This window comes from Inediibacterium massiliense (assembly GCF_001282725.1).
Classification (GTDB): Bacteria; Bacillota; Clostridia; order Peptostreptococcales; family Thermotaleaceae; genus Anaerophilus; species Anaerophilus massiliensis.
In genome coordinates this window covers 1,499,460-1,614,802 of sequence record NZ_LN876587.1, presented here as the reverse complement: position 1 = coordinate 1,614,802, position 115,343 = coordinate 1,499,460, and the positions used below count along the sequence as shown (strand labels likewise).

Genomic DNA, 115,343 nt, shown 5'->3' with positions numbered 1-115,343 from the left:
CATGTGAATTTTTTAATCAGATCATAAATAAAGTGGATGCTTTTGTTATGTCCTATATAAAAATAAATGATTAAATACATAAAAAATATACATATTAAAGGTTCTGCTAGTTTGGCAGAGGATATAGTTAATATAAATTTATATTTTTTATTGCTAAAAGGATAAAATAGTTCAATACCCCCAATAGTAATAAAGTCTCCAACCAGGTGGGAAGCCATCCCCAATAGAAAAGAAAGAAGAAGAGTATAAGGAAGCATATCTTTTAGTATAAAAAATACTATAAAAAAAATAATACCTGTCCCTAGAATACTATGAGTAAAGCTTCTATGTTGGGATAGACCAATAACCATAAGTAAAATAGCTACTGTAAAAATCAATTGATGAGCCCATCCATATCTATAAATTAAGAAACTTCCTATACCACAATAAAATAATACTTTTCCAAATCTATTTTTGATAGGAAGGATTTTTTGATTGAGTTTTGCTTTTGGATGATCTAAATCAGGAATTAAAGATCCTAAAGCAGCAGCAGCAGTTGTAGCAATGCTAGGGTCATATCCTAATTTTGGAAGTATATATAAGCTGGTTACATAACCAAATAACATATGGGTTTTACCAGTCATTTAGAAATCTCCTTATTTTCAAATTTAAAACATATGTTCTGTTTTATTATAGCATATTTAGAGACTATTGGAAGTAAATAAATGTCGATATTTGTTTAAAATGATTAATATCTAGTATTTTTAATTTTTTCTTCTAATACTAGAACTTGATTACAAGTTTCTTGTTTTAAATTTGAAAATATTTCTTTTCTAAATTTGTTGCTTAAAGTAATCTTATCTTTTATATTTTTCTCTCTTACATCACTCCAGTGAATTTTTTTCCTCTTATGATAAAGGTCTAAGTCTACAATTCGTGTACCATCTTCTAAATATTCTAATCCTAATAAAATTTTTTTAATTACTTTGGGTTCGTAAAATGTAAAAAATCGAATACGATAAATTCCTACGCTGTAAAAAATAGTGGCCGCATCAGTGCCCCAGGATTCTCCTAGAATTAGACCTAATTCCAAATCTTCCATCACTTTAAAAAGTCTTTCATAGTGAAGAAGATATTCTCCATAACTATCATAAATTTTTATATGAAGCTCATACCAATCCTTGTTATCCAGTCCTATATTTAAGTATTTTAAACTGTGTATTCTTAAATCTTGAATAAGGGAAGGATAGTTTTGTTGAATAAATAAGGATTTGTCATATAAATCACAAAGGCCAATAGGTTTGTGAAGAGGTTTGGTTGTAAAAACTATGACTACTCCATGATTATGTTCTTCAAGCATTTTATGAAAAGTACCTATACTACCATAGTGGTCTTCTTTGATTTGATCTAATATCTTTTGAGTATTTCCAAAACAGCGCATGACAATGATTCTTGGAGCAATTCTAGAGTAAGAAATTTTATCATACATTTTATCATTGAGCATCTTATTTAAAATGTTTTCTATGTTTTCTTTGAGAACTAAAATATTTTCTATGTCTGTAAGATGAAGGATTTGTTTTGATTTTTCAGTAAGAAGAACAATTGTAAATTGATCATTAGATTTTTCAAAAGCTGTGTCTATATCACATACATATCCTTCAAACATTTTTTTACAATAACTTATGATTTCATGAACATGATTACTTCCCAAAACCAATATTTTAGGGCCACTTCTTACTAAAGATAACATGATAATCCTCCTTTAAAATCCTATTTTTGATTTACACATACGACTATCATTTGTACCATAAGGATAGGGTAAAGTAAATATTTTTCCACTATTTAAAAAAATAATATTAATGGTAGAGAGACCATTTAAATAAATTTTTTTATCATTTATTTGAGTATGAAGTGTAAGGTCATGACCAAATAGATGATATTTTATAGAAGATGGTGATGTTTTATTAGGAAAATGACCAATATCCATGGAATGATCTTGAATGGTAATGGTTTGTCTTTTTTCTATGATAAAAGATTTTTTGATGAATTGTTGGACTGTTTCTTTATGGTCATGATTTCCAATTGTTAAATAAATTTCTTTTGCAGAAGATGATTCTACGATTTGAATTAAAGACTTAACATTTTTTTTGTATTCCTCTAGTCGATAAGGATAAATCTCTAATTTAATATTGTCCACTAAATCACCAGTATGAACAATATAATCTGGTTTTAATTGATGAAGGATTCTTTTTAACGGAGAAAAAAAGTTTACAGGTGTATCAGAAATATGAAGAAGAATTTCTTCATGAGTATGAAGGATTTCTGGAGGGATATACACATTACCTGTAATAGAATAAAAAAGTTTTTTAAAGTTAATCATCTAGACCATTCCTTAGTTTATAAAGTTTATATTTTTAAAATATATTATCATGAATTGAAAAAAGCCACAAATAGAGTATTTTCTATTTGTGGCGTATTATTCTTATTCAACAATAATTTTTTGAGAACTTTCCCAAAGTCCATGAAGATTACAATAACTTAGGGCATATAGATTTCCTGAAGTTTTTAATTTCACACAGGTATGAACACACGGTTCGGTGAATGATTCTCCTTCTCCATGGGCTCTAAATTCAAATGTACCTAACTCAATAGGGAATTTTCCTCCCTCAGGAAGATAAAATAATTTAAACCAAGAAATATGATGTTCTAAAGTATTAGGGTGTTTAATTGCATCTCCTATAGAAACTTTGATTTCTACTAATTCGTCAGCTTTTATTTTTTCAGGGGCATGAATAATAGGTACATGTTTTTCCCCTTTCCAATCTCCACTTTGTATCATTTGTTTGAATTCGCTCATTGAAAACTCTCCTTTATCTTTTTTTTAATAATCTTACTTAATTTATATATACCCAAATTTTAAAAAAGAAACATTTTTTTTAAATGAAGAGAAAATTATATATTTTGGTGTTAGTATATAAAAGTGGATACGAAAAGTTTAATACGATAAAATATTTTCAATATGAAAGGTGAATGTTAGACAAATGGGAAAAATTAATATATACATACAAGATAAGATTCACGGGCTTACATTTTTAATGTATGAATTTTTAAGAGGAAAAAAGCTATCTACAAAAGAGATGGGAGAATATATAGGAAAATCTCAAAGAACATGCCAAAGATATATAGAAATTTTAAGAGATTGTGATGTACCTATAAAGAGTGAAAAAAATAAGTATTATTTAGACGTTGAAAAGGAATTTATTCCTATTTATTTAACTAAGGCAAAAGTAAATATGTTGTATATTTCTTTGATGAGTTTTCATGCATTTGGAAAGGAAATAGAAATAGTACAAGCTTTATTAAAGGAGATACAATCTTTTATATCTCCCAAAGACGAATATATATTGGAAAATATTAAAAATAATTTAATTGTTAAAAGAAGATATGATGTTATTACCAAAGGTGACAATGCAAATTATTATGTTTTTATGCTGTTAGTAGAAGCTTTTAGTGAAAAAAGAACAGTACTTATAAAATACAAAGGTAAACAAGAAGAAAATTATAGACGAATAGATGTTTACGGGTTTTGTTTAGCAAAAGAAACTTATTATGTTATAGCATATTGCCACTTAAGAAATAGTATAAGACAATTTAGAGTAGATCGAATTATTGAATGTAGTATAGAAGACAGTATATATACAATCCCTAAACAATTTGACTTGAAAGGGTATTATGAATACGCATGGGAAGTTGAAAACAGCTGCGAACCCTATGAAGTGCAAATTTTGTTTTCGAAAAAAGTGAAAGAAAAGATACAAGAAAAAATATGGCATAAAACGCAGCAGGTAGAAATGACGAATGATAATAAAATTCTTTTTAGAGCAACTATATCATCTAAAGAAGAAATAAAGCAATGGATTTTAAGTTTTGGATGTGAAGCTAAGGTTATAAAACCCAAATGGTTAAGAAATGAAATTATAAGTCAATTAGAAAAATCTATAAAAGAATATAAAAACAAATAAAAATACGACAACTGTATGTCGTATTTTTTGTTAAACGTATTTTGTATTGAAATATTTAGATAATAGGAGTAGCATGAATATAAAAGGAAATATATTACAATAGATAGGAAAAGGGGTGATATTATCAAAGGTGAAACAATGAAAGAATTTTTAAAGTTCACATTAGAAAACTTAAACGAAGTAAGTGTTACTGCACAATACTATGAAATGATAGCTAGTAAAAACTTAATGCAATATAAGGAGATTGTACATTATGGAAGTTTAAAAGAGGGACAGACCTTGTATACTCACGTTATGGATATGATTGGTGTAACAGATTCATTACAAAAAATATTTAATTTAAACGAAATAGAGCTCAAAGTATTAATGACTGCTATAACGATACATGACATTAATAAGTTAGAAGAACATGAAGGAAAATCTTATCTAAGTATTATTTCACAGAAAGATAAAGACAAACAATACAAAAACATAATTAATGAATGTGAAAAAATGAATATATCAGTATTTTTCAATGAGTATAAAAATTACATACCAGAAATTCGAGCAATTATAGGACATCATTCAGAAAAAATGCATGCGTTTTCAGAAGGGTTGATTTGTAATGTAAATCCTTTTACGTTAGATGAGAATCGTGTACAAATGCTTATATATTGGATACAGGCTGTAGATAAAATTGATCTATCTAAAACACTAGATGAAGTAGAGAAGAAAAGACAGTTTTTGAGTTGTATTAATGCAGCTGCACAATATATTGGTAAGCAATATGTTTTAGAATATCATAGGATTAGTGAAGATAGAGGAATTTTAACGAATATTTGCCATAATACGATTGTGCAATACTTTATAGAATTAAGATATATTCCTATCATATGGTATAAAGAAGGGGTGGTATATTTACGAGAAGACATAGATGAAAAAAATAAGATAGTAAACAGAAATGAGATAGCATCAAGATGTGTAGAATCAGTTAAAAGTAAAATTTATAAGGACTATAAAGATTATATAAAAAATGTGCAATCAGGAATAAAAGTAGATGAGAAATGCTTAGAAATGACTAGCATAGAAGATATAATATATGAAATTAGAAATAGAAGTTTAAAAGGAAAGTTAACAGAGGTAAACAAAAGGAATGCTAAAATTATCCCTATAGTAGAAAAACAAAAGCAAAAACATGACAGAGATAAACTAGAACAAGCAAAAAAAGAAATAAAGAGTTTAACTCAAAAGTTAGGACAAGAAACAGATAGTAAATCTGAAAGAGCACTAAAAAAAGAATTAAAGTCTAATGTAAGTATTTTACAAGAACAGATTTCGGCAAAGGAAGCATTAGAAAGATATGAAAAGGGAACATATCTTATTGAGCCTAATGAAGATATGTTAAGATTTTCGGAATTTTTAAGAGGATTTTATACATTTATTAAAATGCATATATGGGGAAACAATGCTAATAAAGCATGGGATGAAATGTATACTTTTTTGAAGATAAATGAAGGCTTGAAGGCATATTTAGATTTATTTGATAAAGTATATGAAAGACCTTATATTTTAGGTCAGTTATTATACAAAGAGTATGGCGATCAACAAGAAGTATTGATTAGGCAGATGATTGAGTATTCAGAAAAAAAATATACTGAACAACAAAATAATAAAGATATCAAACAAAAAAATATGTGGGATTATTTAAAGGAATATATAGATGATCAATTATTGTTATCCAATGAAAGAAAACAAACCTATAATAAATGTGAAATATTAGATCAATATTCTAATAAAAATAGGAAGCTATGTTGTTTATGTAGTAGTAGTTATCCAACAGAGAAATGGATGGCAGTAGATATTCCATACAAATTAAAGATTCAAAACTTTTCGAACAAGATTTACGCTGGGGAAAGAGAACCTAAAAGAAATATATGCCCTATATGTAAGGTAGAGTATTTATTGCATAAGGTAACCTATATATCTAATGTAGAAGTAAGTAGGAAATATATAAGTATACTTCCTAAAAGCTTTCATACAAAATCTTATATACAAGCATTTAGAACGAAACTTAGAGAATTTAGGCAAAAAGATATTAAGTCACTATACTTTAATGAATACAAAACATTTGTTTCATGTGCTAATAAAAATATAAAATTTATTAAACCATTATTTACAAAAGCTAAAGTAAATGGTGTAGCTATACCTGACTATGATGAAGTCATAGCAAACTATTTTATTTTTCCTGTCCATTTTCTTAAAGATCAAAATAATATGGAAAATTGGATAGTATCATTACTATATGCACTTGTTATGAGTATTTATTTTGATTCTAAGATTATATTGACAGAATTTCCTATTGCAATTCTAAATAAAAATGAAATGCAAGAAATTTATTTAGAGGATGTTCCTGTTATATTCAAAAATTTGTTTGAAAAGGAATGGACAAAAGAAGAATGTTTTGAAACAGCAGAGTTATTTACCAATTTATTTGGTATTACAAAAGAAGTAGTAAAAACAGGTAAACAAGGACAAATATTAGAATTTATTTGTAAAAGTTTAATAGCTTTAAATAATAGCAAATTAAGTTTCATATATTGTGTTTACAAGAAGTTAAAAAGTGATGATAAAAAGCTAATAAGTAAAATCATAGAGATTAATGATTTTATGGATAAGATTATGAATTATGTAAAGGAGGATGAAAATCTAGTGTCGGATATAAAAGAGTTAGCAAAGTTTGCTCAAAAGTATTACATAAGAGGTGGGATAAACGGAGGAAATTTAAAAGATAATGCTATCAATAAGCCACTAAATATTATCATAGACAGTATCTGTAGATGGAATAAAGATATATATACAGAAGATGATATAAGGGCTATAGGGAAAAGAGAAATTCAAAAATATTTCGAAAGAACAAATGATAAATATTATGGAAAAACAAAAATTGCATCAATAGAAACTTTTGTAGATATGTTTATAGATGAAATATTTAAGAAAGGGTTAAAGGGTAAAGTATTTCATTTAGAAGATGAAAAGAAAAATATTTTATCAGCATATAGCTATTACTTTAGAGTAGAAATGAAAAAAGAAAATTAGGGAGGAATAAAAAATGAGTAAAAACATTATAGAAGAATTAAAAGATAAGTTTCAAGAAAAATATTCAAATTTTCCAGAAGGAAAGTATATAACTGTAGGAGTACTAAGAGAAATTCAATCAGAAACTATATTTAGAACAGAAGGATCTGGAGAAGGGTTAAATAAAGAGCGAACAAGAGCAGGAATTGAGAATAGTGAGGTTGTATCTAGGGTTGTGATTAGTAAAAGAAAGCAAATTGCTGTAGAAAGAAGAATAGGAAGAGAGTATTTAAGAGCCAATGATTTATTGTTTACTACAAGTAAAAAAGAAATTTGTGCATTAAATAAAAATACTCCGTGTGGAAAATGTTTAGATTGTATGCTTTATGGATATGCAGTAGGTGATGGAGGAGCACAAAAGGCAAGGGTTATTTCTGACAATAGTTTTTCTATATTGCCATTTAATGATGTAGTGGGTGTAAAAACATTTAATGCATTATTTGATAATGGAACTATGCGAGATGAAAATGGTAAAGCATCCTCTTCTATTAATGAGGATGAATATATAAAACCAGGAACACTTTTTTTAGATATGGTTACATTTAAAGATGTAACTGTTATAGAATTTATATATGGGATAGCGAACATTTTAAGAAGCAAAAGATACGGTGCTATATCAAGTAGGATGGGGAAAGTAAAAAATCATATACTTAAAATTGCTTTTTCTGATTGCGAGATGTTTTCTAACTTAGAGTTAGTTCAAAGTGTATATGATCAATTTAAAAAAGCTGAATTAGTAGAACATCCTCTTGATTTTAAAAAATGTATAGATTATACAAAAGATTCTTTTGATAGTTTAAAAAATGAAGTATGTGGAGAAATTTCAGAGCTTAGTAATGAGCAATTAGATGGACTTATAAATTATGTGAAAAAATTATTTGCTAATGAAAAAGAAAACGAAAAAGCGGCAGAATTATTTAAAGAACAATCTAGTCAGTATGGAGTATAGAAAATGAAGGTATACAAGTATACATTAGAATTCATGGAAGAAGTATTTTTTTCAAGCCAAGAAATAGATACTTTATTTATGACAAAGCCGCTTATAGGGAATTATGCACTTATTTATGCCATGGGATGGTGCAATGCAAGGTATAATCAAACAAAAGTAAGCTATCAAGAAGATTTTAAAAAACTTAATAATGAGGGAATATATATCACACCAGCCATTATTAATGATCCTAAGTACATTATATTTACATTCAATGGGTTGAGCGATACATACTATCACAAAATGGAAAGAGCATTACAAAATTATCCTCAGATGGGGAGAATAAAAGCTCTGTCTAGTGGAAATAAAGCTGAGGGACTAATCTTTTGCAAAAATGATATAAAAAAGATTTCATATATACGTCTAGGAAAGTTCATGGGGAAGGTAAAGGTAACCTATGAAGAATGCTCATATAAAGTTATAGAAGATCAAAAAGAATGTTATGGATTAGTAAATTCAGTTGATTTACAAGAAGATTTTGAGCTTATAAGTTTTAGAATGATAAATGTTCATCCAGTGCCATTATTTAAAAAATTGCATGGAAAAGGAAAAATGTATCAAATAAGTACAAGTGAAGGGGTTATTTATTATCCATGCAGTGTTGTGTTAGGAGGGATTGTATGAAGTGCTTTAAAGTAGAGGGAGAGTTTTTAAAAAAAGCTCCCTCTAGTCCTTATCTTTATCATCAAAAAAGAACATTAGATGAATTAAAGCAACATTCGGTTGTATTTAATACATATCCTACAGGTGCAGGAAAAACTAGAGCTTCTTTATTATATCTAAAAGAAAATCCTAATAATAACGTATTGTTTATAGCACCTACCAATGAATTATTAAAACAACATGCAGAGGATATAAAGGAGTTTGTAGAAAAAAATGATTTAAAGCATATAGTCATAAAAATTGATGCCACAGTTATTGAAAAAATAAGAAATAATCATAGAAAAGGTACAACTTTATATGAGTTATTAAGAAATCCTTTAGAATTTAGAAAAGAATTAGGAATACAAATGATAGATTATGCAGGCAAAAGACCTTCTGTAGTAGTGGTGAATCCAGATATATTTTATTATTGTTTTTATTCATTGTATGGATTTTTAGATAAAACAAATTTATTAGAAATAATTATTAAAAATTACAATTATATAATTGTGGATGAATTTCATTATTATGATGCGAAGCAATTAGCAAATTTTTTATTTTTTATAATACTCTCTAAGGAATTTAATTACTTTGAAAATGGAAGAAAAATATGCATTTTAACAGCAACTCCAGATGATTTAATAGAAGAATATTTGAAAAGAGGAGGTATAGACTATATAATTGTATCCCCAGAAAATGAAGACAAAGAAAGTGAAAAATATGATAAGATTAAAACTCTTTCTTCTATGAAATTACTTATTACAAATAGAGAATTAGAGGATGTAGTAGTAGAAAACTATTCAAATTCAAATTTTGAGAGAGATAGTGTAGTAATTAGTCAATCTATATATAAAATAAACAAATTAAAACAAGAGTTATTGAATATAAAAATATCAAAAGAAAAAATAGGAGTTATAACAGGGGCAATAAATTCAGAAGAAAGAAAACAAGCTGTAAATTGTTCGTTGATCTTAGCAACGCCAACAGTAGATATAGGATACAATTTTAAAAAGGAAGGTAAGAAGAAACAAAACATAGATGATGTAATAACAGAAGCTATTACTAGTGATCAAGCATTACAAAGAATAGGTAGAGCAGGACGGGTATTAGGTAAAAGTATACAGGATGAAGAAAGTACGGTTATATTATGTGTTAATGATAGGTGTTATGAGAAGTTAAAGGAGTATCCAGAAGAAATTAATAGAGAACGGTTAAAAGATATAATAAGTGAAATTATGCCACAAAGAAATATTATGAAAAACTATATAGAGAGTTGTAGTATTGTAGAACTTTGCTTTCCTATGAGCGATATATATAGTAAAATGCCTTATGATTTGAGAAATATTGTGGAAGAATTATTTGATAAAGCTGTTAAAGTATTTGCACCTAAAAGTAATTATAGCTTTAAGTATTTTAGAAATAAAATTAGAAATTATAAAAAGCAATGTAAATTTATAAGAGATTACAATCAAAGTTCAGATAAAAAAGAATATATTCAATATACCGATGATTATTTGTTTGTACAGTTTTTAAAAAGTTATAGAAAGGAACAAGGTAGAGAAGAGGTTATAGAACAAGACATACTTCAAGATTTTTCAGAAGATGAAATCAAACAGTTAAAGCAATATTATGAAGAGGAAATTATTCGTTACATTAAAGGAGAAATATGCAAAATCAGTGCGCTTATAAATTTTAGAGGAACAGATATTAGTAAGCCTGCTCTTGTATTTGATAAGTATTATAAGTTTGGACAGCAAAATCAAATATTTATATATGATATTTTTCATTTAATGAGGTATTATGAAATCTATTGGTGTGATAGTAAACGGGAATGGGAGAATTTGTCCAATGTTAAAATAAGTGAAGAACGAATTAATATCAATAGATTAGATCAAATAGATACCTTTATCATAATCAATAAAATAAGAGAAAAGCCTATTGAAATCAGTTGGGAATTTAATTTTAAAGGTAATCATACTCAATTTGAAAACAAGTATGCAAATACTGTAGAGGCAGTAACTAATCTATATTTAGTAGGTTATGAGTATACAAAAATAGGGAAAGAAAGAGTTTATTTTCCAGAAAAAATAGCTAAGGCATTTCAAGAACAATATATACCTGTATTTACAATGCCTAAAGCATCAAAAGAAGAATATAGAATAAAATCAATGCTTAAAAATCAACCTATTTATTTTCAAAAACTAAATATACAGTTTGAAGAAAATGAGAGAGAATATTTGATCATTACAGGTACGAATAGCTTAATTATAGATTCAGCGGTAAAAAAAATGAAAGATAATCCAGATGTAGAGGAAATTTTTATATTTTAAGATTAAACAGGGAGGAAGAAATGTTAACATATTGGACGATTTATTTTAGAAATACTGAAAAAATTATAAACACTATAGATAATGCAAGAATATGGCATGGTATTTTTTTTGATATTTTAAAGCAATATGATAAAGAAATAGCTGATAAGTATCATGATCAAGGCAAAAAGCAGTCTTTTTCTATATCACCTATATTGTGTGATACCCAAAGTCATGTAAAGTATTTTGAAAAAAATACTTTGTTAAAAGTAAATATATCACTTTTGACAAATGAGATATACTCAGGATTATTTGAATTTATCAAAAAAAATAATAAAATTCCTTTTGCAAAAGGATATTTGATGATTGAAGAAGTAAATTGTAAGACTATATCAGAAGACATGCTACAACAGGAAAAAATAACAAGAGGGGTTTTAAAATTTATAACACCTACTACATTTAGAGTAAATCCTATCCAATACCCATTACCAGATCCTAAAAAAATTTTTAGCAATTTAAATAAAAGTTATTGTGATGCCTATAAAACAGAAATAAAAGATATACAAGTATTTGATGAATTAGAAAAATATATAATTATTGAAGGTTTTAATATAAAAACTGAAATAGCGAAGTATAGAAAATTTACAATAACAGGGTTTTGTGGGAATGTAAATATAAGAATTAAGCATCCAAATAAAAAAATTCAAGATCATCTTGAAAAGCTATTTGCAGTAGCATCTTATGTAGGTATAGGATACAAAACAGGAATGGGGATGGGGCAATGTATAGCGTTGAAGAAGTAGATAAGGATTCTTTTAATATTGAAGCAAGTGCGGTGAATACTTATCTATACTGTCCAAGACGGTGCTATTATGAATATGTTCAACAAGAATTTGAAAGTAATGTACATACCATATTAGGAGATCAAGTACATGAAAATGTAGATGAATTTGGGGAGGAGGAAAGAAGAGGAAAAACAATATATAAAAGTGTTAAGATCATATCAGAAAATTTAGGAGTTGTAGTAAAAGTAGATACTGTGGAGCAATATGAGGATGAAATATATCCAGTAGAATACAAAAAAGGGAAAAAGGGTATATGGAAAAATGATAAATATCAACTAGCACTTCAAGCCATGGTATTAGAGGAAAAGTTAAAAAAACCTATACACAAAGGATATATATATTATGTAGGATCAAAAGAAAGAGTAGAAGTTAGAATAAGTAATCAGATAAAACAGCACATTATTAAAACGATCAATGATATAAAAGAGTTGTATATAAGTATGTATATACCAGAAGGAGTTAACGATAATAGATGCAAATATTGTAGTATAAACAAAATTTGTTTACCGATGGAAGTAGAACTACTAAAGAAGAAGAGGTGATAGAAATGAGCACGCTTTATGTAACTGAGCAATATACTACCTTGAGAAAAGAGGATGAACAAATAAAATTATATAAAGGTAAAGAAAAGTTAATTCAAATACCTATATTTAAAATAAAGCAAATTGTATTGTTTGGAGAAGTGACAGTAACAGCATCCACAATAAACATGCTAGCAAAAAATAAAATAACCTTATGTTATTTAACTTCTAGAGGTAAGTTTATATCTCGAATAGATCCAGAAGCTTCAAAGAATGTAATAGTAAGATTAAAGCAATATGAAACACATAATGATAAAAATGAAAAGTCATTGCAACTTGCTAAACAATTTATTATAGGAAAAATAAAAAATAGTAGAACTGTGTTAATGAAAGCTAATAGAGGAAATAATAAAAGCAAAAGATTAGATGATGCTATAGAAGAGCTAAAAAGATTAGAAAATCAATCAGAAAAACAAACAAATATAGATTCCTTAAGAGGAATAGAAGGAAGAGCTGCAAGTGTTTATTTTTCAGTTTTTTCTGAGATGATAAAAGCAGACTTTAGTTTTGATAAACGTACTAAAAGACCACCTAAAGATCCTGTAAATGCAATGTTAAGTTTTGGATATGTATTATTGGCGAATGAAATGTCATCGGCAGTTTCAACTATAGGACTTGATCCGTACATAGGTTTTTTACATAGATTGAGATATGGAAGAGCATCATTAGCATTAGACTTGATGGAAGAATTTAGAGCATTATTTGTGGATAGATTGGTTCTAAGCATTATAAATAATAAAATAATTAAGAAAGATGATTTTGAAGAAGTATTGGGGCAAGTAAAAATGACTAAAAAAGCAATAAAAAAATACTTAGAAGCATATGAAAGAAAAAAATATGATCAAATATATCACCCAATTTTTAAATATAAAACAAATTATCAGGAATGTTTTCATTTACAAGCTAGATTACTAAGTAAAGCTTTGATGGGAGAAATACAATATGAACCATTTTTAATTAGATAAGAAAAAGGAAGTGTGATATGATATATTTAGTAAGTTATGATATAGTAAATGACAAAAAAAGGAATAAATTACATAAACTTCTTAAAAACTATGGTCAGCGTAATCAATATAGTGTATTTGAATGTGATTTAGATGATAAGAAATATGTTGAAATGCTGTATAGGATTAATAAAATTAAAGTAGAAATAGGTGATAGTATTATGATATATCCTATATGTGCTACATGTGAAATGAAAATAATACGAAAAGGGAGCTTTGTTCCTATTGATGTAAGAAATATGATATTCTAGATGCGCAAGCTTATGTGTTTTGTAAAATACGGATATTATGCGATAAGCTAAAATACACGATATAGAGACTTTTTGGTCAATATATGAGTAGCAATATGATAATTTGAAAACATCTTTGCGATTAATAGACAACAAAGACAGTATTTATGCAGGTTAAAACCGCAAGCGGTATTAGAAGAATAAAAGCTCCTTAGGAGATTGAAACCCAAGGGAAGTCTTATCATTTGGGTTATTTTACAGGTATTAGAAGAATAAAAGCTCCTTAGGAGATTGAAACTGGATAAATCTATAGTAATTGCATTAACTTTTTTAGGTATTAGAAGAATAAAAGCTCCTTAGGAGATTGAAACACCTCATGATCCAATCCATGAATAACTTGTCCATCGTATTAGAAGAATAAAAGCTCCTTAGGAGATTGAAACAGAGATAGATATAGATATAGAGAAAGAGATAGATAGTATTAGAAGAATAAAAGCTCCTTAGGAGATTGAAACAGCACAAAATGTTAATTCGCATACAAATCATATAAAGTATTAGAAGAATAAAAGCTCCTTAGGAGATTGAAACTTAGATGCTTATACTAAGCGTGAAGCATACAATCGTGTATTAGAAGAATAAAAGCTCCTTAGGAGATTGAAACCTACTTTTTTTACTTGCTTATGACATTCTATTTCTTGTATTAGAAGAATAAAAGCTCCTTAGGAGATTGAAACAAATAATAATATTCTACTTCAAATGTTTTAGGTGGTAAGTATTAGAAGAATAAAAGCTCCTTAGGAGATTGAAACGCTATCTTCTTTTAATTCAAGGAAAGTAAGCTTTAAAGTATTAGAAGAATAAAAGCTCCTTAGGAGATTGAAACTTGCCTGTACCCATTTCCATGTAGAGAGCTCCAACGTATTAGAAGAATAAAAGCTCCTTAGGAGATTGAAACTTTAGAATTGCACTTGTAGAAAATGAATTTACACCTGTATTAGAAGAATAAAAGCTCCTTAGGAGATTGAAACTTAGTTCTTACAAAAGAGATAGACAATCCAGAATCTCGTATTAGAAGAATAAAAGCTCCTTAGGAGATTGAAACAGTTGTTCAAGCAGAGAAGAGCTTAGGAAGCAGCACCGGGTATTAGAAGAATAAAAGCTCCTTAGGAGATTGAAACGGAGCAGGGGTTCCACAGCACATACATTACTCGTCAGTATTAGAAGAATAAAAGCTCCTTAGGAGATTGAAACATGTTTATAAATTTATGTAGATACCAAAAGCTAAGTATTAGAAGAATAAAAGCTCCTTAGGAGATTGAAACAGGAGATAAAGATATAGATACATTAACAAAGAGTATAGTATTAGAAGAATAAAAGCTCCTTAGGAGATTGAAACTAATTATTAGTACAACAATTCCTATACTGTGTGGGTGTATTAGAAGAATAAAAGCTCCTTAGGAGATTGAAACAGATATTAAGTATTTTCCAAAACTCACACAAATTGGTATTAGAAGAATAAAAGCTCCTTAGGAGATTGAAACTCTAATAGGATTTTCTCTGCCCTCTCTTCTCCTATACGTATTAGAAGAATAAAAGCTCCTTAGGAGATTGAAACATCAAGTGAATTATGAAGATGGAACTTGCAATTGGTATTAGAAGAATAAAAGCTCCTTAGGAGATTGAAACGCTATTTCATTCTCAAATCTTCGTTCTAGCATTCTTAAGTATTAGAAGAATAAAAGCTCCTTAGGAGATTGAAACGCAAGAAAAGCTAATACTATAAAGAATGTCATCCATGGTATTAGAAGAATAAAAGCTCCTTAGGAGATTGAAACAACTCGCATTATGTACTTGATCTGCTTTCTGAAACTGGTATTAGAAGAATAAAAGCTCCTTAGGAGATTGAAACGTTTATGGAGCTATAGACTTTGCAAATGAACTTATATGTATTAGAAGAATAAAAGCTCCTTAGGAGATTGAAACACATTCAGATTTTGTTTATTTTTCATTCCTTGAATGTATTAGAAGAATAAAAGCTCCTTAGGAGATTGAAACTTTCATTACTACCCATCCACACCTCACTCCTTTAGGTATTAGAAGAATAAAAGCTCCTTAGGAGATTGAAACCCAGGTACGGCTTCTATTCCTTCTTCATACATATGTATTAGAAGAATAAAAGCTCCTTAGGAGATTGAAACTCTTCTGTAGTATCTTGACTTGTAAATTTTCCATTTGTATTAGAAGAATAAAAGCTCCTTAGGAGATTGAAACTTATGATGATGCTAACTGTGATGGAAATTGCTTACTGTATTAGAAGAATAAAAGCTCCTTAGGAGATTGAAACGAAAATACTAATGAACAACCGACACCCCAAAAAGAGGGTATTAGAAGAATAAAAGCTCCTTAGGAGATTGAAACTTTCTCTGACATATTCGATCAATTCTATATAATCTGTATTAGAAGAATAAAAGCTCCTTAGGAGATTGAAACCAATTCTTTCTGTCCACTTACAAAGTCCTTGTTTGGTATTAGAAGAATAAAAGCTCCTTAGGAGATTGAAACTCTGTAATAAATCTCTACACGCTTTTAGTAATACGACGGTATTAGAAGAATAAAAGCTCCTTAGGAGATTGAAACTTAAAATGAAATTGAAGGAGCTGCTAAATGATGAAAGGTATTAGAAGAATAAAAGCTCCTTAGGAGATTGAAACCTTTTAAGGCATTGTAAATACCAGCACCTGCAAAGAGTATTAGAAGAATAAAAGCTCCTTAGGAGATTGAAACGAAAATACTAATGAACAACCGACACCCCAAAAAGAGGGTATTAGAAGAATAAAAGCTCCTTAGGAGATTGAAACTCATGTAGCTTAGGGAAAGACAGTACAGCAATGCTTGTGTATTAGAAGAATAAAAGCTCCTTAGGAGATTGAAACTTTACATGGCAATTCCATTTCTCTTTTAGTATCTTGGTATTAGAAGAATAAAAGCTCCTTAGGAGATTGAAACCTTTATCAAAATTCACTTCTTCTTCTGTTTTATTTTGTATTAGAAGAATAAAAGCTCCTTAGGAGATTGAAACTGATTTTACCCTGTAATTTTTGCCAATTTGTAATCTGTATTAGAAGAATAAAAGCTCCTTAGGAGATTGAAACTTGATTCTCTATCTCTCATTCGCTGAAAACTGCTCATGTATTAGAAGAATAAAAGCTCCTTAGGAGATTGAAACTTGCACTTGCTTAATTGCTTTTAAATATATAAGAAAGTATTAGAAGAATAAAAGCTCCTTAGGAGATTGAAACTAGTGTCCTCTTCTTATCCATATTATACCATCCCCCAGTATTAGAAGAATAAAAGCTCCTTAGGAGATTGAAACTACTCCTAAAATAAGTGATGATGGATTAAGTGCTACGTATTAGAAGAATAAAAGCTCCTTAGGAGATTGAAACTGGTTTCATACATTCCTCCTATATTCGTAAATTGATTGTATTAGAAGAATAAAAGCTCCTTAGGAGATTGAAACTAATTTGTTTTAACCTGATAACTTCATCAAGCTCCAGTATTAGAAGAATAAAAGCTCCTTAGGAGATTGAAACTGGAACATACCAGTCTGGAATTTTTCTGTTCCAATCGTATTAGAAGAATAAAAGCTCCTTAGGAGATTGAAACTTTATAGTATCTTTATCAGCATCTAGTTTATCATAAGTATTAGAAGAATAAAAGCTCCTTAGGAGATTGAAACTAATTTAAAAATCCTATCTATTTATTTTCTGATTGGTATTAGAAGAATAAAAGCTCCTTAGGAGATTGAAACTGAATTGTGGAAAGGTATTAAACAAGCATTTAGTCGTATTAGAAGAATAAAAGCTCCTTAGGAGATTGAAACTTATTGTCTGCATATGGTTCGTATTCTGTAGCTTTGTATTAGAAGAATAAAAGCTCCTTAGGAGATTGAAACACCACCCCTATATAATAATAAAAATAAGGAATAGCTCGTATTAGAAGAATAAAAGCTCCTTAGGAGATTGAAACTTAGGAGTGAGGGTACCAGATCAGGTATATGACTTTTGTATTAGAAGAATAAAAGCTCCTTAGGAGATTGAAACTCCTACGGCTATGCCTACGGATCGGGCTATCTGTTAGTATTAGAAGAATAAAAGCTCCTTAGGAGATTGAAACGTAATATGAAAATTGTTGAAGGGAAAAACGGAAAATCATGTATTAGAAGAATAAAAGCTCCTTAGGAGATTGAAACATTCTAAATTCTTTTCGATAGAATCATCTTTTAAGTATTAGAAGAATAAAAGCTCCTTAGGAGATTGAAACTTAAGATGTTTTCTATACGAAATGATAGAACGAATCGGTATTAGAAGAATAAAAGCTCCTTAGGAGATTGAAACCGATTAAGATTGCAGGCATTTTTGTATGTCTTAAAAGTATTAGAAGAATAAAAGCTCCTTAGGAGATTGAAACTTTAGAGTTCCTGTGACAATCTCATCTGCATTAATTGTATTAGAAGAATAAAAGCTCCTTAGGAGATTGAAACATAAATAATAAAGTGTAGATAGGGCAGTTATAAAACGTATTAGAAGAATAAAAGCTCCTTAGGAGATTGAAACTTGCCTTTAAACTATTTCGAATTATATGTTCATATGGTATTAGAAGAATAAAAGCTCCTTAGGAGATTGAAACCTGATAAACATTTTGAGGGATTTCATTTGTTCCCCGTATTAGAAGAATAAAAGCTCCTTAGGAGATTGAAACGCAAAGGTCAGCTTAGATGAATACAGCAAAGGTCAGTATTAGAAGAATAAAAGCTCCTTAGGAGATTGAAACTAATATTTTAGATTTCTTTGATGCACAGGAACTTAGTATTAGAAGAATAAAAGCTCCTTAGGAGATTGAAACATACATAGCATTCCTTGAGCTGTGTTAATACCAAGCTTGTATTAGAAGAATAAAAGCTCCTTAGGAGATTGAAACGATTTTGATGCTATTAAACGGTATCACATACAACACGTATTAGAAGAATAAAAGCTCCTTAGGAGATTGAAACATTGTAAAAAAAATTTCTGGAACATTGATAGTACTAGTATTAGAAGAATAAAAGCTCCTTAGGAGATTGAAACCCAATATTAATTGTATATCTGCAAATTCTTCTTCCATGTATTAGAAGAATAAAAGCTCCTTAGGAGATTGAAACAACCATATGTACATGGGGCTTATTCTAAAATGTTTGTATTAGAAGAATAAAAGCTCCTTAGGAGATTGAAACTTATATTATGATTTAGATAAAGACCGATATCATCCGGTATTAGAAGAATAAAAGCTCCTTAGGAGATTGAAACTTTATTATAAGCTGTATACTCCTAATCTTTACTCCGTATTAGAAGAATAAAAGCTCCTTAGGAGATTGAAACTAAATTGACTCCATTTCAATCAACAATTGGAGGAGTGTATTAGAAGAATAAAAGCTCCTTAGGAGATTGAAACACATTCATATCTTCTTTTATTGCATTTATTATTAAGTATTAGAAGAATAAAAGCTCCTTAGGAGATTGAAACTATATCTATTATACTAGGAAAACAACCAAAATCATCGTATTAGAAGAATAAAAGCTCCTTAGGAGATTGAAACAGATTTATTAATTATGAATATGGAGGGGTAAAAAGTATTAGAAGAATAAAAGCTCCTTAGGAGATTGAAACTTGATACTTTCCTATAAGTAAGAACACACAAGCATTTGTATTAGAAGAATAAAAGCTCCTTAGGAGATTGAAACGGAATTGTTTCTATATCAATGATTTTTATTTTTTCGTATTAGAAGAATAAAAGCTCCTTAGGAGATTGAAACTTATACATTATCTCTCGTGTAGACATTTCTATTGATGTATTAGAAGAATAAAAGCTCCTTAGGAGATTGAAACTGGTAAGTTTACTACATAATCATATAATTTCTTAGCGTATTAGAAGAATAAAAGCTCCTTAGGAGATTGAAACTTGATGTTGTCTAATATATGATTCCTCATGCTGATTGTATTAGAAGAATAAAAGCTCCTTAGGAGATTGAAACTTGTATTTATGACCACCTCCCGAAAAACCAGCTCTAGTATTAGAAGAATAAAAGCTCCTTAGGAGATTGAAACTTGTGATAACTATTATGACTACTGGAGGGACTAATGTATTAGAAGAATAAAAGCTCCTTAGGAGATTGAAACACATTTTATTGACATATCTCAATTACTTCTATTATTTCGTATTAGAAGAATAAAAGCTCCTTAGGAGATTGAAACTTTATATCATTATATCTACCATCATAATTCATTTTAGTATTAGAAGAATAAAAGCTCCTTAGGAGATTGAAACTTTATATCATTATATCTACCATCATAATTCATTTTAGTATTAGAAGAATAAAAGCTCCTTAGGAGATTGAAACTGATGAAAAGTTGGACAAGTAGAAAAAAGACCTTCTGTATTAGAAGAATAAAAGCTCCTTAGGAGATTGAAACAGTGCATAAGCACTTCTTCCGTGCCACTCTGATCTTTGTATTAGAAGAATAAAAGCTCCTTAGGAGATTGAAACTTATTGTAAATACAGCTTTTAATAAGGGTATAAGTATATAAAAAAGTAAAAAAGGAGATATATATGAAATATTTATCGATTCAAGAAGCTATTTTTTTAAAAAGACCCAATCGCTTTATTGCTCATGTACTTTTAAATGGAAGAGAAGAGATTGTCCATGTAAAAAATACAGGAAGATGCAAGGAAATATTGAAAAAAGGAGTAAAAGTAATTTTAGAAGAAGCTTCTAATCCTAATAGAAAAACAAAATATTCTTTAGTGGCAGCCTACAAAGATGATCATACGCTGATTAATATAGATTCGCAAATTACAAATTATGTGGTTTATGATGCATTGATTCATAGTGAAGTAGGAGAATTAAAAGATTTTATAAAGCTTAAAAAAGAAGTAAAATATAAAAATTCAAGGTTTGACTTTTATTATGAGAAAGATCATGAGAAAGGATTTATTGAAGTAAAAAGTGTGACATTGGAAGAAAATGGAAACTGCATGTTTCCTGATGCTCCTACGGAAAGAGGAAGAAAGCATATAGAAGAATTAATTCATTTGCAAAAAGAAGGGTATAAAAACTATATCTTTTTTTTAATACAAATAGAGAATATGAAAATATTTAGACCCAATAAAGTTACAGATCCTCATTTTGAAGAAGCATTACAAAGAGCAAAAGAAAAGGGTATTTGTATTTTAGCATATGATAGTATAGTGAAAGAAGATGAAATAAAAATTAATAAAAAAGTACATACTTCTTTATAAAGTATATTGTAGCAAAGTCATAAAATTCGGAACAATTATTGAGAATTTGCGAAAATATAGAATAAGTGAGAAAATGTTTAGCATTACACTGTTTGAGCAAAGCGAGTTTGTAATGCTATTTTCGATCGTTTCTATATATTTTCCAAATTTGAAAATCAGTGAAGAATTTTATGACTTTGTCTATAAGTCCAGTCCCCTATTAAAACAAGGGCTTATGATCATATTTACAATACTTTGCTAAGGCGTTTGCAGCACATGCACCACTATGTAGAGCTCCTTGCATCCAGCCATGACTGGAAGATGTGTGTTCTCCTGCAAAAAATATTTTATTGTTATATTCTGGTGTAGTCATAGAATAAGAAAAGATTCTTTTTTGTTCAGGCATAAAATAACAAAAAGCTCCGTAAAAGTACGGGACATGATTCCAATTAATCATTTTATAATCTATTACTATTTTATCCATATATCCCATTGGAAGTCCATGTACTTTTTCGATTTGTCTTTTGGCAAGCTCTACTCTTTTATGTTCTTCCATATTTCCTAGCCGAACAGCACTTTGGCGATAGTTATAAGATGCTAATAAAACACCAGGGTCATCTGGTGAACAATAATTTGTGAAAGAACAATCTCTGTGATCAGATGGATAGTATATAGATGAAATTAAAAGGTCTGTAAAAGATCCTCCTCCTATAATCCTTTCATTAGGGCCTCCCTTTTCCCAAAATCTATTTTTACATAAAAAAAGAATTTTTTGTGCATTGGAATAATCTACTTCTCTTATAGCTTGCATTTTTCTTGAGGTGAAGGATGGATTTATTTCTATATTACGAAGACTAGAAAAGGGAATGGCACAAATGATATAGTCAAAAGTTTCTTCGTTCATTTTGTTAGTACAGGTATTTTGATATTTTAAAGTTACATGATTATTAGAAGATAAATACATTCCCCTAATCCAATGGCCAGCTTTAAAAGTAATTTTTCCTAATAAATGAGGAGAAATAGTAGGGTATTCAGACGGATTTATGCAAATTAAAGAACGATAGAAGGCAGAAGATAAATTAGAAGATCCTCCAATGATTTCATACAAAAAAGAAAAGTTTACTGGATAAATTTCTTGTAGGGTTTCTATATAACTATTGTAATAAAAATCACCATCAAGGGGAGATAAGCTTCCAATTAAATCAATTGCCCCTTCGCTAAGTCCCATTTTTTCTAATACTTGTCGAATATTTAAACAACCCCAATAATTGATGAGTGAATCATAAATAGGTTTAATTTGCAGAATTTCTCTTCGTATAGCAGGAGAAATAGATAAAAGTGGTGTTTCTAGACCATATTCTATTAGCTTTTGCCAAGGGATGTTTCTCTCCCATGGATAGAGAGGAAACTTTGGATAGATTTTTTCCATTACATTTTTTCCATCAGGATCATTACGTACTCTTGTATTTCTTACATATAAGAAAGTATTTTTATTGTTTTGAATAAAGGGTCGTGTGTTTAGATGAAAAAGGTTAATATAATGCCAAGTTGTTTCATGACTTACTGGAATGCGCATAGGGCCTAGTTCTCCATAAAGATTTTTATTTTTATCAAAATAATAAGTATAAATTCTTCCTCCAATTCTTTCTTTTGAGGCTTCAAATATAGTTATATCGAAGCCTAATTTTCTCAATTCAAAAGCTGATGCTAGTCCTGCAGCACCAGAGCCGATGATTGCAATTTTTATATTTTTAAAAGATCCAGCAGGGGAGATTGTTGTAATATCAGGAGGAGGACTTAAGTTTTTTATAATATGATGAAAATCTTCAGATCGTTGTTCTTTCTGTAATGAATACAAAACAAGTTGATGACGGTCACAAGAAGATGGATTATTAGGTTGTACAATAGGATAATTAACCATAATATAAGACTCCTTTCTAACTGTAGGAATACATTGAATTTATGGAAACTGCGTTTTAATGTATGTATATTATAAAAAAAGATAAAAAATGAGTAAAAAAGTGATTTGGAAAAATTTTCAACAGCTTTAAATAATAATTTTTAGAATGGTTAAGATAAGTATACAGGTAGTATAAATAGCAAAATTTATATATTGACATTATGCGTATACAGTATATAATTTTTATGTAAATTCATTAGAAATGGGGAATGATATTGGCTAAAATTACTAATAATAAATTGAAGTTGTATGGATTTAATAATTTAACAAAAGCGCTTAGTTTCAATATTTATGACATCTGTTATACAAAAACAGAACAAGATCGAAAAAAATATATTGAGTATATTGATGAACAATATAATTCAGAACGATTGACAAAGATTCTTACAGATGTAACAAATATTATTGGTGCGAGTGTGTTAAATGTTGCCAAACAAGATTATGATCCACAAGGAGCAAGTGTGACTCTTTTAATTTCAGAAGAAGAAGTTCCTTTATATGTTTTGGATCCATCTTGTAATAGAGGAGTTTTAACACCTACTCGTGAAAATATTGTAGGCCATTTAGATAAAAGCCATGTAACAGTCCATACGTACCCAGAAAGTCATCCTCAAAATGACATTAGTACTTTTAGAGTAGATATTGATGTAGCTACTTGTGGGACAATCTCTCCAGTAAAAGCATTAAATTATTTAATAGGAAGTTTTGATTCAGATATTATTACTATTGACTATAGAGTGAGAGGATTTACAAGAGATATAGATGGAGAAAAGCATTTTATAGATCATCCAATCAATTCTATACAAAATTTCATTGAAAAAGAAACGATAAACAGATATGATTTGATTGATATGAATATCTATCAATCCAATATATTTCATACAAAGATGAAAATAAAAGATTTAAACTTAGATAATTATTTATTTGAAATTAATGAAGAAAACTTAAATGAGGAAGAAAGAGATGAAATTATAGAAAAATTAAATAAAGAAATGACAGAGATTTTTTATGGAATCAATGTATCAGATGTATAGAAAGATCACCCAAGTAGAGGGTGATCTTTTATCTTTTTAAAGTAACCATTCTTTTTCTATATACTCCCCATAAACTAGCCAATATGGCTCCGAATATATCAAATATTAGATCTAAATTTGTATCTATTAATCCATTTTGATTTTTTGAATCAAAAATTAAATCTAATATAAATTCTCCAATTTCATATAATACTCCTATGGTTATACCTAAGGAAGCTATAAATATAAAAGTAAGCATATGAGAGGAAGAAAAATCTTTCCAAAATATTTGGATCAAGGCATAAGAAAAAAGAGTAATAGAAAAAGAGCCAAACATATGCAATGCTTTATCAAACCAATACACTGTATCGTAAAAATGAAGAGAAAATCCAAGTAGATCTATAATAATAGTGAATAGGATTAGTATTTTTATATAGGATTTTACTGTATATTTTTTCTGTGATTCCCAGTGTAAATAAAAAAGATAAATAAAATAAAGGGTAGCAGTATAGAATAAAAAGTGATATTGTGTTTTTAAAAAAAATATAATCATAAAAGAAAGCATAATGATAGTAAAAATAAGGTTTAAGGATCGAAATAATTTTTTCATAAAATACTCCTCCATTAGTATTTGAACAAATTTAGTATTTGTATTAGAATAAATCTATATACCCTAAAAAGGATGTACATGAATGAGGTTACTTATAGATTTTAAGTCTTAAGTTATAGGAATGAAAATAAATGAAGATAATAAATAAAGTTAGGGGTATGTTATATTTAAGTTACAATTATTTCATTTTAAGGTTTGGAGTGGATAAACATGAAATTGTGCTCAGTTTGCAAAAAAAATATTGCAATTGTATTTACATCACAAATAGAGAATGGAAAGACAGAAATAAAAGGATTGTGTATGGAATGTGCTAAAAAGATGGGGATTCCTGTAATAGATCAATTGATGAAACAAGCAGGAATGAACAAAGAGGATATAAAAAATTTGACAGAAGAAATGAATTATATGTTTGAAGATATGGATATGGAAAATATGGATGAAGAAAATTTATCAGATCTGTTAGGTGGGGCTTTTCCTTTTATGAAGGATTCTGATGAAGATGAGAAAGAAACTACAATCCATATAGATGAAGAGTCTAAAGAAAAGAAAAAAGGGAAAAAAACTAAGGGTAAGAAAAAATATTTAGAAATGTATGGAACCAATTTAACAGAAAAAGCAAAAAATAAAGAAGTAGATAAAGTCATTGGAAGAGATAAAGAAATTAGTAGAGTGGTACAAATTTTGAATAGAAGAAATAAAAACAATCCTATTTTAATAGGAGAACCAGGAGTTGGAAAGACTGCTATAGCAGAAGGTTTGGCTCTTCGTATTGTAGAGCGAGAAGTTCCTCAAAAGCTTTTTCATGCAGAAATTTATTTATTAGATCTTACAGCAGTAGTAGCAGGAACTCAGTTTAGAGGACAATTTGAAGGTAGGATGAAATCTATCATTAAAGAGGCTAAAGAGTGCGGAAATATTATATTAGTCATTGATGAAGTACATAATATTATGGGAGCAGGAGAAGTTCATGGTGGAGTAATGAATGCTGCTAATATTTTAAAACCTGCTTTAGCAAAAGGAGAAATTCAAGTAATAGGAGCTACTACCTTAGATGAGTACAGAAAACATATTGAAAAGGATGCAGCTTTAGAAAGAAGATTTCAACCTGTATTAGTAGAAGAACCAAGTATAGAAGATACGATTGAAATCTTAAAGGGAATTAAAAATTATTATGAAGATTATCATCAAGTAAAAATTTCCGAAGAAGTAATCAAAGCTGCTGTACATTTATCAGAAAGATATATTACAGATCGTTTTCTTCCAGATAAAGCCATAGATGTGATTGATGAGGCAGGTTCAAGAGCTAATTTAAACAACACAGGTCTTTTAGAAATAGAAAGCATAGAGGAATCATTAAAAAAAATTCAACAAGAAAAAGAAAATGCTGCAGTCAATAATGATTATGAAAAAGCTGCAAGGTATAAAATGGAAGAATTTCAATTAGAACAACAGCTTTATGAATTAGAGAAAGAATATCATCAAGTAGAAATAAAAGTAGAAGATATTGCTTATGTAGTTGAGGCTTGGACCAATATTCCTGTTCAAAAGATTACAGAAGAAGAGGCACAAAAATTGATTCACCTTGAAGAGAGAATTCATAAAAGAGTCATTGGTCAAGATAAAGCTATTGTAAGTCTGTCAAGAACCATAAGAAGAAATAGATCAGGTTTTAAGAAAAGGAAAAAACCTGCTTCCTTTATTTTTGTAGGACCTACAGGGGTAGGAAAAACTGAATTGGTGAAAACATTAGCCTATGAACTCTTTGGAGATGAAGACAGCATGATTCGTGTGGATATGTCTGAGTATATGGAAAAACACACAGTTTCTAAATTAATTGGAGCACCTCCAGGATATGTAGGATATGATCAAGGAGGACAACTTACAGAAAAAGTAAGAAGAAAGCCTTATTCTGTTATTTTATTAGATGAGATTGAAAAAGCGCACCCAGATGTCTTTCACATGCTTTTACAAATCCTTGAAGATGGAAGACTGACAGATAGTCAAGGAAGAACAGTGTTTTTTGAAAATACAGTAATTATTATGACTTCCAATGCAGGAACCAACTTTAAAGCCAATTCTATAGGGTTTGCTAATAATAATGAACAAGCATTAGAAGATCATGTAAAGGATGCTTTAAAAGAAACTTTTAAACCTGAATTTTTAAATAGAATTGATGAAATTATTATATTTAAATCTCTGCAAAAAGAAGAATTAATCAAAATAGTAGATATTATGTTAAAAGAAGTAATAGAAGAAGCAAGAGAGAAAAATATAGGAGTAGTTGTTTCACAAGAAGTAAAAGATTTTATATTAAAAAAAGGCTATGATGAAAAATATGGAGCAAGACCTTTAAGAAGAACCATTCAAAGATATATTGAGGACGAGATTGCAGAACAATATCTAGAGAGGAAGTTTGAAGAAGGAGATTGTATTGAGATTTTATTAAAAGAAGGAAAAATTATTCTACAAAAAATAGCTTGATTTAAAAAGGATCTAGGATTTATTTACTAGATCCGAGTTTGTAGACAGCGTGCCCAGCGAAGCTGTAATTTACTTGCTGATGAAAGTTCAGTCTAGGTAATTGCCAAGAAGCCTAGTAGCTATAAGACCAGTGCTATCAGAGATGGTAATACTGAAGCGTCTTGAAAATGTGCTCTAGTAGTGCTAGCAAAGATGCAGACCGTAACATAAAGTGAATCCTGCAGCACTGTTATCTCAACCCGTTAGGGAGAAAAGAGGAAGACGAGTCTCTTGTCTTAAGATGAAGTCCATGGAATGTGTGAAGAACTTGGATTACAGCACAGAAGAATCCTCTGGTGTATGGGGAGCGGTATGTATCGAAAGTAAATTATGGAACTGGGGAGACCCTACTTTACACAGCGATAGCTGTAAAGCAGATGCATATAAGCCGATAGGTGAAATTACATTCTAGTAGGGAGGGAGTCGGAGGGGAACATAGTACCAAATATGGAATGGACAACAAAACCATTCTTAGGAAAGGTTCCCTACTTTGTTCACGTTTTCTGAGGAGGTAAGAGTGAGTGAATGTCCAAAAGACTAACGACACCATAGATAAAGTTCGACAACTTCAAAGGAAACTATACCAATCAGCCAAGAGTAATAAAAGCAGAAGGTTTCATGCTTTATACGATAAGATATATAGAAAAGATGTACTTGAGAAGGCATGGAAACAAGTCAAAACTAATAAAGGAAGTGCAGGAGTAGATGAACAAACTATAGCAGACATTGAAGATATTGGGGTAGAAAAGATATTAGAGGAAATACAAATTCAAATATCAAAAGGAACATATAATCCACCACCAGTATTAAGAAAAGAAATTCCGAAGGATAATGGAAAGGTAAGACCTCTAGGAATTCCCACAGTAAAAGATAGAATAATACAAACAGCAACAAAGATAGTGATAGAACCTGTTTTTGAAGCTAATTTCAAGGAATGTTCTTATGGATTTAGACCTAAGAAAAATCAGCATCAAGCACTTGATAAAATAAGGCGAGCTTGTAATAACAAAGGAATGTGGGTGTTAGATGCAGATATATCAGGATACTTTGATAATATAAATCATATGAAATTATTACTGCTAGTTGAAAGACGAATAAGTGATAGGAGAGTAATTAAGCTTATACGAAAATGGCTAGAAGCAGGAGTAATGAAGGATGGGATAGTTGTTCAAAGTGAACTGGGAAGTCCTCAAGGAGGTGTGATATCTCCATTACTAGCAAATATTTACTTAGATTACCTAGATACGGTATGGGAGAAACATTACAAGCATTTAGGTAAACTAATTAGATTTTGTGATGACTTTGTAGTTGTTTGCAAGAACTATAAAGATGTAAAACATACACATAAAGCTATAAGCCTTATAATGCAAAGATTAGAATTGAATCTAAATAAAAGCAAGACGAAAATTATATCTTTATGGGAAGGAAAAGAAGGTTTTGATTTTCTAGGGTTTCATAATCGTAAGGTTAAGACAAAGACTATAGATGGTAGAATCTACTATACACTTATCCAGTGGATTAGTAATCAATCAATAAAGAAAATATATGACAAAGTTAAGAAGACTCTAGATAGGAAAACCCTATATGTCTCTAGTAAAGAAATGGTTAAGACATTAAATCGAAAGATTATAGGATGGCGAAACTATTATGGATTGTCACCATTCAATAAACTGGTGAAGATTGATAAATATATAAGAAAGCGGCTAGTCATTTGGTTTAACAACAAAAGACAGGCACGAAAGAGAAAAGAATTTTATGAAATAGTAAGTCGATTTAATGATATTGGCCTAAAATATGTTGCTTAAAAACTCGTAATGCAGATGGAAGAAGAACATCGGAAAGCCGTATGAGGGAAAACCTCACGTACGGTTTGATGAGGAGATGGTGGAAGAGATTAAATCAAATCCACCATTTTACTCTACAAGTCATAAAAAACGTCACTAAATTTTCAAATTTGGAAAATATATAGAAACGATCGAAAATAGCATTACAAACTCGCTGTGCTCAAACAGTGTAATGCTAATCATTTTCTCACTTTTTCTATATTTTCACAAATTCTCAATAAATGTTCCTTATTTTTATGGCTTTGCTAAAATAGAGTGTGTTTTCAGTCTAGGATCTAGGATTTATTTACTAGATCCTTTTTTAGTAAAATTATAAAGATTAGGTATGAATAATAAAGGAAAGCCGCATTTTTTGTAGAAGATTATAATAATATAAGGGCAAGATCATTTTTGTCACCTTCATGTAACAATTTATATGAAAGAAAAATGTATAATATATATAATAAGACAAAATACATTAAAAAGCAGGTGAAAACATGACGAAAAATGTAAAAATAGGAATGCTTTTATTGGCAATTGTAGTATTGGGAGTATGTGCGAAAAAAGAAATTATAGAATATGTTTTTGCTGCAAATAAAAATCCTACTAGAGTTGAAGAAACTCAAGCTATAGAACAAACCAATTCTAAAGGAGAAACTGAGGGTAGAATAGAGCAGCAAGAAGTTGTAAATCCAATCTATATAGTTCAAAATAAAATATTTCATAATGGAAATAAAGAAAAAAAGCAAATTGCTTTGACTTTTGATGATGGACCAAGTAAATATTATACGGAGAAGGTATTAGATATTTTAAAGCAATATGAAGTAAAAGCTACTTTTTTTGTCATTGGAAGACATATAGAAAGATATCCACAAGAACTTGTTCTTATGTCTCAACAAGGACATGAAATTGCAAATCATAGTTTTAATCATAAGAATTTTAATAAACTCACAAAAGCTGAGATAGAAGAAGAGTTAATACAAACACAAAAAATATTAGATGATACAATAGGAAATCATACAAATATTTTTAGACCTCCTTATGGAGCAATGGGAAAAAATTCTTTAGAAGCTGTAAATGCATTAGGATATAATGTAGTAAATTGGTCTGTTGACACCAGAGACTGGTCTGGAATTCCTGTAGAAAATATCATGGAAAAGGTAAAACAGCAATTACATTCAGGGGGAATTATATTAATGCATTCGAGTGGAAAGAAAAAAGCAATGGAGAATATGCTTATAGCACTTCCACAAATTATTGAGTGGGCTAAGATGCAGGGGTATGAGTTTACTACAGTTTCTCAATTACTTGAATTCCAAGGAATTTAAACATAAACTCAGATATAAATCATTAGAAAAGAGATTAGGATTGTAAATGTATCTGCCATGAAGTAAAAATAAAAACTCCTTACTGTCAAGAATATATCTTAAAATTCAAGTCAGTAAGGAGCTTTATTATTCATTTATAAAATTTAATTTTCTAATGATTTTTCCAATTTCTTCTCCATCCTTGGCACTAACTTCAAATACTTCTAAAATAACAGGTCCTGATGAAATAGAAAGAGGGATATCTTTTGCAAAGATTCCAATGTCAGGAGCTCCTGAAGTGGACAGGATAAATCCTTCTGTGAGGACTTCTCCATTTTCTTTTGTGATTCTATAATTGATATTACCTTCAAAGACAGATGAATATCCAAATACTCTTATAAAATTTTTTTGATCTATTTCATTAGCAGGATATAGGATTTGAATGCTTTTTCCTTCTTCTAAAAGTTCGTCAAAAATAATAGGAACCTCAACATAATTTTTTTCTGAAGAATAAATTTTTATTTTTCCAGTCTTTGAAGTAGGTGAGTCAAAGAAATATATCTGTTTATGAAAAGAATTCCAGTTATTTTCATTTTTCATTACTTCTACAATTTGATCCTCTTGATTGAGAATTTTTTTATTTTCATCTAAAATATGAATCTGTAAATTTTTAAGAGCTGTAAGACCAGATACTTCAATAGATCGATTTACATGTATGGCTTCTTTCGGTATTTCTAAAAAAATATCTTTATGAGTAGATACAATAGTAGATGGAGGAATGATTTCTTTTGTTTGAGAAGGTGTGGCGGAACTATTTTGTTTTTGACTATAACCACATGAGCTTAATCCTATAATCAATACACATGACAATAAAATAGCTATTTTTTTTCTCATAACTTTTCATCCTTTCATCATTTTTATTCAATAAATTTAATGATCATTTTTTATCTTTTCTGCTAGATCGTTTAAATATTCTTGTCTTTCCATTTTAAGGAGAAGTTCTTCTTCTATATAATCTTTTTCATTCATAAGTTCTTGAAGCTTTGTAAAATCTGTAGAATATTTTTTCATTTCTTCTTCTAATGTAGATAGTTTGTTTTCTAGATTTTCTATTTCTTGGTCTATAGTTTCATATTCCCTTTGTTCATTATAAGTAAATTTTAACTTTTTTTCCTTTGGCTTTTGAGGAGCACTTTTTTTTGTATTTTTTTCTTCTTTGATTTCTTCATGAATCCATCGACCACTTTTATAAAAATCAGAATAATTTCCTGTATGCTCTATGATTTTTCCGTCTCCAGCAAAGAAGAATATTTTATTGCAAATTCGATCTAAAAAGTATCGGTCATGAGATACACATATGACAATGCCATTAAAATCATCTATATAGTTTTCTAAAACCTTTAGGGTGTCAATATCTAAATCATTTGTAGGCTCATCTAAAATGAGTACATTGGGAGCATCCATTAAAATTCTTAATAAATAGAGTCTTCTTCTTTCACCGCCGGACAGTTTTGAAATATAAGTCCACTGCAAATCTTTAGAAAACAAGAAGTTTTCCATCATTTGAGAAGCGCTTATTTTTATACCATCCTCTGTAGTAATATATTCTGCTTTTTCTTTGATATATTCAATAGCACGTAAATTGATATCCATATCTTCTGATTCTTGAGAAAAATATCCAATTTTTACAGTAGGACCAATATCAATACTCCCTAGATCAGGTGTAAGTTTTCCTGTAATTAAGTTTAGAAGAGTGGATTTACCTGTTCCATTTTTTCCTATAATACCAATGCGGTCATCCTTTAAAGCAATATAGCTAAAATCTTCTATGACTTTATTTTGTTCAAAGCTTTTAGATATATGATTGATTTCAATAATCTTTTGACCTAATCGAGAGTGAGCTACACATATATCTATGTTTGAATCATGTATAGGGCTAGAAGTATTTTTTAGTTCTTCAAATCTTTGAATTCTTGCTTTTTGTTTTGTACTTCTGGCTTGTGCACCAGCTCTAATCCATTCTAATTCTTTTTTGTATAAACGTTCTCTTTTTCTTTCAATGGAAGATTCAAGGGTTTTTCTTTCAAGTTTTTTCTCAATAAATTGAGAATAGTTTCCTATATAACTATAGATTTTTCCATCATCTAACTCTAAGGTTTTATTCACAACTCTGTCTAAAAAATATCGATCATGGGTAATCATAAGTAAGGACCCTGTTCTATTAGTTAGATATTTTTCTAACCAATCAATAGTGTCATGATCCATGTGATTGGTAGGCTCATCCAAAATCAATAAATCACAAGGAGAAATCAAAGCACTAGCTAGAGCTACTCTTTTCTTTTGTCCTCCAGATAGAGTTTCTATTTTTTGATGAAAATTATGAATTCCAAGCTTTGTCAGAATGGTTTTTACTTGGTTTTCTATTTCCCATGCATCTTGGGCATTCATATTGTCCGTTAGATAAAGTAATTTTTTTTGTAGAGTAGAATCATCTGGATTTTGAGAAATTTCTTCTAGAATATTTTCATAGTCTCTTATGACATTCATAATTTGAGAATCACTTTTAAATACTTGTTCTAAAATAGTGGCATTAGGATCAAACTCTGGATTTTGTGAAAGATATTCAATTGCCATTTTACTTGGCATATGAACTTTTCCAGTATCGGCTACATCATATCCAGCAATAATTTTTAAAAGAGAGGATTTACCTGTCCCATTGACACCAATCAAACCAATTTTATCAGTATCTCCAATAGAAAAAGATATATTTTCAAAGAGTATTTTTTCTCCATAAGATTTAGATATGTTTTCTACAGATAAGATATTCATTATCATCATCCTTTATTTTATTTTTATCTATTTATTTTATCATAAATGCTGAAACGAACAACTATTCTTTATAGATGAAGAAGGAGAACGGAAAATTTTAGAGAAATTTATCATAAAAACGAAAAGGGGAGATAGATAATGAATACAAAGGTAGTAGTTACTATTGCTGCAAATATTGAGTGGGAGACAGTATGTGATATTTTTAAAGGTGTAACGCTTAATGATTCTCCATACGGACAATGGTTTGTAACAGATATAAAGGTGAAGGAAAAAATAGAACCTATCATATTTTTTAGGGGAGGATGGGGAAAAGTAAGTGCTGCGGGTTCCACTCAATATATTATTGATCATTTTAATCCTTGTTTACTTATAAATTTGGGAACTTGTGGAGGATTTAGAGGGCATATAGAAAGAGAAGAGATTATTTTAGTAAATCGAGCAATTGTTTATGATATTTTAGAAGAAATGGGAGATCCTTCTGAAGAAATTGAATATTTTACTACAGATATAGATCTATCTTTTTTGAAGGGAGAATATCCTCATCCTGTTAAAAAAACATTGATGCTCACGGGAGATCGAGATCTTCAGCCTAAAGAGGTGGAATATTTACATGAAACATTTGGTGGTGTTGCAGGAGATTGGGAATCTGGAGCTATTGCTTGGATTGCAAAAAGAAATGAGAAAAAACTTCTTATTCTAAGAGGAGTATCTGACATAGTAGGTAAAGATGGAGGAGAAGCTTATGGACAAGTAAATATATTTAGAGAAAATGCTACTAAGATTATGAAAGAATTAATCAAGTATTTACCTAATTGGATTGAAATGGCAATATAATAGTAACTCTATTAGGACAAAGCGCATATGATAAATTAAGACGTTTAAAAGGGTGTGTTTATTTTATGATAGGAGGTTTAAAAAATGCCATGGCAAAGATATATTCCCAAAGGCCAGGATAAAGAGAAACCAAGGAGTCCATTTATAGATCATACTCCTAAAAATATAGCAGTAAAAGTTACAGGAGGAGCAAATGGAGAATGTAGCAACGTTCCAGTAAAAGTGATCGGATTAACAAAAGGTGCTATAGCAAAAATTCCTGTAATATTGGCACAATTAACACTACAGTTAAATATGAATGCCATGATTGAGCTACCTGAATCTGCTTTAGATATAAAAAGTGAGAAAAATACTATTGAGGTTAAGCAATGTGTACTTTTACAAGATACTCATATGCTTTTTATAAAAGGATATGTATGCAAGCAAATTAGCTATATAGCAGGAAGTTACTATAGTTATGGAGAGACTAGACATTGTACGGTTAAAATTCCTTTTGAGTGTAATACAGAAGTTATTTTTAATGGAATAGAACCAATTTATTTATTTTCTAATCAACTAGAAGCTTGTGGAAATGATAGATCTAAAGATATTTGCATTCCAAACTATATACAAAAAGATAATCCATTTAATGAAAAAGTAATACAAAAAAGTCAAAAAAGTATTGAATATTTTAATGAAATGCCCTATTGTGAGTTGGTAAGCAGTAATGTAATTGAGATAAATGAATATATGGATTTAAGTAGATTTCATTTATATAAAAAAGAAAAAACATTTAAAAGTATAGAAGAAAAGATGGTTGTATATCTTACTTTAAGGATTCTTCAAAATCGTCCAGTCAATATTCCATCTATGGATATTACAATTTCTAATGAAGATTTAAAAAATATTGATTAAAGCCACTTAAGTTTACTTAAGTGGCTTTATAAATGAAGAGGGTTTGACCATAAAGGTGATGCATCCGCCTATAATAGATAATATAGAGGAGATGATAAAAGTAGGTTTGAGTCCCCCGCTACTTTGTATAATAAAAGGTCCTGCTAGAGCAGCCAATCCATAGGCTTGATACATAATTCCATAGTTTGCTCCAAAATTTTTTATTCCGTAAAAATCACTGGTTATAGTTGGAAATACAGAAAGAAATCCACCAAAACAAAAGGCAATACCTGAAATGAAAATAAAAAATAATATAAAATTTAAAGGTATAAAACTCATCATAATCATGCAAACAGAAGTAATGATAAACATAATAAAAACTATTTTTATTCTACCTAGTTTATCAGATAAGCTACCCCATATTACTCTTCCTCCTGCGTTAAAAAGACCAATGAGAGCTACTGCATATGCAGCAACAGAGGAGGGAAGGTTAGCTAGTTGTATGCCTATATCCTTTGCAAGGCTGATGACTAAAAGACCGCTTACGCATGCAAAAAAGTACATGATCCAAAGAAGGTAAAAAGATTTTGTGTGAAGCATTTGTTGCACTGAAAAATTATTTATATCTATAGATTGTATAGTCTCAGAAATAGGAGCATGGTTCTTTGGTGGAAGAACTAAAAATTGAGCACCTATTAAAACTAAAGTAGTGTAGATGATGCCTAGATAAAGAAAAGTATTAGAAATCCCATATGAAAGAAGAAAAGATTCAATAATAGATTTAAAAAGTAAACTTCCCATACCAAAGGCACCTACTGTAATGCCCGTAATAAATCCTTTCTTGTGGGGAAACCATTTTACACATGTAGAAAGAGGACATACATAAGCAAATCCTACTCCAGCTCCAGCAATGATACCATAGTAAATATACAATTCTATAATTGTGGTAGAAAAAGAAGCAAGTGTGAGTCCTCCACCGTATAATAGTCCGCCAATGGTAGCAACAATTTTTGGACCCAACTTATCTTGTAGCTTACCTGAAAATATAGTGGAAAAAGCAAAAGTAAAAATAGCTATAGAAAAAGTAAGAATAACTTGATTTTTTGTCCAGTTAAATTGATCCATAAGAGGTTGATTAAATAGACTCCATGAATAGATGGCTCCTATAGAAATTTGTATGCAAATAGCACCTAGTACTACAAGCCACGGATGGATATATTTTTTTGTCATGAAAGTCCTCCTTGATGAGATTTTTAAAAAGTATAAGTTGACTTTTTTTGAAATATATAACGGAAATGATAAATAGATTCATAATGTTACTACCTATATAATTTCCAATATATTATAAAAAATAACCCATCATAGGGTTATTTTTATAGATACTAGTATCTTTGATCTCTTTGTTTCATATTTTTTAATTTTTCATCACTATCTTTTAGAAAGTCGGATAACATATTTTCAAAGGATTGAACTGGTCTTTTAGGAGCAGGTTTTGTATATTTTCTTTGCTTTGGAGTTTCAGTAGCCTGCTTAATAGATAATTCAATTTTACTATCATCTTTAATTTTAAGAATTTTAACTTTTACCTTTTGACCTTCTTTTAAGTACGTATTGATATCTTTTACGTAATCATTAGATACTTCTGAAATATGGCAAAGTCCTGTTTTATCATCAGAAAGCTTTATAAAAGCACCATATTTAGTAATTCCTGAAACAATTCCATCCATGATTTCTCCACTTTGTAATAGCATTAAATCAATCTTCCTCCTTATATTGTACATTTCCTATTATTATATGTTAGTTTCCTGAGAATGTAAACATAAATACGAATAATAAATTTAAATGAACTTTTTTCATATTACGATACTCTTATATAGGAAAGAGAGGTGAGAGCATGGATATACAAGATCTAGTTCAAAAATCAAAACAAGGAGATCAAGAAGCATTAGTCAAGCTGATTATGTCTAAAAAAGACGATTATTATAAATTAGCATATGTATATATGAAAAATAGTGAAGATGCAATGGATGCAATGGAAGATATGATTGTTATATTGTATGAAAATATATACCAGCTAAAAAAAGAAAATGCTTTTTTTAGCTGGAGCAAAACCATATTGGTGAATTGTTGTAAAAATATTTTAAGGCAGAACAAAAAAAGTATAGCATTAGATTTTGTTGAAGATAGATTTTATGAGAGTGGGTTTGAGGAAAAAGAAGATCAGATTATGATTGAAAAATATTTATCAAGATTAAATCATAAGCATCAAGAAATTATAAAACTTCGTTATTTTTTAGGTTTAGACTACGAAACTATTTCGAATATTCTTAAAATACCTTTAGGAACAGTAAAATCTCGTATTTCTATAGGAATAAAAAAATTAAGAAAAATGCTGGAGGTGAAAGAAGATGAATGAAATAGAAAAGATTTTAAAAGAAAGTAAATCCCAAATAGATACATTACAGGTACCAGATGAATTAGAAGATCGATTAAGAAGTGCACTTGAAAAATCATATCCACATAAACAAACCAAGAAAAAATGGAAAATGAAAGTGGCTGCATTATTAATTGCTTTCATATTAGGAGGATACCATATAGATACTTTAGCTTTTTATACAAAAAAATTAATCGGATATGATCAAGTGATGAATTCTAATTTAAAAGAGTTAAATCAATTGGGAAATGGTCAGGTTATAAAAAAAAGCTACACTTTTAAAAATGGAGTGACGGTTACTTTAGATGGGGTTATGCTAGACGATAATCAGCTTTTAATGTTTTATACAGTAAAAGATCCAGATAAAAGAGTAGATGAGATAGAGTTGGTTTCTCATAGCATAGAGGGATTATTAGAAGACTATAAAGCACAAGGGGGATATGGAAGTATAAATGATGAAAAAACAGAAATGAAGAGTATAAACACATTTGAATCTCCTTCTATTTTTGAAAAGAAATTAAAATGGACATTTACATTATTCATGAAAAAAGATATAGATCATCAAGAAGAAGGAGAAATTACTTTTACCCTAGACAAAGATAAAGCTATGGGTCATACTTTAAAAAAAGACATTTATAAAAAAGTGAAAATAGACAAAGGTCAAATAAGCATTGATTCTATTTTGGCTTCTAAAACTATGACACGTATTGAAGGAACTATTCAAAATCCAATAGAATTAGCTATCGATCATATGACTCAAAAAAGATTTAGACCCAGTCAAATAGAGTTAGAATTAATTGTAAATGACAAAAAAATTAGGGAGCAAAGTTCAGGAATCAGAACAGACAAAGATGGAATCAAATTTCATAAGGATTATGATCCTATTGTAGTAGATCTTAATAAAATTCAAATGAAATTTATAAGCTTAGAAGCAGATTACGATGTGAATGAAAAAATAAAGATTCAACAAAATAATAAAAACAAATCTTTTAAAGTATTGAATAAAGATATTATAATCAATGAAGTTTCTCAATCAGAAGAAAAGACTTTTGTAACCATTACTACAAGAGAAGATGTAATTTTATCAAAGGTAAAATTGATGATAGATGAGAAAAAAGTATCTCTTCAAAAGACTATTTCTGATGAATATAATAAAAACACACATAAAAGAACTCTTGTATTTGAAGGAATAGGACAAAATTTAGAATTAGATATTCAAAGGATGCAGTATAAAGAAATGTATAATCAAACAATAGATATTATGTATAATAATATTTGATTTTATAAACAAAATCATAAAAAACGTCACTGATTTTCAAATTTGGAAAATATGAAGAAACGATCGAAAATAGCATTACAAACTCGCTATGCTCAAACAGTGTAATGCAAACATTTTCTCACTTATTCTATATTTTCACAAATTCTTAATAATTGTTCCTAATTTTTATGACTTTGCTATAATATACTTTGTAAACAGTCTGAGATATTATGTATAATAATATTTGTACGATAAATAGAAAAAATAAAAATGAAAAAATAGATAGGATGAAAAAAATGAGACAAGAAGTATCTTTAAAGGTAAAATCAAAGTTTGTCAACAAATTTAAAAAGGGATATCCATTAATTTTTAAAGAAGCGATTATGAATATAGGAGATTTAAAAGAAGAAGGTGTATTGGTAAAGCTCATAGATGAAAAAAATAAATTTATTGCTAGAGGCTATTATGGAAAACAAAATAAAGGATATGGCTGGATTTTAACTTTAAAAGAAAATGAAAAAATTAATGAAAATTTTTTTGGAAATAAAATATCTAAAGCCCTAAATCAAAGAACAGGTCTTTATAATGATCCTCATACAAATGCTTTTAGAGTATTTAATGGAGAGGGAGATGGAATTGGAGGCTTTACTATTGATTATTATAATGAATATTATTTAATCAACTGGTATAGTAAAGGAATTTATCAGTTTCAAGAAGATGTAATACAGGCATTAAAAAAATTAGTCCCTTTTAAAGCAATTTATCAGAAAAAAAGATTTGCTGAGGATGGTAAATATATAGAAGAAGATGGGTTTGTCATAGGAGAAAGAGGAACATTTCCTATTATTGTAAAAGAAAATGGAGTGAATTTTGCCATATACTTAAATGAAGGAGCTATGGTAGGGGTATTCTTAGATCAAAGAAATGTTAGAAAAAGAATAAAAGATCAATATGCAAAAGGAAAAACAGTTTTAAATACTTTCTCTTATACAGGAGCCTTCTCTGTTTTTGCAGCTTTAGGAGGAGCAAAAAAGACTACGAGTGTAGATCTTGCAAATAGAAGCTTGAGTAAGACAATTGAACAATTTAGTATCAATGAAATAGACTATGAAGCTCATGATATTGTCGTAGAAGATGTATTTCACTATTTTAAATATGCAGTAAAAAAAGAATTGAAATTTGATATGGTGATTTTAGATCCTCCAAGCTTTGCCAAATCTAAAAATTTTAAATTTAGTGCAGGAAAGGATTATAAAGATCTTTTGAAAAATGCCATCGCAATTACAAAAGAGCAAGGAGTAATTGTAGCGTCTACTAATTGTGCGACTTTTGACATGAATAAATTTAAAGGATTTATTCATACTGCATTTGGAGAGATGAATGAAAAATACAAGATTTTAGAAGAGTATTCCCTTCCATTTGATTTTAAAACCATTAAAGAATTTGAGGAAGGAAATTATTTAAAAGTAGTATTTATACAAAAAATTTAGAAAAGCCTCTCTTATGAATTTCATAAGAGAGGCTTAAACTTATTTAAGTTCTCTTCCTGTTTCTTGTAAGTCTGAAATAGGGACTGTAATATTTTTATTATTTTCTAAAACTTTTACATCCATCATTTGATTACTATTCATATTTGTTAACCAAACAGAGTTTCCTTTATAAAGAACTTCAATATGATCATTTCCATTTAAAATTTCTTCTGCTCTTTTTTTAATCATTTAAATCCTCCTATAAATATATATTTGTTTTCTGTATTAGTATTTCCGAAGATATTTAAAATATAATCATAAAAAGTATTATGCAGTTTTTGATGAAAAAGGAAAAAGTATATATTATGGAAAAAAGCTACTTGAAGAATAAGAAATACCCATGTTTTTGATAAAACATGGGTATTTTTTATTCTTTAAGTAATTAGACACGCAACGATATTGATAATCATTATCAAAAATGTTATACTAAAATACGTAGACATATACCGCGGCAAATTTTAGATTATTTAGGAGGATGTTTAAAATGGCAAAAATAATGGGGCCTAGATTTAAATTAAGTAGAAGATTAGGAGTAAATATTTATGGCCATCCTAAAGCATTAAAAAGAGGAGTAGTAGCACATAAAAAATTATCAGAATATGGAGTACAATTAATTGAAAAGCAAAAAATCAAAGCATATTATGGAGTACTTGAAAGACAATTTAAAAGGTATGTACAAGAGGCAATGAAAAGTAAAGAAAATCCAGGGGTTGCATTGCTTAAAATATTAGAATGTAGATTAGATAATTTAGTATATAGAATAGGCTTTGCAAATTCTATACGTCAAGCAAGACAGATGGTGAACCATGGACATATTTTAGTAAATGGAAAAAAAGTAGATATTCCTTCTTATATCGTAAAGGTAGGGGAGGAAGTATCCTTAAGAGAAAAATATCAGAAAAATGAAATGTTTCAAAATAATTTTTTAGAGTTAAGAACTTTTGAACTTCCTTATATAGAAAAGAATTATGAAAATTTTAGTGGACAACTTGTAAATATTCCAAATAGAGAAGAAATTCCTATAGAAGTCAATGAAGTTGCAGTGATAGAGTTATTCTCTAAATAATCGAAATGAAGAATTCTTTATTTTTTCTAGGAATGAGGGTGAAAGATCATGTGTAAATACAATAGTCATTATTATTGGGAAAATATGCTAATTCACAAAAAAGATATATGGAATTCATATTTTATGAATGCTCATAAGAAGAAAAATTCTATATTTATTAATACAACAATTATTGATTATAAAAGAAATGTATTAGACAATAATTGGGCTTGTTATCCAGATATGAAGTCTATTTTAGGATTTTTGCAATATATTTATTTGCCAACAGCTTTTTACTATATATTAAATAAAGATTTAGAAAACATTATTACGCCCATATGTTCTAGTGAAGAATTAATTGGCTATATTCAAGAAAAAAACGTGAATACATATGATCTACAAATCATGGAGGAAATGATAAAAGAATTAAGATTATATTGGGATGTAGAGGAAGAGGCTTGCAAAAATAAAATTAAGAAATTTTGTAAAAAATTTAATTCTATATGGAATGATAAAGAAAATGTATTATATATGAATATTTTCTTTCAGCCTATAGAGATTCTAGATCATATCTTAAAAGATTGTGAGTTTATAGAAGTGATAGAAGAAGAAATAGAAATGTCTCAACAAGAGTTGTATCATATTTATGGAAATATGCATAATAGTATTTTCATGAAGAAAAATTTTATGAATTTTCTTCAAAATAAAATAGGGTGTATCGCTTAAAATCTCTTTGTATTTACAAAGAGATTTTTATTTTTAAAAAATATGATATAATAATGAAGTAAATTAAATAGGTAAGTCCATAAATCTACTATGAGGTAGGACTGGTTCGAGAACTCCCAGTATAAAAAACTAAGGATTTATATTTTACAGTATAGCTGTATCCTTAGGGACGGCTTTTTTTGTTGTTAAAAAGCCCTGTTCTCAAATATGAGAAAAGGAGAAGAAAAATAGGATGAAGAAAATAAAACCATTTCATGTAAGTGTTGTAGGATTAGGAGTAGCATTAAATATAATAGGTGCTTTTATAGCTTTAAATTTAAGACTTCCTATTTTGTTAGATTCTATAGGAACTATTATGGTCTCAGCTGTATTAGGACCATATTATGGAATATTGACAGGGGTATGTGGAAGTTTGGTAAGTGGCATAACTTTTGATATTTATTCTTTATATTTTTCACCTGTTCAAATTTTTGTAGGTTTGTTAAGTGGTATTTTATTTCAAAAGGGATGGATGAAAAAAATTAAGATGCCTATAGGGGTTTTAATAGTTTCTATTTTTTCATCTTTAGTAGGGGCCATCATTGCAGCTTTTGTATTTGATGGAGTGACTTCATCAGGATCTTCTTATATTGTAGCATTTTTATCCAATATAGGAATAAATAAAGTCATCAGTGTATTTGTTGTACAATTTTTAACAGATTATTTAGATAAGTTTATAGCAGTAGCTTTGGTACTTCCTATGACTATGGGAATTCCTCAAAATATAAAAGAAAAGATTATAAGGAGTTAAATATGGATCGATATAGTGTGATTGAGAATAAAAACAAAAGAGAGATTGTGCTTTTGAAAGGATTTCATTGTATATGGGGTAAATGTAGCTTTTGTGATTATATATTAGACAATTCAGAAGATGAAAAAGATATGAATAAACTTAATTTTGAAGTTTTAAAAAATGTTACAGGAAAATATAAAGTACTAGAAGTCATCAATTCAGGTAGTTGTTTTGAACTTCCAAAGGATACATTTAAAAAAATAAGAGAAGTCATTTATGAAAAGAAAATTGAAAAATTATTTTTAGAAAGTCATTGGTGTTATAAAAATAGATTAAATGAAATGAGAGATTTTTTTCAAATTCCTATTGTATTTAAAATAGGAATAGAAACCTTTGACGATGATTTTAGAAATAAAGTTTTAAATAAAAATGCACATTTTAAAAATCCAGAGGAAGTAAAAAAATATTTTGATTCACCTTGTTTGATGGTAGGAATCAAAGGACAAACAAAGGAAATGATCCACAAAGATATAGAGATTGCATTAAAATATTTTGATCATGCGACTATTAATGTATTTATTCCAAATACATGCAAACTTCAAAGAGATGAAGAATTAGTTCATTGGTTTATAGAAAATTATCAATTTTTAAATGAAAACCCCAATATAGAAGTTTTGTACCATAACACAGATTTTGGAGTAGGAAACTAAAAGAATCGCATGTTAAACTTTAACATGCGATTTTTGTTAGAATAAACGAGATCTTATTTTTTCTCTTATTTTTACTAATTCCTCAAAATTGTAGAAGAATAACATTTTCTTTTCAGCAATTGTATTTCCTTTAGGTTGGTCATTCATAACAAATTCCATAAAGCTATCTGCAATGTCTTCTTCTGGACTTGTAGTAGCATATTCTGAAACAAATTGGCTTTTGTATTTTTCATAAAAAGCTTCTAAAGCTTTATCTTGACCACGTTCATTTTCTTTTGGCTCATTTGCTATTTGCCATTCTTCATAAATATTTGTCCAAAATTCATTATAAAATTGATTTAAGTAAGAGTCTTTTGTAAGTATAATTTCATCTGTTGTGTAAGTAGGATCATCTTCATTAAATTCATCTGTTAATTGAGTATCATTTAAAGTAATAATGTGACACAATTCATGAACCAGTGTGTGATGAAGTCCTTCTTTGAAAGTTCCATTTTTATAGATAGAATCTTTTATATCTAAAGCAAGTCTCCATGTTTTACTTATATCATCTGCTTCAATAACATGAGCCAATATTCCATCTCTTCCATCTGTATTGATTTCAAAGTTTATAATTCGGTTTAAATATTCTGGAGGAAATATTTTTTTTGCCTCATTCCATAAGATTTTATGATTGCTTATATCTTCTGATGATAATTCATTTATTTTATGTTTATTAATAGGTTTATATTGAATTTGATTATGCTTGATATTATATAAGGCAATAAATATATTTTCATTATAGATATGATCCATGATTTCATCTAAATCATATCCCATAGGTGTTAGAATTTTTTCAATTTCATCCCAAATTTGATCTATTCTTTCTTCTGTCTTTTCTATTTCTTCTGTTTCTTCTTCAGATAACTGATCTAGATAGTCTTCATATTTTTCAGTTTTTTCATAAAGCTTATTTATATTTTCATAATCTTTTTGAGTAAATTCTCCTTTATGAGCTTCTATAAAATCTTTTAAATCTCTATCGATCACTGGAACCTTTGTTTTTCTCAATTCATTACAAAATTCATCCCAAAGCTTATTAGATTCATCGAAGTCTTCTTTTTTATCTTTTTCTATAACTTGATCATATAATGATTTTAATTGAATTTTTTCTTTTTCATTTAATAGATTGATATCTTCTTCCATATATTCCTCAAAGGTAAGTGGGTCATATTCTTCGGAGTTTTTTTGGGAATGAAGAGCTTGGTTAGATTGTATTTGTTTAGCGCTTGTCCATATACCAGTACAAAATACCATAAGTCCTACTAAGATAGACAAAAGCAGTAAATGTTTTTTATTTTTCATGATAGGTCCCCCTTAAAATATATTGAGATTTCATAGTTCAATTATATATACGAAAAATAAAGTAAAGCTTAAAGAAATCTTAAATAAAACTTAAAAATGTATATAGGGATTTGATTATTTTGTATTATAATAATGGTAAATAGAAAGGGGACTATAGATGAGTATTAATATTTTAGTAGTAGAAGATGAAGCAGATATCAATAATCTATTACAGCTACATTTATCAAAAGAGGGATACAATGTTTTTCAAGCATTCGATGGACTAGAAGGATTAAATATTTTTCAAAAAGAGAATATTCATCTATGTATTTTAGATGTGATGATGCCTAAAATAGATGGATTTCATTTATTGAGTGAAATTAGAAAAGATAGTGAGGTACCTATCATTTTTTTGACTGCTAGAAATGATGAGATGGATAAAGTATTAGGACTTAGACTAGGAGCAGATGATTATGTAGTCAAACCATTTAGTATTATGGAAATGATCTCAAGAGTAGAGGCGCAATTAAGAAGATATATGAAATATTCCAATAAAAAGGAAAACGATATTTTAAAAAATGGAGAAATTACACTAGATTTGCCACATTATATTGTGAAGAAAAGAGGAATACCTATTGTTTTAAATCCAAAGGAATTTAAAATATTATCTGTATTTATGAAGTATCCAGGAAATATTTATACAAAAGAACAGCTATATGAGATGGTTTGGGAAGATGTTTATTATGGAGATAACAATACCATTATGGTACATATTAGTCATTTAAGAGATAAAATTGAAGATAACCCTAAAAAACCAAAATATTTAAAAACTATCAAAGGAATAGGGTATAAGATGGAGAAAGTCTATGACGAATATAAAAAATAGATTTAAAATATTCAATGCAAATAGCATATCTAGACAATTTTTAATCAATTATATCTTTTTGTTTGGATTACTTCTTGTGATTATTGGGCTTACATTTATTGCAAATTATTTATATGTACATTCTATGTATGAAACATCACCTATTGATATGGAACGAATCTATAAAAATATGAATCAATATGGAATGCAAAAAGCATTTGAGTTAGAGGTATTGCCAGAAGGCAGCTATTTAGAATATATAGATAGTGATTTTACTATTGTCAAATCTTTTCATAGTCCACATAAGATAGGATATCAATATACAAAAAAGAAATTTAATCAAATGATTTTTAAAGATTATTATGGGTTTGATGTTTATTATCCTAAAGGAAAAGATGAATTTTTACTTATGTATCTTCCTCCACCTGAGAATTTTATAGATATATTTATTGTTACAGCTAGTTTTTTTATGATTAGTTTAATTGTAGCTATGGTACTTTATGCAAAGGTTACTTCTATTCAGCTTGTGCAACCTATTAATCATTTGTTAGAAGGGGTAGCCATTATTAGTAAGGGAGATTATTTTCATAAAATAGAGTTTGAAGAAAAAAATGAATTAGGATTATTAAAGAATGCAATCAATAAAATGACAGACAAAATTCATGAAGAAATGAGTTTAAGAGAAAAAGCTGAAGAAAATAGAAAAAGGTTGGTATTAGATATATCCCATGATCTAAAAACTCCTCTCACAAACATATTAGGATATGCTCAGACACTTTTAACTTGTGAAGATTTATCTTTTGATATGAAAAATTATATAGATATTATTGTAAATAATAGCAATCGTGCAAATAACTTGATCCAAGATTTGTTTGAATTGTCTCAAATGGAGATCGATCATGATTTTGTAATGGAACAAAAAGATTTATGTGAATTTATGAGAAGAATGCTAATTAGTTTTATTCAAGAGTTAGAAGATCATCATATGAAGTATTTATTTGAGATTCCTAATGAGCCAGTCTTTTGTAAAATCAATATTCAAAAGCTTGAAAGAGCCATCAGCAATGTAATTATCAATAGTATTCGTCATAGTGGAGAGAAAACAACCCTTAGTATAAAAATAAAAGAAGAAAAAGATCAAGCTATATTGATTATTCAAGATGATGGGGTAGGAATTCCTAATGAAATTTTACATACAGCATTTGAACCATTTGTAAAGGGAGATATATCAAGAAATACAAAATATGGAGGTACAGGATTAGGGCTTTCCATTACTAAAAAAATCATACAAAAACATGGAGGAGATATAAAAATAGATAAAAGTAATCAAAAGGGATGTAAATTTATTATTGGTATTCCTAAAGAAGGATTGTTGAAAAATAATGTAGAATCATAAAAAATAAGTAAAATTTTATAATGTATTATAAATATTGGTTACACAGGGGGAGAATATGAAAAATAAATTGAAAAAAGTTTTGTTATTTATTGTCTTAGTCACATTACAATTTGGAATACAGTATGGAACAGAAGAATATAAAGAGATGAATCGATATATTAAGAACAATTTATATGATGACTTTGAGGATTTTGAAAGAGGATTGAAAAATATGAATGATTCCATTGCAAAGATATTGATTTCTAATCCTAAAGAATATAAAAAAATAATAAATGATCCTATTATAAGTCAAAAAATTTTATGGGATTTTAGAATGTCTAATGAGTATGTTTTTGATAAAAAAGATATATCTACCCAAGATAGATATATAGATATATTATATAATGCAAATGATTATATACAATTTGCATTAAAAGATGATGATATAAATGAAGAAGAAAAAAAGTATTTGAATGCATTATTTTTATATAATAAAGAGTTACTTCGTTTATATAAAAATTCTAATGTAAATATTAATAATTATAGAAAAACAATAAAAAATGGTTATATTGATTTTTCAAAAAAGGCAGATGAAATATTAAAAAATGAAAAATATAGTATTTTGAAATCTTATGATCAAAGAGAACAAACGGAAAAAGTAGAAAATCCAATAGATTTAAAAACAGCTCAAAAAATTACCCAGGAAATTGTAGATAAAGGCCTTCCAGTAGATGTAGAATTATCCTTTGATGAAAAAAGTCAAGATGATCCTACAAAGTATATATTTAATCGTATCCGTCTAAGAGAGCATACCTATTATCATGTAGAATATGATAAGAAATACAATAGAGTATCTATTAATTTAGGAAGTTACTTAGAAGATAAAAGAGTTTTTTCAGAAGAAAAGTTAAATAAAATAGCAGATGAAATCATAAGCAAATTTTATGATGATACTTATGTAAAAACTACAAAAGATATAAATGAATTATATGAACCTAAAGACGTTGAAGAAAAGGAATATTACTATATAAAAAAGATAGGCAATATTTATGATGAAACAAGAAACTTTGCACTAAGACTTAGACAAAACGGAGATGTACATTCATTTTATATAGAGAATGTTTTAACTAATGAAAATATACCTACTCCTAAATATAATAAAGATGAAATACTCTCTAAAATAAATCAAAAAGATTTTATTAAAAAATGTATTTTGATTAGAAATACAGAAGGAAAGTTAGAATATGAAGTACAAATGGATATAAATGGAGTTTTGTATAGCAAGGTATTTGATGGAGATACAGGAGAAGAAAAATATTTTGGAAGAACTATAACATTATATCAAGACAAATGAGGGCAAGAGAGAAATGTCTTGTGAGTTTGTAGACAAAGTCATAAAAAACGTCACTAAATTCTCAATAAATGTTCCTTGTTTTTATGACTTTGCTAAAAGATAGTTTGTCAGCAGTCTGGCAAGAGAGAAATCTCTTGTTTTTTTTATGAAGAAAACAATTAAAATTTATACTGACTCTAGAAATAAAATGAAATGAATGAAAAAAATGAAATTAGGTCATTCATTCTATAAATTTGTAAAATTGATTTTAAATGGTTTTATATGATATAATAGCACCATATATTAGTACCAGATAATAAAACCAAGTAAAACCTAGGAGGCAGATCTATGAATATTCAAGATATAAAAGAATTATTATTGACTATAGACAAAACAAGTATTCAAAAGGTAGATATAGAACAAAAAGATATTAAAATTAGTATTTCAAAAGGTATAGATGTGGATTGTACTTATAAAACAAATGAAATGCAAGAAGTAAAAACTCAAATGAATCCATCTGTAGAAGAGGATGAAAAAATAGAAATCAATACAGATGATACATATATTGTAAAATCTCCTATTGTGGGAGTAGTTTATATGAGTCCAAGCCCAGATGCAGATCCATTTGTAAGTGTAGGAGATACTGTAACAAAAGGAGAGCCTCTTTGTATTATAGAAGCTATGAAGATTATGAATGAAATTCAGAGTGAAGAAGAGGGGCAAATAGTAGAAATATTAGTTAAAAATGAAGATCTTGTAGAATATGGACAACCTCTTATGAGGATTAGGAGGTAAAATTATGTTTCAAAAGATATTAATTGCCAATAGAGGAGAGATTGCTCTAAGAATTATTCGAGCATGTAAAGAATTAGGAATAAAAACAGTAGCAGTGCATTCACAAATTGATGAAGATTCCCTTCATGTACATATGGCAGATGAGGCTATATGTATAGGTCCTGCTATTTCTTCTAAAAGCTATTTAAATATAAAAAATATTATTAGTGCAGCAATCATTACAAAAGCAGAAGCTATTCATCCTGGATATGGATTTTTATCAGAAAGTATTCAACTTGCGAAAATGTGTAAGGAATATGGGATTAAGCTTATAGGACCTAGAGAAGAACATATAAAAAGAATGGGAGATAAAGCAGAAGCTAGAAAAACAATGATACAAGCAGGTGTACCTGTTGTTCCAGGATCAAAGGATGCTACAAATGATCCTTATAAAGCTTTAGAAGTAGCTAAAGAGATTGGATTTCCTGTGATGATTAAAGCTGTTAGTGGCGGTGGTGGAAGAGGAATGAGACTTGTTTATGATGAAAAAGATTTTATAAATTTTTTCAACATGGCAAAATCAGAATCCAAAGCTGCTTTTGATGATGATTCTATGTATATAGAAAAATATATTGAAGAGCCAAGACATATAGAGTTTCAAATTTTAGCAGATGAACATAAAAATGTGGTTCATTTAGGAGAAAGAGATTGTTCACTTCAAAGAAGAAATCAAAAGGTGTTAGAGGAAGCTCCTTGTAGTTTAATTGATGATTCACTTAGAAAAGAAATGGGAGATATGGCTATAAAAGCAGCTAAAGCTGTGGAGTATGTAAGTGCAGGAACTATTGAATTTTTGTTAGATAAGCATAAAAATTATTATTTTATAGAAATGAATACAAGAATTCAAGTAGAACACCCGATTACAGAATATATTACAGGAATAGATCTTATTAAAGAGCAAATCAAAATTGCTGATGGAGAAAAATTAACTTTTACCCAAGAAGACATCAAAATAAATGGTCATGCTATAGAATGTAGAATCAATGCAGAAGATACAAATAACAATTTTGCTCCTTCTCCTGGTGTGATTACAGATTATTTTATTCCAGGAGGAAATGGAATTCGTATGGATAGTCATATTTATAGTGGATACAAAATTCCATCTACTTATGATTCTATGATTGGAAAATTAATTGTTTGGGGAAAAGATAGACAAGAAGCTATTTGTAGAATGAAAAGAGCGCTAGATGAAACGGTTATTTTAGGAATTCATACAAATATAGATTTTCAAAGAAAAATTTTAAATCATGAGAAGTTCTTAAAAAATGAAATAGATACTTCTTTTATCGGAAAAGAAATGATGAAGTAGTATTGGTATAGGGGAGATTAGAATATGTTACAAGATTTATTTCGAAAAAAAAAGTATGCAACTGTTCATTTATATGAAAATGAAGAGGGAAAAAAGATAAGTATGCCTATAAAAAAGCCTGTTGAGAATATACAAGAAGAATTAGAAGATGAAGCTTTTATAAAGTGCAAGGGTTGCTTAAAAAAAATATCAAAAGAAGATATAAAAAATAATTTATATACTTGTCCTATTTGTGGAGAGCATTTTAGAATAGGCCCAAGAGAGAGAATCAAAGCTTTATTAGATGAAAATAGCTTTATAGAATATGACAAAGATATGATGAGCTTTGATCCACTAAAATTTGAAGGATATGAAGAAAAAGTTAAAAGTGCGAAGGAAAAAAGCAATGAATCAGAAGGTGTTATTACAGGAGAAGGAAAAATAAATGAATTATCTCTTATTATTTGTGCCATGAATTCAAATTTTATGATGGGAAGTATGGGATGTGTAGTAGGTGAAAAAATTACAAGAGCTATTGAAAAAGCTATAGCTCAAAGACTTCCTGTAGTCATATTTTGTGCATCAGGGGGTGCAAGAATGCAAGAAGGCATATTGTCTTTGATGCAGATGGCAAAGACTTCTGCTGCATTGGGAAGATTAGGAGAGGAAGGGTTATTGTATATACCTGTTTTAACAGACCCTACTACTGGAGGAGTAACAGCAAGCTTTGCTATGCTTGGAGATATTATATTAGCAGAACCTAAAGCGTTGGTAGGCTTTGCAGGACCAAGAGTTATTGAGCAAACCATAAGACAAAAGCTTCCAGATGGGTTTCAAAGATCTGAGTTTTTAAAGGAAAAGGGATTTGTGGATGAAATTGTTCATAGAAAAGATATGAAGAAAGTTTTGTATGACATATTATTCATTCATAAAGTAGGAGGTGAAGATCATGAATAGTATCCTAGACTTTGAAAAGCCTATTTTAGAACTAGAATCAAAAATTGTAGAGTTAGAAAATTTCTCAAAAGAAAATGAAATCAATCTTTCTAATGAAATAGATATTTTAAAAGATAAATTAATTCAAATGAAAAAAGATGCTTATTCTAATCTAAATCCTTGGCAGAGAGTAAAAATTGCAAGAATGCCTAAAAGACCTACTACTTTAGATTATATACAAAAAATTACATCATCCTTTATGGAACTTCATGGAGATCGATTTTATAAAGATGATTCTGCAATTATTGGTGGAATCGGAATGATTGATCACATACCCGTTACCATCATAGGTCATCAAAAAGGAAAAGATACAAATGAAAATATTCAAAGAAATTTTGGAATGGCTCATCCAGAAGGGTATAGAAAAGCTTTAAGACTTATGAAGCAAGCAGAAAAATTTAAAAGACCTATTATTACATTTATAGATACCCCAGGAGCTTATTGTGGAATAGAAGCAGAAGAAAGAGGGCAAGGAGAAGCAATAGCCATCAATATACTAAAAATGAGTCAATTAAAAACTCCTATCATTTGTATTGTTATAGGAGAAGGTGGAAGTGGAGGAGCATTGGCATTAGGGGTAGGAGATCGAGTATGTATGCTTGAGAATTCCATTTATTCTGTTATATCTCCAGAAGGACTTTCAAGTATTCTTTGGAAGGATTCATCACTAGCTGAAAAAGCAGCAGATATGATGAAGCTTACGGCAAAAGATCTATTAGATTTAAAAGTGATTGATCATGTAATTGAAGAACCTTTAGGAGGAGCTCATAAAGATATAGATTTTGTAGCGAATCAAATGAAAGAATACATTGTAAAAGAAATTGATGATTTATTTAAACTAGATCATACATTACTTTTAAATGAAAGATACGATAAATTTAGAAAAATAGGAAAAGAGTAGAATGACTACTTTTTTCCTATTTTTATTTCCTTTCCAACAGATAAAGGTTCAAATTTATCTCCAAAGGATTGAGATAAATTTGAAAGAGCATTAAATCCAGTACAATGACCTGCATAAAGACATTCAATATTTGTATTTGTCAGAGCATCTACTGTTTTTTCAAGGGTTTCCATATTAGATGAAGCAAGATGAAGACCTCCTATGATTCCATAAATATGAGAAATATTTGTAATGTTTATAGCATGATGAATAATATTTACAATTCCTGAATGACTACATCCAGAGATAATGACAAGGCCTTTATCTTTTATATTGATGATGAGAGATTGATCATCTAACATAATATCAGGAACAAGTTCACCATCATCAATTTTATACATATTTGGATAATTTTTTTCAAAATCTGTAGTTCTTGTTATTTCACCAGTAGATAGAACTCCTTCCATGAGTGAAAAAGGTTTGTTAACTAATACAAGTTTTCCTTTATATTTTACTATTTCTTCTTTTCTATTTTCATAAGATATACCTATACTATGAATAAAAGGTTTAGAAGAATAAGTATCTCTAAATAAAGAAGGATGAGCGATGATAGGAGTTTCCTTGTCCATTTCTTTTAAAATCCCTACAAGTCCTGTTGTATGATCATAATGACAATGAGACAAATAAATCATATCTATACTTTTAGGATCTATTTGAAGTAGTTTCATATTATAAAGCAGAGTTTGAGAGGATGGTCCTACATCAAATAAAATTCTTTTCTTTGTATCATTAGAAACAATATCTAATAAAAAAGAAAGGCCATGTTGAGCAAGCAATGGAGAAGAAAATGGTGCTTGATTTTCTACAAGAGTTGTAATTTTTAATTCATCTACTTCTTTGATAGAATACATTCAATCACCGTCCTTAATGGTTTATGAATAAGAATTCTATAAAATATGGAGAAATCCTTTATATTATGATTATAGGGTCTTTTAAAAATAAGATAGATGTGAAATAATGTAGATTAAATGTATTATGAAAAATATGGATGATAAATTTTATAATCATGGGCATTGGTATTCGTCAAAAAGAAAATGTTTAAGTATTGTATATATTTTATTTGAATACATCAATCAGCACAAAAAGAAGGTGGATAGATTTTGAAATATGAAAATATATTTTCAAAAGGAAAGATAGGGAATGTTTTTGTAAAAAATAGAGTAGTTATGTCTCCAATGAGTGTAGGATTAGGAGATAAAAATGGAAATCCAACTCATGAGACCATTGCTTACTATGAGGAAAGAGCAAAGGGTGGAGTAGGACTGATTATGTTAGGAGCATTAAAAATAAATGATGAGCATGGTACTATTGAAGCTAATCAATTATCTATAGCTCATGATGGAAATATGAAATATTTGAAAAAGCTAGTAGATAGAGTTCATAAATATGATACAAGGGTATTTGCTCAAATAGCCCATCCAGGGAGACAAACTTTTTCATCACTCAATGGAGGAAGGCAAGTAGTTGCTCCAAGTCCAATTGCTTGTATAGCTTGTAGAGAAGAACCAAGAGAACTCTCTATAGAAGAGATAAAAAATATAGTAAAGGATTTTGTAAAAGGAGCCGTAAGACTGAAAACTATTGGTATGGATGGAGTCGAATTACATGGTGCTCATGGTTATTTAATTAACCAATTTTTAAGTCCATATACAAATAAAAGAAAAGATGTATATGGAGGAAGTTTTGAAAATCGTATGAGGTTTATTACGGAGATCATAAAAGGAATTAAAGAAAATTGTGGAGTGGATTATCCAATGAGTGTGAGAATATCTGTAGATGAGTTTTTACACGAATTTGGAATATATGAAGAAGGTATTGATATAAAAGAAGGAGTAAAGATTTCTAAATATCTAGAGAGTTTAGGAATAGATGCTATCAATGTATCTTCTGGAGTTTATGCTACTACCAATACAATCATTGAACCTATTTCTTATCCCCAAGGATGGAGAAAGTCTTTGATCAAAGCAGTAAAAGAGCAAGTACATATTCCTGTAATTGGAGCTATGGTGATTAGAAAGCCATCCTTTGCAGAGAAAGTTTTAAAAGAAGGAGTCGTTGATTTTGTAGCTTTAGGAAGAGGGTTGATTGCAGATCCTTATTGGGTACATAAACTAAAATTTAATTCCAAAATTCCTATAAGACCTTGCATTTCTTGTCTTCATTGTATTGAATCTGTACTACATGGAAAAAGGATGGAGTGTGCAGTCAATCCTATGGCTGGAAAAGAAACAAAATACTTAAATATAAAAAAAGATGGACAAAAAAGAGTAGTAGCAGTTATAGGGGCAGGTCCATCTGGAATAGAAGCTGCTAAGGTTTTATCTTTAAGAGGATTTGAACTTGTATTATTTGAAATGAAAGACAAAATAGGAGGACAGCTTCAGTTGGCCAATAAACCTCCACATAAAGAAAAGATTACATGGCTTATAGATTATATGACAAATGAAATGAAAAGACTTCATATTCCAATAAAATTAAACACAAAAGCTACTTTGCAAAATATTAAAAAGTTAAATCTCTATGCAGTATGTATCGCTACAGGAGGAATGTCTCTAAAATATAATATAGAAGGAATAGACAAAGAAAATGTTTATACGATAGAAGAAATATTAAAAGAAGAAATAGAATTAAAAAATAAAAAAATTGCTATTATAGGTTCAGGAATGAGTGGACTTGAAGTAGGAGAATTTTTAGGGAAAAGAGGAAATCAAGTTTTTATTATTGAAATGCTTCATAAAATTGGACAAGGAATCTATACCCCCAATCGGTTAGATATGATTAAAAGATTAAAAAAATATAATGTAGAGATGATTCCAAATCATAAATTAGAAAAAATAATAGATGGAAAAATAATGATTAGAAATATCATTGAGGATAAAATCGTTCAAAAGGAGATAGATCATGTAGTTTTATCTATGGGAGTCAAGCCTAATGATACAATAGTAGAAGAGATCAAGAAAAATTTTAATCATGTAAAAGTTATAGGAGATGCAAATACAGTAGGAAGAATCTATCATGCAGTACATGAAGGATTTATGGCAGGGTATAATTTGTAAAATAAGCATATACAAAAACTTAAGGAGATGAAGGACATGTCATTGGAGAGTGTTAAAAAATTTTTTGAGGAAAAAAATTTAAAATTTAAAATATATGAGATGGATGAAAGTACTGCAACAGTAGAATTAGCAGCAAAGGCTCATGGAATAGAACCAGAGCTGATTGCCAAAACCATGGCTTTTAAATTAAAAGAGAGAAGCATTTTGATTGTTACAAAAGGAGATGCAAAGATTGACAATAGAAAATATAAGGATACTTTTAAAACAAAATGTTCTATGTTAAAAGCAGATGAAGTTTTCGAAATAACAGGGCATCCAGTGGGAGGAGTTTGTCCTTTTGGCTTGGCAAATCCTTTAGATATATATCTAGATTGTTCATTAAAAGCTTTTGAATATGTTTATCCAGCAGCAGGATCTATCAATTCTTCTATAAAAGTGACCCCAGAAGAATTAAAAGAAATCACAGATGCCCAGTGGGTAGATGTATGCAAATAGTCAAAGATTATGCTATGAAAAAGCTAAATAGGAAAGGGATGGTGTTTATAATGAAGAAAAATTTGATTACTATAATTATTTGTATGTTGATATTTAGTAGTTTTTCTTTTGCAGCATCAGAGAATCATGTGGATAGAATTCCACATGTAAAGGATGATTGGGAATTTAAAGACCGTTATGCACCGATATTAACTATTGAAGAAAAACACGAAAATGAATTTGGATCAGAAGATCAACGAATCGATCTTATATTAGAGAATGCAGAATGGTTTGAGAATGATGATCCTATTACGGTAAGAAATATGGTATATGATGGGTTACAAATGAGTACTCCTGGTGCAAAAATGAAAATAACAAGAAGGTCTTCTAAAAGATTAGAAGTGACCATCAATAGAGAAAGTGTATCCACTAATGAAAAAGCTAATTTTAAAATTCCTCTTTATTCCAAAGTTAAAAATGCAGGAGATATTATGGTTAAGATTGATTCAGATACTTTCATATCAAGTGGTACATATAAGTATGCATTAGCCATAGGAAAAGGTTCTAGCGAGCATCCTACTGTATCTATTGGACATATTTTTGGAAAAAATAATCCTGTATGGCTAACGCTTCAAGAACCTATAGAGAAAAATTTTGGGTCAGATAATAAAACGTTTATATTAACTTTAAATCATTCAAAATGGGTAGATAACAATGAATGTAATTTAGAAAAGAGTATAAAAAATTCTATTATAAAAAATGTATCTGATGCAAAAATTGTTTCTATGAAGAAAATAGATGATCAAACAGTTGAACTAACAATTAATAGAGGAAAAGAAGATGAAGATATACCTGTATATTTTTATATTCCACTTTATGTTCAGGTAACAGACAATGGGAATATATCATTAAATATAAAGAGTAAAGAAAATACAGAGTTTTTTAAAGATGTTTCTTTGAAATTAGAAGTACAAGAATATAAACAAGAAATAGTAAAAGATAAGATACCGTATATAGATGAAAAGGAATCAAATCTTTATCAGATATCTTTACAGATGGATTCGCCATATTTATATAGAAGTAAATCTGGAGAAACTGAAAAAATTACTTTAGATGTGTTACCGATTATTGAAAATGGAAGGACGTTTGTTCCTTTAAGAGGTGTTTTTGAATCTTTAGGGGTAGAAATTAAATGGCAACCAGAAATACAAGCAGTCTTACTAAAAAATAGTGATACAACAATGCAAATGTTTGTTGATTCAAATAATGCTTATATGAATAATCAGCCTTTTAAAATGCCTATGAAACCTAAAATCATAAATGATCGCGTATTTGTACCATTGAGATTTATAACAGAGAATTTTAATTATCATGTGCAGTGGATTGAAGAAGGACAGAAAATTGTTATAAAACAAAAATAACTCATTAAATCATCCCCTAAATGCTTTTATATACAGGGGGTGATTTTTTGTGTTAATAAATGATCATTGTTAAGATGAGATTGGGATAGATAGCAATTGTTAAATACATAAAATAAAATATTCTGTCTATTTACAAAATTTTAAACTATGTTTATTGAATTTATATTGACAATTTTGCTAGTAGTTACTATAATAACTACTAGCAAGTAGTAACTACTACAGTAACTACTTGATTATTTAAAGAGGTGGGGGGACTATATGCAAGCACAATGCATAAAAAAGCTAAGCCGAAGAGATGGGTTTATGGCAGGAGTACCTATTTTTATAGGATATTTTCCAATCGCTATGGCATTTGGAATTTTGTCAAAGACAGTAGGGATCTCTATGAAGGATAGTTTTTTACTATCTGTTTTTGTGTTTGGAGGAGCAAGTCAATTTATAGCTTTAAATTTATTGACTTTAGGGGTAGGAATAGGAGAAATTGTAGTGACTACTTTATTAGTAAATTTCCGTTATTTTTTAATGAGTGCATCACTTGCTACAAAGATGACAGATGCTATTAAAAAATGGATTCCACTTATTGCATTTGGTGTAACAGATGAAATTTTTTCAATAGCATCATTTAAGTGCGAAGAAATTACAAAAGAGTTTATGCTGCCATTACAGTTTTTGGGATATTTTTCTTGGGTAACAGGTACAATTGTGGGGTACTGGTTAGGAGGAATATTGCCTGAAAATATAAAAGATAGTATGGGCATAGCTTTGTATGCTATGTTTATAGCTATTTTAATACCAGAAGCTAAAAAGTCTAAATTAATTACATTTTTAATTGGTTTATCAGGATTTGTCAACACGTTATTGAAAAAATTAACAACTTTACCACAAGGATGGACTTTAATAGTAAGTATTATTTCTGTATCTTTATTAGGTTCATGTTTATTAAAAGAGGAGGAAGTGAATGGAGATGAATAATTATATTCTATTGATTGTAGGAATGATGATCGTTACGTATATACCTAAATTGATTCCATTTTTTATCCTTTCTAAAGAAAAAATACCTACTAAGTTAAATAAATTTTTAAAATTAATTCCATATACAGCTTTAGGAGCACTTCTAATTCCTGATGTATTTTATACGACTCCTAATATACCACAAGCATCTATATTAGGAATTGGATTTGCAGCTATATATGTATGGCGTAAAGGTGGTATAATAATACCTATATTAGGATCAATTTTTGTAACATTTATAGTTATTTTAGTTCACACAGGATAAAGATAGAGGTGGGTATAATATGAATGATGCTCTATTGATTGTTGAAGATTTAAAAAATTTAGGATTAACAGAATATGAAGCAAAGGCATATTTAAGTCTTTTGGAAGAATATCCAGTCAATGGATATACATTAAGCAAAATATCTGGTATTCCCAGGTCAAGAATCTATGAAGTATTAGAAAGCTTAAAGAATAAACAATTAGTATTTGAACAAAGGGAAGATACTATGAGTGTTTATAAACCTTTAGATCCAAAATTATTCATTGGAAAGTTTAAAAATAATTTTGATAGTATATTTCATCATATTGAAGAATACTCCAAAAAAGTTTATTTGAAAGAGGAAAATGATCATAAATTAATAGTGATTCAAGGAAGAAATAAGATTATTGATTTTTTAAATTTATTGATTCATGATGCAAAAAGACGCATTGTACTTTCTATATGGGAAGAAGAAATCAATGATATTTCAAAAGCATTAAATGATGCCATTCAAAGAGGCGTTATGTTAAGAGGAATGTATTTTGGTAGAAATAATCCTTATGAACAGCTAGTAACTCACAGAAGACTAGAAAGACATTTATCAGAAAAAAAGGAAAGATATATGACAGTTACCGTAGATGGTGTTCATGTATTATATGGAATTATATCAAGAGGAGAAGATAGTCAAATTACATGGGCAAAAGATCCTGATTTTGTAGATATGAGTGAAGACTATGTTGTTCATGATTTGATGGTAAATCTTTATGCAAATCAATTGGATATAAAACAAAGAGAAGAATATGAAAAATTTTTAGATCATGTAAGAAAGGAATATTTTGCTTTTACAGAAGAAGAGTTTAATAAATTTAAATAAAGAATAGTTCATTTGTCAAAATCACTCCTAATGTATGTAGTTTTACATGAAGGGGTGATTTTTATATAAAAAGATTGTTTTTGATATATACAAAATATTCCAAAATATAAATAAATATTGTACAATAAGGATATACAGAATGAAAAAATACGAATGAGGAGTAGATTGACATGAAAAAGGAAACATGGCGACGAATTATGATTATGTTATTGTTCGCATTTAATATATTTGCAGGAATTTATTATCTAACAGAATATCAGTATGAAAAGGTACTCATCAATAAAGATCAATCTACCATAATTTTAAAAGAAGCATACCAAGCTTTAGATGATTTCAATAGGAATTTAAAAGATAGCAATGAAAAAAATTTACTTGTAGTACCAGATTACATTGAAAGCAAAGAAGATTTTATAGAGTCTTTTAATGGGAAAATAGCTAGACATATCATTGAGGATTTTTATGAAGATTTGATATTTGAAAAGGAGCATGAGTTATTTGCAAAAAAAGAAGTGTATATACCAAGTATCTTTGCTAAAGATTCCTATGTTGAAAATGCTTATATTGAGATTAAAAAAGATAGAAAAGGAAAAGTGTTAAGTAAACAGTTAATTATAGAGGAAAGAGGGAAAATACATATAAATGAAAGCTATCATAGAAAAAATTTTTTTATAAAGAATAAAGAAGGTAAATGGTGTTTAGATCATTTTGATGGCATAAAAAATTATGTTTTTGTATTGGATGAAGAAGAGGATGTTTTAGGTGTAAATTCAATAGAAGATAGTTTGTAAATCCTTATTTGATTCCCTTTTAAGAGAATGATACAATATATATGGTAATAATTTACACCAATGAAATAAAGGGGATGAAGTAATGGGTGTAGAAAAATTTTTTATGGATCAATTTTTTAAAAGATTATCTAATGAAACATTTACAGTAGAATATTGGGATCAAGATAGACGAAAATATGGAAAAGATGAATCTAAATTTACAATTGTGTTTCACAAAGCTATTTCTAAGAAAAAGATTTTAGAGGATTCTTATTTAGCTTTTGGAGAGGCGTATATGGATGGAGATATTGATTTTTTAGGAAATATAAGAGAAGTATTAGAAGCTGTTTATAAAAATAAACAAAGTTTTTTGAATGAATCAAAAATTATAAAGAGAATGCGTAAAGATGTAGGGACTTCTATATCTCAACAAAAGAAGGATATTCATTATCATTATGATCTAGGAAATGATTTTTACAAGCTATGGCTTGATGAAACCATGAGTTATTCTTGTGGGTATTTTAAGACAGAAGAGGATTCTTTATATGAAGCTCAAATGAATAAAATTCATTATATACTAAAGAAATTACAATTGAAAAAAGGTCAAAGATTGTTGGATATAGGCAGTGGATGGGGATGGCTTATTATAGAGGCTGCTAAAAAGTATGGTGTAGAAGCGTTAGGTATTACTTTAAGTGAAGAACAATATAAAAAAACAAAAGAGAGAATAAAGAAAGAAAATCTGGAACAATTAGTAGATGTAAAGCTTATGGATTATAGAGAATTGGTAGAGTCCAAAGAGAAATTCCATAGAGTTGTGAGTGTAGGAATGATTGAACATGTTGGGAGAGCAAATCTAGATACATATATGAAAGCTGTGTATAGACTTCTTAGAAATGAAGGAATTTCTTTGCTACATTGTATAACAGGACAAATAGAAAGCGAAGTAAATAATTGGATTAAAAAATATATATTCCCTGGTGGATATATTCCTTCTATAAGAGAATTAGTATGGATGATGCCTAATTATAATCTTCATCTGATTGATATGGAAAGTTTAAGATTACATTATTTTAAGACACTTAAGCATTGGGCAAAAAATTTTGAAGAAAATATAGACCAAGTACGAAATATGTATGATGAAAGATTTATCAGAATGTGGAGGATGTATCTAAATGGGTGCGCTGCATCTTTTCATCATGGAAGTATAGATGTACATCAATTTTTATTTACTAAGGGTTTGAATAATCAGATACCTATTACAAGAGAGTGTTTATATAAATAAGCGAATATAGAAATATATAACCACTTTTAAGAGGATACAGATAATCAATCATCCCCTAAATAGTTTTAGATGAAGGGGATGATTTTATATGTATACATTTGTAGGAGGATGATATGAAAGTTACGGCAAAAAAAATGTTTATAATCATAGCAATTTCTTCTCCTACACCTACAAGCAAGTATATAAGCCTAAAAAGTAAATTATTATTTTTGGGAAGAGAGGTTTTTTATTATATTGGATATAAAATTTATAGATTATTCTAGAGCTATTTATATAAATTTATGAGAGGGGACAAATAAACATGAAAAAAGAGAAATCTTCTGATTTAAAAAAGAATGATCAAAAAGCTCTTCTAAATGTTATAATTGCTGGATTGATTGGTGCTATATTGGGAATCGTGGCTTATACAAATAATTGGTTGGGTTAATGAAAATAATTGGTGTGCAATTGTTCTTATGACTTCTATAATTTTAGAAGTCTTGTGGATTATAAAATTGTAATTAAATCACCCCTTTATATTAGAATGGGGTGATTTTTGTGTTATTTTACTCTTGTTTTTCTTAAAGATTTAAAGGATAGAAAGAGGAGTAGAAGAAAAAATCACGAACATTTTTTACAAAATTCGAAAAAAAGTTTTCAAAACCAACAAAATAGTGTATATTTTTTGGAAAAAATATGTTATTATATGATCAAACATCATACATTTATGTTTTTTAAGTAATACAAATTCGTCGAGATAAAAACTGCAGGACGGGAAACCTGATTTGCCATGATTGGCCGGAATATCTCAAATTATATAAATTTATATATTGGAGGTATTTGTATGAAAAAAAACAAGGAAAACTTAAAAAAACTGATTCGTGCGGGTAGAAGTATTATACCAGCAGATACTGTTGTTCTTCATGGGAATTTAGTCAATGTGATGTCTAGTGAAATTTATCAAGGAGATGTGGCCATTTACGAAGATACAATCGTAGCCATTGGAGATGTAGCGGATTATATAGGTCCAAACACTCAAACAATTGATGCTACAGGAAAATATTTGGTACCAGGTTTGATTGATGGACACATACATAGTGAATGTAGCAAGCTAAGCATGACAAGCTTTGCTAAAGCTGTAGTACCTTGTGGAACAACAAGTATTATTTCAGGTTTAGATGAGTATATTTCCGTTTCTGGACTAGAAGGTTTGAAGGAAGTTTTTCAAGAAGTAAAGAAAAGTCCACTAAAAGTTTTTTGGGGTGCACCCTATAAAACACCTTATACATTTCCACAATCTACTGTTTCCTTTAATTTTAATGAAGAAGTTCATTCAGTAGTACAACAATGGCCAGAATGTTTTGGTGTTTGGGAAACTGTAAGAGAATCTGTACAAGTAGAAGATGAAGATACATTAGGAGCAATTGAACAAGCTAATAAGAATCGACTTCCTATATTTGGATGTGCACCCATGGCAAGAGGCAAAGAGTTAAATGGTTATCTCTGTGCAGGTATAAGATTAGATCATGAAAGCTACGATCATGAAGAAGTGGTAGAAAAGATGCGTAATGGAATGCATATGTTGATTAGAGAGTCATCTGTTACACATTTTCTTAAGGAGAATATAAGAGCTGTTACAGAAGTGAATCCTGCTCTCGCACGACGTGTAAGTTTTTGTACAGATGATGTAACAGCAACAGATATATTAGAAAAGGGACATTTAGATAATGTTGTTCGCTTGGCCATTGCAGAAGGGGTAGAACCTATGACAGCTATCCAGATGGCTACAATTAATAGTGCAGAAGCTTATAGAATAGATCATTTGGTAGGTTCTATTACACCAGGAAAAATAGCAGATATTCTTTTAGTAGATAGTCCAAAAACTTTCCGTGTAGATGGAGTCATTACAAATGGTCGTCTTGTTGCACAAAATGGAAAGCTTACATATAATCTAGAGGCACCAGCAAGAAGCAGTGTTCTTAGCAGTGCGTTAAAATGTGCTAAGACAACAAAAGAGGACTTTGAGTATAAGGTAGACATAAAAAATGGACAAGCCAAGGTTTTATCTATGGATGTAAAAGGTCCTTTTGTACGTAAAAGAAAAGATGCAACCCTTCAGGTAAAAGATTTTGTTGTATTACCAGATACACAGAAAGATGTGCTGATGGTTTCAGTTCTTGAACGTTTTGGTCGTAATGGAAACAAATCTTTAGCATTTTGTTCAGGATGGAATCTAAAAAAAGGTGCAATGGCATCATCAGCAGCACCAGATGATAATAATATCATTGTCATGGGAGCAGATGCTTCAGATATGTCTATAGCAGTAAATCATCTTATAGAAAATGGAGGAGGACAAGTAGTTGTTGCAGACGGTAAGATTGTAGAATTTCTTTCATTGCCTGTAGGAGGTATTGCCAGTGACTTAGATGCAGCAGAAATAGCTTATCGTGAAAAATTATTGACAAAGGCAGCCAATCAACTCGGTTGTAATTTACCAGAGCCTCTTATGTATATGTTTTTCTTACCCATTACAGCAATTCCTGACTATGCGATTACAGATGTAGGACCTGTTGATTGTATAGCATTAACTACATTTGATCCAATTATTGAATTGATAGAAGATAAATAGAGTAAGGGGTTGTAGTAGATGGAAAAAAAACAATTAAAAAAGCTTATAGATATTGCAGCAGGAAGAATACCAGCAGATTTAGTGATCAAGAACTGTAAAGTAGTAGATGTATATAATGCATCCATTGTTGAAGGGGATATTGCTTTATGTGAAGGATTGATTGCAGGTGTTGGAAAATATGAAGGGGTTAAGGAAATAGATGCAAAGGGACAATATGCAGCACCAGGCTTTATTGATAGTCATATTCATGTGGAATCTTCTTATGTGAGTCCTGAGGAGCTAGGAAGACTCATTGTTCCTCATGGGACAACTACAATTATTGCAGATCCTCATGAAATCACTAATGTATGTGGTCTTAAGGGAGTAAATTATATGATAGAAGCATCTAAAGGCACTGCTTTAGATATTCAATGGATGTTACCCTCTTGTGTACCTGCAACACCTTTTGAACATTCAGGAGCATCTATTCATGCGCAAGATATGAAAGATTCTATCAAGCATGAAAAAATTCTTGGATTAGGAGAATTTATGGATTTTCCAGGAGTAATCGGTGCAGAAGATGGTGTATTAGATAAATTGTTAGTGGCAAAAAATGAAAAAAAATTAATCGATGGACATAGTCCAGGCGTATCAGGAAAGGATTTGAATGCTTATGCAGCAGCTAGAATCCATACAGATCATGAATGTGCTACGGTAGAGGAAATGCATGATAGGATTTCTAGAGGGATGTATGTATTGCTTCGTCAAGGATCAGCTTGTCATAATCTGAAAGAATTACTCAAAGGAGTAACTCCACTAAATAGTAGACGTTGTATCCTTTGTGCAGATGATTGCCAGCCAAAGACGATTTTAAGCGTAGGGCATTTAGATCATCACTTGCGCATGTGTATAGAAGAAGTTGATCCGATTATTGGGATTCAAATGGCTAGTTTAAATGCAGCTGAATGTTTTGGGTTAGAGGACCGAGGTGCTATTGTACCAGGATTAAGAGCAGATATAGTATTGATAGATGATCTTAAGGATTTTAATGTGCAAAGAGTATTTATTAAAGGACAAGAAGTAGCAACAAAGGGTGAGTATATATTACCTATTACTTATCATGATATATCTCAAACAAAGGGAAGCTTTCATGTAAAGGATTTTTCTAAAGAAAAATTAAGACTAAAGATTAATTCTGAGAAAGCCCATGTGATTAAGATTCTACCAGGTGGTGTAGTTACCAGTAAAGAAATAGAAGTCATCAAACGAGATGAAAAAGATGAATTTGTATATGATTCAAATATAGATATTGCTAAGGTAGCAGTAGTTGAGCGTCATCAAAACACGGGCAATGTAGCTTTGGGATTATTAAAGGATTATGGGATAAAAGAAGGAGCTATTGCACTTTCAGTAGCTCACGATTCTCACAATATTATTGTAGTAGGTGTAAATGATACAGATATGGCATTTGCAGTAGACAAGCTAATTGAACAAGGTGGAGGCATTGTACTTGTAAAGGATGAAAAAATATTAGAAAATATGCCTATGCCAATAGCAGGTCTCATGAGTGATCAAAAAGGTGAGTGGGTAGATGAAAAGCTTACAAATATTCATAAGGTAGCTTACGATATTCTTAAGGTAAACCTAGATGTTGAACCTGTAATGACACTTTGTTTTATGTCTTTAGCAGTTATTCCAGAGATCAAGCTGACAGATATGGGACTATTTGATGTAATAAAATTCGAATTTATAGATATTGAAGCATAAATAGATTAGTGGAGGTAGCAAGGATGATAAAAACTGAAAAGAGGTTGACATGGTTTAACAGAGGAGATATAGGTGGACTTACGTATATTCTTACAAACAATATTGTAAATTATATTATTGTAATCGCTACTCTTTCAGGAGTGTTAGGCTGGCCTGATAAAATTGTCTATGGACGAGTAATTCCAGGTATGTCTATGGGACTTTTAGTAAGTTGTTTATATTATGCATATACGGCCTACAAATTATCTAAAAAAGAAGGAAGAACAGATGTGACAGCATTGCCATCTGGTGTATCTACACCTGCTATGTTTGTTATTTTATATGGGGTGATTATGCCGCTTCATTATTCTATTAATGATCCAGAACTTGCATGGTCTGCTGCTGTTGCAGCATGCTTTATAGGAGGAGTAATTGAGTTTTGCGGTGGTTTTATCGGACCGTGGCTAAAAAAGAGAATTCCACGAGCAGCTCTTTTAGGAACAGTAGCAGGAATTGGTTTTATTTGGATGGCTACTCAAGGTGTATTTGATTTATTTGGAGATCCAATTATAGGACTTCCCGTTTTATTAGTAGGGATGATTGGTGTTTTTGGAGGATATTTGTTTCCTAAAAGAATTCCACCCTTTGCTGTAGCTATTGTAGGAGGAATTGTTTATGCGTTAGCCATTGGACGTACTCATATTGACTTCTCAGGTATTGGTTTTTATGTACCCAATCCTGTTAATTCTATAGAGGCTCTTATAAATGGCTTTGCTATAGTGATACCTTATTTAACGATTATTATTCCTATTGAAATTTATAATTTTATTGAAACCATGGATAATGTAGAAGCAGCAAATGCTGCAGGAGATAACTATAGTGTAAGAGATACACAATTTGCAGACGGTATATGTACGATGATTTCTGCTTTGTTTGGTGGAGTTGTACCAAATACGGTTTGGCTTGGACATGCAGGGCTAAAAAAAGCAGGAGCCAATATAGGCTTTTCATGGGTAGGTGGAATTTTACTTGCCATTGCAGGAGTTTTTGGACTCTTTACATTCTTTAGCGCCTTAATTCCACCGGCTATTGCAGCAATTACATATTTATGGTGTTCGATTGTTATGCTATCTCAAGCATTTAGAGTGTGTGATGAAAAACATTATGCTGGAATTGGTATAGCCATGGTTCCACCTATTGCAGACTTTTTATTTACGCAAGTTACTGGAGCAGTAGGTCTTTCAGATATATGGACTGAGACGCTATCTTCAGGGGTTGTAGGTTATGGTACAGAAGTAACCCAAAGATTAGCAGCTTCGGGAGTCATGTGGAATGGAGTTGCAGAAGTGAAGGCAGGGGCTATTATTATAGGCATCCTTCTTGGGACTTTGACTGTTTTTATCATTGATAGACAGTTAGACAAGGCTGGACTTACAGCCTTAGCAGGAGCTGTTCTTTCGTTATTTGGATTTATTCATAGTGCATCTTTAGGTATATTTTTTAAATCTACATTTATGATAGGTTACTTGATAATGGCGGCCATTTGTTTTATCCTTCATTTAGGAAAAGGTAAATGGTTTGATGTACCAGATGATTTTGATTATGTATAATAACTTAGATATTTAGTATATAAAAGGAATGTGCTTTCTTTAAGTGAAAGCACATTCCTTTTATTATTAAAAATCATATTCTATATGATTTTATCTATTGTGCCCATATAAATACTTGATTGCTAATAGTAACCAAGTTATAATGCTATTATATATTACTATGATTAAAGAAGGAAACTGATTTTATTTTGGGAGAAGTGATTTCAAGTGAGGAAAAAATATTTGATGATTATATGGATTACTTTTATTCTTTGTATGACTGGCTGTGACAAGTCAAGCGCAAATATTGAAAAGTATCTTAATAGTGGTACTACAATTGATACAAATGCCAAAGACATTATGCCCAATCTTGATGATTTACCTAAATATGAGAATATTGCATATAAATATACTCATAAAACAATGTTTCTATTTGAATCTGATTCAGTTGCTCTTATTGTGAAATATGATGATAAAACATATGAGAGCGAAAAAGATAAATTGGAAGAAAACTATACTTTTTTAGAAGATAAAGTGAAAGATATTATTCCTGAATATGAGTTTTCAATAAATAGCTATACTTTTAAAGTGGTAGCTGATCATGAAAAAAGTAAGACAGAATTTCCAAAATCTTTTGGCATGATTGGAACATCTGAAGAGAAAAAAAGTATAGCATATTTGTATTTTTATGATTTTGATTTAGATTATATAGGACAAGAAAATGATAGACACCCTATGGCTAATTTTGTTAAGAAGTATTTTGAATACAACTTTTAGTCATGGGTTTTTCATATGATCATAATTATCTTTGGTTTATAATCATGATATTGAAACACATTATTCTTATAATGATTATTGAATATAAACTGCATCTGGATATGGAAAAAAAGTGTGTTACACAGTTAAAAAGAGAATAGATAAGATAGAATGTGGAGATTATCATTGAAAGATATAAAGATAGATTTTGGTGAAATAGACCCCAAAGAGAGAGTACATGATAGATTAACTAAAAAACCTCAGTAAATTTAGATAGATTGATATATGCTTTTCTTGAATGAAGACGTAGTAGTAGAATTATGCGAAGAACATAGATTTAGAATCAAATATAAATGCATACTAGGAGAATAATATAAAAATGGAAAATAAAAGTAAAATATCAAAGGATAAGAAGAATTTAACAGATGTTCAAATCAAACGTTTAGAAGAATTTAATAGAGTTCGTGAAGAATTGCTTGAACAAGGATATAAAGAAAAGGATTTAAGTGTGAGTACTTTAAAAGCGAATGTTATGGTATTGGTAACTACAGCACCAATTTTTGTAGTATGCTATTTATTATTTTTCGCAATTTATGGAGAAAATTATAAGTATACGAGATTAGATATAGGATTTTGGATTATTGTACTTATAGGAATTGTTGTACATGAATTGATTCATGGAATTACATGGGCAGTTTTTTGTAAAAAAAAGTGGGGGGCTATAGGATTTGGGGTAGATTGGTCAACACTTACACCATATTGTTGTTGTAGTGAAGGGCTTGCATTTAAAAACTATGCTTTAGGATGTGCAATGCCCACTATTGTTGTAGGGTTATTGACATATATTATTGGATTAGTATTAGGAAATTATTTTTTTGCTATGTTTGGTGCATTCCATATTTTATGTGGAGGTGGAGATGCATATATTTTATGGTTGATTCGTAAGGAAAAGAATGCAATAATTGTTGACCATCCTTATTTAGTAGGATGTGTTGCGTTTGAAAAATAGGTTGACGTAAATGAGTATAATCTTTAGTTTTATTTAAGACATATCATTCTTATATTACGTATGGAATCAAACTAAACTAAAATTGTAACTAAATCACCCCTAAGAAATATATTTATATAAGAAGAGGGTGATTTTTTTTATGAGAGATGGGGGACAAGCAGAGGTAATTGAAGTGAAAGCTTGTATATATTAGTCTGGAATTGTGAGGATATTTTGATTTATCAGTGATATAATCATAATAAATATAACTAAGGAAAGAGAGATTCTATTGAAGTGGCAAGAGGTAAGAGAAATGTGCCCAGATCAATTTGTAAAGATTGAAATTTTAGAATCCCACATTGAAAACGGAAAAGAGTATGTTGATGAGGTAGCATTTATAAAAGCAATTACTGATGAAAATGAAGCTATGGAAGAATTTTTTAAGGGGAAGGGTAATCAAAGATAAAATCGTAAAAGCATCTGGATATGGTGGAAAAGTGTGTTACTCAGTTAGAAAGAGAATAGATAAGATAGAATGCGAAGATATATCATTGAAAAGCATGAGAGATGTTATGAGACATTATCAGAGAAAGAAGGTCAATTTTATGTTTGGGATAAAAAATAATAATCAGTTTAAAGTTAATGAAATACGAACAGACTTTGAATTGAAACTTCTAAACAAGGCAAAAACAATGGTGCCGGGCTTACCACCATTACCGTGGAGTAAGAGAGTATATATTCGTGGTGCTGGAATTATTGCAGGTGGATGGGATAAGGATGATAATTTTTTCCTTATATCTGACTATGCTTATAGTATTAATAATCCATTAAATGGTGAAGTTAGTGATGTTATTTATGATTATCAAATAGTTAGTAAAAATTTATCTAACGATTATCTAAGATTTAAGAAGCCATCTTCTAATGAGGTGATTAATATTTTTGGATTAAATTCAGGGGATGGTATACATATAAATAATGATGGTTGGAACATTGAAGTTATCTATCCATGGTGGCCTCGTGCATCAGTAATAATTAATAATGTTTTTGAGAATAATGCTTCATCAAGGGAATATTTAGATAAGACATATATGATTGATATTAAAGAATTAGATGGATGGATAAAATGTGGTTTTTCGAATTCAGGAAATAAATTTGCAATATTAGGCTCCGGTGGAGCAGTTATATTTTCTATGACATAGATATATATAAATGTCACGTAACAATAAATTGTTATTTGTGCAGTAGAAAAGGCTGCTAGAGCTGAACTGCACATCTTCCAGTAACTAAGCAAGATATGCCTAAGTAGCTGAAATATAGGTAATGTGAGACGTTATACAACAGGAGATTGAAAAAAATGAATAGATTTACAAGGTGAAATTTTAAATTCTTGTATAGTAAGTATTCACGATAGTAATGTCGTGAGCAACACAAGTTATGCGAAATACTTTATTAATGGAGGGTATTATGAATGGTCAATTGTATCATTTAATTAAAGTTATTGATTCATCAAATAAGTCTCTAAAAAATAAGAAGATTGATAAATATGAAGATGAAAAATACATAAAGAGTGTTCTTTTTAAAACGACTGTAGATAATTCTTTTATAAGTAAATTATTTAGGGAGAATAAGATAAAAGTCGTTGCAAGATCGTTAATGGAATGGTACGAGTATTTAAAAGTAAGAAATTGCAAAAGAGTGTATGCTAAATTAGTAGTAAATGCAGATGATAGGAATTTATCAGCATTCGCAAATGGAGTAAGTGGTCAATTTATGATATGTATTTATAACGGCTACTATGAAGTGTGGAGAAATGTATTCGAATATAATGAAAAGAACTGGGATGTTCAATATCATATGATACAAAAAATTAATGAAAAATTCATCTTAGAAGATGTGGATCATAATGAAGCAATTGATAATCTTATTGAATGCTATCTAAGGATTGGTAACTTTGCTCTAGAAATTAAAGAAGAGCATTGGTCTAAATTTTTCTATAGTGGAAAAGAACATTTGGAAAGAATGAAGAATGATGAAGAATTTGATATAGAGCAGCTGTTAGTGAATATCAAGTGGCCTTTTGGAGGAATGGGATCGTGGAATGATTCACCACCATATTCTGCACATCAGCTTGGAAGGGAAGATGAATTTAAACTTGTAAGTGATAAGCTGTATAAAGCAATACATACAGCTGTTGAGGCTACTTTAAATAAATCATAAAGCACTTTGTATGTTCTATAGTTTTTAATTTTTATATCAAATTTTTTATAGATAGTAGACATGCTGATTTTTTACATATGATGGGTGGACAAACCTCTTTCTTTTCTTGAATTAAGACGTAGTAGTAGAATTATGTGCAGTAAGGATTCTTTAAATAATTTTATCTTCTTATATTGGGTATCAAATACAAACTAAATTAAAATTGTAACTAAATCACCCCCTATGGAACATATTTATATAAGAAGGGGGTGATTTTTTGCGTTATAGAAGATACTGTCATAAAAAAATGAAAGGCAGCTTAAAAGCGTTTATAAGTATCATACTTATTTTTTTAGTACTTATATATGGATCTTTAGTAATTGATAAAAAAATTAAGCCTGCTTTTTTAGCAATAGCAGAAGTAAACCCGTCTGTGAGTTAATGGTTAGTTTTAAGGTGAGGGTGTGTTATGGGATGGATTGATTTTTTTTATGAGGTAGGAGAGGACAAGCATAGGCAAAAAGAAGTTATTATAGGATAAGGTTTATAGTTGTTGAAGAGTAAAAAATGGTATAATATTATATATATGGTATAAAATGAAGGCTTAATACAAAAATTGCAAGAAAAAATGACTTATATAAGAAATGATTTTATTATAGAATGAAATCTCTTGGTATCTAATAATTATATGGTAAAATATGTATTGATAAGTTATCTATGAAAAAGAGGGATACAAATGAAGACGGTAGAGAGCATTTTAACACCAAACATGATTAGTATTTTAACTTTATTAGCTACTATATTAATACCTATTTTTATATATTTTATGGAAAGCAAAAGCAAAATTTTGAAGTATAAAGTTATTTCAATAACAAATATATTAAATGAACAAGATGAACTTACTGACCAGATAAAAATATTGTTTAATGGACAAGAAATAGAATCTCCTCACTTAATAGAAATACATTTTTATAATTCTGGGAATATCCCTATTAAAGCTGATGATTTCTATAAAAATATTCTAATAAAATTAGATGAGAATGTTAGTGTACTGACAAAAAGTACAGAAGGCATTGCCCCTAAGGATTTAAAGGTAGATTTATTAGTAAATCAAAATAATATTGAAATATTACCAACTTTATTGAATTCTAAAGATAGCTTTAAAATAAAATTTATGACTAATAAATTAAGTGAAAATATAGATGTAAGTGGCAGAATCTTAGGCGTTAAATCCATTAATGAAGAAAAAAATAAAAATACAAACAAACTATATTCAGGATCAATTTTTTTAATTTTATTATCACTAACACTTATTTGGATTCAACCTCAAATACGTTCTTTAGATCCGACTACTATAAATTTAAAATTGATTTTTAAAGTTATAGCAATCAGTACATTGATGACTATGTTGAATTCAATACTAAAACAGTCTGGAAGAGAAGAACAAGCTATGATACCAATGTTAGTAGGGATCACATCAGTTTTAATTATTGTAATTCAAATATTTTCAAACTTTCTTGCACTATAAAAATAACATGTGGAGATTATAGAATATTTAATGGGAGATAGCGTATAGAGGTTAGGAGAGAAGCAAAAATGTTAGGTTCATTTTTAAAAGACTATTACGATTTTTTTATGAAAAAAAATATGTTATCAGATTTTCTGAGAGAGGGAAGTAAAACAACTGGTATGAAGAAACAACTACATATTGATAATATTTATGATTATCTTAAAATTATTAATATGTGTGAAACAGAAAAACAACAAGACAGATTTAATTTAGCGAAAAATTTTTTGTATAGAGGAGTAACGAACAAAGAGTGGAAGCTTGAGCCAAGTTTAGGATTTAATAATTTAGTATTTTATGAGAGCAGAATGATTTTTGATTTTTTGGAATTAAGACCAGATGAATTCAAAAATATGGATGATTTCAATATAATTGCTAAAATGCAACATTATGGATTGCCTACAAGACTACTGGATTTTACAATGAATCCCTTAATTGCATTATATTTTGCATGCTGTGATACGAATGGTTATGATGTTGATGGAAAAATATATATAGCTTTGCCATACGGCAACGATAATATGAATGATTATATAAAACAAGTGTGTTCTATTTATAAAAAACTAGATTTTAATTTAGTATCTGATTTGGGATATTTTTATACATATATACAATTGGTTTACGGAACTAACAATATATTTTTTGTTAGACCAAATTATATTACGGAAAGAGAAAAGAGACAAGAATCTATTTTCTTATTATTTGCAAATGGATTGTATAATTATGATACAGATAGTATTATTACAGATAAAGAAGGTGTTAGTATGTATACATCTAATGATGCTAAATTGCCGTCGCTTATCAAATATGCTGATTCATTACATGATGTCTGTGAAAGAGATTTAGAACAAAACTTTATTGAAATTATTATTCCAAAAGAGATTAAAGAAAAACTTCTAAATTCAGTAGGAAAATTGGGAATTAGGAAAGATTATATATTTCCAGAATTAGAATATACAGCAGAATATTTAAAAAGCAAGTATAAGAAAATGGATATGATAGTAAAGAAAAATGAGTTTAAAGAAGAATATAATTTTTAAAAGATATCAGATAATGCAAAAAATATAATTATGTATGATACAGGTAAATAGCAAATCCAACATAATTGAAAATTAGTTGTATATAAAAGCTCCTCAATCACTAGGAACTTTTAAACTATAGTTTAAATTATTCTTTAACAACTTGTTTTGAATTATAAAATTTTCCATATCGATGTGATATAAAATTGTATTGTGTATGAGAAATGTATTCAATATGAATACCATGAAAATGCTAAGTGTAGATGGTGGTAGCTTTAAAGGGAGTGATAATTATGGCAAAACAGTTATCGGCAACAGCAATATACAGATTAAAAGAAGCATTGTGTGTTATTTTTTGGTATAAAAGTGATTTAGAATCATTTTTACGTAATTGTATAAACGATCAAGGCATCATTAATAGAGTTAATTTAGGAAACTACAAAAGACAAATTGTTTCAGATGTTGTTAATATTTTATGCAAAGATCAGCAACATCATTTAGGAGATATAAGACGTTTGATGTATGAAGTATGTCAAATGGATAATTTTATACATCTAGAAAATCTTGAAGATGGAAAGAAAAAGGCTGAAATAGCAACAAGAGCTGTTCAATCCTTAAAAGAACTAGTAGAGGCACATGATGAAAAAATAAAAGAAGAAGAATTGATAGCACAACGAAGAAAGGAAGCTATGGAGAAATTTTCTTCTAATAAAGCTATTTTAAAAAAACTTGATGAAATTAAGAATTATTATTGTAGTCTTTTTGCAACAGACAATCATCAAAATAGAGGCTATGAATTAGAGAGAATAATGTATGAGTTATTTTCATTATTTGATCTAGATCCAAAATCTTCATTTAAGAACATAGGCGAACAAGTAGATGGAGCATTTTCATTAGAAGGAACCGACTATCTTTTTGAAGCAAAATGGACAAATAAATTACCAGATCTTAGTGAACTAAATAGTTTCAAAGGAAAAGTTGAAAGAAAACTTGATAACACGCTTGGTCTATTCTTATCAATAAATGGTTTTGCAAAGGATGCAGTAAATATTCTTTCAAGCAGTAGAAGTACGATTTTATTAATGGACGGAGCAGATTTGATGACAGTTTTAGAAGGAAGAATAGATTTTGTATCCATGCTAGTGAGAAAAAGAAGACATGCATCTCAAACAGGAAATATCTTTTTTAGAATAACAAGTGATATATAAATCTAATCAATTTTAAAAAAACTGGTATGCTACAAAATTACTATTGTATTGCCTTGAGTAAAATCTACAAGATAATTGAAAATAAAAGGATAGAATGTAATTTTAAAAATCATATTTTTATTTTGATTGATTTGAAAGCGACATATTGTATAAGTATTAAGTGATATGTTGTTTTTACATTATCATAAATTTTTTCAGACCTCTTTACTGTAGTAAAGGGATATACAAATTTTATTTAAATGGATATATTATGCAATGCCTTTCGAGTAGCTTTAAAAAGATAAAGCATATGCGAGAACTTTTTTATGTTTTTTCTGTCTACTTTTCATTCTTATCTTGATTACCTCTATCTTGCGGATTATACAAAGCAACTAACAAAGCCGTATTAATAGCCAATGACTGGTTTTTCCTAATCTTATAAATCTTTTCCATTTCTTTCATAACCCGTTGCTTAATTTCAGCATTAATATTTACAGAATCTTTATTTCTAGTTCCTGCATAGATTCTAATAAAAACATCTGAAAACTGTTTGAGCTTTTCTGGAGAATTTTCTTCTTCGAATTTATTAATGAAGTTGACAATTTTATTCATTTTAGAATCCAGTGGTTTTATGTTTTTATCTAGGGTAAGTAGGTAATTCATAATATGATCAGTATTACTTTTCATAGAAGCCTTTTTCTTTGTACTTTTCTGAGAGGTATCTTTTAATGGATCAGAAAGATAACCGTTGTTGTTTTCATCAAATATCATTTTTACTTGACCATCAAGAATGGAATTGTGATTTTTATAATCAGTATTTTTATCTATTCCCATATCTTCTTTTCTAGGTGTATTACATTTCTTTTTACAAACTTCTCTAATTTTATTAACAATTGTTTGACGTGCATAATTCTTATCAAATTCTTTGTTGAACATGATTTTGATTCTATTTGTGGTAAGTGGTGGATTTTGATCCACGAGCTTCTTTAGATATTTTTTTATTTCATCTGTCAACGTAATTTTATTAGCCATAATATCACATCCCTTACAGCATGGTTTTGGTACATACTATAAGATATTTGGACTAGCAGGAATTTATGCTAATGTAATTATTAAGGCTTGACCTAAAGTAAAAGGAGAACTTTAACATAAACTTTAAGTTTAAATTTTAAAGATAAAGTAGAGGAGTTTCATATATTTCGAGATTTCCTAGGCAATAATAACGAGAAATTTGGTACATTCAGTTTTCAGGTTGAATTATCAGATTGCTTAGTAGATGAAAACTATGTTTATATTGTAAAGAATATTAGTAGCCTTGCAGAAAAAGGAGCAATAAGTAGATTATATCGAGGTCTTAAGGATGATAAAAATTCGAAGTATGCTAGACGAGATGAATTTGTTAACAGATTTCAACATGAGACACTTAAATACAAAAATAAAGATTGGGTTGTTTATCATAAAATAAAACGTAATGATCTTTATAATGATGAAGTGACAGCTGAAATTTATTATGCTATTATTAATGACTTTATAAATGCTATGTTGTTAATAGAAGAAATCGGACAAGGTAAAGAACCATATATGTTTAAAAACACTAGGAGTTCGGAAGTGTTTTTATTAACATATAATCCTAAGATATGGAACTGGAGAACTATCAAAGAAGCTATTGATAGTATTGAAAAAACAGGGGCATGTGTTACGAGATGGAGTTGTGGCACTAGAAAGAAATTTAATGAAGGGGCTAGATGTTACCTTATTAGGTTAGGGGGTGAATCAAAAGGAATTTTTGCTTTTGGGTGGGTCAATAATGGTGCTTATAAAGATATTCATTGGGATGAAAATAAAGAAGAAGAGTATAAACATTTTGAGGGGAATTCTCATGTCCATTTAAAATCTTCCTATATGGGTGCAGAAAAGATGATCATTATAAATAAGGGAAAGCCTATTTTAGGGACTTGGCAGAGTGTATACTTTTGTGAATTCGATGGTCCTAGGAATAGAAATGTATGGATTTAAATTATGGAAGATTAAAAGGGTATACATCAATGGGATATGCTATCAAAGAAGAATTGTAAATAGTATGAAATAAATTTTCATGTTTTTATGATCAATAATCACTAAATCACCCCTATGAAACATATTTATATATGAAGAGGGTGATTTTTTATGGGGAGGAATGGACAAGCAGAGATAATTGAAGGGAAAGCGTGTATATATCAGTTTAGAATTGTGAGGATATTTTGATTTATCAGTGATATAATTAAAATAAATATAACTAAGGAAGGAGAGATTCTATTGAAGTGGCAAGAGGTAAGAGAAATGTGCCCAGATCAATTTGTAAAGATTCAAATTTTAGAATCCCACATTGAAAACGGAAAAGAGTATGTTGATGAGGTAGCATTTATAAAAGTAATTACTGATGAAAATGAAGCTATGGAAGAATTTTTTAAGGGGAAGGGTAATCAAATAGTTTACAGTACAAAAAATGAAAAAATTATAATAGAGATAGTAAAGAACGTAGGAATAAGAAGGGGTATATAGTATGATAAGATTAAGGCTTAAGGACGGATTATTATATATAACAATAAATCTATTACATCAAGGAAAATCAGTAGAAGTAAAGGATATGATAGTAGATACGGGAGCATATCATACAATTATAGACCCGAAGTATTTAGAAGAAATGGAAATTGGTTTATCTGCTGAAGACAAAATCGTAAAAGCATCTGGATATGGTGGAAAAGTGTGTTACTCGGTTAGAAAGAGAATAGATAAGATAGAATGTGAAGATATATCATTGAAAGATATGAATATAGATTTTGGAGAAATAGATCCACAAGAGCGAGTAAACGGATTATTGGGATTAGATTTTTTGAGAAATGCAGGAGTTATTATAGATTTAGTAGAATTAGAAATGTATAAAAAATAACTGCCTTATAAATATAATATACATGCTATGTAATAGTTGTATTGGTGGTAAAAATATATTTTCTCTATAAATAATCATTAAATCACCTACCTTTATCATATTGATATAAGAAGGGGGGTGATTTTTGCGTTATAGGAGATACCGCCGTAGGAAAACCAAAGGTAGCTTGAAAGCATTTATAGCGATAGCAGAGGTAGACCCGTCTGTGAGTTAATGGTTACTTTTAGGATTAGGGTGCGCTATGGGGTTGATTGAAAATGGGTTGCTTTTTTATGGAGGGATAGATGGACAAGCATATAAACTTGGCTAAATTTAAAGGGAAAGATTGTGGCTTTATAGAATATAATAGAAAAATATGTAAAATATTATCAAGAACAATACTAAAGTTTTCTTTATGTATTTGATTGAATGGAAGTTTAAATGTATTCTACTGAGCATGCCTATTAATTTTTTAAATAGAGTGAGGGGAATAAATGGTGACAGTTGATATAGAAAGAATAAAGGAAAAGATGAGTACTTTAAACGATGATAAGCTTAGAAATATAGTTTTTATTGAATATGGTGATTATGAGGAAGAAGTTATTGAAATAGCAAAAAATGAGTTAGTAGGAAGGTATGGTAAAAACATATGGGAGGCTAAAAATACTACGCTAAAATATGTTATTGATTGTATTGAATATGAAGACCTAGAGAAGGCAATCATTGAACTTTACCCTAATATTCAAGAAAGTATCAATAATTATTATATTATTTTTGATAGGCTACTTACAATAATACCAAAACAACAGGACAAAATAAGGATTTTTATAGATGTGGATGATGATACAGTATTTTGTGAGGATATTAAAACTGGAGAAAAGATTATAGTAAAATATTGTGAATGGGACGAATGGTTAGGTTTTTACATTAATAACAGGCAACTGCAACAACTTGGAAAAGAAAAGTATATGGCATACTGTCTAATTGAAATGACTTCAGTTGGGATGAATGAAAATACTATAAAAACAAACTTTAATGGGGTTTTAGATACTGTAGCAAATAAAAATATATCTAATGATACAATTTCTTTACTAGAAGCTGACAATGAAATTACATATAAAAAAATTGCTAAACGAGGTAATTTAATCAGAAAGGGTTTAACTGATGATGAAGAATGTAGCCAAATACGACCATGGGTAAGGTTTTGGGCACGTACAATTGATATTATGATATGGTTAACAATTGTTAGATATATTGAATTGCGTATTTCATCACCAATTACAAAATGGATCAGTTCATTTGCTTGGGGGACTATTAATAGTTTATTAAGTTACACGATTTGGGTTTTTATAGAAGCTTTGTTACTATCGAAATGTGGATATACTTTAGGTAAGTGGATTTTTAAGATACATATTCGTGATACTAATGGAAATAGATTACTGTTTATAGAAGCCTTGAAAAGGGGGAGCTTTGTACTACTTTATGGAGAAGGATTAATGATCCCTTTTGTTACAATTATCACTAATATTAAATCGTATAATAGATTAATTGATAGAGGAAAAACAAAATGGGATGAAGAAGGAAAGTTTGTTGTTTATCATGAAAAAATAGGATGCTTTAAAATTATACTAGCAACTATAATTATTGTAGGAAATTCTATTATAAGTAGATACATATATCATATATAGCTGTTTCTGAATTTTTAACAGGATTGGGTGAGGGAATATAATAGATTGTTAATTAAGGAAAGCAAGAAAATAGTTTTTGTATATGTAAGCTTAAGATAAGAGTCTTGAAGTTAAAAATACAATTGAGAAATAATAAAATTTGGTCTAATAGTATAGCTGCGTTATTTGTAATATTAAGATATTATAAATACATGTTACATAATAGTAATTTCTTGTTCAATAACAAGATAGGTGGGTAAATGATAAAAAGAATAATCTTTGAAAATGGAGGTTTATCAAATGGCATTAAGGAATATTCGAATTTTAGGCGATGATATATTAAGAAAAAAATGTAGACAGGTAGAAAAGATTGATGATAGAACTTTAACTTTACTTAAAGATATGGAAGAAACATTGCATAATACAGAAAATGGAGCCGCGCTAGCAGCACCACAGGTTGGTGTTTTAAAAAGAGTTGTTGTAATAGATATGGGTGAGGGGATCATATATCTGATCAATCCAGAAATAGTTGAAATTGAAGGAAAGCAAAAGGTTGTAGAAGGGTGCTTGAGCATTCCAAATAAATGGGGCAAACTAATAAGACCTAAAAGGGTGAAAGTAAAAGCATTGAATGAAAAAGGAATGAAATTTACTATAACTGGAGAAGGCGATTTAGCAAAGTGTTTATGCCATGAAATTGATCATTTAGATGGCATACTCTTTATAGATAAAGTAACAGAATTCATATAAGAATAATAGAAACATATTGAAGTAAATACGTATACTTCTTATATTGCGTATTAAATACAAACCAAATTAAAATTGTAACTAAATCACCTACCTTTATCATATTTATATAAGAAGGGGGTGATTTTTTGCGTTATAGAAGATATGGTCAAAGAAAAATAAAAAGCAGCTTAAAAGCGTTTATAAGTATCATACTTATTTTTTTAGTACTTATATATGGATTCTTATTAATTGATACAAAAATTAAGCCTGCTTTTTTAGCAATAGCAGAGGTAAAAGCAAGAGAGATTGCAACAAGAGCTATTAATGAATCAATAAATTCTAAAATTTCTGAGGAAATTAAATATCAGGATTTAATTTCTATAAGAACAGATAATGAAGGAAATGTGACTATGATGCAGGCCAATACTATTATGATGAATAAAATTGCCTCCGAAGTAGCTTTGACGGTTCAAGACAATATTCGTCAAATTAAAACATCTAATGTAAGTGTTCCTTTAGGGACGGTGTTTGGAAGTCAAATTCTTGCAAAATATGGGCCAAGGATTAATATCAATGTTACTCCCATTGGAATGGTCAATGTAAATTTTAAAACGGAATTTGAACATTCTGGTATTAACCAAACAAGACATAAAATTTATCTTGTAGTAAAGACACAAGTGAGAATTATTGTTCCTTTTTCTTCAAAAGCGGCAATGGTTCAAACTTCTGTACCTGTTGCAGAAACTGTTATTGTAGGAAAAGTTCCAGAAAATTATATTTTTGTACCAAAAGATCAAATGCTAAATTTAGCTCCAAATGGTATGGGAAAATAATGAAGATTATAAAAATAAAAGCTCTCATTCTTATTTAAGTGGAATGAGAGCTTTGTATTAATTTTTAAAAAATCATATAATTGAATAAATTGGAAGTTGAAAATATTTTATTGCATATTGAAAAAATATAATTCGTATAATATAATATATCAATGCAAGTCGAAAAATGTCTAAAAATTGCAAGGATAATTATAAAAGATTTTCCAAATAGAAAAAGGAGGAATAAGATGTCAAATGTAAATGAAGGACAACCAAGAGAACAATGGGGATCTAAGCTTGGATTTATTTTGGCAGCTGCTGGATCGGCAGTAGGATTGGGAAATCTATGGAAATTTCCATATATAGCAGGAAAAAACGGTGGAGGAGCTTTTGTACTCATTTATTTTATTATACTATTTTTAGTAGGTTTTACATTGATGCTTGCAGAAATTACATTAGGAAGAGCGACTCAACTCAATGCAATAGGTGCATATAGAAAAATAAGAAAAAGCTGGGCATGGGTAGGCAGCTTAGGTGTGGTGGCCGCTTTTTTAATTCTCTCATTTTATAGTGTAATTGGAGGATGGGTTATTAATTATACTATGAAGTCTTTCACAGGAGCTTTACATGTTACAGATGGACAAGCTCTTGGAATGATGTTTGAAAAATTGATTACAGGGACAACGGAACCAATTTTGTTTCATGGACTTTTTATGCTTGCTACTTTACTCATTGTATTAGGTGGAGTAGGAGGAGGAATTGAAAAGTCTAATAAGATTTTTATGCCAGGACTTTTTGTTATTATTATAATATTAGCTATTCGTTCTATGACTCTTCCTGGAGCTAGTGAGGGTATTAAATATTTATTAGTTCCTGACTTTTCTAAAGTTACAATAGGTGTAGTATTAGATGCATTAGGACAAGTATTTTTTTCTTTAAGTTTAGGAATGGGATGTATGATTACCTATGGAAGCTATTTAGGAAAAGACTCTAATATTCCACAAAGTTCTATTATTATTCCCCTTATTGACACGGGAGTTGCAATTTTAGCTGGACTTGCAGTACTTCCAGCAGTATTTGCCTTTGGATTTGATCCATCTTCAGGACCGGGGCTTATATTTGTTACTTTTCCAGCAGTTTTTGCAAAGATGCCCTTAGGATCTATTTTTGAAGTAATGTTTTTCTTACTTGTATTGTTTGCTGCTTTATCTTCTTCTATTTCTATGCTAGAAGTTATTGTAGCTTATGTAGTAGATGAATGGAAGATAAATAGAAAGATTGCTACTTTATTGACTTCGTTGATTATATTTTTATTAGGAATTCCAGCTACTTTATCTTTTGGACCATGGTCGCATATTACTATTTTACCTGGGAGAGGATTTTTCGATACATTTGATTTTATTGCAAGTAATGTATTGCTTCCTTTAGGAGGATTTTTGTTGTGTATATTTGTAGGTTGGATTTGGGGAACAGAAAAAGCTATAAAAGAAGTGAGAAATAATGGAAAAATTTCATTTCAGTGGGCTGGAATATGGTCATTTTTAGTAAAATATGTAGGACCTGTAGCTATTTTAATTGTAATGGTTCGTTCCTTTTTATAAGATCGAGATAAAATCTCGGTCTTTTTTCTTTTAAAATATATGCAAGATCTTCTTAGAATCGTTTATAATAAAGAGATAGAACAAAATAAGGTTGGTGATTGTATGGAGAATGAAATATTAGAAGTTATAGAACAAAAGGCTATATTAGTAGGAATGAGTACAGGAAGTAATAAAGAAATAAATATTGAAAGCTCAATGAAAGAATTACAAGAATTGGCACAAGCAGCAGGAGCAAAAGTGCTTCATGAGATGATACAAAACAAACAAAAAGTGGATGTGGCCTTTTACATTGGAAAAGGAAAAGTTGAGGAGATTAAAATCCTTTGTGATGAGATGGATGCCAATTTGGTCATTTTTAATGATGAACTTTCAGGTGCGCAAATTAGAAATCTTGAAGAGGCTATAAATGTAACAGTCATTGATAGAACCATTTTGATTTTAGATATATTTGCACAAAGGGCTCAATCTAAAGAAGGAAAGCTACAAGTGGAATTGGCTCAACTTCAATATAGATTACCTAGACTTGTAGGACTTGGAAAATCTTTATCTAAAACAGGTGCGGGGATAGGAGCAAGAGGTCCAGGAGAGAAAAAACTTGAATTAGATCGAAGACATATATTAGGTCGAATTCATGATATAAAAAAAGAGCTTGAAGAAGTAAAGAAAAATAGGCAAATTCAAAGAAAACAAAGACAGAAAAATGAAATTCCCATAGTAGCATTAGTTGGATATACTAATGCAGGAAAATCTACTTTGATGAATGAATTTATGAAAATATCAGGTACTATAGAAGAAAAAGAAGTATATGTAAAAAATATGCTCTTTGCAACACTAGATACAGCCCATAGAAAAATTATACTTCCAACTAAAGAAGAATTTATTTTGATTGATACAGTAGGATTTGTAAGTAAACTTCCTCATGCGCTTGTGAATGCTTTTAAAGCAACATTAGAAGAAGCGCAGGACGCAGATTTATTGATTCATGTAGTAGATGCTACAAATGATGATTTTAATATGCAATTAGAGGTAACGGAGAAAGTTTTAAAAGAATTAGAAGTGAAAGAAAAACCTACTATTTTAGTATTCAATAAGATAGATCAAATAGATGATAAAATGCTATTTCAAAGAGAAGATGCTATTCATCTGTCTGCATTAAAAGGATTGGGAATGGACGATCTTATAAATCTCATAAAAGAAAAGTTATTTCTTCATATGAAAAAGGTGCAAATGCTTCTTCCTTATGATCAAGGGCAAATCGTATCTTATCTTTGTGATAAAACAAAGGTAGAACAAAGAGAATATAGAGAAGATGGAGTTTATATTATAACTTGTTTAGGCCCTGCTGATTATAATAAGTACAAAGGATATATTTTAGAGGAGTAAAAGATATGAAAGATCTCACAAGTCTATGGGAAGGTATAGATTTTGCTAAAGATTATAGGATTACTTATCTTTTATATAAAGAAGGAAAAAGCATTGATTTGATTGCTAAGATTAGAAGAATGAGCGAAGAACAAGTGAAAAAAGAAATTATTTTAGCAAAGACAGAACAGCTTCAAATAAAAGATTATGAAAAATCTATTTTAGAAAAAATGCTTGAGGCTAGTAAAGATGAGAGAATTAAATTAATAGAAAATATGTCAGTAGATGAAAGAAAGTATTTAGGTAAAAAAATTTATTATTCCTATGAAAGAATTAATAATGCAGAAGACAAAGCAGTTTTAATTTGGATTATTGGAGAGCTAGGACTTTTACCATTGTCTAAAATTTTATACAAAGATATAAACCATCCTCATGGAAATGTAAGAAGAATGGTTTGCTCAGCTTTGTATAAACTTGGAGATGAAAAAGGAATCTTTTATTTACATAAAGCTTTATTGGATAAAAAACCCCAAGTACGTCAATATGCCGCAAAAGCTTTGGGCAAAATTGGAAATGAACAATCTAAGATGAGATTAGAAAGATTGATTCATAATCCTAATGAAAAAGATTATGTTAAAAAAGCATTTTATGAAGCCATTGAACATATTGAGAGGAAACTAAAAAAATCTAATGAATGATTTTTTTAGTTTCCTCTACTACTTTCATAATATTTTTATAAGCCTGTATAGTGCCTTTTGCTACGATAGGCCTACCAAATCTTACCCAATGTAATCTTCTAGAAGAAAATCCTCCAATACGCATAAGAGTATTTACACAGGGGATAGTATTCACAAGGAGAAGTTTTTCACTAGAAGGCGCCAATATTTTCCATGTATCAAGAATAGAAGAGAGTACAATATGTGGAACAAATTGCCTACCTAATGTGTATATTGAATTTCCCCATTCATCGGTACCTCTATAAATAATTTTGCCTGCATCTGTTTTTTCTAGAGCATCAAAAAAAGGAACATTTAAAAGGTCATATTCTTTTGGAATATGATCTAAAGGGAGCATATTTAAATGGATTGCAGCAGCAGTACAAGAAGAATGACATCCTCCTACACAATGATAAATGATGTGAATGATCATCACCTCCAATGGATTCTTCATTAGTATGTGTGAAAAAGAATTGAATTATGAAAAGATTATGCATGTTTTGTGATAAAAGAGATATAATACTATTAAAGAAAAAATAAAAATTTCTGAATAGTCTTGAAAAATAAAAAAATATAGTATATGATAATGTTATATAATATGAAGGGAGGCATGCCCCATGCTTTTTAGAAATTGCGCGGGAGGCGTAGTATTCTTTGAGGAAAAGGTTTTGCTTTTAAGAAATGAAAAAGATGAATGGGTATTACCTAAAGGAGTAATTCGTAATGGGAATCTCTCAAGAGATGTTGCCATAAACCGTGTAATGGAAGAAACGGGTATAAAGGCAACAATTATCTCGACGGTTGGAGAAACTTGTTACGAATTTTTTTCATTAACAAGACAAAAACCTGTTTGCAATCAGATTACTTGGTATTTGATGCGTGCCCTAGATACAAATTGCCAATTAAATGAAGATCTAGAATTTAAAGAAGTGGGATTTTTCAACATAGATGAAGCTTTAGAAAAAATTACATACCCTCAAGATCATTCTTTGTTATATCTTGCCTATGAACAATATAAGGATTTGGTAGGAGCAGAAATGATGGTATAATAAAAAAGAGTAGTTTAAACTACTTTTTTTTATTTATTAGGAAACTATATAAATGAATAAATGGTGGATAACTTTAGAAAGTTAAATTTTCATCAAATTTTAAGCAACGGAAATTATGAATGAAATGAAAGAATTCCGCTTAGGCCATGAGCAATTCCGGTAGGAATATGCGAAATTTTTTATTATTTTGTGAAGGAGGAATAGGATGCTTAAAAGATATAAAACCATATTACAATATGCTCAAATAGAACATATGATTGAAAAGTCAAGATTTATAGGATATATAAAGCCTGTAGAAAATGAAGAAGATGCTATAAGGTTTATTGAAGAAATAAAATCTATACATAAAAGTGCTACTCATAATGTACCTATTTATATGATTGGACAAAATAATGAGGTACAAAGATATAGTGATGATGGAGAGCCAGCAGGAACGGCAGGAGTACCTATATTAGATATGTTAAAAAAAGAAGATATTAAAAATGTTGCTATTGTAGTGACAAGGTATTTTGGCGGAATTAAACTAGGAACAGGAGGACTAGTTCGAGCTTATACAAGTACAGCAAAGCTTGTTATGGAACAAGGAAAAGTGATTGAGAAAGTCCTTCATGATTTGATAAAGATAAGGATAGATTATACAATGCTTGGAAAAGTTCAAAATGAGATATTAAATGCAGGCTATATTATCAAAGATACGATATTTGATGAAGCTGTAAATATACATGTGTATGCTCCAGTGCAAAAAAGTGAGGAACTGATTCATATGATTCAAAATCTTACGAGTGCTAAAGGAGAGACGAAAATCGAGAATACTTTATATTTAAACGAATTCAAAGGAGAGATCTTAAAGGATTGAGAAAGATAAAAGTCGTAAAATTAGTTGCGACTTTTATCTTTATAAAAAAATTCATAGATTCCCATTAAGAATAAAAAGACTCCAAATAATTTTCTTAAAAGCATAGATGAAAGATGAATAGCTAAAAAAGACCCTAAAATAGCACCTATAACTCCTAATCCTATTAAAGGAAGGGACAATTTTGTTTCAACGTTTTTGTTTTTTAGATGAGTGATTAGAGCAACAGATGCTACGGGAATAAAGGAGATGAGATTTACACTTTGTGCTTGTTGTTGTGTAAGAGAAGTAAAAAATATTAAAGAAGGAATCAAGATGGTTCCACCTCCAATCCCCATACCTCCTATGATTCCAGATAACAGTCCTATACATATTAACATGAGAACACCATCCTTACAGCGGCTACAATCATAAATAAAGCAAATATTTTTCTAAGATATTTTTCAGGAATTTTAGAAAGAAGTTTTGCGCCTATATATCCTCCAATAATCCCACCTAAAATTACTTTTTTTGTAATATCCCAAGCAATCATACCATTCCTTAGATATATATAAGCACTGACAATGGCAAGGGGTAAAATTACAGATATAGATGTTGCATGAGCTTTATGTTGATCAATATCTAGTATAAAAAGTAGCCCTAAAATTAATATAGTACCTCCACCAGATCCAAAAAGTCCATTGAGTATACCAGTAAGAATACCCAATACAATAAATCTAAAAGTAAATAAGTTTTTTTTCATGAATTCACCTACATCATTATTAATAAATTACCTATATTATATAGTGTGAGCGATTAAAAATATTTTATGAGTCTATTGACGTATTTATAAAACTATTATAAAATAAATACATAAATTCCGATAAGAAAACTATGAATTGGAGGCGTGTTATGAAAATAGCAAATAGTATTATAGAATTGATAGGAAATACACCTATCATAAAGTTAAATAAGCTTGTTGGGAAAGATGATGCAGATATTTATTTGAAGCTTGAATCCTTTAATCCAGGAAGTAGTATAAAAGATAGAGTAGCTCTTAATATGATTGAAGTGGCTGAAAGGGAAGGAGATTTAAAAGAAGGTTCTGTAATAGTAGAGCCTACAAGTGGAAATACAGGAATAGGACTTGCTATGATCGGAGCTTCAAAGGGATATAAAGTAATACTTGTAATGCCAGAAACTATGAGTATAGAAAGAAGAAAGCTTTTAAAAGCATTTGGTGCAGAAATTGTGCTTACAGATGGAAATTTAGGAATGAAAGGGGCTATTGATCGAGCAAATGAAATTGTAAATCAAAATCCGTCTTATTTTATGCCCCAACAATTTGAAAATACATCAAACCCACAAGCTCATAGAAAGACTACTGCTCTTGAGATTCTAGAGCAAATGGATAATGATTTTGATATGTTTATATCTGCAGTAGGAACGGGAGGTACTCTTACAGGAATTGGAGAAGTACTTAAACAAGAAATGAAAGAAGTAAAGGTAGTAGCAGTTGAACCTAAAAATTCAGCAGTGCTTTCAGGTCAAAATCCAGGACCTCATAAAATTCAAGGAATAGGCGCAGGTTTTATTCCTAAAATTTTAAATACAGATGTGATTGATGAAATTGTTCAGGTAGAAGATGAAGATGCTTTACAAACAGCGAGACTAACAGCTAAAGAAGAAGGTATTTTGGTAGGTATTTCATCGGGAGCAGCTATTTATGGAGCTATCAAAAAGGCCAAAGAATTAGGAGCAGGAAAGAAAATAGTTGTGATTACTCCAGATTATGGAGAAAGGTATTTAAGTACAGATTTATTTGATTTTGAGGCATAGTCTATAGACTATGCCTTTATATATATGAGTTTTGTGGTATAATATCTAGATGTAAAGGTTTTCATTACCCAGAGAAAGGAAAGGTCTTATAATGGATAAGGATATACAACAAAAGATTGATCAAACAGTAAAGTGGCTTCAAAATCAAGTAGAAGAATCAAAAACCAATGGACTTGTTGTAGGCATATCTGGAGGAATTGATTCAGCAGTAGTTGCCTATTTAATAAAAAAAGCATTTCCTAAAAATTCTTTAGGTGTAATTCTTCCTTGTAAAAGTAGTCCAAAGGATAAAGAAGATGCTATATTAGTTGCACAAGGATGTAACATAGAATATGTGGAATTAGACCTAAGTGCAGTTCATGATATTTTGTTAGATAATATTGTAGGCACTATGAGAAATAAAAATATATTAAGAAATGAAAAAAGTCTACAATTAAGTGATGCAAACCTTAGGGCTAGATTGCGTATGAGTTCAATTTATTGTGTAGCCAATACACTAAATTATTTAGTGGTTGGAACAGATAATGCAGCTGAAATTTATACAGGGTATTTTACAAAATATGGAGATGGAGGAGTAGATATTTTACCTATTGCACATCTTCAAAAAAAAGAAGTATATGAATGGGCAAAATATATGGGTGTTCCTGAAAGTGTAATTAATCGTCCGCCATCAGCAGGTCTTTGGGAAGGACAAACAGACGAAAACGAAATGGGAACTACTTATGATAAAATAGATGCATTCTTAGAGGGTAAAAGTATTCCAAAGGAAGATGAGGAAATCATACAAAGATTACATACACGTTCTGAGCATAAAAGAATGACTCCGGCAGTACCTCCTATTTTTTAGTAAATTTATATATGCATAATATATTTTTTATGAGAGATAATAAGTTTATATAGGACAGCATAGAAAGCGACAATTCAGGATTGAGTCCGACTTTAGAAGCGGCAACAGTCTTAAAGACCTTTCTTAGTTGTTCCTATATTTTTATGTGCAAAAATTAAGGGTATGGTGCTTATGATTTATATTTTCAAATCACAAGAAACGTACCCTTGATTTTTACATAGATTTAGTTACATCTTCAATCATGAGCATAATATTTTTCATGACGATACTGCCGTTAATTTTAATTAAATGCATATCTTTTTTTTCTATAGATTTAGATAAATTGATGACAGATACATCAAATTTATCTACTGTTGATTTAGCTTTTTTTTCAATTAATGTAGATTTTACACTTTGAGAAGTTTCTTGAATTTTTTCAACACTTTTTTGGGCCGAAACATAATCACCCATAGCGGCATTTAAAACAGCATGTCTTGTTAGAAATTTTAATGTATAGATAGCAGGTGGTATGTCTATTTTAAAATAGGGCATAAATTTTGGTAAAAAAGAAGTTAAATGATTGGTAGTTGTAATTGTATTCATGTAATCTTTGTTGATTCCATAGGTTGTAAGCATATTGAGTGTTTCTTCAAATCCAGAAATAATATCAGGAGAAACACTTTGAGCTACTAATAAAGGCTCTAATACGTTCCATTTATTATGAATCATCAGAATGGTTTGATTGATTTTTTTCCAAGTTTCATCAATATTCTTTGGAGGTTTTGCTTCTTTAGAGGAGTTTGTATCCTCTTTTTTGAGAATATCTGTTAAAATACTTTCATCAATGGTCATAGGTTTTGGTTCTTTCTCTACTATTTTAGAAGTTTCTTGATTTGTTGTTTTTTCATCTTTTTTCTCTTCTTTTTTTACAGATTCTATTTGTATTTTTTCTTCCTCTATTATTTTCTTTTCTACTATGACTCTTTGAAAATAAGGAATCATATCTGTTTGATTCATAATGGTTAAAGTATCTTTTTCTATTTCTTTTACGACGGTAGGAAGAGGTTTTGGTTCATTTTCTTTTTTAGGTGTAGGTTTTTGAACTTTTTTTGTGCAAGATGTAGAGAATAAAATAATGCAGATAATAAGTAATAAAGAAATATATTTTTTAGAATTTTTCATATGATCACCTCTAAAATAGTATTTCCAATGATTATAGAAAGCATACTTTAAAAATTAAGGAATAGTTTTGATGCAAAGCAAAAAAGATGGAACAAGTCCATCTTTTTGAACGCATGACATAAATAATGTATAAAGTAAAGATATTATTTTTTAATGGAATACATTCATGAATATGGTAATGATTGCTCCATTAAAGAAGTCGATAAATAAACTTCCTACAAGAGGAATAACAAAGAAAGGAGTTGGAGCTGGACCAAAATTGCTTGTAATAGCTTCCATATTTGCAATGGCATTTGGAGTAGCACCCATACCAAATCCACAATGACCTCCTGCTAGAATTGCTGCATCATAATTTCTTCCCATAATATTGAAAGTTACAAAGTATGCAAAGAAAGCCATGAGTACAGTTTGAGCGATTAACATGATTAGCATAGGGACAGCTAGATCAGCCAATTGCCATAATTTTAATCCCATTAAAGCCATAGATAAGAAAAGAGATAATGCAATACTTCCTAATAGATCGATTTCTATAGTTGGTACTTTATAAGAATGAGTAAAATCTGATATATTTCTTATAATAGCAGCTGCTAACATAGCGCCTATATAAGGTGGGAAAGTCATACCTGTTTTTTGTATAAACATTGAAATAATTGTACCAATACCCATTGCTAAAATAATTTGAGATGCAGCTAAAGAGAAATTTTTAGGAATTAATTCTTGAGTCTTTTCTTCTGACGAAGCAACTTCTGCATTAGCTTTTTTGTTTGTAGAAGTTAAAAGATTATTTTTTTCAATTAATCTTTTAGCAATAGGACCTCCTAACATACTTCCCATAATTAAACCAAAGGTTGCAGAAGCCATAGCAACTGTCGTAGCACCGATAGCGCCTGCTTCTTCAAATACAGGACCAAAACCACCAGAAGTTCCATGTCCTCCTGTCATAGGAACAGATCCTGTTGAAAGTCCGATTAAAGTATCTAGGTGGAAAACCTTTGCAAGGCTGACACCAATTACATTTTGGAGACAGACTAAAATAACTGCAAGGAGTAAAAATAATAGAACTTGAAGTCCACCTTTTTTCAATAATTTGAAACTAGCTGTAAAACCTACTGTTGTAAAAAATGCTGTCATTAATACAGTTTGAAGAGTGGTATCGATTTCAAATTCTAAAATATTAGCTTGCTTTAAGATTAAAGCTGTTATTGCAAAGATCAAACCACCGATTACAGGTGCGGGGATGCAAAATCTTGATAGTACATTTACTTTTCTTCGGATTGCGTGTCCTAAGAATAAAATGATTACTGCCAGGGCTACCGATTGAATTATATCCAGTTTTAGTACCATGTGCATACCTCCTAATATTTTATAAGATTAGTTCTATGTATTTATTATAAGGGGTATGCTACAAAAAAATACTTGTTGCTACAATAAGTTACAAAGAATTTTTTTACAATTCAATATTATTAATAAAAGTGAAGTTTTAAATTCATTTTTTTAAATATTCAATCTAGAAACTATTCCTTCTATAAACTTTTTTACACTAATTTTTCCTCTGTCCTCTTTTGAGTTTTGTATATGTCTAATTTCTTGCTTGACTTGTTTGAAGTCAAATAAAGATGAGCTGTATTCAATGAATTTATTGTTATAATAATCATCATGACCGAGTGTTGCAATATTCTCTAATGCCTTAAGAATCGTTCTTCTGATTCTTTGTTCAATTGTTCTTGCATAGACAGAAGAATTATACATCATATTTTTTTTCTCAGCGATTTTACGATAGATATCTTGCAATTGGTAACTTCCTGAAATATTTTTTTTATTATATGAAATCACTTGACTAATGAGTTCAATTAAATCATTATATCCTAATTCACCTATAATACCTATATCTGTAAAGATATCATCTATTTGTTTTTTCCAATTAAATTGAGGTTCTATTGGTTTTGATTTTTCTATATGAAAAACAGCATCTTTAATGAGTGCTACAGATCTTTCTAATTCAATATTATGACAAACTCCTTGAATAACATTTAATGCTTCAATTTGATTGAGAGGTTTATGAATAAAAAATAAAATTCCATTCTCATAAGCTTTTGAAATCATATGTGCATCTTCCACTTGGGAAATCATAATAAATTTTCCTCTATATCCTAAAGCTTTAGAAGTTTGTATAATTTCAATTCCATCTTTTTGAGGAAGTAAAAAATCAATAAGTACAATATCAGGTTGATAAAACACGATTTCTTCAGGTGCATCCTCTCCACGGTCTAGTTCCTCTAATACATTTCCTAAATCATTTTTTATAATCAAATATTTTAGCATTTTTCTTATATTAATATCATCGTCAATAATTAAAAAAGTATTCTTCATGATCATCCCTCAATTAATATTTTTTTTGGTAATATAATTTGAAACGTTGTTCCTATTTTTAATTCAGATCTTACATGAATTTGGCCTTGTAATTCGTTTATAATATTTTTCACATGAGAAAGGCCAATTCCTGTAGATGGATTTCCAGAGTTTTTGTCATATTTTGTTGTAAAGCCAGGATTAAAGATATAAGGAAGAATATCCTCGTCAATACCTTCTCCATTATCTATGACTTGAAATATAATGTGATCTATATCTCTTTTTTGGAAAACTTGAATTTTTCCATATTTTTCGCAGGCATCTATAGAATTGATAATTAAATTATTGAGTATTGTAAATAAATGAAAATATTTATGCATTTTAAAATTTTCTTCATAACTAAATTCCATAGAGATATGAAGATGATTTGTTTTTAAATAACGATAAGTATTTTCGCGAATAATTATAAACATATCTTCAAGCATCATAGTATCATTTTTTTCAAATGTATTTAAAAAACTTTCAAAGCCATGTAAAACTCTATAATAATCTTTTTTGATTTCGTGAATTTCCCTAGCAATATTTAAAGTCTGATCTTTTATATCTTTGTTGTCTTTAGATGCTTCATATAGGTTATAGCTTTGTTTCATAATATTTTCAATATCATGAGTAGATTTTTTAAGATAAAACATTTCAGCTTGAATATCAGAAACCAATAGATTGAGTTGAGTATATCTTTTTTTATGTTCATGGGTTAGTAAGAAAAGTTCTTGTTTTTTATAGAAAAAGTAAATCAAATAAGCAATAATACTTCTAGCTACGCCAACTAAAATAATAATTTGGAGAATGGGATAAAGAATTTGATCATGTCTGACTAAGGTTTCTGATATATTACTTAGTATATCACTAAAAGCTAAACCTATAATAGGAATGATAAGTTGATTTTTTCTTTGTTGAATATGAAAAATAGAGATAAAAGTTCCATATATAAGATAATAAATAATAGAAGGTCCATGCGCAACAAAAATATTTTGTAAAGACATATGATAAAATAATAGATCCAATAAACTTCTTTGTATTAAAACCACAATTCCTGAAAATAAACATATTAGAAAAGGAGAAATTTCTTTAGTAACTAAGATGGTTACATTTAAAGCAATAATTCCTGCGGAAAATCTTAAAGAACTACTAAAAGGATAAAAATAAATTTCTCCAAAAGCTGCTACAGATAAAGAAAAAAGAATATATTTCTTGAATTGATTCATTTTTGTCCCTCCATGGTTTGATTCTATATAAAGATAGTGTATCCTAAAATGAAAATCATCACAAATGATTTTTTATTGAAATGATTGAATCATCTTATAACTCTTTCAAAAGAAGATTTTGTTATAAGGAATAAAAGTACAGACACAAAGCATAGGTATAAAAATAAAATAATACTATCTTTTTCAAACTTACTTAGAAGGGAGCATATAACGTATGAACCAAAATGGAAGAATAAAGAAAGTATTTCCAGGAGGAAATACATCAAAGGGATTTTATTCTTATTATGATCAAATTATTGATTCGAAAGCAACAAAATTATGGATTATTAAAGGAGGACCTGGAGTAGGAAAATCTTCATTTATGAGAAAAATTGGGTATGAAATAGCTCAAAATGGATATGATGTAGAGTTTCATCAATGTTCATCGGATTATGACTCTTTAGATGGAATTATGATACCAGATTTAAAGATGGCAATGATTGATGGAACATCACCTCATGTAGTAGATCCAAAATATCCAGGAGCGGTAGATGAAATATTAAATTTTGGACAATTTTGGAATGAACTTGGAATTCAAAAACACAAAGAAAGTATTATCAGGATTAGCAAAGAAACTAGTAAATGCTTCCAAAGAGCATATAAATTTTTTGCAGCAGCAAAGCTTATCAGAGATGATATGAATGCAATATATGAGGAAGCGTTAGAAAGAAGAAAATTAGATCAAAAGTTAGTCACACTTAAAAAAGAATTATTTCACCACTTAGATTATAATGAAGAGGGAAAAATCAGACATTTATTTGGAAGTGCATTTACCCCTAAAGGATATGTAGATTATTATGATACTATTTTAGAAGGAATCCAGACTATTTATTATGTAGATGGAACTTATATAGATACAATGTCTCAACTTATAGAAAAAATTGCTTATGAAGGAATGAGTAGAGGGTTGAATGTAGAAGTTTATCATGAACCCTTAGATGAAAAAAATATACAAACACTAATTATTCCTTTGTTACAAGTAGGTATTACTACAAGTGATAGATATGCCCATTCTTGCAATCAAAAAATAGTATTTTCAGATTTTCTCAAGAGAGATATTTTAAGTTTGTATGAGGATCTATTAAAAGAAGACCGAAAATTTTATGAAGAGCTTATTGACACAGGTATTTTCAATATTAAAAAAGCCAAGGAAAAACATGATCAACTAGAAAAAATATATATAGAATATATGGATTTCAAAAAAATAGATGAATTGAGAGAGAACATTTTACAAAAAATATTAAAGTATGCAAAAGTAAAGTAATAAAAATTTATAAATTCTATTGCAGGATAGGATTTATTTCTATATAATTAATAAATGTGAGTAAAAATATTTTCCAAGCGTATACAGGGTAGAAGCAAAAAAAAAAGAGTGTCTTTATAGACACTCTTTTTTTTGGAGATGATCATCCCTAACTATTTTTTGTAAATAAATAAAAATATCTTTTTCTCGGATAGACAAAAGATTGGATATTTTATGGATCATTTCGTTTTTTAAGTGATAGTCTTGTAGAGCACGATTTCCACAAACAAATTCTATACGGGTATAATCTTTGTGATCTTCTAACTTTATAATTTTGATGATTCCTACTTCTCCAGTATGAGAAGGATGGATTCCATTACATGGAGAAAAATCAAATTTGTCAATTTCGACGATTCTAATATTTTTTTGAATCGAAGGAGCTTTTCTTAAGGGCATTTTTTCAATTTGCTCAACAGAAGGATAATATTGTTTAATATGGAAGTTATTAAAAACAATTTGATTTGCAAAATACTCTACTCTCTTAGCTTGTGCTTGAGATAATGGATTGATGGCTACATCTATGGTACTAAAGTTTTTGTTCAAATGAAAATCAATTGTTTTGACATTTAATAATTCTTCAAAGCATGCAGATAAAATATGTTGTCCTAGATGCTGTTGCATATGGTCAAACCTATTTTCCCAGTTGATACTACATTTTAAATTCTGACTTTGTTGTGGCTTTTTATCTACTACATGATAAATTTGATGATCTTTTTCATAGACATAAGAAACAAAAATATCGTCTACAGTACCTATATCACTAGGTTGCTCATTTCCTTGGGGATAAAAGGCTGTTTGATCTAAAACTATATGAAAAGATTCATTTTTTTCTTCGTAATGAACAATATTGGCTGTAAATTCTTTTAGATAGATATTGTCATAGAACAATTTTTTCGTCAATAAAATTGGCTCCTTTCGTGATTAATGGTATATATAATATTCTATACAAATAAATAAAAATCCTTCCATAAGAAAAAGGAGATGATATCATCTCCTTTTTCTTATGGACGTAATGTAATCAAATCTTTATGAATAAACAAGATTTCCCCTTGTTCTGTCAGAACTTTGTAGTTATTAGATGAAAATCCTAAAAAAGACTCTATCCAATGATTGGTATCTTCTATGATGGCAATAGGTTTAGAAGAATGTTGAATGGTTCCTTCTCCTAAGATAAAGTTTTTATATTTAGAACTGTAATAATATGTTTCTTTTGTTACGATACTTTCTATAGGTTTAAAATCTGAGGGAGAAGGAAATTTATTTTTTATTGCTTTTCCCTTTTGTCTATGGATGGATACAGAAATTACAGGATATTCTTTTTGTATAATATCTATTTGGTTGTTTTCAATAATTTGAATCCATTCATCGGAGGGAGCTTTTTTATCTATCCATTTGGAAGCATATATTTCATCTGAATATTTAGTCTTTTTAAATATACTTTTAAATTCATCATCTAGATAAAGAAATATTTCTATAAATTGTTCTACAAAAAAAGCGCCAAATCTTTCGTCAAGAAGTTGATGAGTAATCATTAAATTGTAACCTAGATCTTTGATAGGCATAAATTCTATACTTTCTAGTGGAACAAGATTTTCTACTTTGTTTGTAAATACATATTCATTTCCAATCAAACGATAAATAGCAATAACGGATAAATCTTTTGAAAGATTTAGGGAGATAATTAATTCATTTTCATCATTAGGAATAATATTTTCTTCATAAAGATTTATATCCATGTATTCTATATATTTGATCCATTGATCATAGTTTAAATTTTTTAAGGTAGTAAGAATAATGGATTCCTTTGCTTGCTTATGAAGGGATTCTTCGCTACTTTTATATTCATCTATGAGAGAAGATGAAATTTTAAGATTAGGTATGACGTAAGTTTTAAAAGTAGATACATATTCATTTTGATAAAGAAATTGATAAAAGATAAAGGACAAAAATAAAAGTACACTTAAGAGCACGTATGTAATTAGTTTTTTAAACATTTCAATCACCTCTTTAAAATATATGTAGGAAGGATGTAAATTTGAACTAATTTTTAATTTCTAATGGATTAAAACACAAATAGAGACAGGCTGCATAATATATAGTAAAGACCTAATGAAAGGATGATCTAGTTGTGAATGAAGTCAAGAAGATCTATGAAGGAATGAAAGAATTTATTCAAGTTTTTATGGTGAAATATGAATATGAAAATAGAGGTATATTAAAAAAAATGAAAATAGATAGTCGTTTAAATATGGAGTTAGAAGATGAAAAGTGGTCAAAATTATTTCTTAAAAAATCTTGTTTGAATCATTGTGCAAAAATCATTTTATTAAGATATATAGAAGATGCAGAAATGATGACTTCTAAATTAAATGAAAAAGGAATGGATAAATGGAAAAGTTTTTCTAAAAATTTAATGGAAAACCTAAGTGTTCTATATGATATTGCACTTAAGGATGCAGAAGAAGATGAAAACCTTCGTCTTAGAGAAATCTTTCAAAAAAGTGATTATGATTTATTTAAAATAGATGATGAGTTAGCATCTATTATTTATCATAAATTTTCCATGATTGACTTTTCAAAATTACAAAAAGAAAAGATTCAATTTTTATTTGCTTTACTATATTCTTTAGAAGAAAGAGAAGATATGAGGTTAGAAGATTTTTATAAAAAAGCACCAGCTCTTTCTTATATACTAAATATAGAAAGTAATAATACTATACTATAAAATTAGGTAATCCTAGTTTTATAGTACAGTAAATGATAAAAATTTATATTTTCACATGAAGAATAGGGTATAATAAAAGAAACTAGAGTGATCATAAGGGGAGAGAACAAAATGGATTTTTATAATTTGACAATGAATATAGAAGAAAAGGTTCTAAAATTTTTGATAGAATATGAAGAAGATGTTCAAATGGCCAAAAAAGAGTTTGATCAATTATGCAAAGCTATGCAAAATGATGAAAATATGCTAATAGACTTTAATGAATGGTTAATTTACGATTATAAAGGAATAGATGGAAAAACTTGGATTCAAAAATATTATGAACAACAAAAAGAAGATTTAACCCAAGAAGAAAAAGTATTTATACAAAAAAGAATAGATTCCTATTTAAGTATTTATGAATTGAAAGAAAGCAAGGATCATAAAGGGAAATTTGAAGATTTATTTACCAAAAAATATGAATATATTGATTTGCAAACTATAGAAGATGTACAAATTAAGGATTTGGTATTAGCTAGAATCATAAAGACTTCAGGGCATGTATATTTTTATAGACCTATTTACATACCTCCTATTTTTAAAAAGAGCATAGAAAGAAATATCATTACTAAATATAATGAATACAAGGAAAAGACTTCTTATGGAAATTGGGAAAATTTTTTAAAAAACAATACTCTTTTACTACAAGAATATTTAGGAGTAATTACACAAGTATTAGATCAAAAAGAAGATGAAGAGGAATATAAAGTGTGGCAAAGTATTTATATTCTGAAAGATGAAAAAAAAGTGATACAGCAGTTAAAGAAAAATGAAATGATACAATTAGATTTTGAAGAAAGAGATTATACTATTTTCAAATTGTTTGATAAAGATGAACTTCTTGCTGAAATTAGCATACAAAAAAATAAAGTGGAAGTAGAATGCAATTCAAAAGGAGCATGTATAAAGGCAAAAAAAATAATAGAAAATATTTTAAAAGAAGATATTAAACATTATAAGGATGAGGTATTAGAACTAGATGACTTATTATAGAGTTATTGACATAAAAGAATGAAATATATAAAATAATATAATAGTTATGATGAAATGAATATTTTAAGGGGGATAAGAAATTTTTATGGAAATACCATTATCAGATTTGGTAGACTCGTGTAGAGAAGAAATATATTTAGAGTTAGATTTATCAGAGGAGCAGGAAGAGAATGATTTAAAATTTTTGAAAGAGCTTAGAAAACTTGTAAAAAAATTTCATAAACCAACTGAGCAAATTGATTATTTGATTAGTCAATTAGAAGGGAATGCAGATTTTGAAAATGTAATCAAAGTTTTTGATATAAATGAAACAAGTATTAAAAAGAAAATTGAAAAACATCCTTATTTTAAAAATCCATGTGATTATCCAATTCGATTGATTACCATTATGAAATATTTAAAAAAGAAGGGTGTAGATATTAATTTTAAGGATATGGATTTGATTGTAGATAAATTGATACAGCAAATAGATGGAGTAAAAAAAGTTGGAGAAGGTATGTATTTTAAAAAAGTTATTAAATAACGCGTATTTTACGCGTTATTTCTATTATAAAGTATAATAGTATATACAATAGGAAGGAATTTACAAGAACATATAGAAATAATATAGATGAAAATAATGATTTTTAGGTGGAGATAGGATGGAAAAAACAATACAGACTGTACTTAAACAAATGAAATCTTTAGATCAAAGTGAGTCTGATCATATTATAGAGTTATGTAAAATATTTTTTTTAAAATATTTTGGAAAAAATATTTTAAATCAATTAGGAATGAATGTAGATGAAAAATTACACGAGAAAATTCAATGGGATACAATAAATGATTCATATTTTAATTTTACTATTTTTAGTAAGGAGTATGAAAAAACTATTTCTTCTAAACAAAAGGAAAAAACAGGAAGTTTTTATACTCCGGATTATATAGTAGACTATATAGTAGAAGGAAGTTTATTATATTATTTTGAAAAGAAAACAGGATGTGTAAAAGAAAAGATAAAGGAATTCTTAAAAGGAAAAGAAGTATTAGAAAAAAAAGAAATAGAAGATCTTCTCTATTGGATCGATAAAGTGAAAATTATTGATATTGCTTGTGGAACAGGACTTTTTTTGATAGGATCTTTTCAAAAAATATTTAAATATAAGAAAAGAATTTATGAATCATTATGTAAAAAAACAGATGATTTTTTAATAAAAAAATATATTGTAGAAAATAATTTGTTTGGAGTAGATATTCAAAAAAATCCTATAATCATTTCAAAATTGGTACTGTTTTCTTTGGTGTATGCAAATGAAAAAAGGTTTATACAAATTTTACCTCGTTTCAATATGATACAAGCAGATAGTTTAACAGAAGATGCTATTCTAAAATGGGGAAAATTTCATATTGTATTAGGCAATCCACCTTATTTTGGGGAGAAAGGGAATAAATCAATTTTTGATTCAGCAAAAGAGACTTCCTTTGGGAAGAAATATTATGAAGGAAAGATGGATTATTTTTATTTCTTTATTTATAGAGCAATGGAGATTTTAGAAAATAATGGAATACTTTCTTATATCACTACCAATTACTTCCTAACAGCAGATGGGGCTTGTAAATTAAGAAATTTTATACAAGAAAATACTACCTTTTTGCAAATTATTAATTTTAATGAATATGAAATTTTTAAGTCTGCTAAGGGACAACATAATATGATATTTTTTCTTTCAAAAGGATATGATGAATTTTGTCCTATTCAAATTCAATATATAATGGAAAAAAATATGAGTTCACAGGAAATTTATGACCATCTTGATCATTATAAAAGTGAAAAAATCAAAAAGTATACATTGGATGACCAAAGGGATATTTATGGGCAAAATGGACATATTTTTATAGAAGAAAATAATGATTATAAAGCTGTTTTAGAAAAAATATATAAAAAGTCTGCTTGTAATTTAGAGTCATTATGTCATATTAATCAAGGAATTGTCAGCGGAGCAGATAAAGTGACAAAAGAAATGTTACAAACAAAAATTTCTCCTAAAGAGTTACAAAATAGAAATATGATAATGGGTCAAGGCATATTTGTACTTTCTAAAGAAGAGGTCATTTCTTTAGGCCTTTTACAATCTTCTTATATAAAGCCTATGTATAAAAATAGTGACATACAAAGATATAAAGCAAATATCAATACTGATAAATATATTTTATATATTTTAGATGACACCTTTATCAAAACACAAAGATGTGAAAAAATTTTACAATATCTCTTGAAATATAAGCCCATACTAGAAAAAAGAAGAGAGACTCTTAAAGGAACTCGAAAATGGTATGCTCTTCAGTGGCCAAGAAAACAGGAAATATTTGAAAAAGAAAAAATTATTGTTCCTCAAAGAGCCAAAAAGAATAAATTTGCTTTTCATAATGGTTCATGGTATGCTAGTGCAGATGTGTATTTCTTGACAAAAAAAGATAAGAATATAGATTTAAAAGTATTATTAGGGTTGTTAAATTCTAAGATTATGTACTTTTGGCTTTATAATAGAGGCAAAAGAAAAGGGCAGTTTTTAGAACTCTATGCAACACCCCTAAAACATATACCTATTCTTTGGCCAATCAATACAAAAGATGCTCAAAGGATAAAGTATTTTACAAACAAAATGATTGGAAAAGGTGAAAATCATATAGAACAACAAAATATAGATCAAATTTTTTATAGACTTTATGATTTTACTCAAAGAGAAATAAAAATGGTAGAGGATTTGTATGGTAGAAATATGAGAAAATGAAATTTTTTAGGCTATGAGCGATTTCTATAGAAACATGCAAGTTTTTAAAGTTTAAATCACAAAATTAAAAAATTAGAATATTATGTATTGAAAATACAAGGGCTACAGTAATGAAGACAAAAAGGAGTTATATAGTCCCTTAAATGGAAAGGAGGCTATATTTTGCGGACATTGAATATTTTCTTTCCTACGCAAAGTTTAAGAGACTATTATATGAAAAAGATTTTTCATTTAAAAGAAAAAATGTATGAGCAAAATATATCTATTTGGGGAGTAAAAAGTATTCAATTTCAGAAACAATATAGAAAAATTCCTGGGTATTGGGTAAAAATAAAACTAAATGATGAACCAAAGGGAGAAATTATTAAGGATCATATTTATAAAAGTATTCCATGCTTTTGGATAGCAGATCAATTGTTTTTTCCTAAAACATTTATTTCTCAAAAAGAAATGGAGCAAATGTGGATTCAAAAATATAGACTAAAAAAAGCAATATTTGATTCAGATGCATGGAAAATTTTTTTTGAAGAAGGCAAGAAGCATTTACAAGCAGGAAGAATTGATATTGCAAAAGCCGCTTTTTTATGTATATATAAAAATAATCCGTTTTTTCTAAAAAAATATAAAAGATACTATGTATTTGAAGATTTAGCATATTATTACGAAGCAAAAGGAGAACTGCATGAAAGTATTCGTTGCTTAAAAATTCAACAGAAGTTGCAGCCAGATTCATCTGAAGCTTATTTAAATATGAGTAATTTTTTACTTTTGCATGGATTATATGAAGAAGGAATTCAGATATGTATAAAAGCATTAGAAGTCAATCCTGAAGATGGCCATTTAGTGAATAATTTAATTGTTGCATATATGCATTGTGGATATTTTGATAGTGCAGTTTTATATCTAGAAGAGCGTATTGAAAAATACCCAACTGATCCATTGAATTGGAAGTTGATAGGAGATATTTTGTTTCAAATTGGAAAAGATAAGGCGGCTATTGTATGCTATGATAAGGCTCTAAGTTTAGATGTAGAGGATTTGTGGGGTATGAAGGATGATATGTATTATAGTTTAGCCATTGCTCATCAAGAAACTTCAAATTATCAAAAGGCAATTGAGTATTATGAAAAGTTTATAAAAGAAAATGAAATGGATATGGTTATTTTAATGAATTTAACGAAATTATATGGGAAAGATTTAAAACAATATGATAAAGCTTTATATTATGGAAAAAATATGGTAGAAAACTATCCTGAAAATGGATATGGTCACCATAATTTAGGACTGGTGTATTTAAGTATAGGAGAGTTTGAAAAAGCTAAATGGCATCTTTATAAAGCGAAACAAATTCTTCCTAACTATCTTCCTGTATATGAAGCTATTTCAAAATTAAAAAAAGAAACCATTAAATAGCAAGTCAATTTTTATTGACTTGCTTATATATTGTACAAAGTGAGAAAACACTACAAGCGTAGCGATACAACTGTGGTGTTTTTGTAGTTTACATAGATACAATCCTATGGTATAATCAGTTTGAAAGGATACATATATATGTAATTTAAAGGAGGAACCATACAATGAATAAAATAAATATAAGACAATTGACAATGACAGGATTAATGGCTGCGTTGGTTTTAGTAGGTACTATGCTTATTCAGGTACCAACTCCTACAAAAGGATATATTCACATTGGGGATAGTATGGTATATCTTAGTGGTATATTATTAGGACCCGTTTTAGGAAGTATTGCTGCTGCTATTGGTTCTTTATTTGCAGATGTATTTTCTTCTTATTTTGTATATGCACCTGCAACTTTTGTGATTAAAGGATTAGATGCTTTAATAGTGGGTTATATGTATCATAAACTAGTAGGAGAAGATGATGGAGTATCTAAAAAAATAGTAGTTTTTGCTTTATCAGTTGCTTTAGGATCTATAGTGATGGTTGGCGGATATTATTTATTTGAAAGTATATTATATGGATTTAAAGGAGCAGTAGCAGGTGTTGTAGGAAATATTACTCAGGGAATTGGGGGAGGAATTCTTGCAGCTCCTCTTATGATTGCATTAGATAAAGTGAAATTTTTTCAAAAACTAAAAATACATTATAATAAATAAAGCTTCGTGAGAAGCTTTGTTTTTTTCTATATAATACCACCTTCTTTTTTGAAAATTTTTATACCAAAAGGGAAAGATAAAATGAGAAAAGGAGGATTGGTATGATAAATTCTATTCAAGAAAGAAGAGTAAAGGTTAAAAATGGATATCAATTATATCTAGAAATACCTGAAAAAGAATATTTGTTTGCATATGATGAAAATATTAGTACAGAAAATGCAAAGGATCTTTTAAATCAATATTTAGAGGTTCATCAAGATGATGGTCGTCTAGATCATGTAGAAATCAAGCATGATAAAAATAATCATAGTGTAAATATAAAAGCTAGTTTAATTTATGAAGGAAATGATCATACAAAAGGTAAATATATACCTAGTCATTTAAGTTAGGAATAGATTAAGACATACTTTTTACAGTATGTCTTAGTTTATAGACAGCGTGCCCAGCGAAGCTGTAATTTACTTGCTGATGAAAGTTCAGTCTAGGTAATTGCCAAGAAGCCTAGTAGCTATAAGACCAGTGCTATCAGAGATGGTAATACTGAAGCGTCTTGAAAATGTGCTCTAGTAGTGCTAGCAAAGATGCAGACCGTAACATAAAGTGAATCCTGCAGCACTGTTATCTCAACCCGTTAGGGAGAAAAGAGGAAGACGAGTCTCTTGTCTTAAGATGAAGTCCATGGAATGTGTGAAGAACTTGGATTACAGCACAGAAGAATCCTCTGGTGTATGGGGAGCGGTATGTATCGAAAGTAAATTATGGAACTGGGGAGACCCTACTTTACACAGCGATAGCTGTAAAGCAGATGCATATAAGCCGATAGGTGAAATTACATTCTAGTAGGGAGGGAGTCGGAGGGGAACATAGTACCAAATATGGAATGGACAACAAAACCATTCTTAGGAAAGGTTCCCTACTTTGTTCACGTTTTCTGAGGAGGTAAGAGTGAGTGAATGTCCAAAAGACTAACGACACCATAGATAAAGTTCGACAACTTCAAAGGAAACTATACCAATCAGCCAAGAGTAATAAAAGCAGAAGGTTTCATGCTTTATACGATAAGATATATAGAAAAGATGTACTTGAGAAGGCATGGAAACAAGTCAAAACTAATAAAGGAAGTGCAGGAGTAGATGAACAAACTATAGCAGACATTGAAGATATTGGGGTAGAAAAGATATTAGAGGAAATACAAATTCAAATATCAAAAGGAACATATAATCCACCACCAGTATTAAGAAAAGAAATTCCGAAGGATAATGGAAAGGTAAGACCTCTAGGAATTCCCACAGTAAAAGATAGAATAATACAAACAGCAACAAAGATAGTGATAGAACCTGTTTTTGAAGCTAATTTCAAGGAATGTTCTTATGGATTTAGACCTAAGAAAAATCAGCATCAAGCACTTGATAAAATAAGGCGAGCTTGTAATAACAAAGGAATGTGGGTGTTAGATGCAGATATATCAGGATACTTTGATAATATAAATCATATGAAATTATTACTGCTAGTTGAAAGACGAATAAGTGATAGGAGAGTAATTAAGCTTATACGAAAATGGCTAGAAGCAGGAGTAATGAAGGATGGGATAGTTGTTCAAAGTGAACTGGGAAGTCCTCAAGGAGGTGTGATATCTCCATTACTAGCAAATATTTACTTAGATTACCTAGATACGGTATGGGAGAAACATTACAAGCATTTAGGTAAACTAATTAGATTTTGTGATGACTTTGTAGTTGTTTGCAAGAACTATAAAGATGTAAAACATACACATAAAGCTATAAGCCTTATAATGCAAAGATTAGAATTGAATCTAAATAAAAGCAAGACGAAAATTATATCTTTATGGGAAGGAAAAGAAGGTTTTGATTTTCTAGGGTTTCATAATCGTAAGGTTAAGACAAAGACTATAGATGGTAGAATCTACTATACACTTATCCAGTGGATTAGTAATCAATCAATAAAGAAAATATATGACAAAGTTAAGAAGACTCTAGATAGGAAAACCCTATATGTCTCTAGTAAAGAAATGGTTAAGACATTAAATCGAAAGATTATAGGATGGCGAAACTATTATGGATTGTCACCATTCAATAAACTGGTGAAGATTGATAAATATATAAGAAAGCGGCTAGTCATTTGGTTTAACAACAAAAGACAGGCACGAAAGAGAAAAGAATTTTATGAAATAGTAAGTCGATTTAATGATATGGGCCTAAAATATGTTGCTTAAAAACTCGTAATGCAGATGGAAGAAGAACATCGGAAAGCCGTATGAGGGAAAACCTCACGTACGGTTTGATGAGGAGATGGTGGAAGAGATTAAATCAAATCCACCATTTTACTCTACAAGTCATAAAAAACGTCACTAAATTTTCAAATTTGGAAAATATATAGAAACGATCGAAAATAGCATTACAAACTCACTACACTCAAACAGTGTAATGCTAAGCGTTTTCTCACTTATTCTATATTTTCACAAATTCTTAATAATTGTTCCTTATTTCTAAGCAACGGAAATCTTGAATGTAATGAAAAGATTTCGTTGGCGCCATGAGCTTGCAAATTTTATGACTTTGCTAAAATATAGTTTGTCAACAGTATGAGACATACTTTTTACAGTATGTCTTTTTGTGATAAAAAATAATATTTAGGAAAAAATAGATAAAAATCCATAGAAAGGAAATCGATATGAGAAGACCTCTATTTTGGATAAGTATTTTTTATATCATAGGAATCGTATATGGATATTTATTTTCTCCGTCTTATATAAGTATGATTTTTCTGTTTCTTATTGGATGTGTATTCATTATTTATACGAAAAAAACATATTGTTTTATTTTTCTTTTTTGTATTTTATTAGGTATTTTTCTTTTAAAAATAGATTTGGATCAAAAGAGTATTTATGATTCTTTGGAAAACGAATCTATAGAGATTATAGGAGATGTAGTAGATATAGATTATAAAAAGTCAACTTCTATTTTATTAAAAGCAACTCAAGTGGTATACAAAGAAAAAATATATAAGGTATATGATAAAGTGCTTATAAAATACAAAGAAAAGCATATGAAATTTGATTATATAGTGGGAAAAAGAGTTTTTATAAAAGGAAAGGTTACAAAGCCAAAAGGAAGAAGAAATCCCAATATGTTTGATTATTCTATGTATCTGAAAATGAAAAAAATTGATGGAGTAGTATATAGTCATAAAATAAAAATTCTTGGAGAGGGCAAAATTTTTCCTATATGGATTATGTCTAAAAATATAAAAAATAAGTTGATCTATTTTGTACAAAATATTATGCCTAAAGAAGAAGGGGACATGTTATTAGGAATTATTCTCGGAAATAAAGAGGGTTTAGATGAAAAGGTATATAAAACCTTCCAACGGGTAGGAGTAGCTCATATCCTTGCAGTATCAGGAATGCATGTAGGGATACTTTATTTATTTTCTAATAAATTACTTAAACGATTTCCTGTGTATATAAGAATCGTTTTTCAGTCTCTGATTCTATGGGCATATGCTTTTATTACTGGAGGAAGTTCTTCTGTTGTAAGAGCTGTTTTGATGCTTCATATTTTTTTTATAGCTCCTTTACTTAATAGAAGGTATGATTCTTTAAGTGGGATTTCTGCTATTGCTTTTTTGCTTCTGATTATCAATCCTATGTATATTATAGATATGGGGTTTGTGCTTTCATTTTCTGCTGCTTTTTCCATAATAATTTTATATAAGCCTATTGATAAAAAATTAGTATGGATTCCAAATAAAGTTAGGAAATATTTAGTAGCTTCTATTGCTGCTCAAATAGGAACTATGCCTATTGTGGCTTATCACTTTTTTTATATTTCTTTTGGAGCTTTTATTGTAAATATTCCTGTTGCTATTTTGGCAGGCTTAATTGTACCTATGGGTTTTATTATGATTATTATTGGATTCTTTAATATATTTATAGCTTCTTTATTAGGAATAATTATTTCTTATTTATTAAAAATAATGATATTTTTGTGTAATCTTGTAGATCATATGCCTTTTAGTAGTATAGAAGTTGTCTCTCCATACTGGACATTCTTTTTATTTTATTATGGGAGTATTGCTTTTTGGATAAGCAAAAGAAAATTTAAGATGAGTAAAAATAAGATTATAGGAATGATCACAGGAATTTATATTGTGAGTATAGGGATCTATCATATAATACCTGCAAAAATGCAAATAAATTTTTTAGATGTGGGACAAGGAGACTGTATCTTGATTCAAACACCCATGCATAAAAATATTTTAATTGATGGAGGAGGAAGTTTGAAAAAAGAAATAGACATAGGAGAAAATGTTGTAGTTCCATGTTTAAGAAGAAATGGCATTGGAAAAATTAATATGATGTTTTTATCTCATGCTCACAAAGATCATATAGATGGACTTATTAGGGTATTTGATCATATGAAGGTACACAATATGTTTATAGGAGCAAATTGTAAAGATTCTATAGAAGAAAAAATACTTAGAGAAAAGTGTAGGATTCATAAAACAAGAGTGTACGAAATCTTAAGAAATGATACAATAAACATTGAACAAAATCTATCTTTTCAAATTCTTCACCCCAAAGATCATATGACTACATTGTCTGAAGCAAATAATGATTCATTAGTTATGTTGATGAAATATAAAGGGGTAGGAGTTTTGTTTACGGGAGATATAGAAAAAGAAACAGAAGAAGAAATTGTAAAAGAGTATTCTGATCTTCATGTAGATATATTAAAGGTAGGTCATCATGGCAGTGCAACTTCTAGCACAGATGTTTTTATTCAACATATTAAACCTAGGATTGGAGTGATTCAGGTAGGAAAGAATCATTTTGGACATCCTAATCAAAGTATATTAGATGAATTTTCTAAAAATAAAGTAAAAATTTTTAGAAATGATGAAAATGGTGCAGTGATAATGGTCATTGATAAAAATAAGGTAAAAGTTAATACAATGGAATAATAGGAGGATTCTTATGGATTATAAAGACGTACTAAAGGATCTAAAGAATAAGCAATTGAAAAATTTATATTTATTATATGGAACAGAATATTATTTAATGGATCATACAATGGATACATTGAAAAAGGGAATTGTTGATCCATCTTTTGAACAATTTAATTATCAAATGATAGATGGAAAAGAAGCTAATATAAATAGGATTATAAATGCTTGTGAGACCCTTCCGTTTATGGGAAACAAAAGAATGGTTGTTGTAAAAGATTTGGAGTGCTTTACAGGCAAAAGAAATAATATTAGTGAAGAAGAGGAAAAAAATCTTTTAGAATATTTTAAAAATATTCCGGATACAACATATTTATTCTTTGTATCCAAGCAAGATGTAGATCAACGAAAAAAGATTGTAAAAGCCATCAAAAGCTATGGAGATATCATAGTATGTAGTAAATTATTAGAAAAAGATGTTTATAAATGGATTCAAAAAAGTTTTCATAAATATAATAAAGAAATAAAAGATAGAGAAATTGTTTTGTTAGTTGAAATGATAGGATACTTAGACAAAAATTCTCAAAAAACATTAGAAGATTTAGATCAAGAAATTCATAAATTATGTAGCTATGTAGGAGATAGAAAAACAATTTTAAAAGATGATATTGAAATACTAGCACCAAAAACAATAGAAAATAATATATTTGCATTGGTAGAAGCTATTGGAACAAAGGATGTGGAAAAGGCGTTATATTTGTTTAATGATATGATCATGGAAGGAGAAGCAGAAACGAAGATTCTTTATATGATTACAAGGCAATTTAGACACTTATTTCAAATTAAGATTATGGAGAATCAAGGATATACTCCTATGGCTATAGCACCAAAGTTAGGATTAAAACAATTTGTAGTGAAAAAATACTTGAATCAGGCTCGAAATTTTAATATACAAACTTTGAAAAAGTCTTTAGAAGTATGCTTGTCTACAGATGAAGCTATAAAAAAGGGAAGAATGGATGGAAAAGTAGGTATGGAAATGTTGATTGTACAATTTGCAACCAAAAGTAAAAAAGCGTACTAGGTACGCTTTTGCATATTCTATGGGGAATACATGACGGTTGTATTACATAGCTTTGTTTAATTTAATTGCTAATTTAGCAACTTTTCTAGAAGCAGCATTTTTGTGAAGAGTACCTTTTGCAGCAGCTTGCATAATTTTCTTTTCAGCGAAAGAGAATTTTGCTTTTGCTTCTTCTACATTACCAGCTGATAATGCTTCTTCAAATCTTCTGATTGCTGTTTTAACGATAGATTTGATTTTTCTATTTCTAGCTGTTTTAACGTCAATTACTTTAATTCTTTTCTTAGCAGACTTAATATTTGCCAACCTGTTCACCCCCTTATTACCCAATTCAACAAAAGCTATTTTATCATGATTATTGCGAAAAAGCAAGGGAAAAACTACTATTTGTTTTATACCCTTTACAAGCAATTTTTATACATGGTTTATAGGAAAAATGCATAAAATAAGAAAATATCTAAGTATATAAGGATAAACTAAGGAGGGTCAAAATATGTTTCAAATTCGAACTGATTTAGCTGTAGAAGCAAGAGAAATGTACAGAGAAAATACAAAAACAGAAATTCCAGGAGTAAAGGTTCATCAAAGAGAAGAAAAATTTGCTACCATTACTCATGTAGAAGTTTTAGATCAACAGGGAAGCAAAATAATGGGAAAACCTAAAGGAAGTTATATTACAATTGAATCTTCAGGCCTTAAAAATGCAGATGCAGATTTAAAAGATGATGTAAGTAAAATTTTAGCAAAAGAATTAGTAAAACTAACACCTAAAAAAAATAATTTCAAAACTCTTGTAGTTGGACTGGGAAATTGGGATATTACACCAGATGCATTAGGACCTCAAGTAGTATCTAAAATATTTATTACAAGGCATTTATTTGAAACCTATAATAAAACAGAGGACCCAAGTGTTAGACCTGTTAGTGCTATTTCTCCTGGGGTTATGGGTACAACTGGAATTGAAACGGTAGAAATTATTAAAGGAATTGTAGAAAAAACACAACCAGATTTAGTTATAGCTATAGATGCTTTGGCTTCTAGAAAGATGCAAAGAGTCCATTCTACTATACAAATTTCTACTACAGGAATCCATCCAGGATCGGGAGTTGGAAACAAAAGAAAAGAATTAAGTGAACATACATTAGGAGTACCTGTATTTGCAATAGGAGTACCTACTGTTGTAGATGCAGCGACTATGGCCAATGATACTATAGGGTTGGTGGTAGAAGCTTTAGCCAGTCAATCTTCTAAAGAGTCTCAATTTTATCAAATTCTTAAGGAAATGAATGAAGAAGATAAATATCATTTGATTAAGGAGGTACTAGATCCTTATGGAGCAAATGTGATTGTAACTACAAAAGATATTGATATGATCATTAGGAATATTTCTCAAATTATTGCAAATGGTATTAATATAGCACTTCATCCAGGTATTGATTTAAAAGATGTAAATAGATATTTACAGTAATATATTTTAAAAGCCTCTCATATAATTGGTAGTACAAACAAAAGAAACAAGAGAGGTGTATGGATCCGTGAAAATAAAATGTATTGAGCTAAGAAAATATCATAAATGGATAGGGATTATCATTACGAGTGTTATGCTTATTTTGTTTTTTAAAGCATTTATTTGGGATGCAAAAGATATTATTGTAAAGGCAAATGGTCTTTCAAAAGGAAAAGATATTGTACAAGCACAAACAAGAGGATTTAAGGATGAGCTATTTATTGGTATTTTGAATAAAAGTATTTCTGCTTTAGAAGTAAATTATAAAAAAGAACATAAAAACTACAAGAGTATAAAAAAAATCATTGTAGAAAAAATGCTCAATTTTGATTATGAGGATCCTAAAACTTTATTTCAAGCACAAATTTCTATGCTCAAAGAAGCAGATGATGATTTAGGAGAAGATATGCACGGTTCTTATGAAGAAGAAAATCCTATAAAAGATATAAATCAAGAAGTGATCACCACAAAATCTTTAGGCATGCCTACACAAAATGAAAATACTCAAGCAAAAGAAGAAGTAAAAGCTACCAATAAAGTGGTAGAGGAACCTAAAGACAATGTAAAGATTATAAGTTCTCCTATTCAAAAGCCTGCAAAACTTACATTAGATAAAAATAGTCCTTCTATTTTTATTTATCACACACATCCCACAGAGTCCTATATGCCTGAATCTGTAGGAAATTTCCATTCTCTCAATCGAAAATACACAGTGAGAGCGGTGGCAGATGAGTTGACAAAATTTTTACAAAGCAAAGGACATAACGTCCTCCATGAAGAGACTTTACATGATTATCCGTCTTATCAAAAGTCCTATGTACGATCGTTAGATACTCTTACAAATTATTTAAATAAGTATCCTAGTCTTAAAGTTATATTTGATGTTCATAGGGATGCTGCACCTAATACAGAAACAGCAAGGGAAAATAGTTATGTAGTCATCAATGGGCAAAGAGTAGCAAAGTTTTCAATAGTGGTAGGAATGCAAAATCCAAATGTAGAGAAACTTTTAGTTCTTGCAAATTATATTAAGGCAAAAAGTGATGAAAAATACCCAGGACTAGCAAAAAAAATTATTACTAAACCTTATAAATTTAACCAATACAATTCAGATTATTATGCACTTATTGAAGTAGGAAACACAGCAAATACTATAGACGAAGCAGAAAGAACAGCAAAATACTTAGGAGAGATTTTAAGTCAAGTGTTAGAAGATATAAAAAATTAGAATGAAAAATTTTTATATTTCTATAGAATAAAAAGCATTTTTATTGACAAAAATAATATTGGTGATCAATATGAGTAGAGCGAGGAAGGCTGAAACTAAAAAAATAGAAAAGAGACAAATCGGGAAAAGGTGGCTTGTTTTTCCTTTAATTATGATGATTTTAATAAGTGGTATTTTATTTGTAGATCGGTCTTATCGTTCTATGATGATGATTCACGAACCTAAAGTATTTGGATTAGAAAGAATCAATGAAGAAGTTTATGCATTTATATTCTGTGGAAAGAATTACTATATAAATAAGAAAGAAATATATCAACAATATAATAGTATTAAAAAAGATATTATCACTTTTGTAGAAAGTGTGAAAAAACAAAAAGAAATTTTATTAAAATAATAGTAAAATGGCTGAGCTTTTGCTCGGCTATTTTATTGATAATATAATCTTTGCTGTATAATTTATCTATGATATATAGATAAATTATGATATAATAGTAAAGATTATCAGATCGTAATAGAGGAGGAGTAGGAATGAGCAGTAATCGTCAGCAAAAGATTAGGAACTTTTGTATTATTGCCCATATTGATCATGGAAAATCTACCCTTGCTGATAGATTAATAGAAAAGACAGGTTTGCTTACTCAAAGAGAAATGAAAGAGCAAATACTAGATAATATGGATTTAGAGAGAGAACGGGGAATCACTATAAAACTTCAAACTACCCGTCTGATTTATAAAGATCAAAAGGGTGAAGAATATATATTAAACCTAATTGATACACCAGGACATGTAGACTTTACTTATGAGGTATCAAGAAGTCTTGCAGCATGTGAGGGAGCCATATTAGTAGTAGACGCAGCACAAGGAGTTGAAGCTCAAACCCTTGCAAATGTATATCTTGCTTTAGAGCAAAACTTAGAGATCATACCTGTAATTAATAAAATTGATCTTCCAGGGGCTAGACCAGATGAAATAAAGGATGAAATAGAAGAAATTATAGGGATTGAGGCAACAAATTGTCCTTTAATATCTGCAAAAGAAGGATTAAATATTGAAGATGTATTAGAGGCGATTGTACAAAAGCTACCAGCTCCTAATGGTGATGAAGAGGGAGCTTTAAAAGCACTTATTTTCGATTCTTATTATGATAGCTACAAAGGAGTAGTAGCAGATGTAAGAGTTAAGGAAGGTAGCATAAAAGCAGGAGATAAGGTTTTAATGATGGCTACAGGCAAAAAATTTGAAGTAACTGAAGTAGGAGTATTTTCTCCTGGACCTATGCCAGTAGACAAGCTCTTAGCTGGTGATGTAGGATATGTTACGGCAAGCATTAAAAATGTATCGGATACCCAAGTGGGAGATACAATTACTAGTGCACTGTCTCCAGCAAAAGAACCACTACCAGGTTATAAAAAAGTAATTCCTATGGTATACTGCGGAATTTATCCAGCAGAAGGAGAAAAATATGAAAATGTAAGAGATGCTTTAGAAAAGCTAAAAGTAAATGATGCTTCATTAGAATTTGAAGCAGAAACATCTAATGCTTTAGGATTTGGATTTAGATGCGGATTTTTAGGACTTCTTCATATGGAAATTATTCAAGAGAGATTAGATAGAGAATTTGATTTAGATATTATTACTACATCTCCAAGTGTAATCTATAGAGTAACCAAAACCAATGGAGAGGTTTTGATGATACAAAATCCTACGAATCTTCCTTCTACTCAAGAGATTAATTTTATGGAAGAGCCTATTGTAGATGCACAAATCATGCTTCCAAACGAATATGTAGGGAATGTAATGGAATTGTGTCAAGATAGAAGAGGAACTATGAAGCATATGGAGTATATTGATGAAAGAAGAGTACAACTTCATTATGAACTTCCTCTAAACGAAGTAATTTATGATTTCTTTGATGCTTTAAAATCTAAAACAAGAGGGTATGGATCATTAGATTATGAATTAAAAGGATATCAAAGGTCGACTCTTGTAAAAATGGATATTTTACTGAATAAAGATATTATAGATGCTTTTTCTATGATTGTACATGAAAGCAAAGCAGTAGGTAGAGGAAGAGCAGTATGTGAAAAATTAAGAGAAGTAATTCCAAAGCATATGTTTGCTATTCCAATACAAGCATCTGTGGGAACAAAAGTTATTGCAAGAGAGACAATTAGTGCTCTTAGAAAAGATGTATTAGCAAAATGCTACGGTGGAGATATTTCTAGAAAGAAAAAGCTTCTTGAAAAACAAAAAGAAGGTAAAAAGAGAATGAGACAATTAGGATCTGTAGAAGTACCTCAAGAAGCTTTCATGGCTGTATTAAAATATGATGAAAACAAAAAATAGTCACCTATAGGTGGCTATTTTTAACATAATCAGAAAGAAGGAAAATGATGAAAAATATAGGATTATATATTCATATTCCATTTTGTGTAAAAAAATGC

The 115,343-nt window shown here is 29.2% G+C and carries 105 protein-coding genes, 1 CRISPR repeat array and 1 riboswitch (2 of these 107 cut by a window edge); of the genes, 81 read left to right on the top strand and 24 right to left on the bottom strand.

Annotated features, from left to right (window positions below; translation table 11 throughout):
- The 4 genes from BN2409_RS16385 to BN2409_RS16370 all read right to left on the bottom strand — a co-directional run.
- Window positions 1–623, bottom strand: partial view of a metal-dependent hydrolase gene (locus BN2409_RS16385; protein WP_053957671.1) — the 5' portion only. The gene continues 10 nt to the left of window position 1, outside the view; only the first 623 of its 633 coding nucleotides appear in the window; it begins with the start codon at window positions 621–623; the stop codon falls past the left edge of the window.
- Between the two features lie 104 nt (window positions 624–727).
- A complete protein-coding gene (locus BN2409_RS16380; RefSeq protein WP_053957670.1) occupies window positions 728–1,729 on the bottom strand; it encodes a hypothetical protein in 1,002 nt (333 codons plus the stop codon).
- A 12-nt stretch (window positions 1,730–1,741) separates the two neighbouring features.
- Window positions 1,742–2,359: a metallophosphoesterase gene (locus tag BN2409_RS16375; RefSeq protein ID WP_053957669.1), complete on the bottom strand. Its 618-nt coding sequence runs from the start codon at window positions 2,357–2,359 to the stop codon at window positions 1,742–1,744.
- A 102-nt stretch (window positions 2,360–2,461) separates the two neighbouring features.
- Window positions 2,462–2,836 (bottom strand): class II SORL domain-containing protein, encoded by a 375-nt coding sequence (locus tag BN2409_RS16370; protein WP_053957668.1) that lies wholly within the window; start codon window positions 2,834–2,836, stop codon window positions 2,462–2,464.
- Window positions 2,837–3,020: 184 nt separating this feature from the next.
- Here BN2409_RS16370 and BN2409_RS16365 point away from each other — a divergent pair, with 184 nt between their 5' ends.
- From BN2409_RS16365 to sfsA, 10 genes are all read left to right on the top strand, one after another.
- Window positions 3,021–4,001, top strand: coding sequence for a helix-turn-helix transcriptional regulator (locus BN2409_RS16365; RefSeq protein WP_053957667.1), 981 nt, complete (start codon window positions 3,021–3,023; stop codon window positions 3,999–4,001).
- A 138-nt stretch (window positions 4,002–4,139) separates the two neighbouring features.
- The gene (gene cas10d, locus BN2409_RS16360; RefSeq protein WP_053957666.1) at window positions 4,140–7,076 is read left to right on the top strand and encodes a type I-D CRISPR-associated protein Cas10d/Csc3; all 2,937 of its coding nucleotides are present in this window, start codon (window positions 4,140–4,142) and stop codon (window positions 7,074–7,076) included.
- 13 nt (window positions 7,077–7,089) lie between these two features.
- Complete coding sequence (gene cas7d / locus BN2409_RS16355) at window positions 7,090–8,064, top strand: type I-D CRISPR-associated protein Cas7/Csc2 (RefSeq protein ID WP_053957665.1); 975 nt, start codon at window positions 7,090–7,092, stop codon at window positions 8,062–8,064.
- Between the two features lie 3 nt (window positions 8,065–8,067).
- Window positions 8,068–8,727: a type I-D CRISPR-associated protein Cas5/Csc1 gene (cas5d, locus tag BN2409_RS16350; RefSeq protein ID WP_053957664.1), complete on the top strand. Its 660-nt coding sequence runs from the start codon at window positions 8,068–8,070 to the stop codon at window positions 8,725–8,727.
- Window positions 8,724–11,075, top strand: a complete 2,352-nt coding sequence (cas3, locus tag BN2409_RS16345) for a type I-D CRISPR-associated helicase Cas3' (protein WP_053957663.1) — start codon at window positions 8,724–8,726, stop codon at window positions 11,073–11,075. Before cas5d ends, cas3 begins: the two co-directional genes overlap by 4 nt.
- A 20-nt stretch (window positions 11,076–11,095) precedes the next feature.
- Complete coding sequence (gene cas6 / locus BN2409_RS16340) at window positions 11,096–11,857, top strand: CRISPR-associated endoribonuclease Cas6 (RefSeq protein ID WP_053957662.1); 762 nt, start codon at window positions 11,096–11,098, stop codon at window positions 11,855–11,857.
- Window positions 11,836–12,441 carry a CRISPR-associated protein Cas4 gene (gene cas4, locus BN2409_RS16335; RefSeq protein ID WP_053957661.1) on the top strand — a complete coding sequence of 202 codons (606 nt, stop codon included), beginning with the start codon at window positions 11,836–11,838 and terminating at the stop codon, window positions 12,439–12,441. Before cas6 ends, cas4 begins: the two co-directional genes overlap by 22 nt.
- A 5-nt stretch (window positions 12,442–12,446) precedes the next feature.
- A complete protein-coding gene (cas1d, locus tag BN2409_RS16330; protein ID WP_053957660.1) occupies window positions 12,447–13,445 on the top strand; it encodes a type I-D CRISPR-associated endonuclease Cas1d in 999 nt (332 codons plus the stop codon).
- A gap of 17 nt (window positions 13,446–13,462) precedes the next feature.
- Window positions 13,463–13,735 (top strand): CRISPR-associated endonuclease Cas2, encoded by a 273-nt coding sequence (cas2, locus tag BN2409_RS16325; RefSeq protein ID WP_053957659.1) that lies wholly within the window; start codon window positions 13,463–13,465, stop codon window positions 13,733–13,735.
- 168 nt (window positions 13,736–13,903) lie between these two features.
- A CRISPR array of direct repeats spans window positions 13,904–20,298; the repeat unit is 37 nt; unit sequence GTATTAGAAGAATAAAAGCTCCTTAGGAGATTGAAAC.
- A 63-nt stretch (window positions 20,299–20,361) separates the two neighbouring features.
- Window positions 20,362–21,051 carry a DNA/RNA nuclease SfsA gene (gene sfsA, locus BN2409_RS16320; protein WP_053957658.1) on the top strand — a complete coding sequence of 230 codons (690 nt, stop codon included), beginning with the start codon at window positions 20,362–20,364 and terminating at the stop codon, window positions 21,049–21,051.
- A gap of 199 nt (window positions 21,052–21,250) precedes the next feature.
- Here sfsA and BN2409_RS17875 read toward each other — a convergent pair whose 3' ends face one another.
- Window positions 21,251–22,951 (bottom strand): flavin monoamine oxidase family protein, encoded by a 1,701-nt coding sequence (locus BN2409_RS17875; protein WP_053957657.1) that lies wholly within the window; start codon window positions 22,949–22,951, stop codon window positions 21,251–21,253.
- Window positions 22,952–23,205: 254 nt separating this feature from the next.
- Between BN2409_RS17875 and speD the strand changes: the two genes are divergently transcribed.
- On the top strand, window positions 23,206–24,024 hold the full coding sequence (gene speD, locus BN2409_RS16310; RefSeq protein WP_110943182.1) for an adenosylmethionine decarboxylase: 819 nt from the start codon (window positions 23,206–23,208) through the stop codon (window positions 24,022–24,024).
- 28 nt (window positions 24,025–24,052) lie between these two features.
- On the opposite strand, the gene BN2409_RS16305 is transcribed toward speD, so the two are convergent.
- The gene (locus BN2409_RS16305; protein WP_053957655.1) at window positions 24,053–24,613 is read right to left on the bottom strand and encodes a DUF2238 domain-containing protein; all 561 of its coding nucleotides are present in this window, start codon (window positions 24,611–24,613) and stop codon (window positions 24,053–24,055) included.
- Window positions 24,614–24,823: 210 nt separating this feature from the next.
- Between BN2409_RS16305 and BN2409_RS16300 the strand changes: the two genes are divergently transcribed.
- The 3 genes from BN2409_RS16300 (at window position 24,824) to BN2409_RS16290 (ending at window position 30,284) form a co-directional block, all read left to right on the top strand.
- A complete protein-coding gene (locus BN2409_RS16300; protein WP_053957654.1) occupies window positions 24,824–27,094 on the top strand; it encodes an ATP-dependent Clp protease ATP-binding subunit in 2,271 nt (756 codons plus the stop codon).
- A gap of 560 nt (window positions 27,095–27,654) precedes the next feature.
- Window positions 27,655–28,938: a group II intron reverse transcriptase/maturase gene (gene ltrA, locus BN2409_RS16295; protein ID WP_053956151.1), complete on the top strand. Its 1,284-nt coding sequence runs from the start codon at window positions 27,655–27,657 to the stop codon at window positions 28,936–28,938.
- A 515-nt stretch (window positions 28,939–29,453) separates the two neighbouring features.
- The gene (locus BN2409_RS16290) at window positions 29,454–30,284 is read left to right on the top strand and encodes a polysaccharide deacetylase family protein (RefSeq protein ID WP_053957653.1); all 831 of its coding nucleotides are present in this window, start codon (window positions 29,454–29,456) and stop codon (window positions 30,282–30,284) included.
- 126 nt (window positions 30,285–30,410) lie between these two features.
- On the opposite strand, the gene BN2409_RS16285 is transcribed toward BN2409_RS16290, so the two are convergent.
- Complete coding sequence (locus BN2409_RS16285; protein WP_053957652.1) at window positions 30,411–31,157, bottom strand: Gmad2 immunoglobulin-like domain-containing protein; 747 nt, start codon at window positions 31,155–31,157, stop codon at window positions 30,411–30,413.
- A gap of 36 nt (window positions 31,158–31,193) precedes the next feature.
- Window positions 31,194–33,092: an ABC-F family ATP-binding cassette domain-containing protein gene (locus tag BN2409_RS16280; RefSeq protein WP_053957651.1), complete on the bottom strand. Its 1,899-nt coding sequence runs from the start codon at window positions 33,090–33,092 to the stop codon at window positions 31,194–31,196.
- Between the two features lie 138 nt (window positions 33,093–33,230).
- On the opposite strand from BN2409_RS16280, the gene BN2409_RS16275 reads away from it, so the two are divergent.
- Window positions 33,231–33,926: a 5'-methylthioadenosine/S-adenosylhomocysteine nucleosidase family protein gene (locus BN2409_RS16275; protein ID WP_053957650.1), complete on the top strand. Its 696-nt coding sequence runs from the start codon at window positions 33,231–33,233 to the stop codon at window positions 33,924–33,926.
- An 84-nt stretch (window positions 33,927–34,010) separates the two neighbouring features.
- Complete coding sequence (locus BN2409_RS16270; protein ID WP_053957649.1) at window positions 34,011–34,820, top strand: CsxC family protein; 810 nt, start codon at window positions 34,011–34,013, stop codon at window positions 34,818–34,820.
- Between the two features lie 12 nt (window positions 34,821–34,832).
- On the opposite strand, the gene BN2409_RS16265 is transcribed toward BN2409_RS16270, so the two are convergent.
- Together BN2409_RS16265 and BN2409_RS16260 are read right to left on the bottom strand one after the other, a co-directional pair.
- Window positions 34,833–36,029 (bottom strand): L-lactate MFS transporter, encoded by a 1,197-nt coding sequence (locus tag BN2409_RS16265; RefSeq protein WP_053957648.1) that lies wholly within the window; start codon window positions 36,027–36,029, stop codon window positions 34,833–34,835.
- A 152-nt stretch (window positions 36,030–36,181) separates the two neighbouring features.
- Complete coding sequence (locus BN2409_RS16260; protein WP_053957647.1) at window positions 36,182–36,550, bottom strand: S1 RNA-binding domain-containing protein; 369 nt, start codon at window positions 36,548–36,550, stop codon at window positions 36,182–36,184.
- 143 nt (window positions 36,551–36,693) lie between these two features.
- On the opposite strand from BN2409_RS16260, the gene BN2409_RS16255 reads away from it, so the two are divergent.
- The 3 genes from BN2409_RS16255 (at window position 36,694) to BN2409_RS16245 (ending at window position 39,981) form a co-directional block, all read left to right on the top strand.
- Window positions 36,694–37,215, top strand: coding sequence for an RNA polymerase sigma factor (locus tag BN2409_RS16255; RefSeq protein ID WP_053957646.1), 522 nt, complete (start codon window positions 36,694–36,696; stop codon window positions 37,213–37,215).
- A complete protein-coding gene (locus BN2409_RS16250; protein ID WP_053957645.1) occupies window positions 37,208–38,512 on the top strand; it encodes a DUF4179 domain-containing protein in 1,305 nt (434 codons plus the stop codon). Before BN2409_RS16255 ends, BN2409_RS16250 begins: the two co-directional genes overlap by 8 nt.
- A 266-nt stretch (window positions 38,513–38,778) precedes the next feature.
- Complete coding sequence (locus tag BN2409_RS16245; protein WP_330375499.1) at window positions 38,779–39,981, top strand: class I SAM-dependent rRNA methyltransferase; 1,203 nt, start codon at window positions 38,779–38,781, stop codon at window positions 39,979–39,981.
- A gap of 39 nt (window positions 39,982–40,020) precedes the next feature.
- Here the strand turns inward: BN2409_RS16245 and BN2409_RS16240 are convergent, their stop codons facing one another.
- Entirely contained in the window at window positions 40,021–40,209 is a 189-nt protein-coding gene (locus BN2409_RS16240) for a small, acid-soluble spore protein, H family (RefSeq protein WP_053957643.1), read from the bottom strand.
- Between the two features lie 295 nt (window positions 40,210–40,504).
- Between BN2409_RS16240 and rpsD the strand changes: the two genes are divergently transcribed.
- The 4 genes from rpsD (at window position 40,505) to BN2409_RS16220 (ending at window position 43,273) form a co-directional block, all read left to right on the top strand.
- Window positions 40,505–41,086, top strand: coding sequence for a 30S ribosomal protein S4 (rpsD, locus tag BN2409_RS16235; protein WP_053957642.1), 582 nt, complete (start codon window positions 40,505–40,507; stop codon window positions 41,084–41,086).
- A gap of 48 nt (window positions 41,087–41,134) precedes the next feature.
- Window positions 41,135–41,791, top strand: a complete 657-nt coding sequence (locus BN2409_RS16230) for a hypothetical protein (protein WP_053957641.1) — start codon at window positions 41,135–41,137, stop codon at window positions 41,789–41,791.
- Window positions 41,792–41,886: 95 nt separating this feature from the next.
- Window positions 41,887–41,930: riboswitch (PreQ1 riboswitch) on the top strand.
- A 93-nt stretch (window positions 41,931–42,023) separates the two neighbouring features.
- Window positions 42,024–42,581: an ECF transporter S component gene (locus tag BN2409_RS16225; protein WP_053957640.1), complete on the top strand. Its 558-nt coding sequence runs from the start codon at window positions 42,024–42,026 to the stop codon at window positions 42,579–42,581.
- Window positions 42,582–42,583: 2 nt separating this feature from the next.
- Window positions 42,584–43,273: a radical SAM protein gene (locus BN2409_RS16220; protein WP_053957639.1), complete on the top strand. Its 690-nt coding sequence runs from the start codon at window positions 42,584–42,586 to the stop codon at window positions 43,271–43,273.
- 36 nt (window positions 43,274–43,309) lie between these two features.
- On the opposite strand, the gene BN2409_RS16215 is transcribed toward BN2409_RS16220, so the two are convergent.
- Complete coding sequence (locus BN2409_RS16215; RefSeq protein ID WP_053957638.1) at window positions 43,310–44,614, bottom strand: hypothetical protein; 1,305 nt, start codon at window positions 44,612–44,614, stop codon at window positions 43,310–43,312.
- Between the two features lie 157 nt (window positions 44,615–44,771).
- Here BN2409_RS16215 and BN2409_RS16210 point away from each other — a divergent pair, with 157 nt between their 5' ends.
- The 7 genes from BN2409_RS16210 (at window position 44,772) to BN2409_RS16180 (ending at window position 52,185) form a co-directional block, all read left to right on the top strand.
- Window positions 44,772–45,479, top strand: a complete 708-nt coding sequence (locus tag BN2409_RS16210) for a response regulator transcription factor (RefSeq protein ID WP_330375498.1) — start codon at window positions 44,772–44,774, stop codon at window positions 45,477–45,479.
- Window positions 45,460–46,854, top strand: a complete 1,395-nt coding sequence (locus tag BN2409_RS16205; RefSeq protein WP_053957637.1) for a sensor histidine kinase — start codon at window positions 45,460–45,462, stop codon at window positions 46,852–46,854. The genes BN2409_RS16210 and BN2409_RS16205 overlap by 20 nt, the downstream gene beginning before the upstream one ends.
- Before the next feature lie 55 nt (window positions 46,855–46,909).
- Window positions 46,910–48,187, top strand: coding sequence for a hypothetical protein (locus tag BN2409_RS16200; protein WP_053957636.1), 1,278 nt, complete (start codon window positions 46,910–46,912; stop codon window positions 48,185–48,187).
- Between the two features lie 327 nt (window positions 48,188–48,514).
- Window positions 48,515–48,961 carry an acetyl-CoA carboxylase biotin carboxyl carrier protein gene (gene accB / locus BN2409_RS16195; RefSeq protein WP_053957635.1) on the top strand — a complete coding sequence of 149 codons (447 nt, stop codon included), beginning with the start codon at window positions 48,515–48,517 and terminating at the stop codon, window positions 48,959–48,961.
- 4 nt (window positions 48,962–48,965) lie between these two features.
- Window positions 48,966–50,309 (top strand): acetyl-CoA carboxylase biotin carboxylase subunit, encoded by a 1,344-nt coding sequence (locus tag BN2409_RS16190; RefSeq protein ID WP_053957634.1) that lies wholly within the window; start codon window positions 48,966–48,968, stop codon window positions 50,307–50,309.
- Window positions 50,310–50,333: 24 nt separating this feature from the next.
- Window positions 50,334–51,245: an acetyl-CoA carboxylase, carboxyltransferase subunit beta gene (accD, locus tag BN2409_RS16185; RefSeq protein ID WP_053957633.1), complete on the top strand. Its 912-nt coding sequence runs from the start codon at window positions 50,334–50,336 to the stop codon at window positions 51,243–51,245.
- Window positions 51,238–52,185: an acetyl-CoA carboxylase carboxyltransferase subunit alpha gene (locus tag BN2409_RS16180; protein ID WP_053957632.1), complete on the top strand. Its 948-nt coding sequence runs from the start codon at window positions 51,238–51,240 to the stop codon at window positions 52,183–52,185. Before accD ends, BN2409_RS16180 begins: the two co-directional genes overlap by 8 nt.
- A 5-nt stretch (window positions 52,186–52,190) precedes the next feature.
- On the opposite strand, the gene BN2409_RS16175 is transcribed toward BN2409_RS16180, so the two are convergent.
- The gene (locus tag BN2409_RS16175; RefSeq protein WP_053957631.1) at window positions 52,191–53,075 is read right to left on the bottom strand and encodes an MBL fold metallo-hydrolase; all 885 of its coding nucleotides are present in this window, start codon (window positions 53,073–53,075) and stop codon (window positions 52,191–52,193) included.
- Between the two features lie 249 nt (window positions 53,076–53,324).
- Here BN2409_RS16175 and BN2409_RS16170 point away from each other — a divergent pair, with 249 nt between their 5' ends.
- From BN2409_RS16170 to BN2409_RS16085, 22 genes are all read left to right on the top strand, one after another.
- On the top strand, window positions 53,325–55,280 hold the full coding sequence (locus BN2409_RS16170; protein ID WP_053957630.1) for an oxidoreductase: 1,956 nt from the start codon (window positions 53,325–53,327) through the stop codon (window positions 55,278–55,280).
- Between the two features lie 36 nt (window positions 55,281–55,316).
- Window positions 55,317–55,775, top strand: a complete 459-nt coding sequence (locus tag BN2409_RS16165; protein WP_053957629.1) for a YbaK/EbsC family protein — start codon at window positions 55,317–55,319, stop codon at window positions 55,773–55,775.
- Window positions 55,766–57,175: a copper amine oxidase N-terminal domain-containing protein gene (locus tag BN2409_RS16160; RefSeq protein ID WP_053957628.1), complete on the top strand. Its 1,410-nt coding sequence runs from the start codon at window positions 55,766–55,768 to the stop codon at window positions 57,173–57,175. Before BN2409_RS16165 ends, BN2409_RS16160 begins: the two co-directional genes overlap by 10 nt.
- 258 nt (window positions 57,176–57,433) lie before the next feature.
- A complete protein-coding gene (locus BN2409_RS16155; RefSeq protein WP_053957627.1) occupies window positions 57,434–58,147 on the top strand; it encodes an AzlC family ABC transporter permease in 714 nt (237 codons plus the stop codon).
- A complete protein-coding gene (locus BN2409_RS16150; protein WP_199873082.1) occupies window positions 58,134–58,451 on the top strand; it encodes an AzlD domain-containing protein in 318 nt (105 codons plus the stop codon). Before BN2409_RS16155 ends, BN2409_RS16150 begins: the two co-directional genes overlap by 14 nt.
- Before the next feature lie 19 nt (window positions 58,452–58,470).
- Window positions 58,471–59,304 (top strand): TrmB family transcriptional regulator, encoded by an 834-nt coding sequence (locus BN2409_RS16145; protein ID WP_053957626.1) that lies wholly within the window; start codon window positions 58,471–58,473, stop codon window positions 59,302–59,304.
- A gap of 170 nt (window positions 59,305–59,474) precedes the next feature.
- Window positions 59,475–60,092, top strand: coding sequence for a hypothetical protein (locus BN2409_RS16140; protein WP_053957625.1), 618 nt, complete (start codon window positions 59,475–59,477; stop codon window positions 60,090–60,092).
- A gap of 82 nt (window positions 60,093–60,174) precedes the next feature.
- Window positions 60,175–61,356, top strand: a complete 1,182-nt coding sequence (locus BN2409_RS16135) for an SAM-dependent methyltransferase (RefSeq protein ID WP_053957624.1) — start codon at window positions 60,175–60,177, stop codon at window positions 61,354–61,356.
- A 113-nt stretch (window positions 61,357–61,469) separates the two neighbouring features.
- Complete coding sequence (locus BN2409_RS17060) at window positions 61,470–61,619, top strand: hypothetical protein (protein ID WP_199873081.1); 150 nt, start codon at window positions 61,470–61,472, stop codon at window positions 61,617–61,619.
- 38 nt (window positions 61,620–61,657) lie between these two features.
- Complete coding sequence (locus BN2409_RS17695) at window positions 61,658–61,783, top strand: CrcB family protein (protein ID WP_110943181.1); 126 nt, start codon at window positions 61,658–61,660, stop codon at window positions 61,781–61,783.
- A gap of 396 nt (window positions 61,784–62,179) precedes the next feature.
- Window positions 62,180–63,964, top strand: coding sequence for an adenine deaminase (locus tag BN2409_RS16130; RefSeq protein ID WP_053957623.1), 1,785 nt, complete (start codon window positions 62,180–62,182; stop codon window positions 63,962–63,964).
- A gap of 18 nt (window positions 63,965–63,982) precedes the next feature.
- Window positions 63,983–65,710 carry an adenine deaminase gene (ade, locus tag BN2409_RS16125; protein WP_053957622.1) on the top strand — a complete coding sequence of 576 codons (1,728 nt, stop codon included), beginning with the start codon at window positions 63,983–63,985 and terminating at the stop codon, window positions 65,708–65,710.
- Window positions 65,711–65,733: 23 nt separating this feature from the next.
- Window positions 65,734–67,299, top strand: a complete 1,566-nt coding sequence (locus BN2409_RS16120; protein ID WP_053957621.1) for a xanthine/uracil/vitamin C permease — start codon at window positions 65,734–65,736, stop codon at window positions 67,297–67,299.
- A gap of 207 nt (window positions 67,300–67,506) precedes the next feature.
- Window positions 67,507–68,055, top strand: coding sequence for a hypothetical protein (locus BN2409_RS16115; RefSeq protein WP_242847982.1), 549 nt, complete (start codon window positions 67,507–67,509; stop codon window positions 68,053–68,055).
- 358 nt (window positions 68,056–68,413) lie between these two features.
- Window positions 68,414–69,043 (top strand): DUF3267 domain-containing protein, encoded by a 630-nt coding sequence (locus BN2409_RS16110; protein ID WP_053957620.1) that lies wholly within the window; start codon window positions 68,414–68,416, stop codon window positions 69,041–69,043.
- A 268-nt stretch (window positions 69,044–69,311) separates the two neighbouring features.
- Window positions 69,312–69,488, top strand: a complete 177-nt coding sequence (locus BN2409_RS17430) for a hypothetical protein (RefSeq protein ID WP_199873080.1) — start codon at window positions 69,312–69,314, stop codon at window positions 69,486–69,488.
- Window positions 69,436–70,221: a hypothetical protein gene (locus BN2409_RS16105; protein WP_207642573.1), complete on the top strand. Its 786-nt coding sequence runs from the start codon at window positions 69,436–69,438 to the stop codon at window positions 70,219–70,221. The genes BN2409_RS17430 and BN2409_RS16105 overlap by 53 nt, the downstream gene beginning before the upstream one ends.
- A gap of 265 nt (window positions 70,222–70,486) precedes the next feature.
- Entirely contained in the window at window positions 70,487–71,239 is a 753-nt protein-coding gene (locus BN2409_RS17595) for a hypothetical protein (protein WP_053957618.1), read from the top strand.
- A 256-nt stretch (window positions 71,240–71,495) separates the two neighbouring features.
- Window positions 71,496–71,660 carry a hypothetical protein gene (locus BN2409_RS17420; protein ID WP_199873078.1) on the top strand — a complete coding sequence of 55 codons (165 nt, stop codon included), beginning with the start codon at window positions 71,496–71,498 and terminating at the stop codon, window positions 71,658–71,660.
- Window positions 71,661–71,954: 294 nt separating this feature from the next.
- The gene (locus BN2409_RS16095) at window positions 71,955–72,746 is read left to right on the top strand and encodes a SpoIIIAC/SpoIIIAD family protein (protein ID WP_053957617.1); all 792 of its coding nucleotides are present in this window, start codon (window positions 71,955–71,957) and stop codon (window positions 72,744–72,746) included.
- 68 nt (window positions 72,747–72,814) lie between these two features.
- Window positions 72,815–73,825, top strand: coding sequence for an FRG domain-containing protein (locus BN2409_RS16090; RefSeq protein WP_053957616.1), 1,011 nt, complete (start codon window positions 72,815–72,817; stop codon window positions 73,823–73,825).
- A gap of 272 nt (window positions 73,826–74,097) precedes the next feature.
- The gene (locus BN2409_RS16085; RefSeq protein ID WP_053957615.1) at window positions 74,098–75,012 is read left to right on the top strand and encodes a hypothetical protein; all 915 of its coding nucleotides are present in this window, start codon (window positions 74,098–74,100) and stop codon (window positions 75,010–75,012) included.
- Between the two features lie 318 nt (window positions 75,013–75,330).
- On the opposite strand, the gene BN2409_RS16080 is transcribed toward BN2409_RS16085, so the two are convergent.
- Window positions 75,331–76,023, bottom strand: a complete 693-nt coding sequence (locus BN2409_RS16080) for a hypothetical protein (protein WP_053957614.1) — start codon at window positions 76,021–76,023, stop codon at window positions 75,331–75,333.
- Window positions 76,024–76,482: 459 nt separating this feature from the next.
- Between BN2409_RS16080 and BN2409_RS17590 the strand changes: the two genes are divergently transcribed.
- From BN2409_RS17590 to BN2409_RS16035, 9 genes are all read left to right on the top strand, one after another.
- A complete protein-coding gene (locus BN2409_RS17590; RefSeq protein WP_242847981.1) occupies window positions 76,483–77,007 on the top strand; it encodes a YjbQ family protein in 525 nt (174 codons plus the stop codon).
- 303 nt (window positions 77,008–77,310) lie between these two features.
- Window positions 77,311–77,532, top strand: coding sequence for a hypothetical protein (locus BN2409_RS16070; RefSeq protein WP_330375497.1), 222 nt, complete (start codon window positions 77,311–77,313; stop codon window positions 77,530–77,532).
- Between the two features lies 1 nt (window position 77,533).
- Window positions 77,534–77,920, top strand: coding sequence for a retropepsin-like aspartic protease (locus BN2409_RS16065; RefSeq protein WP_053957612.1), 387 nt, complete (start codon window positions 77,534–77,536; stop codon window positions 77,918–77,920).
- A 476-nt stretch (window positions 77,921–78,396) separates the two neighbouring features.
- The gene (locus BN2409_RS16060) at window positions 78,397–79,587 is read left to right on the top strand and encodes a DUF6557 family protein (protein WP_053957611.1); all 1,191 of its coding nucleotides are present in this window, start codon (window positions 78,397–78,399) and stop codon (window positions 79,585–79,587) included.
- A gap of 279 nt (window positions 79,588–79,866) precedes the next feature.
- On the top strand, window positions 79,867–80,316 hold the full coding sequence (gene def / locus BN2409_RS16055) for a peptide deformylase (RefSeq protein ID WP_053957610.1): 450 nt from the start codon (window positions 79,867–79,869) through the stop codon (window positions 80,314–80,316).
- A gap of 125 nt (window positions 80,317–80,441) precedes the next feature.
- The gene (yunB, locus tag BN2409_RS16050; RefSeq protein WP_053957609.1) at window positions 80,442–81,128 is read left to right on the top strand and encodes a sporulation protein YunB; all 687 of its coding nucleotides are present in this window, start codon (window positions 80,442–80,444) and stop codon (window positions 81,126–81,128) included.
- Between the two features lie 227 nt (window positions 81,129–81,355).
- Window positions 81,356–82,708: a sodium-dependent transporter gene (locus tag BN2409_RS16045; protein WP_053957608.1), complete on the top strand. Its 1,353-nt coding sequence runs from the start codon at window positions 81,356–81,358 to the stop codon at window positions 82,706–82,708.
- 102 nt (window positions 82,709–82,810) lie between these two features.
- A complete protein-coding gene (gene hflX, locus BN2409_RS16040) occupies window positions 82,811–84,091 on the top strand; it encodes a GTPase HflX (RefSeq protein ID WP_053957607.1) in 1,281 nt (426 codons plus the stop codon).
- A gap of 5 nt (window positions 84,092–84,096) precedes the next feature.
- On the top strand, window positions 84,097–84,768 hold the full coding sequence (locus tag BN2409_RS16035) for a HEAT repeat domain-containing protein (RefSeq protein ID WP_053957606.1): 672 nt from the start codon (window positions 84,097–84,099) through the stop codon (window positions 84,766–84,768).
- Here the strand turns inward: BN2409_RS16035 and BN2409_RS16030 are convergent.
- Window positions 84,758–85,219, bottom strand: a complete 462-nt coding sequence (locus tag BN2409_RS16030; RefSeq protein WP_330375495.1) for a DUF3189 family protein — start codon at window positions 85,217–85,219, stop codon at window positions 84,758–84,760. The genes BN2409_RS16035 and BN2409_RS16030 overlap by 11 nt on opposite strands.
- 184 nt (window positions 85,220–85,403) lie before the next feature.
- On the opposite strand from BN2409_RS16030, the gene BN2409_RS16025 reads away from it, so the two are divergent.
- Window positions 85,404–85,835, top strand: a complete 432-nt coding sequence (locus BN2409_RS16025; protein WP_053957605.1) for an NUDIX hydrolase — start codon at window positions 85,404–85,406, stop codon at window positions 85,833–85,835.
- Window positions 85,836–86,040: 205 nt separating this feature from the next.
- The gene (locus tag BN2409_RS16020) at window positions 86,041–86,691 is read left to right on the top strand and encodes a YigZ family protein (RefSeq protein ID WP_053957604.1); all 651 of its coding nucleotides are present in this window, start codon (window positions 86,041–86,043) and stop codon (window positions 86,689–86,691) included.
- 20 nt (window positions 86,692–86,711) lie between these two features.
- On the opposite strand, the gene BN2409_RS16015 is transcribed toward BN2409_RS16020, so the two are convergent.
- The gene (locus BN2409_RS16015) at window positions 86,712–87,068 is read right to left on the bottom strand and encodes a sulfite exporter TauE/SafE family protein (RefSeq protein ID WP_053957603.1); all 357 of its coding nucleotides are present in this window, start codon (window positions 87,066–87,068) and stop codon (window positions 86,712–86,714) included.
- A complete protein-coding gene (locus BN2409_RS16010) occupies window positions 87,062–87,430 on the bottom strand; it encodes a sulfite exporter TauE/SafE family protein (protein ID WP_053957602.1) in 369 nt (122 codons plus the stop codon). Before BN2409_RS16010 ends, BN2409_RS16015 begins: the two co-directional genes overlap by 7 nt.
- Before the next feature lie 149 nt (window positions 87,431–87,579).
- On the opposite strand from BN2409_RS16010, the gene cysK reads away from it, so the two are divergent.
- Window positions 87,580–88,506: a cysteine synthase A gene (cysK, locus tag BN2409_RS16005; RefSeq protein WP_053957601.1), complete on the top strand. Its 927-nt coding sequence runs from the start codon at window positions 87,580–87,582 to the stop codon at window positions 88,504–88,506.
- 91 nt (window positions 88,507–88,597) lie between these two features.
- The gene (gene nadE, locus BN2409_RS16000; RefSeq protein ID WP_110943179.1) at window positions 88,598–89,353 is read left to right on the top strand and encodes an NAD(+) synthase; all 756 of its coding nucleotides are present in this window, start codon (window positions 88,598–88,600) and stop codon (window positions 89,351–89,353) included.
- Window positions 89,354–89,566: 213 nt separating this feature from the next.
- On the opposite strand, the gene BN2409_RS15995 is transcribed toward nadE, so the two are convergent.
- From BN2409_RS15995 to BN2409_RS15980, 4 genes are all read right to left on the bottom strand, one after another.
- On the bottom strand, window positions 89,567–90,514 hold the full coding sequence (locus BN2409_RS15995) for a hypothetical protein (protein WP_053957600.1): 948 nt from the start codon (window positions 90,512–90,514) through the stop codon (window positions 89,567–89,569).
- Window positions 90,515–90,664: 150 nt separating this feature from the next.
- A complete protein-coding gene (gene gltS, locus BN2409_RS15990; protein ID WP_053957599.1) occupies window positions 90,665–91,858 on the bottom strand; it encodes a sodium/glutamate symporter in 1,194 nt (397 codons plus the stop codon).
- A gap of 150 nt (window positions 91,859–92,008) precedes the next feature.
- Window positions 92,009–92,884: a response regulator gene (locus BN2409_RS15985; RefSeq protein WP_053957598.1), complete on the bottom strand. Its 876-nt coding sequence runs from the start codon at window positions 92,882–92,884 to the stop codon at window positions 92,009–92,011.
- Window positions 92,885–92,886: 2 nt separating this feature from the next.
- A complete protein-coding gene (locus BN2409_RS15980) occupies window positions 92,887–94,128 on the bottom strand; it encodes an ATP-binding protein (protein WP_053957597.1) in 1,242 nt (413 codons plus the stop codon).
- A gap of 214 nt (window positions 94,129–94,342) precedes the next feature.
- Between BN2409_RS15980 and BN2409_RS15975 the strand changes: the two genes are divergently transcribed.
- Window positions 94,343–95,431, top strand: coding sequence for a hypothetical protein (locus BN2409_RS15975; RefSeq protein ID WP_053957596.1), 1,089 nt, complete (start codon window positions 94,343–94,345; stop codon window positions 95,429–95,431).
- 114 nt (window positions 95,432–95,545) lie between these two features.
- On the opposite strand, the gene BN2409_RS15970 is transcribed toward BN2409_RS15975, so the two are convergent.
- Together BN2409_RS15970 and BN2409_RS15965 are read right to left on the bottom strand one after the other, a co-directional pair.
- Window positions 95,546–96,370 (bottom strand): alanyl-tRNA editing protein, encoded by an 825-nt coding sequence (locus tag BN2409_RS15970; protein ID WP_053957595.1) that lies wholly within the window; start codon window positions 96,368–96,370, stop codon window positions 95,546–95,548.
- Window positions 96,371–96,471: 101 nt separating this feature from the next.
- Entirely contained in the window at window positions 96,472–97,464 is a 993-nt protein-coding gene (locus BN2409_RS15965; RefSeq protein ID WP_053957594.1) for a hypothetical protein, read from the bottom strand.
- Window positions 97,465–97,598: 134 nt separating this feature from the next.
- On the opposite strand from BN2409_RS15965, the gene BN2409_RS15960 reads away from it, so the two are divergent.
- The 10 genes from BN2409_RS15960 to holA all read left to right on the top strand — a co-directional run bounded on the left by BN2409_RS15960 (window position 97,599) and on the right by holA (window position 110,164).
- Window positions 97,599–98,195: a hypothetical protein gene (locus BN2409_RS15960; RefSeq protein ID WP_053957593.1), complete on the top strand. Its 597-nt coding sequence runs from the start codon at window positions 97,599–97,601 to the stop codon at window positions 98,193–98,195.
- A gap of 111 nt (window positions 98,196–98,306) precedes the next feature.
- The gene (locus BN2409_RS15955; RefSeq protein WP_053957592.1) at window positions 98,307–99,227 is read left to right on the top strand and encodes a hypothetical protein; all 921 of its coding nucleotides are present in this window, start codon (window positions 98,307–98,309) and stop codon (window positions 99,225–99,227) included.
- Window positions 99,228–99,312: 85 nt separating this feature from the next.
- Window positions 99,313–99,750 (top strand): hypothetical protein, encoded by a 438-nt coding sequence (locus BN2409_RS15950; RefSeq protein ID WP_053957591.1) that lies wholly within the window; start codon window positions 99,313–99,315, stop codon window positions 99,748–99,750.
- A 118-nt stretch (window positions 99,751–99,868) separates the two neighbouring features.
- A complete protein-coding gene (locus tag BN2409_RS15945) occupies window positions 99,869–101,998 on the top strand; it encodes an Eco57I restriction-modification methylase domain-containing protein (RefSeq protein ID WP_053957590.1) in 2,130 nt (709 codons plus the stop codon).
- A 162-nt stretch (window positions 101,999–102,160) separates the two neighbouring features.
- A complete protein-coding gene (locus BN2409_RS15940; protein WP_053957589.1) occupies window positions 102,161–103,411 on the top strand; it encodes a tetratricopeptide repeat protein in 1,251 nt (416 codons plus the stop codon).
- A gap of 164 nt (window positions 103,412–103,575) precedes the next feature.
- Entirely contained in the window at window positions 103,576–104,115 is a 540-nt protein-coding gene (locus BN2409_RS15935) for an ECF transporter S component (RefSeq protein WP_053957588.1), read from the top strand.
- Between the two features lie 101 nt (window positions 104,116–104,216).
- Window positions 104,217–104,504, top strand: coding sequence for a hypothetical protein (locus BN2409_RS15930; protein WP_053957587.1), 288 nt, complete (start codon window positions 104,217–104,219; stop codon window positions 104,502–104,504).
- A gap of 560 nt (window positions 104,505–105,064) precedes the next feature.
- Window positions 105,065–106,348 (top strand): group II intron reverse transcriptase/maturase, encoded by a 1,284-nt coding sequence (gene ltrA / locus BN2409_RS15925; RefSeq protein WP_053955014.1) that lies wholly within the window; start codon window positions 105,065–105,067, stop codon window positions 106,346–106,348.
- A 458-nt stretch (window positions 106,349–106,806) separates the two neighbouring features.
- Window positions 106,807–109,098: a DNA internalization-related competence protein ComEC/Rec2 gene (locus tag BN2409_RS15920; protein ID WP_053957586.1), complete on the top strand. Its 2,292-nt coding sequence runs from the start codon at window positions 106,807–106,809 to the stop codon at window positions 109,096–109,098.
- A gap of 13 nt (window positions 109,099–109,111) precedes the next feature.
- Complete coding sequence (gene holA, locus BN2409_RS15915) at window positions 109,112–110,164, top strand: DNA polymerase III subunit delta (RefSeq protein WP_053957585.1); 1,053 nt, start codon at window positions 109,112–109,114, stop codon at window positions 110,162–110,164.
- Window positions 110,165–110,206: 42 nt separating this feature from the next.
- On the opposite strand, the gene rpsT is transcribed toward holA, so the two are convergent.
- Window positions 110,207–110,470 (bottom strand): 30S ribosomal protein S20, encoded by a 264-nt coding sequence (gene rpsT, locus BN2409_RS15910; protein ID WP_053957584.1) that lies wholly within the window; start codon window positions 110,468–110,470, stop codon window positions 110,207–110,209.
- Between the two features lie 187 nt (window positions 110,471–110,657).
- Here rpsT and gpr point away from each other — a divergent pair, with 187 nt between their 5' ends.
- The 5 genes from gpr to hemW form a co-directional block, all read left to right on the top strand.
- Window positions 110,658–111,632 (top strand): GPR endopeptidase, encoded by a 975-nt coding sequence (gene gpr / locus BN2409_RS15905; RefSeq protein WP_053957583.1) that lies wholly within the window; start codon window positions 110,658–110,660, stop codon window positions 111,630–111,632.
- 67 nt (window positions 111,633–111,699) lie between these two features.
- The gene (gene spoIIP, locus BN2409_RS15900) at window positions 111,700–112,899 is read left to right on the top strand and encodes a stage II sporulation protein P (protein ID WP_053957582.1); all 1,200 of its coding nucleotides are present in this window, start codon (window positions 111,700–111,702) and stop codon (window positions 112,897–112,899) included.
- A gap of 70 nt (window positions 112,900–112,969) precedes the next feature.
- Window positions 112,970–113,293: a hypothetical protein gene (locus tag BN2409_RS15895; RefSeq protein ID WP_053957581.1), complete on the top strand. Its 324-nt coding sequence runs from the start codon at window positions 112,970–112,972 to the stop codon at window positions 113,291–113,293.
- A 134-nt stretch (window positions 113,294–113,427) separates the two neighbouring features.
- Window positions 113,428–115,245 carry a translation elongation factor 4 gene (gene lepA, locus BN2409_RS15890; RefSeq protein WP_053957580.1) on the top strand — a complete coding sequence of 606 codons (1,818 nt, stop codon included), beginning with the start codon at window positions 113,428–113,430 and terminating at the stop codon, window positions 115,243–115,245.
- Between the two features lie 47 nt (window positions 115,246–115,292).
- Window positions 115,293–115,343 carry the beginning of a radical SAM family heme chaperone HemW gene (hemW, locus tag BN2409_RS15885; protein ID WP_053957579.1) on the top strand. The gene runs 1,086 nt beyond the window's last position, so 51 of the gene's 1,137 nt are visible here — the first part of the coding sequence; it begins with the start codon at window positions 115,293–115,295; its stop codon lies off the right edge, out of view.

What these genes read in the sequence shown, in the direction of transcription:
- BN2409_RS15945 (WP_053957590.1), top strand. Translation starts at nt 99,869, where the DNA reads ATGGAAAAAACAATACAGACTGTACTTAAACAAATGAAATCTTTAGAT.
- BN2409_RS16275 (WP_053957650.1), top strand. Translation starts at nt 33,231, where the DNA reads ATGAATACAAAGGTAGTAGTTACTATTGCTGCAAATATTGAGTGGGAG.
- BN2409_RS16025 (WP_053957605.1), top strand. Translation starts at nt 85,404, where the DNA reads ATGCTTTTTAGAAATTGCGCGGGAGGCGTAGTATTCTTTGAGGAAAAG.
- BN2409_RS15965 (WP_053957594.1), bottom strand. Translation starts at nt 97,464, where the DNA reads ATGTTTAAAAAACTAATTACATACGTGCTCTTAAGTGTACTTTTATTT.
- gpr (WP_053957583.1), top strand. Translation starts at nt 110,658, where the DNA reads ATGTTTCAAATTCGAACTGATTTAGCTGTAGAAGCAAGAGAAATGTAC.
- gltS (WP_053957599.1), bottom strand. Translation starts at nt 91,858, where the DNA reads ATGGTACTAAAACTGGATATAATTCAATCGGTAGCCCTGGCAGTAATC.
- cas3 (WP_053957663.1), top strand. Translation starts at nt 8,724, where the DNA reads ATGAAGTGCTTTAAAGTAGAGGGAGAGTTTTTAAAAAAAGCTCCCTCT.
- BN2409_RS16190 (WP_053957634.1), top strand. Translation starts at nt 48,966, where the DNA reads ATGTTTCAAAAGATATTAATTGCCAATAGAGGAGAGATTGCTCTAAGA.
- lepA (WP_053957580.1), top strand. Translation starts at nt 113,428, where the DNA reads ATGAGCAGTAATCGTCAGCAAAAGATTAGGAACTTTTGTATTATTGCC.
- BN2409_RS16370 (WP_053957668.1), bottom strand. Translation starts at nt 2,836, where the DNA reads ATGAGCGAATTCAAACAAATGATACAAAGTGGAGATTGGAAAGGGGAA.
- BN2409_RS15920 (WP_053957586.1), top strand. Translation starts at nt 106,807, where the DNA reads ATGAGAAGACCTCTATTTTGGATAAGTATTTTTTATATCATAGGAATC.
- BN2409_RS16065 (WP_053957612.1), top strand. Translation starts at nt 77,534, where the DNA reads ATGATAAGATTAAGGCTTAAGGACGGATTATTATATATAACAATAAAT.
- BN2409_RS16230 (WP_053957641.1), top strand. Translation starts at nt 41,135, where the DNA reads ATGTGTAAATACAATAGTCATTATTATTGGGAAAATATGCTAATTCAC.
- cas6 (WP_053957662.1), top strand. Translation starts at nt 11,096, where the DNA reads ATGTTAACATATTGGACGATTTATTTTAGAAATACTGAAAAAATTATA.
- BN2409_RS15950 (WP_053957591.1), top strand. Translation starts at nt 99,313, where the DNA reads ATGGAAATACCATTATCAGATTTGGTAGACTCGTGTAGAGAAGAAATA.
- BN2409_RS15930 (WP_053957587.1), top strand. Translation starts at nt 104,217, where the DNA reads ATGATAAATTCTATTCAAGAAAGAAGAGTAAAGGTTAAAAATGGATAT.
- BN2409_RS16015 (WP_053957603.1), bottom strand. Translation starts at nt 87,068, where the DNA reads ATGTTAATATGTATAGGACTGTTATCTGGAATCATAGGAGGTATGGGG.
- BN2409_RS16240 (WP_053957643.1), bottom strand. Translation starts at nt 40,209, where the DNA reads ATGATTAAAAAAAGAGCAGAAGAAATTTTAAATGGAAATGATCATATT.
- cas2 (WP_053957659.1), top strand. Translation starts at nt 13,463, where the DNA reads ATGATATATTTAGTAAGTTATGATATAGTAAATGACAAAAAAAGGAAT.
- nadE (WP_110943179.1), top strand. Translation starts at nt 88,598, where the DNA reads ATGGATAAGGATATACAACAAAAGATTGATCAAACAGTAAAGTGGCTT.
- BN2409_RS16105 (WP_207642573.1), top strand. Translation starts at nt 69,436, where the DNA reads ATGAAAATGAAGCTATGGAAGAATTTTTTAAGGGGAAGGGTAATCAAA.
- BN2409_RS16160 (WP_053957628.1), top strand. Translation starts at nt 55,766, where the DNA reads ATGCAAATAGTCAAAGATTATGCTATGAAAAAGCTAAATAGGAAAGGG.
- BN2409_RS17060 (WP_199873081.1), top strand. Translation starts at nt 61,470, where the DNA reads ATGAAAGTTACGGCAAAAAAAATGTTTATAATCATAGCAATTTCTTCT.
- BN2409_RS16225 (WP_053957640.1), top strand. Translation starts at nt 42,024, where the DNA reads ATGAAGAAAATAAAACCATTTCATGTAAGTGTTGTAGGATTAGGAGTA.
- BN2409_RS16030 (WP_330375495.1), bottom strand. Translation starts at nt 85,219, where the DNA reads ATGATCATTCACATCATTTATCATTGTGTAGGAGGATGTCATTCTTCT.
- BN2409_RS16045 (WP_053957608.1), top strand. Translation starts at nt 81,356, where the DNA reads ATGTCAAATGTAAATGAAGGACAACCAAGAGAACAATGGGGATCTAAG.
- BN2409_RS16135 (WP_053957624.1), top strand. Translation starts at nt 60,175, where the DNA reads ATGGGTGTAGAAAAATTTTTTATGGATCAATTTTTTAAAAGATTATCT.
- BN2409_RS16285 (WP_053957652.1), bottom strand. Translation starts at nt 31,157, where the DNA reads ATGAGAAAAAAAATAGCTATTTTATTGTCATGTGTATTGATTATAGGA.
- cysK (WP_053957601.1), top strand. Translation starts at nt 87,580, where the DNA reads ATGAAAATAGCAAATAGTATTATAGAATTGATAGGAAATACACCTATC.
- BN2409_RS16070 (WP_330375497.1), top strand. Translation starts at nt 77,311, where the DNA reads ATGTGCCCAGATCAATTTGTAAAGATTCAAATTTTAGAATCCCACATT.
- BN2409_RS16270 (WP_053957649.1), top strand. Translation starts at nt 34,011, where the DNA reads ATGCCATGGCAAAGATATATTCCCAAAGGCCAGGATAAAGAGAAACCA.
- BN2409_RS16365 (WP_053957667.1), top strand. Translation starts at nt 3,021, where the DNA reads ATGGGAAAAATTAATATATACATACAAGATAAGATTCACGGGCTTACA.
- BN2409_RS16260 (WP_053957647.1), bottom strand. Translation starts at nt 36,550, where the DNA reads ATGCTATTACAAAGTGGAGAAATCATGGATGGAATTGTTTCAGGAATT.
- BN2409_RS16085 (WP_053957615.1), top strand. Translation starts at nt 74,098, where the DNA reads ATGGCAAAACAGTTATCGGCAACAGCAATATACAGATTAAAAGAAGCA.
- BN2409_RS16375 (WP_053957669.1), bottom strand. Translation starts at nt 2,359, where the DNA reads ATGATTAACTTTAAAAAACTTTTTTATTCTATTACAGGTAATGTGTAT.
- BN2409_RS16280 (WP_053957651.1), bottom strand. Translation starts at nt 33,092, where the DNA reads ATGAATATCTTATCTGTAGAAAACATATCTAAATCTTATGGAGAAAAA.
- BN2409_RS15895 (WP_053957581.1), top strand. Translation starts at nt 112,970, where the DNA reads ATGAGTAGAGCGAGGAAGGCTGAAACTAAAAAAATAGAAAAGAGACAA.
- BN2409_RS16200 (WP_053957636.1), top strand. Translation starts at nt 46,910, where the DNA reads ATGAAAAATAAATTGAAAAAAGTTTTGTTATTTATTGTCTTAGTCACA.
- BN2409_RS16265 (WP_053957648.1), bottom strand. Translation starts at nt 36,029, where the DNA reads ATGACAAAAAAATATATCCATCCGTGGCTTGTAGTACTAGGTGCTATT.
- hflX (WP_053957607.1), top strand. Translation starts at nt 82,811, where the DNA reads ATGGAGAATGAAATATTAGAAGTTATAGAACAAAAGGCTATATTAGTA.
- BN2409_RS16095 (WP_053957617.1), top strand. Translation starts at nt 71,955, where the DNA reads ATGAAGACGGTAGAGAGCATTTTAACACCAAACATGATTAGTATTTTA.
- BN2409_RS16245 (WP_330375499.1), top strand. Translation starts at nt 38,779, where the DNA reads ATGAAAAAAATGAGACAAGAAGTATCTTTAAAGGTAAAATCAAAGTTT.
- BN2409_RS16130 (WP_053957623.1), top strand. Translation starts at nt 62,180, where the DNA reads ATGAAAAAAAACAAGGAAAACTTAAAAAAACTGATTCGTGCGGGTAGA.
- accD (WP_053957633.1), top strand. Translation starts at nt 50,334, where the DNA reads ATGTTACAAGATTTATTTCGAAAAAAAAAGTATGCAACTGTTCATTTA.
- BN2409_RS16165 (WP_053957629.1), top strand. Translation starts at nt 55,317, where the DNA reads ATGTCATTGGAGAGTGTTAAAAAATTTTTTGAGGAAAAAAATTTAAAA.
- sfsA (WP_053957658.1), top strand. Translation starts at nt 20,362, where the DNA reads ATGAAATATTTATCGATTCAAGAAGCTATTTTTTTAAAAAGACCCAAT.
- BN2409_RS16080 (WP_053957614.1), bottom strand. Translation starts at nt 76,023, where the DNA reads ATGGCTAATAAAATTACGTTGACAGATGAAATAAAAAAATATCTAAAG.
- BN2409_RS16035 (WP_053957606.1), top strand. Translation starts at nt 84,097, where the DNA reads ATGAAAGATCTCACAAGTCTATGGGAAGGTATAGATTTTGCTAAAGAT.
- BN2409_RS16010 (WP_053957602.1), bottom strand. Translation starts at nt 87,430, where the DNA reads ATGAAAAAAAACTTATTTACTTTTAGATTTATTGTATTGGGTATTCTT.
- BN2409_RS16090 (WP_053957616.1), top strand. Translation starts at nt 72,815, where the DNA reads ATGTTAGGTTCATTTTTAAAAGACTATTACGATTTTTTTATGAAAAAA.
- BN2409_RS16215 (WP_053957638.1), bottom strand. Translation starts at nt 44,614, where the DNA reads ATGAAAAATAAAAAACATTTACTGCTTTTGTCTATCTTAGTAGGACTT.
- BN2409_RS15995 (WP_053957600.1), bottom strand. Translation starts at nt 90,514, where the DNA reads ATGAAAAATTCTAAAAAATATATTTCTTTATTACTTATTATCTGCATT.
- BN2409_RS16255 (WP_053957646.1), top strand. Translation starts at nt 36,694, where the DNA reads ATGGATATACAAGATCTAGTTCAAAAATCAAAACAAGGAGATCAAGAA.
- cas10d (WP_053957666.1), top strand. Translation starts at nt 4,140, where the DNA reads ATGAAAGAATTTTTAAAGTTCACATTAGAAAACTTAAACGAAGTAAGT.
- def (WP_053957610.1), top strand. Translation starts at nt 79,867, where the DNA reads ATGGCATTAAGGAATATTCGAATTTTAGGCGATGATATATTAAGAAAA.
- BN2409_RS15980 (WP_053957597.1), bottom strand. Translation starts at nt 94,128, where the DNA reads ATGAATCAATTCAAGAAATATATTCTTTTTTCTTTATCTGTAGCAGCT.
- holA (WP_053957585.1), top strand. Translation starts at nt 109,112, where the DNA reads ATGGATTATAAAGACGTACTAAAGGATCTAAAGAATAAGCAATTGAAA.
- cas7d (WP_053957665.1), top strand. Translation starts at nt 7,090, where the DNA reads ATGAGTAAAAACATTATAGAAGAATTAAAAGATAAGTTTCAAGAAAAA.
- BN2409_RS17875 (WP_053957657.1), bottom strand. Translation starts at nt 22,951, where the DNA reads ATGGTTAATTATCCTATTGTACAACCTAATAATCCATCTTCTTGTGAC.
- BN2409_RS15955 (WP_053957592.1), top strand. Translation starts at nt 98,307, where the DNA reads ATGGATTTTTATAATTTGACAATGAATATAGAAGAAAAGGTTCTAAAA.
- BN2409_RS16300 (WP_053957654.1), top strand. Translation starts at nt 24,824, where the DNA reads ATGAAATTGTGCTCAGTTTGCAAAAAAAATATTGCAATTGTATTTACA.
- BN2409_RS16120 (WP_053957621.1), top strand. Translation starts at nt 65,734, where the DNA reads ATGATAAAAACTGAAAAGAGGTTGACATGGTTTAACAGAGGAGATATA.
- cas5d (WP_053957664.1), top strand. Translation starts at nt 8,068, where the DNA reads ATGAAGGTATACAAGTATACATTAGAATTCATGGAAGAAGTATTTTTT.
- cas1d (WP_053957660.1), top strand. Translation starts at nt 12,447, where the DNA reads ATGAGCACGCTTTATGTAACTGAGCAATATACTACCTTGAGAAAAGAG.
- BN2409_RS16250 (WP_053957645.1), top strand. Translation starts at nt 37,208, where the DNA reads ATGAATGAAATAGAAAAGATTTTAAAAGAAAGTAAATCCCAAATAGAT.
- BN2409_RS16180 (WP_053957632.1), top strand. Translation starts at nt 51,238, where the DNA reads ATGAATAGTATCCTAGACTTTGAAAAGCCTATTTTAGAACTAGAATCA.
- BN2409_RS16150 (WP_199873082.1), top strand. Translation starts at nt 58,134, where the DNA reads ATGGAGATGAATAATTATATTCTATTGATTGTAGGAATGATGATCGTT.
- BN2409_RS15985 (WP_053957598.1), bottom strand. Translation starts at nt 92,884, where the DNA reads ATGAAGAATACTTTTTTAATTATTGACGATGATATTAATATAAGAAAA.
- BN2409_RS17695 (WP_110943181.1), top strand. Translation starts at nt 61,658, where the DNA reads ATGAAAAAAGAGAAATCTTCTGATTTAAAAAAGAATGATCAAAAAGCT.
- rpsD (WP_053957642.1), top strand. Translation starts at nt 40,505, where the DNA reads ATGGCAAAAATAATGGGGCCTAGATTTAAATTAAGTAGAAGATTAGGA.
- accB (WP_053957635.1), top strand. Translation starts at nt 48,515, where the DNA reads ATGAATATTCAAGATATAAAAGAATTATTATTGACTATAGACAAAACA.
- cas4 (WP_053957661.1), top strand. Translation starts at nt 11,836, where the DNA reads ATGTATAGCGTTGAAGAAGTAGATAAGGATTCTTTTAATATTGAAGCA.
- BN2409_RS16155 (WP_053957627.1), top strand. Translation starts at nt 57,434, where the DNA reads ATGCAAGCACAATGCATAAAAAAGCTAAGCCGAAGAGATGGGTTTATG.
- BN2409_RS15975 (WP_053957596.1), top strand. Translation starts at nt 94,343, where the DNA reads ATGAACCAAAATGGAAGAATAAAGAAAGTATTTCCAGGAGGAAATACA.
- BN2409_RS16210 (WP_330375498.1), top strand. Translation starts at nt 44,772, where the DNA reads ATGAGTATTAATATTTTAGTAGTAGAAGATGAAGCAGATATCAATAAT.
- BN2409_RS15935 (WP_053957588.1), top strand. Translation starts at nt 103,576, where the DNA reads ATGAATAAAATAAATATAAGACAATTGACAATGACAGGATTAATGGCT.
- BN2409_RS16220 (WP_053957639.1), top strand. Translation starts at nt 42,584, where the DNA reads ATGGATCGATATAGTGTGATTGAGAATAAAAACAAAAGAGAGATTGTG.
- BN2409_RS16290 (WP_053957653.1), top strand. Translation starts at nt 29,454, where the DNA reads ATGACGAAAAATGTAAAAATAGGAATGCTTTTATTGGCAATTGTAGTA.
- BN2409_RS16110 (WP_053957620.1), top strand. Translation starts at nt 68,414, where the DNA reads ATGGAAAATAAAAGTAAAATATCAAAGGATAAGAAGAATTTAACAGAT.
- BN2409_RS16145 (WP_053957626.1), top strand. Translation starts at nt 58,471, where the DNA reads ATGAATGATGCTCTATTGATTGTTGAAGATTTAAAAAATTTAGGATTA.
- BN2409_RS16305 (WP_053957655.1), bottom strand. Translation starts at nt 24,613, where the DNA reads ATGAAAAAATTATTTCGATCCTTAAACCTTATTTTTACTATCATTATG.
- ade (WP_053957622.1), top strand. Translation starts at nt 63,983, where the DNA reads ATGGAAAAAAAACAATTAAAAAAGCTTATAGATATTGCAGCAGGAAGA.
- BN2409_RS16380 (WP_053957670.1), bottom strand. Translation starts at nt 1,729, where the DNA reads ATGTTATCTTTAGTAAGAAGTGGCCCTAAAATATTGGTTTTGGGAAGT.
- BN2409_RS16140 (WP_053957625.1), top strand. Translation starts at nt 59,475, where the DNA reads ATGAAAAAGGAAACATGGCGACGAATTATGATTATGTTATTGTTCGCA.
- BN2409_RS17595 (WP_053957618.1), top strand. Translation starts at nt 70,487, where the DNA reads ATGAATGGTCAATTGTATCATTTAATTAAAGTTATTGATTCATCAAAT.
- BN2409_RS16020 (WP_053957604.1), top strand. Translation starts at nt 86,041, where the DNA reads ATGCTTAAAAGATATAAAACCATATTACAATATGCTCAAATAGAACAT.
- BN2409_RS16205 (WP_053957637.1), top strand. Translation starts at nt 45,460, where the DNA reads ATGACGAATATAAAAAATAGATTTAAAATATTCAATGCAAATAGCATA.
- BN2409_RS16175 (WP_053957631.1), bottom strand. Translation starts at nt 53,075, where the DNA reads ATGTATTCTATCAAAGAAGTAGATGAATTAAAAATTACAACTCTTGTA.